We start from the raw sequence: 110758 nt of genomic DNA, 5'->3' as shown, positions 1-110758 counted from the left end.
TCCCGGCGCGCGAATCCGGACCCAGCGATTGCTGGTTGTCGAGAAAGAACAGCATCGCCGGATGCTGCTCGACCGCCTTCAGCATGTCGCCGAAACGCCCGAGCACATAGGGGCGGATCGCCTCGCGCTCGAACGAGCCGGCCCACATCCGCGCCGGCCCGCCCTTGTTGGCGGAGATGCAGAAATGATTGGACCAGAACACCACCAGCCGCTCGACGAATCCGCAATCGGCGATGACGGCCCGTTGCAGCCGCGCCAGCGCCTCGGCGCGAAAGGTTTTCTGGATGATGTTGAGCGGTGCCGGTGGCGGTTTTGGCGCATTGGGCCGCATTGCCTCGGCCGGCGCCATCGCCGCATCGCGATTTTCCGGCGCCTTCGCCGGCTGTTCCCTTGACGGTTCTCTGGGTGCCATGTCCATGGCGATGCTGTTGAGCGAAAGGTTCCGCCGTTGCGCTTTCGCATCCGGCGGCGATTGACCTTCAGTCGCGGGCGCCGGCGTCACGGACTTGGCGGCTGCGTCGCGGGCCTGCTGAATCTCGAACTGGTAGTCGAACACGGCCTTGCCAAGCGCCGGCGTCGACTGCAATCCCGGCACTTCGAGCAGCACGCCATTGGGACGGGCGAGTTCTGCCTTGACGAAGCCGCGCGGATCGGAGGCCGCATTGAGAAAATCACCGGACGCCCCGCCGCGCGCGCCCAGTCCGAAGCGATTGAGCGCAACAAGGGCTGCTTGCGAATCGCGGGCCATCGGATTTCCCTTGAAGCTTCCCGGGCGTATAGTCGCTGCCAAGTATAACGTGCTTCGGCATGAACCCGGGATTAATTCCGCGTCAGGATGTTGCCTCGTTGATGACAAATCGTTTGGAAAATCAGCCCACACGCCGCCTCGCCTGCGCTGCTTGCGGAACCGAATTCAGTTGCAGCCTGTCGGGGCCGTGCTGGTGTTCCGACGAGGCATTCCGCCTGCCGATGCCCAGGGACGGCAGCGATTGCCTCTGCCCGAACTGCCTGCGCAAACTTGCAGAACGGCACGCGGGCGCAGGTGTGACGTGACCGCGAGATGGAATGTCAGCGCCGTCCTGCTCGATATGGACGGCACGCTGCTCGACACCGAGCGCGTCTATCTCGACAGCCTGGTCGCGGCGCTGAAGACGCACGGCTACACCGACGATACCGTAACGCTGTGCGAGGCGATGGTCGGCCTCCCCGGCCCGGACTGCAAGGCCATGCTGCACGCGCGTTACGGCGAAAGCTTTCCGCTTGCGGAGATCAGCAGGGCATTCATCACCAATCGGGATGAAATTCTCGGCGCCGGTCTGCCGCTGAAAAGCGGTGCGGTCGAACTTCTCGATGCGCTGCAGGCGGCAGAATGTCCGATGGCGATCGTCACCTCCTCGTCGCTGCGCACGGCGGATGCGCATCTACAGCTTGCCGGCATTCGCCACCGTTTTGAGACGATCCTGACCCGCGACGACGTCGCGCGCGGCAAGCCGAGCCCCGATCTCTATCTTCTGGCGGCGTCGCGCTTTGGCCTGAAGCCGGACGTTTGTGTCGCGGTGGAGGACTCCAATCACGGCGTAACCGCCGCCCACGCCGCCGGCGCGATTACGATCATGGTGCCGGACATGGTGACGCCGACGGAAGAGTCCCGCGCGCGGTGTGCGGCCGTCGTGTCGGATCTCGGCGCCGTGCTCGAAATATTGCGAACCCGTGGCGCGTTCGAGCGCCGCTCGCCGCCCCGTACCGGCCGCTGACGACCAGCGGCACCAGACACCCTCTTCATGGAAATCGTCGGAGGCGCTATGCTGACGACGGATACGAGAACTCTTGGGAGCGGCAGGAGGCGGTCGCTATGGCCTGGACGGCACTTGATTTCGGTTTCCGTGGCGCGGCTGTCGGCCTGGTTCTGATGATCTGGTGCCAAGACCCTGGCGCAAGACCGTAGCGGGAGAGAACAGGTGGTCAGGATTTCGATGTCGGCCCCAAGAGCGTTCGGGGCCCTGGATAGGTCGCTCTGCTTGCGCTCCCTCTTGTTGTCGCTCAATCTTGTCATGGCCGGCTTGACGTCATCGGCACACGCGCAAGGCACGGGGGACGCGGGGAAAAACGGCGCGGTTGCGCCGAGGCCTGTGTTCTCGGATACCGGCCCCGACGCGGCCGCCTACGGGGCGGCGGCAGGTTATCCGGCTGGCACCCCGGCGACCGCTGGTCAGATCGAACATCTCGTCAACACCTACAGCCATTTCGGCGAACTGTTCTCCTCGCGCCAGGTCCGGCGCGCGGCCACACCCTGGCTGTTCAAGCGGGCGGCGGAGCCGGCAATCTCCTACAAGTTCGGACCGGAACGGCGCTCGATCGCCGACTACCTCAGCCAAAACCCGACCACGGGCCTCCTGATCGCGAAAGACGACACGATCCTGTACGAGCATTATCAATATGCTCGCACCGACCGCGACCGCTTGCTGTCGCAGTCCATGGCCAAGACGATCACGGCGATGCTGATCGGCGTTGCCGTCTCCGAAGGCAAAATCAAATCGATCGACGATCCCGTCTCGGCCTATGTTCCCGGTCTCGCGGATGCGGAATATGGCAAGACCTCAATCCGCGACCTCCTGCACATGTCGTCGGGCGTTGCCTTTTCGGAAATCTATGACGGGCAGGACGACATCGCGCGACTCTCGCGCGACCTGTTCATTGAGCCCGGAAAGAACCCCGTCGCCAGCGTCGCCCAGTTCAACACGCGCGCTACTCCACCGGGAACCAAATGGCACTACGCCAGCGTCGAGACCGAGATCCTTGGCCTTGTGTTGCGGTCTGCCACGGGTGAGCCGCTTGCGGACTATCTTCACAGCAGGGTCTGGGACGCCATCGGCGCGGAGGCCGACGCGGCGTGGGCCGTCGACACCACCGGTCAGGAGATCGCCTTCTGCTGCTTCAACGCGACCTTGCGCGACTACGCGCGTCTGGGCCGGCTGCTCGCGCATGACGGCGCTTGGGAAGGACGCCAATTGATTCCCCGGCAGTGGCTGTTGGACGCCACCACAGTGAAGCCAACCGACGGTCATCTCGCGCCGGGAACAGCAACTCCATACTTCGGCTATGGATACCAGGTGTGGCTCCTCCCCGGCGAACAGCGGAGATTTGCGCTGCTCGGAATCCGGGGTCAGATCATTCTGGTCGATCCGGCCACCAAGCTCGTCATGGTGCACACCGCCGTTCGCAAGAAGCCGTCGGAACCCAACTCTTATGCCGAGCCGCTTGCGTTGTGGTTCGCCGTGCTCGGGCAGCTTGGACAATAACCTGCCCAGCCTTCCGAACGTCTTGATGCCGCAGCCCGGCTAGAGGTCGTCGCTTCCCCCATTCGCCGGCTGTGACGGGGCGTCAATGGGTCCACGCACTAAGCGGCGTCTTTGGTCGCAATCACCGTCCGCATGTCGTCAGCCAGTTCGCGGTAATGCTGGCCAAGGCGCAGATACAGCTCGCGCTTCGTCTTGTCCGCCGACAACTTGCTGATCAAATCGCATTCGGCAGCAAGCGTCTCAAACCGCTCCAACTTGGCTTCAAAATCAATCATGACGCGTCTCCCCTGACGGCCACCAACGGGACAAGAGTACGCCTTCAATTTACGTCACAGCTAACATCGTTATGGGATAGAACTAATTTACACCCTCGGCGATAGGCCGGACATTTCCGCAATCGTTACCTGCCGATTTATGTCAGCGAACGTCACCATTCCTGTCGTCAACCAACGCCGCCGTGATGTGCCGGCCGCGATCCCGATCACCTACCCGCCCCGCTGACGCTACCCGTGATAGCTTGGCGACTTCCGCGCCATACCGTCGAACGCATTGAACAGCCGCTCACGCCAGGCATGGACCGGATCGTCTTCCATCAGCAGCTTGAACGGGCTGACCACCCGCGCCCACTGGAACGCGCCGAACACGATATAGTCGGCATAGTTCGCTGCCGCGCCGCCGATATAGGCCTGCGTCCTGAGCGTCAACCGCAGCGGGTCGAGCGATTTGCGAAAGCCTTCGACGGCCTTGTCGCGGCTGGCCATGATTTCTTCCAGCGGCTTGCCGAAACGCGCCTCGCGCGACTTGCGGAAATACGCTGCGTCCTCCGGCTTCAGATTCAGCGGTATATCGGCGATGATGAGCGGAAACATGCCGCCGATCACGCCGTCGCCCCACCAGTTCAGCATCCGCGCCATCGCGCGGCCGCCCGCGCCGCCGAATAGCGACGGCCGGTCCGGATATTTGTCTTCGAGATAATTGGCGATCGTCCAGGAATCGACGACCGCGGAATCGCCGTCGAGCAGCACCGGCACTTTTTCCGAGCCATGCGGCGCGATCGCGTTTTTCTCGGTGAAGCACCACGGAATCGTTTCCGGCGACAACCCCTTGTGCGCCAGCGCCATGCGCGTCCGCCAGCAGAACGGGCTGAACGGGCGGGATGGGTCGGTGCCGACGAGTTCGTAGAGTTTGAAGGGCATGTCGGTATTGTGTGCGAAGTCAGGGCCCGAAACAAGAACCGTCATTGCCTGCACAAGCGCGAAGCGTTTGCGCAAGGGAGCGAAGCGACGAAGCAACCCATCGCGCCGCAAGCGCAGGCATGGATTGCTTCGCTTCGCTCGCAATGACCGGGATAGACTGCCTCGCCCTACCGCACCACCGCTGCGGTCTGGCCGAACAGGATCCTGCGCTCCTCCTCGGTGCGATTGACGGGTTGACCGAAATTCGGATTGACCTCTTTTGCCTTGGCGTAGGCGCGCTCCGTCGCGGGTCGGGCGCGGATGGTTTCCAGCCAGCGCTTCAAGTGCGGGAAGTCGTCGATATTCTGCTCCTGGTTCTTGTACGGCACGATCCAGGGATAGCTCGCCATGTCGGCGATCGAATAATCGCCGGCGATGAACTCACGATCGGAGAGGCGCTTGTTGAGCACGCCGTAGAGACGGTTGGTCTCGTTCACGTAGCGGTCGATGGCGTATTTGATTTTTTCTACCGCGTAATTTCTGAAGTGATGGTTCTGCCCGGCCATCGGACCAAGCCCGCCCATCTGCCAGAACGTCCACTGGATCGCGTCGTAGCGGCCATAGAGATCCGACGGCAAAAACTTTCCGGTCTTCTCGGCGAGATACAAAAGCATAGCGCCCGACTCGAAGATCGAGACCGGTTTGCCCCCGCCTTTCGGCGCATGATCGACCATCGCGGGAATGCGGTTGTTGGGCGCGATCGCCAGAAACTCCGGCGTGAACTGTTCGCCCTTGCCGATGTTGACCGGAAAGATCTTGTAGGGAAGCCCGGTCTCTTCGAGGAACATCGTGATCTTGTGGCCGTTCGGCGTGGTCCAGTAATGAAGGTCGATCATGGGGCGATCCTGCTATGCGCTAGATTGATTGTTTGTTTTCGCAAGAAAGATGCGACTGCATGAATTTGAGCGGATCGCCGGCGCAAGTCAATTGGCGCCAGCGTCGGCACGCGCGAATGTGATGGGCTTTACGCGCCGCGGCCGTGCTCGCGCAGGAATTTGGCGCCGCGTTCGGTGATCGCGACGCGCACGCCACCCGCCGCCGCCTGCCGCGCCACGTAACCGCGATCGACGGCATCCTCCCAGATGGTCAGGCGCGGGCATGAGGTGCGCCACGTCTCGATCACCTCGGAATAAAGTCGCGGCTCGCGGCCGATCCATTCGACGAGGTCGAGCACCAGTGCGTCCGTTGTCTCGGTCATCAGCACCTCCGCCTCAGAAGCGGGTCAAACTCAAAATGCCATCGCGCTGGTGCGCGTGAACAACAGCCAGCCGCCGTAAAGGATGTAGTAGCCCGCGACCGTCGTGATCAGCCGGTTCGCCCAGGTGCGAAACTGCGCGTCGCTCATCGCTTCCAGGATGCGCCGCGCCAGCGTGGTGCCGAGCATCGAGGCCGCGATGGCGACGCCAGCGAGCACCGGATCGAGCGTCGCCGCCTGGTCGACGATGCCGCCGAAATAGATCAGCTTTGTCAGATGGCTGGCGACCTGGCAGGTGGCCTTGGTGGCGACCACCTCGCGGCGGCCGAAATTGCCGCCGAGGAAGAACGTGTCCATCAAGGGACCGGAGACGCCGGTCATCAGCATCAAGCCCATGCAGATGAAGCCGTAGAACGAGCCTTGCGCGATGCTGTCGGGATTGGGTTTGAGGTTCTTCGGCATCAGCCGCGCCATGAACGGCGTTGCCCCGAGCAGCAGCAGCGCTATCGGCTTGTCGGGCACGTAGCGGATGATCGACCAGGCGCCGAGCGCCAGCGCGCAGCCGATCAGATAGACGAACACCGGCCGCCAGCGGATATGCGCCCGCCACAGAAAGGCGCGCCAGCCGTTCGAGGCCATCTGCGTGATCGCATGCAGCACCATGGCGGTGGGCAGCGGCATCAGCATCAGGAGTACGCCGATCAGGATCATCCCGCCGGCCATGCCGAACAGGCCCGACAGGAAGGCTGTCGCGACCATCAACGCACCGAGGGCTGCAATCATGAGGGGCGTCATCGGAATCTCCACAGTCTTGTTTCTGCCGCGCTTGTGACGCGCACGCAAACTGAGTTACCTTGCCCTGGCATCAGTTTTCCTGAGGGTTATGTGCGGCGGCTGCTCTTTCTCAACGGTATCAAGGCATTCGAGGCTGCGGCCAGGACCGGCAGCTTTGCCGCCGCCGGCACCGAGCTCAACGTATCCGCCGCCGCGGTCAGCCGGATGGTGCACCTGCTGGAAGATCGGCTCGGGGTCGCGCTGTTCGAGCGCAAGGCCAACCGCCTCGCCACCACGGCGGCGGGCCGCGCCTATCAGGGCGGGCTGACGCCGATCTTCGACGCGCTGGCGAGCCTGACCGCGCAGGTCACCGCGCCCTCCAGCGTCCGCGTGCTGACCATCGGCGTGGGTCCCACCTTTGCGATGAAGTGGCTGATCCCCCGGCTGGCGGATTTCCGTAAAGAAGAGCCGGATATCGACGTCCGCATCACCACCGGCGGCGCCGCGGTGCCGTTCGGCGAGGACTGGAGCTGCGGCATCAAGCTCGGCGACGGCGAATGGCCCGGCCTGATCGTCGAACCGTTGTTCGCCGCCGATCTGCTGCCGGTATGCGCGCCGCGGCTTGCGAACACGCTCAAACGTCCCGCCGACCTCAAGGGGCCGACGCTGCTCCGGGTAGCGCATTCGCCCGACGATTGGCCGTCCTGGCTCGAGGCCGCCGGCGCCGCCCGCCTCACCGCCCGCGGGCCGGAATTCGAGTTTTACGGCCAGGCGCTGCAGGCCGCCGTCGACGGCCTCGGCATCGCCATGGGCATCCGCCCCTATATCGACGACGACCTCGCGGCCGGCCGGCTGGTCGCGCCGTTTGCGTTAAGCGTGCCGAAAGGCATGCGCTGGTATCTGGTGTATCGGGGCTTCAGCACCGGGCAGCGCGATTTCGCCGCGTTCCGGCGCTGGATTATCCGCGCGGCGGCAGAACCCGCCATGCGCCGCAGGGGCCAGAAACATGCCGGATGAAAAGATCGAAACGCTCGTGATCGGGGGCGGCCAGGCTGGCCTCGTGATGAGCCACCGGCTGAAGCAGCGCGGGCTTTCGCACCTCGTGCTCGAGCGCCACCGGATCGCCGAACGCTGGCGCAGCGAACGCTGGGACGGACTGAAATTCCAGTTTCCCAACTGGTCGGTGCGGCTGCCGGACTTTCCGTTTCCGCACAGCGATCCGGATGCGTTTGCAACCACCGACGACATCATCAGGTACATCGAGGCCTATGCCGGTTTCGTCAGCCCTCCGATCCGCTGCGGCGTCACGGTGACGCGGCTGTCGCAGCGTGACAGCACCGGTTTCATCGCCGAGACCACCGATGGCACGATCGCGGCGGACAATGTCGTCGTCGCCACCGGTCCCTATCAGCGCAACCTCGTCCCGGACCTGCTGGGCGATCATCCCGTGTTCCAGGTCCATGCCGCCGACTACAAGAATCCCGGACAGCTTCCGCCGGGCGCGGTGCTGGTCGCCGGCGCCGGCGCGTCGGGCGCGCAGATCGCCGAGGAATTGTTGCAGGCCGGCCGCCGCGTCTACCTCTCGGTCGGACGGCACCGCCGCCTGCCGCGCCGCTACCGCGGCCGCGACCTGATCTGGTGGCTCGCCGAGATGCGCCTCGATCAGGTCACGCCGGAGGAGCGCGGACCGGCACGCCTGGGCCCCGTCATTTCCGGCGCCTATGGCGGCCGCACCATCGATTTCCGCAACTTCGCCGCCGACGGCATGACGCTGGTGGGGCGCATCGAGACGGCGCATCACGGCGTGTTCGAGCTGGCGTCCGGCCTTGCGGAAAGCCTTGCCGACGGCGACCTCGTCTACACCACCTTCCTCGATACGGTGGATGCGTATGTGAAACGACGCCACATGGAGCTGCCCGAGGACCCCGACGCCCGCGCGACGTTCGCCGACCCGCCTTGCGTCACCGATCCCCTGCGACGTCTCGACCTCGCCGCGGAAGGCATCTCCGCGGTGATCTGGGCCACCGGCTACGGCGTCGACTTCGGCTGGATCGATCTTGCGGTCACCGACGCCAGGGGCGACGCGGTCCACCGCAGCGGCATATCCGCCGTGCCGGGCCTGTATTTCCTCGGCCTGCAATGGCTGTCGAAGATGAACTCCTCGTTCCTGTCGGGCGTCGGCGACGACGCGGCCGTGCTCGCCGATCATATTTTGGCGCGGCGGTGATTTACCCGGTGGTCATGGGATCCGGCCGCGCCGCCGCGTAGGCAGGGCATCCAGTGCGCCGCGGCCTCTCGAATCGATCACTTCTGTCTCTGGAATACTGGATCGCCCGCCCCGGTGCGCAATTGCGCACAAGGCGGGCGATGACGGCCTTTGCCCGCAAAATCAGCGGACATGTGAACCCGTTCATATTTGCCTTCCCCCAGCCGTGCTTCTGTCGCCCCATGGGAAAATCCGGGGGTCACGCCATGATTTATGGCGGCTTTGAAATTCAGTCGTTCGAGGCAGGGAGAGGGCTATGGCACGCCAGGATTCAACGGGCCGACCAGGAGCCGGTGATGATCGATGGGATGGCGTTTCCGACGCTCGAAGTCGGCTTCGCCTGGTCGGATCCGGAAGCGGCCATTGCAGACGCGAAAGCCCATATCGATCGATTCAAGCCGCGGTTCGCAAATCCCTAACCGCTACTGATGCAACGACCGGCCACGCGCTGGCCGGCCGAATCTCCCTACCCCTCCCCGAACAGACCCTGCAGGCGACGCCGCAGCTCTCGAACTGCCCGGATTGCAGCGCCTCGCTCTCGATCCTGAGCATCATCTCCGGCCGCGCCGGTGCCGAATACTGGACCATGCGCTGTACGCGTTGCGGCGGGGTCCATCTGGATATCATCAACCCCTCGACCGCCCCGCTGACGGCGTAAGGCGCGCCGCCGCCATGGCGGCGTAGTTCCGATTACCCCCTTTACCTTGGCGGTTGCGCCGCGTGCGACACCCTGAAGGCATCGACCGGCGTCACCGGCTGTGTCGTGCCGACCCCCACGGCGACAAAGGCCGCGCGCGTTTGCGCATCGGCGGACGCCGTCCCGCGCGCTCCATTGCGGAGATTGGTGAGACCGATGACGGCCTTGTACCAGAAGGGCGCGCCAAGCCCGACCAGTAATCCCCCGAGGAAAAGGTAGAACCAGACGGCGGGTGAGGTCGGCACCTGAACCCATATCTCTCTTCGCCATTGGTTCTTGCCGCAATCCTTCCACAGCGACTCCAGGCCTTCGCCCTCGATCTTGTTCGGATCCTTGCAGGTCCACACCCATTTCGAAGTTCTGGCCCGGTCGATGCGCTCGTCCGTCCAACCGAGCGGAAGGCCAAGATCGGCGTATTGCTTGACCGTTGCATTCGCCTTGGTGACCGCTTCCTTCCAGTCATTCTTCAGGGTTTCGATCTGCTTCTTGACTTCCTCCGGGGTCAATATCCCGTTCGGATCGATGTCCTTCAGCGTTTTCGCCGCTTCCGCGGCCGCCTTGTGCTGCGCCGTAATTGCCTCGGATTGCTCGATCACCTTGGCGCGCGCGTTCGGATCGCGCAGATAGGTCTTGAACAGATCGACCGCATCGACATGGGCCAGAAACGCCAGCGCCATCGCCACCACCACCGAGAGCAACCGGGCGCGGCCCTCGAAATAGACGCTGGCTTCCTTGCCGAACGCCTCGAACTTTTGCGCGACATCCTTGAGCACGACATGGGCCGCATCCGCCGCCGTGGCGCCGGCGTCTTCAGCAGCCTTCTTGGCGTCGATATTCGCCTTAGCGATCGCTTGCCCGACATGTTCCATGCTGCCGAGGCGTTCCATGAACTCGGCCGATGTCATCGCGGCCAGATCGCGGCCGTTCCACAGTCGGATCTCCGGCAATCGCGACCTGATCTTTGATAACCCCAGCCGAATCTTCGACGATAACCACGATGCCGGTTCCGGATTGCTCGATGCCGGAGGGGCTGGATTGGTAGGCGTCGCTTTCGGCGTCACGCCCATGGGCGCCCGGTTGGCCGCCATGCGTTCAGCAAAGCCCTTACGCGCGTGCTCCACCAATTCTGTGATCTTTTGGTTCTTGTCGGCCGCAGCGATCGACGCGTCGGCCTGCACGAGGGCTGCGATTCCCGATCTGATGTGTTTGTGGAGCACCTGGTCGAACATCTGCCCGAGCACGTATTTGAGCCCGGCCTCACGCATCGAAAAGATGCGGTGAATGATTTCGACGAATGACGAGACCACCAGCGACAACGCGAGCATCGTGATCGCGAAGGCCAGCGCGGCTTCAATGAGCTGCATTGACTTCCTCCCTCGATCTACGCCGTCGACATTCAATCACAGGCTGTTTTTTGCGGTCAACACGGCTCGTGCCCTTCTGCACCGCGTTTGTCAGCGGTTGGCAGCAGTTTCCGCGTCAACGCGTTTGCCGCGGATCGGGAAGGTGGGTTGACGATTCCGGCCTTTTCAGCGGCCTGCCGCAGTCCCATATTGCCGTCATGGCGAAGACTCCCGAAGTTCCAAAAAAATCCAAAACCCCGAAATCCAAAGCGCACCGGCCCGACGTGCAGCCGATCGGGCCGGCGCTGGCCGAGTTGCTCAATCCCGCGCTCAACCGCGGCGATGCCGGCATGGGCTCGGGCACCGGCCTGCAGCCGCCGCCGGATAATTCCTGGGACCGCCGCGCTGGCGGCGAGGCCGCGGCGCACCGTGCGCGCGCCTCGACCAAGGGAACCAGCGATGATGTCGCGAAGCGCGATGCATCGAATCAAGGTCTCGAAGAAGCCCCCCAGGCCAACTACGGCACCTCAGCCACCATCCCCACGCTCGACCCTGAAATCGCGCGGCAACTCGGCCTGCCGACGGCGGAGGACGACGACGAAGCGCTGGCCCGGCCGCCGCGCAGCAAGATGGAAGCGTTTGGCGTCAAGGCCACCGCCGACGCGCTGGAGAATCTGATCCGCGACGGCCGTCCTGAATTCAAGGGCGACGACGGCCAGGTGAGAATCTGGACCCCGCACCGGCCGCCGCGCCCTGAGAAATCCGAAGGCGGCGTGCGCTTCGAGATCAAGTCCGAATACGAACCGAAGGGCGACCAGCCGACCGCGATCAAGGAACTGGTCGAAGGCATCGGCCGCAACGACCGCACCCAGGTGCTGCTCGGCGTCACCGGCAGCGGCAAGACCTACACCATGGCCAAGGTGATCGAGGCCACGCAGCGCCCCGCCATCATCCTGGCGCCGAACAAGACGCTGGCCGCCCAGCTCTATGGCGAGTTCAAGAGCTTCTTCCCCGACAACGCGGTGGAGTACTTTGTCAGTTATTACGACTACTACCAGCCCGAAGCCTACGTCCCGCGCACCGACACCTACATAGAAAAAGACTCGTCCATCAACGAGCAGATCGACCGCATGCGCCATTCGGCGACGCGCGCGCTGCTGGAGCGCGACGACGTCATCATCGTCGCCTCGGTATCCTGCATCTACGGTATCGGCTCGGTCGAGACCTACACCGCGATGACGTTCGCACTGAAGAAGGGCGAGCGCATCGACCAGCGGCAGTTGATCGCCGACCTCGTGGCGCTGCAATACAAGCGCACCCAGGCCGATTTCACCCGCGGCACCTTTCGCGTGCGCGGCGACGTCATCGACATCTTCCCGGCGCACTATGAAGACCGCGCCTGGCGCGTGAACCTGTTCGGCGATACCGTGGAGAATATCGAGGAATTCGATCCACTCACCGGCCACAAGCAGGACGATCTCGAATTCATCAAGATCTACGCCAACTCGCACTATGTGACACCGCGCCCGACGCTGGTGCAGGCGATCAAGTCGATCAAGTCTGAGCTGAAGCTGCGGCTCGACGAACTCAACAACCACGGCCGCCTCTTGGAAGCGCAGCGGCTGGAGCAGCGCACCACCTTCGATCTCGAAATGATGGAAGCCACGGGTTCCTGCGCCGGCATCGAAAACTATTCGCGCTACCTCACGGGCCGCCGGCCCGGCGAGCCGCCGCCGACGCTGTTCGAATACGTGCCTGATAATGCGTTGGTGTTCGCCGACGAAAGCCACGTCACCGTCCCCCAGATCGGCGGCATGTTCAAAGGCGACTTCCGCCGCAAGGCGACGCTCGCCGAATACGGTTTCCGCCTGCCCTCCTGCATGGACAACCGTCCGCTGCGGTTCGAGGAGTGGGACATGATGCGCCCGCAGTCGGTCGCGGTGTCGGCGACGCCGAGCGGCTGGGAGCTGAACGAGAGCGGCGGCGTGTTCGTCGAGCAGGTGATCCGCCCGACCGGATTGATTGATCCCCCGGTCAACATCCGCCCGGCGCGAACGCAGGTCGACGATCTCGTCGGCGAGGTGCGCGCAACGGCACAAGCCGGTTATCGCTCGCTGATAACGGTGCTGACAAAGCGGATGGCGGAAGACCTCACGGAGTACCTGCACGAGCAGGGCATTCGCGTCCGCTACATGCACTCTGATATCGACACGATCGAGCGCATCGAGATTATCAGAGACTTGCGCCTCGGCGCGTTCGACGCGCTGGTCGGCATCAATTTGCTGCGTGAAGGCCTCGACATTCCCGAATGCGCGCTGGTCGCGATCCTCGACGCCGACAAGGAAGGTTTTCTGCGCAGCGAGACCTCGCTCATCCAGACCATCGGCCGCGCCGCGCGCAACGTCGACGGCAAGGTGATCCTCTATGCCGACCAGATGACCGGCTCGATGGAGCGCGCCATCGCCGAAACCGACCGCCGCCGCGAAAAACAGGTCGAGTACAACGCCGCGCACGGCATCACGCCGGAGAGCATCAAGAAGTCGATCGGCGACATCATGAACTCTGTCTACGAACGCGACCACGTGCTGGTCGAGATCGGCGACGGCGGCATGGCCGACGATGTCATCTCTATCGGCCACAATTTCGAGGCGGTCCTTTCCGACCTCGAAACCCGCATGCGCGAAGCCGCCGCCGATCTGAACTTCGAGGAAGCGGCCAGACTCCGCGACGAGGTCAAACGCCTGCGTGCGACCGAGATGGCCGTCGTCGACGACCCCACCGCCAAACAGCGGAGCGTGCAGAAACAAGCGGGTGCCTACGCCGGCACCAAGAAATACGGCGAGGCCGCCAACCTCCCCGTCAGTGCGATGAAGAAGAAAAGTGTGTCGTCGGCGATCAAGGCCAGCGCAGGCGGACGCTCGGGCTCAAGGGTCCACAAGCCACATCTCGACGAAATGCACGGCCCGGAATCCCTGCCCTTCCGCCCCGGCGGCGCCAAGCCGCGCAAGCCGGAGACCACCAGCGGCAGCAAGATCTTTCAGCCGACGGACTCGCGCCAATCAGGGCCAGAGTTCGGCCCGGCACCACGATCCAGCGGCGGCGCGCCGGGGCATCGGGGTGGGTGGAAGAAGAGATAGTCAATCAACGATCGCTGCCCGGCAGTCGTCGCTCGCAATCGACGCGAGCGCCTTAACGGATCAACATGCCACGTATACTTCTCGCTTCTCTTACATTCCTCGCAATCACGATGGTGCTCTTGCTCCACGCGACACACCACGGCGCGCATGCGTATTCGCATTGCGGCTTTTGGACCGAGATGGAGGCAGGGCTGTCCTGTCGTTAGAGTGTTTTCGAGCGAAGCATGCCCTCGGACTTGATTCCGGGGGTGGAAACCGGTTTGCGTCAAGAAAACGCGTCCAATCACGAATCTAGAATCTCCGTTTCGATTCCATCGAAACGGAAAAGGCTCTAGCCAAGCAGTGACAAATTTGAATTACCACCCCAGTCGGCGGCCTCTTTTCCCTTGGGGCCCTGACAACAGGTGACATAACATCGCCAGGCAGCATCACGTGTGGGGATATTGAATGGGATAAAGCGCAAGGGATCAGCACGATGAGTGAAAGCACGGTCGAAGGCACGCAATCTGCATTCAACACCGCCGAGATCACCGCGTTGTCGCACCTCTATCGCGGCGAACTCTACCGCAGCACGGTCTGGCGTACACGCCTCGATGCAACGACCAATTGGGCGGTCCTTACAACCGGTATTGCACTGTCACTCACGTTCAGCAGCGAATCCGCATCCCCTTTGCCGCTGGTGCTCGTGGGGCTCCTGGTTACCACCTTCCTGTTCATCGAGGCGCGGCGTTACCGCTTCTTTGATTTTTGGCGCATGCGCGCGCATGTCCTCGAAGTCCAGTTCTTCGGGCCAATTCTCCGTGGCGAGGGCGTTCAGGTCGCGAACGGCTGGAACGAGATTCTCTACCAGGATTACCGATCCCCCAACCTTCACATCACCTATCTTGAGGCCGTGGGCCGCAGGCTTCGCAATAACTATAGCTGGATTTTCGCGATCCAGGTGACCGCATACGTCGGCAAACTGCTCATCCATCCGGCGCCGGTCGACTCGGTGCATGAGTTCTGGCTGCGGGCCGCGATTGGACCTATTCCCGGTCAATTCGTCCTGTTGGCCGGGATCGCATTCCACGCAACATGGATGGCGATAGCGATTGCCACATATCGAAGCCGAAGGGGCGCAGGCCGCGCGCGGCCGCAGACTCCCGAGAGAGACCGGCTCCTCGATCTTGCACGCGGATAGGCGCAAATCTCGCAAGCGCAGCCAGGAGACTTCAATCGTCCGCTTGAATGATGCAGCTAGCGCCGATGGCGCTATAATGGCTGCCGTCGCGCGATTTCCGGAATATTCCTCGTGAGTCAGACGGACAGAACAATGCAAATGGATCGCAGGCCGCTGTCCGATCGACTCGCCGCCTTTCCTCGCCTGGGTCTTGCCAACCTGCCGACCCCGCTTGAGCCGATGAAGCGTCTGACGGCGTATCTCGGCGGACCGCGGCTGTGGGTCAAGCGCGAGGATGCCACCGGGCTCGGCTTTGGCGGCAACAAGCTGCGCAAGCTCGACTACGTCCTGCACGGGGCCCTTTCCAACGGCGCCGATACGATCGTCTCGGGTGGCGTCGTGCAATCGAACAGCCAGCGGCAGGTCGCGGCGGTTGCCGCAAAGCTCGGCCTCGCCTGCCATCTTGCCGTCTACCACGGCCGCCTCGAACCGCCGACGCCGGAATACAAAACCTCGGGCAACGCGTTTCTCAATCGGCTGTTCGGCGCGCATCTCCATGACGTGCCCTGGACCGGTGACCGCAATGCCGCCATTCGCGCGCTCACCGGCGATCTCGAGGCGAAGGGTCACAAGCCATATTTTGTTCCGTACGGTGTCTCGAATGCCCTGGGCGCGGTGGGTTATGCCACGACGATTGCCGAGATCGAACCGCAGGCCGCGCGACTCGGCTTCACGCCGGCCGCTATCGTGCACTGCACCGGCAGCGCCGGCACGCAGGCCGGTCTCGTCGTCGGTGCCGCCGTGGCCATGCCAGAGACGCGGATCGTCGGGATTGACATCGACGCCGAGCCCGCGCGGGTGTGCGCCGATGTCGCGGTGTTGGCGCGAGAAGCGTCCGAACTGCTCGATATTCCCTTTGACGAAGCGAGCGTGGAAGTCGTCGCAGGCCATGCAGGGCCTGCCTACGGCGTCCCGCACGAAGCTACCATCGAAGCAATCCGCCTTGCCGGCCAGCTCGAGGCGCTTCCGCTCGATCCCGTCTATTCTGGCAAGGGGCTCGCCGGCCTGATCGCCCTGATCCGTCAAGGGCGCTGGCGCGAAGACGAGAACGTCGTCTTCCTGCACACAGGCGGTGCGCCGGCGCTTTTCGCCTACCAGAGCGCGCTCGGGATTTGAGTTGACGGAGAAAAGGTCGCCAAGGGTGGCGTGGCTTCCGGTTGCTTGCCGGAAGCGCTGCTCGGCGCTTGGTTGCACCGGCAGTCCCTCCATCTCCAAAGTCCGCAAACCCCACCTCGACGAAATTGAAGCGTCAGATTCCGGAGTCGGTCGTCCGCGATGGCCGCCAACTCCGTCCTCACCTCAATAATCGCGCAACAGCACGGCCTCCCGAACGATCCGGCTCGAGCCCACAACGGCGATGAGCCCCAGCGCCATCAGCAGCACGCCAAGCCATGCCTTCCAGCCCCGCCCGTTATCGGCCGCCTCGACGAGGGGAAAAGCGACCGGCGCACCGGGAGGCACAGAGGCGACAACCTGGTCGCTGGTGGCCGGCGCGGCCGCCAGAAGCCTCTCCACGTCGACCTGGCGCGGTGTGCGACGGTCGGGCGTGGGCTGATCGGTCGCGAGATTTTCGATGGGTGCTGGCGGCACGAAGGCCGCGATCGCCGTGGCCAGGACGGAAGCGGCATCCGCCATCTTGACCTCGGGCGCAGGCCGCGTCGGCTGAGCCGTTTCCGCCGGTGCGGAGCGCAGCAGCTCCGCACGCGCATCGACGACTGCCTTCCGCTTGCGCTGCACAGCCTCGTTCTCCTCGGAATTGGCGACACGAGGCTTCGCGATGCGATGACGGACCTGCTTCTTCGCGGTCTCCTCGGCGGCCTGGAACCAGCACTTGCGGTGGCCTTCCAACCTGTAGACCCAGCGCTGGCCAGCCGCCGTCGACTTGCCGGGCCGCGACAAGCACTCCTCTTCCGGTTCAGCGGCCGCCGGCGGCGTGGCTGGCCGGGGAGCGACATTGAACCAGTCTGTAAAAGTATTCGAAGACGCAGGCGATGTCGCCAGACCTGCGAGAAGAACAAAAGCGGCAAAAATTCGCAAATGACCGGACATGGGAACCCCGGTGTTGCGCCCCCGCATCTCCGACCTTTGGCCGCGACCTAGGTCACAATGCGGCTCAAATCCGGCAATCCGGTGGATTCATTCTGTCCTGGAAAACGAGATCCGGACCCGAACCTGTCTCTCGTCCGGTCGTTTCGAGCTTGCCGGAAGCACTTCGCTTGAGGGAAACGTCTCTTGCGTTATTCCGCAATCCGTCACCAGGATGGTGTCATGGATTCTCCGATGTGCGATTGCACATCGTAGTGCGAGCTTCGCTCGCCCCGGAATGACGGCGCACAGACTCTAACTCATACTCATCACGCCCACCGCCAGCAGCGACAGCAACAGCACGTTCGTCACCAGTTGAAGCGACGTCGTGGGCTGGGCGCGCCACTTCTCGATCTTCTCGACAAACGACAGGCTGGCGTTGAAGAACAGCGGCTCGTAGCCGTGCTTGAAGAATTTTGGAAACTTTGGCGCGAGCCAGGGCGTGAGCAGGCCGTGGAAGATCGATGCCATCACGACGAACAACACGACGCCGCCGGCGATCTCGTGATGGGCGAGCTTCAAGAGTAAGGCTGCGCTGGCGAAGGTCGGGAGGCCCTGCAGGAGGAATGTCAGCGCAAAGCCTTCGAGGCGGTTCAGCGCGGATGATTTCGGGGCGACAATCGCGTTCATGACAGTGTCTCCAGATCGTCTTCGGCAACGACGGTGATGAGCGCGAGATTGAGAAATCGGGAGGCGTTATGCCGTGATGGAGGTCACGCTGTCTGAAGCATGGCAGCGCCGCGAAAACCTGACAAATTTCAAGCGGCGTCGCACGACGCACTATCATCGATTGCATTGCTTGCCAGGCAAAATCAAGCGTGGCTTGGTCCAGCCCTCGCAGGCACGTCAAACAACTTTTCTGTTTCCGTTGATTTAAATCAACGGGACCTTACAGCGCGTGACCATCTTCTGCGGCCTGCCTGGGGGCGACTTACCTAGGGAGATCGCCGATGTTGAAGATCGTAGTGGCCGGTACAACTGCACTCTTCCTTACTGCATCCTCGCTTGCCAACGCGCAAAATTCACAAACCTCCGGTACTGCGTCACCGGAGCGCCTGAATGCAGCCGATCGGAACAATCTGACGGACATGAGGATTGATCTGGCAAAGGCCGCGTTGCAGCTGACACCTGAACAGGAAAAGCTTTGGCCGCCTGTAGAGAACGCCATTCGTGCCAGGGCGGAGGATCGGAGGGCCCGTATTGCAAAAATCCAGGAAACAGTGGGTAGACGGGCCGACGAGAGCCGCGTCGAAATCATGCGCAATCGTGACCCCATCTCCTTCTTGCATCGACGATCGGAAGCATTGGCCCAACGATCCGCCGATCTGGATAAGCTCGCCGAGGCGTGGCAGCCACTCTACAAAACGCTTACTCCTGAACAGAGGCAGCGCATGGGGGCCCTCGCGGTCCTTGTACTCCACGATATGAGTGATGTCGTCGAACGGCGTCGTGCACAGTCTGACGACGAGGACTGAAGCAAAGTAGTTCGATTCGTACGTGCCGCATTTTCGATTCGTACCTGCCGCATAATCGACGGAGCATGCGCGGCTAGCTGACGTTAAGCTCGGGCGATGTCCGCTTTGGGGTCCAAGGCCGACATCCCCGGGTTTATAAGGCGTGTCTGCTTTGCCCTCGAAAGCAGAAACCGCTCCGGCGCACCTGTAGTCTGCCGTTTGCATTGATGTGCGCACGATCGCGGGTGCTGAGGGCACTCCGGCTTTCCATGCGCTCTCTTCGTTTTCGAGCGCATCGCCAATCGCATGCCTCGGGCGCTTCGCGCCACGGGAATGCGAAGGTGTGTCTTGTAGGATGGATAGAGCGAAGCCAAACCCATCCTACGACTCCGTCATGCCCCGCGAAGGCGGGGCATCCAGTACGTCGCGGCTTCTCGGCTCAAGCACGGGCGTCTCTGGAATACTGGATCACCCGCTCCAGGGCGCAATTGCGCACAAGGCGGGTGATGACGGCGAACTGGCTGTTTGACGTTCGAATCCGGAACGCGCGATTCACCCCGACCGGCGGTTAGTCGTGTTCTGCGTCAGATTGCCGTGCTCGGCCTGTTCGCGGATATTGTTCTTCTCGTCGTCGCGATGGCCCTTGGTGGTGTCGAGCGGAACGTTGGGCGCGCTGCCGGGGCCCTTGTGGCTCTGGTTGTCCTGCGGGATCGAAGGTGGGCTTTTGGTCATTATGGTCTCCGCTATCAACGGAATAAACCAACGCCGGCCGTCGAGGGATCGTTCCCTGGGACGAACGGCACACATTGTCGCCGGCCGCAAAAGGCGCATCCGGACCGGTCATTGCTCGCGACATTCTGCGATGCCGCTAACATCAAGGGATCGACCTGCAGCCGGCCTAGGACTATCGCAGCGGCAAGCGTTGCGACGTCAAGCTGCAGCCGGACCGCTACAGCGGCAAATTCCTCGCCGACGGCAGCACGCTTCTCGTCGTCAACTACGAGAGCGGCTGTGAGCCGCACGCCACGAATTTCGGCGGCGCGGTGATCTTCGAACAGAAGGAAGGTGCCACCATCTTCAGGGGATATCAGCCCGGCTTTCAGGCGAATGATTGCATCACCCTTGCGCGGAATGAGAAGCAGGACCGCCTGATCTGCATCACCGGCCATCTCGGACAGGGCCATCTCGAATCCGGCGTCGCGGAAATGGTGTTCACCCGGGATTTCTCCAAGACCATCGATGTGTCGCTGAACTATTTCGTGAGGGCCGAGGACGCGACCGGCGCCTACGGCTCCAACGTCGTCGACTGCAAGGAAACGTCGGTTTATTTCGGCCTCGCCAAACCCGGCGCCGGGCCGGGGCGCGATACCGTCGCCGTCGACATCGCCCACGCCGACCGGGACACGATCCAGGCCGCATGCACGAAAGGCTTTCCTCGCCCGAAGGAGATCTTTGGCGAGCTTGGACCCGGCGAGGCCTATGTCCCGCCCGGCCATGAGAAGAAGGCAAGGTTCGTGATCGACCTGCAAACCAGCAAGGCCGTGCCGGAAGCGGAATTCGGCAAGCAATGATAACCGCACTTGCTGCGTCGCAGCCGCATGTGGACGGCAGTGAACCTTTTGGAAACCACCGCGTCACATACTCTGAGTCCTTTTGCTGATTGATACCTCTTCCGTTCCGTTCACAATGGGCCTGGCTGCAAGCGCGGGATCGAACACAATGCAGGTGGGCGAATGACCGAGGGACCAAATCGTCAGCACGTGCTGGATTTCCTCAACGTCCTGTATTCCGGCGACGTCGAAGCCGCGCTGGCGTGCTGCACCGACGACGTCGAATTCCTCGCCAACGCGCCGATCGACATCCTGCCGCATATGGGCCACCGCCGCGGCAAGGCCGAACTGCGCGAGATGTGGGAGGCGGTCCGCGCCCGCTATTCCGAGCTGCGCTGCGAGGTGCCGATCCTGGTCGCCGGGGACGACAAAGTGGCCGCGTTCATCCGCGTGTTCCTCCGCAAGAGCATCAATCAGCGCATGGTGCAGTTCGACGTCGGCGGCTTCTACACGCTGCGCAACAGCAAGATCAGCCAGATCAGGGAAGTCATCGATACCTTCGATCTGGTCCAGCAACTGCTCGAACGCGACGTCGCCGCGATCCTGACCGGCCGGAGGCCGGACCCGATCTAGTGTTTGCGGGCGCCGTCATTCCGCGACGCACCGCCGTGGCACAGATCTCGGATGCGCCACTGCCGATTCGAGGTTCGCGCCAACGCGCGGCTTATTTTGTCCGCGCCATTGAACCTCGTCGCGTCAGCTCCGACACACCTCAAGGTTTTTTCCGGACCAGAAGAACATATGAAGATCGCGTTACTGGCTTTGCTTGGTTTGGCGCTGGGGGTGCTGGGCGGCGCGGCACTGGGCATCGGGGCCGGCCTCGCCTGGGTGGAAATCTTCAAAACCACGAGTTTTGAAGGCTATAGCGGGATGCTGGTGTTTTTCACCTTCATGCCGCTGGGGGCTGTGATCGGCGGCATCTGCGGCGCCCTGCTGTTCGGCGTCATCGCCATTCGCGACGCCGAAATCGCCATCGAGCGCGAACCGGTGGGCCGTCATGACCACTAAGTGATCGGAAAACCGCTAAATTCGCCGCATTTGTGCAATGCAAAAACGGCAATTGTGTTTTGGCCGAACTACTCTATTTCGTCGTCCGTGAAATATCCTGAAGCGGTTGATTGGCAATAATAATTGCGAGAATTCCATCGATTGGATTTACCGGAAATTGGGGCTCTGGCGTCGATTTTCTTGCAAATTGCAGTTTGGGATTCCCTCGAATCCGAAGCCGTGATTCTCTACGCTCAAACGCAATCGGAGGGAGTTCGATGCGGCCACGGGAGCGGCGGGAAAGCGGCAAACAGGATCTGTTTCGTTCGCGGCTCGACCAGGTCATCAACATGGATCACGCACTGGCGAAGCTGGCGCGGACGATCGACTGGGGCTTTCTGGAAGAGAAGTTCGGCGCCGTGTACGCCGACGGCTCCGGGCGGCCGCCGCTGCCGACCCGACTGATGGCGGGGCTCGCGATTCTCAAGCACACCTACAACCTGAGCGACGAAGTGGTGTGCGAGCAGTGGATCGAGAACCCGTATTACCAGTACTTCTGCGGCGAAGAGTTTTTCCAGCATCGGCTGCCGCTGGATCGCTCCTCGATGACCCACTGGCGCAACCGCATGGGCGAGGAGCGGCTGCAGGCGCTGTTGCAGGAGAGCCTAGCGGTCGCAACCAAGACTGGCGCGATGAAGCCCGGCGATCTCGCCCGCGTCATTGTCGACACCACGGTGCAGCCGAAGAACATTACCTTCCCGACCGACGCCAAGCTGATGAACCGGGCCCGCGAGAAGCTGGTGAAGCTGGCCAAACAGCAGGGTGTGAAGCTGCGGCAGTCTTATGCGCGGGTCGGCAAGTTCGCCCTGATCCAGCATCAGCGTTACGCCCATGCCAAGCAATTCAAGCGCGCCAACAGGGCGTTGCGCAAGCTCAAGACCTATCTGGGCCGCGTCATCCGCGACATTGCCCGCAAGATCGACGGCAACCATGGGCTCGAGGCCAGCTTCGCTCTCCTGCTCAGCCTTGGCCGACGGGTACGAGCGCAGGAGCGCGGACAGCGCGGCCCCAAGGTCTACAGCCTGCATGCTCCCGAAGTGGAGTGCATCGGCAAGGGCAAGGCCCACAGGCCTTACGAGTTCGGCGTCAAGGTCAGCGTTGCCACCCCCCTCAAGCATAGCAAGGGCGGCCAGTTCGTCGCCCATGTCCAGGCGCTGCCCGGCAATCCCTATGACGGCCATACGCTGGCTGAGGTGATCCCGGGGATCGAAAAACTCGTCGGCACCACGATCGAGCGGCTCCACGCCGATGCCGGCTACCGCGGCCACAATGCGCCGGCCGACTACATGTTCAAAATCTACACCTCAAAACAAAAACGCCGCGTCACCCCGGCGATCAAACGCGAGATGCGCCGACGCTCTGCCGTCGAACCCGTCATCGGCCACCTCAAGGACGAGCACCGAATGGGGCGCAACTATCTCGCCCACCGCAAAGGCGACCTCAACAACGCCATCCTCGCCGCGGCCGGCTACAACTTCCGACGCCTCATCAAGTGGCTCAGGATTTTGTTGTGCCTCATCCTGACAGCCATCTTCCCGAAGCCAAAACTAGCGACTGCCTGAAAACGTAATCTTCACGGACGACTATTTCAGGCTGCAACAGTGAAGTTCGGCATTTGCCCCGGCGTCGATGAAGACGCCCCATTTGGGCGCGGTTGCCGCTTATTGAATCCAGTTTCAAGGACCAAACCAAAATGACAGAGCATAGCCTCTGGCGTTTTTCGCGCGCGTTGCATCGCGCGATCAATGAACGCCAGCCCGCCGATCTCGACACCCTGCTCGACGAGGACGTCGACTGGGCGATCTATGGACCGATCGACATGTATTCGTTCTTCGGCTCGCGCCGCGGCAAGGCGGCCGTGATCGATGTGATCAGGCAAATCGCCGACAACTTCCGCGTCCACCGCTTCGACCGCGAATCAATCATGCTGGGCGTGGACTCGGCCGCCTCGATGATGCGCTATTCGCTGACCGCGCTGGATTCGAACAAGCCGATCTCCTTGCGGATCGCGCATTTCGCGCAGTTCAGGGCCGGCCGCCTGACCAACTTCCGCGTGCTGGTCGATACCTTCGACCTGGTCGAGCAGTCCGTGGGCTATCCGATTCATCTGCCGCGGATGGCGGTTTAGGCGCGTCGCCATTGCACCCGCCATAATTTCGCAACAGAGCGAACGCATTCTGGGCGCGACTTGGAATGCGGGCGGGCAATGATTCCGAAAATGCGATTTGGCTGGGCGCGGCTGCCAATGCTGGTGGCCGGCGTAAGTGTGGCTTCGATGCTGGCGGCAGCAGCACAAACGCCGCCGGTGGACGACGATCCGGACGAGCCTGCGGCGGAAGAGACCGAGGCCGCTCCCAGCGTCAACGACGTCGACATCATGAAGGACATCGACGTCAGCAAGCTCGACTGGAGCCTGCTCAATGTCGATGCGTCGACTCTGACCGGTCCGGCGCCGAAGGGAAGCGGCTCTTCGAAAGCCGCTGGCAGTGTGGATACCGCGTGGTCCGCCAATGAAAAGGCGAACGGCACCTCCGCGGTGTCGGTCAAGCAATCCATCACGCCGTTCTGGGATACGCGCATCGGCGCCGACATGACGGTCGCACGGCAGGGCACGGCGACGACGTCCGAACTGCTCTCGGAAAAACTCGCCAATGGCGGCAGCCTGCCGCAATCGTCCGGCACCGCCTGGGCGGCGATCACGGCCCCCGGCGTGGCCTCGATCTGGGACAAGACCTCGGTCGAAGCCCGCGTCGATCCCGGATCCGAGCAGAGCAGGCTCGGCACCTCCTTGAGCAAATCGCTGCCGCTCAGCGAGCAGTATTCAGTGACCCTGAAGAACGACTACAACCTGATCCAGCAGGGCCTCGTGCCGGTGCCGGGCATCGTCAGCCATCCGGCGCGCAGCTATGAGACCGATCAGTCGGCAAAGCTCAGCATCGCCGACACCGGCACCAGCCTGATCGCCGGCCAGACCTTGTCGACCTCGGATGACAAATGGCTGCGCAAGGTCGGCGCCGAGCAGAAGCTGTTCGACGGCGTCACCATCTCGGGCTCGATCGGCGAAACGCCGTCCGGCGCCGCCAACAAGAGCCTCAGCGCAGGGTTCAAACGCAGCTGGTAAGGGGCAAGATCAGCCGGTTTGGAGGGGGTTTTCAGCCCGTTAAGCTTAACGCCTGAGAATGATCCACCATTGCCGCAGATTGGCCCAGATGCGGCCAAAATCGGCAGGGCAGATGGGAACGCTCCACTTTGTCGTGCGGGGGACGTCCGCGCTCGCCTGAAAGCGAAACAGAGGAATTGCCGATGAACGCCACCATTCGCCCCGAACAGATTGATGAAACCCCGGAGGTCGACAACGATCTCGCCGCCGTATCCGAAGTCGAAGCCGGCATCCGCGATTTCGTTCGCAACGACATTGCCTACCTGCGCCGCCCCGCATTGACCCCGGACACCGCGCCGCTCGACGCGAACGCGGAAGCCACCGTCAACAACGTCAACTCGCTGATCCAGCGCGTCGCCGGCACCTCGCTTGCGGAAATCGAGAAGCTGATTTCCGAACTCGAAAGCCTCCGCGACCTCCTGCATGCCGAAGGTCAGCGCGTCCAGCGCGAGATTTCCGGCTATGCCCAGCTCAGCCAGGCCGCGATGAAATCGACGCGCATGATCGCCGACAACGTCACGCAGTGGAAGCGCGCCGCCGACGGCCTGCGCAACAGCTAAGCGCGATCGTTGCAAAAATCTAACACTCCGCCGTGTTCCGTTCAGGAGCGCGGCGGTTTTGTTTGGCTGTGTTCGATCTGAACTTTATAAACACGGTCGCGTCCAATGACGGATGTCGTCACGTGACGGCAGGCACCTTTTGGGGACACACCAGCAATGCAAAACGTTCAGCCAGACAACATGGATTCCATGCCGTTGCGGCAATCGTCGCATCGCGTGGGTACGATCGTGATCCGCTTCGTCGGACTGCTGATGCTCGCGGTCGTGGCAATGACGCTGATCTGGAGCCGCTGAACTTCTTCAGCGCTCCTGCCGATTCGATCCGCAACTACTGGCGGACGAACGCGGTGTCCTCGATCGTGTAGACACCGTCGGCATAGGATTTCACCACCATTCCGGCGGTCAGCATCACCGCCATCGTGACAGTTGCGAAGATAAAGCCGACGAATTTCAGGCTGCCGCGATCTGCCATCATCATCCCCTCGGTACTTCCCCTGAGACGCTTATGGCAGGCAGAAAGTTCAAATTGCGTTAGCAAAAAATCCGTTCCGTGGAGTCATGGATTACAATGAACTAACGGCACAGTTCGCTAACCATGTTGTGGCCCCCGCGCCCCCGTCATGGCCGGGCGCGCCCGGCAAAGCCTTGGCGTAACCGGGACCGGCCATCCACCCCGCCGCCGTTAAGAAGTGGATACCCGGCATAAGCCGGGCATGACGTGGTGAGAGCAGGCTTCCCTCAACCCGGCTTCCGTCGCGGCACGAAGGCGGTCGCGAGGAACGAATACGCCACTTCGCCGCGCTGGTTGATGCCGGTATTGCGGGCCTGCACGATGCCCCATTCGGGACGCTTCTCCGAGGTCCGCTTGGTTTCAACTACGCTGGAGAAGCTGATGGTGTCGCCGGCCATTACCGGCCTGATCCAGCGCAATTCACGAAAGCCCGGCGAGGGCCCCCACACCGCGACCTCCTCGCCGCGCGCGACAGCTTCCGCCGTCAAGCGCTTGCCGTCGGCGACCAGGAGCTTCATGCAGACCGCGGCGACGTGCCAGCCCGATGCGGCCAGTCCCCCGAACAGGGATTTGCGGCCTTCCTCCTCGTCGAGGTGAAAGCGCTGCGGATCGAACTGCGTGGCAAACTTCTTGATGTCGTCGGGAGTGAAGGTGAACGAGCCAAACTCGCGCTGCGCGCCGATCTCGATGTCCTCGAAGAAACGCATGGCTACTTCGTCCCCGCCTCGGTACGCCGGCTCACGATGATCGGCGACTCCATCTCGCACAGCACCACGCCGGCCGCGTTGCGGATCGCACCCTTGAAGGTCACGATCCCGGTTTCAGGACGGCTCTTCGAAACCCTGGCCTCCGCGACGTCGACATCCAGCGTCAGGTCGTCGCCCGGCCGCAGCGGCGCCAGCCAGCGCATTTCGTTGACGCCGGGCGAGCCGAGCGAGGCGGTGCGGCCGATAAAGCCGTCGAACAGCATCCGCATCATGATCGAGCCGAGATGCCAGCCAGAGCCGGACAGCCCTTTCAGCATCGATGCGTTGGCGGCGGCTTCGTCCAGATGCATCGGCTGAGGGTCGAATTCGGCGGCAAACGCCAGAATCTCCTCGCGCGTGACGTGGCGCGGTCCGAACGTGCCGAAATGGCCGGGCGTGAAGTCTTCGAAAGTGAGCATCATCATCGATCAAGAGTAAGGATTGGGGATTAGCTGTGGAGAAGCCCGAATGTGGCCGTTATTTGCGGCAATCTCAACCCGTCCACCCGCATGGCTCGTTCGCCAGAGGCGAGTACCGTTCCCGGCGCTCACCCCTGACTTGCCCGAAGCAATTTTCGGGGCTAGCCCTGTGCCATCTGGGACCAGGTTTTTGACTCGCCGGAGAACCATCGATGCTCGATTTTCAGGATCTGTTTCAGTGGGACCGCTTCATCACCCCCACGATCATCAAGACCTTCTACTGGCTGGTCATCGGCTTGATCGTGTTGTTTGGCCTGTCCGGGATCTTTTCGGCACTTTCGACGATGGCGATCAGCCCGTTCGTCGGGTTCATCATGCTGTTGTCCTCAATCGCCGGTGTCGTGGTCGGCGTGGTGTTTTCGCGGATCGCCGCCGAATTCATCCTGATCGTCTTCCGCATCAACGAGCATCTCGGCGCGATCCGGGATCAGGGGCAGATGCGGTAGGCTCGTTGGAATCGTAGGGTGGGCAAAGCGCAGCGTGCCCACTATTCCCGGACGATCGTTGAAAGATGGTGGGCACGGCGCAATGCGCCTTTGCCCACCCTACGGGGTCCGCATCCGTGGCAGCCAATATCTCAGTTATTAAACCTGAAATGCATCACGTCGCCGTCGGCGACGACATATTCCTTGCCTTCCAGCCGCAGCTTGCCGGCGTCGCGGGCGCCGGCTTCGCCGTTCAGCGCGACGTAATCGGCATAGGCGATGGTCTCGGCCCGGATAAAGCCCTTTTCGAAATCGGTATGGATCACGCCGGCCGACGCGGGAGCCTTGGTGCCGCGATGGATGGTCCAGGCGCGAGCCTCCTTCGGGCCCACGGTGAAATAGGTGATGAGATCGAGCAGCTGGTAGCCGGCGCGGATCAGGCGGTCGAGGCCGGCCTCTTCGAGACCCAACGTCTCGAGAAACTCGGCGCGCTCCTCGCGTGACAGGGTCGCGATCTCGGATTCGATCTTGGCCGAGATCACCACGGCGACCGCGCCTTCCTTCTTGGCGTGCTCGAACACCTGTTTTGAGAAGCTGTTGCCGTCCTTGGCCGAGCCTTCCTCGACATTGCAGACATAGAGCACCGGCTTCGACGTCAGCAGGCCCAACATATTGAACGCGCGCTCTTCCTCCGGCTTGCGCTCGAGAAACCGCGCCGGCTTGCCCTCGCGCAGCAGCACCAGCGCGCGGTTGACGAGGTCGAGTGCTTCCTTGGCGTCCTTGTCGTTGCCCTTGGCCTTCTTGGCCAGGTTGTCGACGCGCTTTTCCAGGCTGTCGAGATCGGCGAGCATCAGCTCGGTTTCAATGGTTTCGATATCGGCCAATGGCGCGATCTTGCCTTCGACATGGGTGATGTCGGAGTCTTCGAAACACCGCACAACATGCGCGACCGCGTCGACCTCGCGGATGGTGGCGAGGAACTGGTTGCCGAGGCCTTCGCCTTTGGAGGCGCCGCGGACGAGGCCCGCGATATCGACGAAGGTCAGCCGCGTCGGGATGATCTGCGCGGAGCTTGCGATCGCCGACAGCTTGTCGAGCCTGGGATCAGGCACGGCGACCTCGCCGACATTCGGCTCGATGGTGCAGAACGGATAATTCGCCGCCTGCGCCGCTGCCGTCTCGGTCAGCGCGTTGAACAACGTCGACTTGCCGACATTGGGCAAGCCGACGATACCGCATTTGAATCCCATAATACGTCCTGAAGTCCGTTCGCGATGTCAGCTGTCGCCCTTGGCGTCACCATCGCCCTTGTCGAAAATTCCCTTGGCCTGCAGAACCAGGTGAACCTTGTTCTGGAACGTCGAGTCCTTGCCCGAAGCCAACAGCCCGGCATTGTCGGCAACCGCCTCGCACAGCGCTTCCACCCACGGCCGGTCGCTCTTGGCAAAATCCGACAGCACGTGGCTGTGCACCAGTTCCTTGATGCCGGGATGACCGATTCCGAGCCGCACGCGGCGATAGTCGTTGCCGATATGCGAAGAGATCGAACGCAACCCGTTATGACCGGCGATGCCACCGCCGATCTTGACGCGCACCTTCGCCACCGGCAGTTCGAGTTCGTCCTGAAACACGGTGATCTCGCCGGCGGACAGTTTGAAGAAGTTCGCGGCTTCCTGAACCGCGCGCCCCGACTCGTTCATGTAGGTGGTCGGCCGAAGCAGGACGACCTTCTCGCGATCGAGCGTGCCTTCGGCAGTCTCGCCCTGAAAGCGGCGGCGCCACGGTGCGAAACCGTGACGCCGCGCGATTTCATCGACGGCCATGAAGCCGATGTTGTGCCGGTTGTTCGCGTATTTCGAACCGGGGTTACCGAGACCGACAAACAGGCGCATGACGCGGCATCCTGCCGCTGCTTACTTCTTCTTGTCGCCACCAGCCGGCGCTTTCGCGCCAGCTGCCGGAGCCGCAGCACCTGCCGCAGGTGCGGCAGCAGCCGCCGGCGCCGCAGCACCCGCCGCCGGAGCAGCCGTGCCCGCAGCCGCGGCAGCCGCAGCCGCCTTCTGTTCTTCGGCGTAGCCGGACGGCGGCACGATGGTCACCAGCGTCGCGTCCTCACGCGACAGCGCCTTCACGCCGGTCGGCAGCTTGATGTCGGACAGATGCAGCGAGTAGCTGATTTCCAGCGCCCCGACATCCGCATCGATGTACTGCGGAATGTTTTCGACCGAGCATTCGAGATCGATGGTGTGGGTGACGATGTTGACGGTGCCGCCACGCTTGACGCCGGGTGCGGATTCCGCGTTCACGATGTGCAGCGGGACGCTGACGCGGATGGTCGCGCCTTCACCGAGGCGCATGAAATCGACATGCAGCGGGAAGTCACGCACCGGATCGAGGTGGAAGTCGCGCGGAATCACGCGGTGCTTCTTGCCCTCGAGATCGATCTCGTAAATCGTGGTCAGGAAGCGGCCGGCCAGGATGCGCTGGCGCAGTTCCTTGTCGTCGACCGAAATGGTCACGGGGGGCTGGTTGTTGCCATAGATCACTCCGGGAACTCTCCCGGCGCGACGCTCTGCCCGGGCGGCCCCCTTGCCGCTCTGCGGACGCGCGGTCGCCTTCAATTCCTTGACGGTCGCCATCGTGTTAAGTCCTTGTTTTCTAAAAAGTTAAAGGCCGCATCGCGGCCCGTTGGCGTCCCACAGCAAGCCTCCAGGGGTGCGGGGGCTGCGGACGTGGCGGGCTTTTAGCCCCAAAGGCGCGAAATGACAAGGAAATGAAGGGAATTTTCTTGATTCTTACCCTCCCCTGGAGGGTAAGACCCCTACCCGTCCGTCTTTGTGCTGCCGGCATCCGGCGCGGCGGGCGAAATGCCGGCCTTGGCTTCCAGCGCCGCGATCCGGCCCTTGAGCGCCTCGTTCTCCTCGCGCGCCAGGCGGGCCATGTCCTTGACCGCATCGAACTCCTCGCGCTTGACGAGGTCGAGGTCGCGCAGGATGCGTTCGGCCTGATTGCGCATGACCGTGTCGACCTCGCGCTTGACGCCCTGGGCGGCGCCGGCGGCGTCGTTCATCAAACGGCCGATCTCGTCGAAAAACCGATTGCTGGTCTGGGTCATCTCAAAACGCTCCGGTCGCTGCAAATTGATCGTCACCGGCATGACAATGGCGATCCCAAAGCCAAGGTTCAAGGGCAAGGTTCAAGAGCGACGTTCAAGGCCGACGCGATGCCCTTCGCCTTGTCATGCCCCGGTTTCCTTGCAATCGTATCAAGCGCCTAATCAGAAACCAGAATCACAAACAAAAAGAAACGCCCATGATCGACCAGCAGATCGATATTGCGACCAAGGACGGCAAGACCACCACCTTCATCACCCATCCCGAACGCGGTGGACCCTTTCCGGTCATCATCTTCTACATGGACGCGCCGGCGATCCGCGAGGAGCTGCGCGATATGGCGCGGCGGCTCGCGACCTCCGGCTATTACGTGATGCTGCCCAATATGTATTACCGCTCCGGCGTCATGGAGCTGGGGCCGATCCCGCCGGATCCGGAAGCGCCCGAGCGCAAGCAGATGTTCAGCTTCATGAACTCCATCAACATTCCCATGGTGATGGAAGATACCAAGGCCCTGCTCGCCTATGCCGAGACGCAGGAAGCGGCAAACACGAAAATCGTCGGCACCGTCGGCTACTGCATGAGCGGCCGCTACGCGGTCAACGCGGCGACGCATTTTCCGGATCGCGTGAAGGCGGCGGCTTCAATCTACGGCACGCATCTGGCGACCGACCAGTCCGACAGCCCGCATCTTGCAGCGTCGAAGACCAAGGCCGAATTGTATTTCGCCTGCGCCGAGACCGACGTTTATGCGCCGCAGGAGATTATCGACAAGGTCGCGGCCGGCATGAAGGGATCGAACAACGAGGTCGAGATCTACCCCGGCACCCATCACGGTTTTGCCTTCCCGAAACGTCCGGTCTACCACCGCGACGCCGCCGAACGGCACTGGGAACGGCTGCTGGCGCTCTACCGCCGCAACCTTGTGCCGTAGGTATCGCACCGGATGCCCTTTCTCACCATCACCTTTCCGGCAATCGATCCCGTCGCCATCTCGATCGGACCGCTCGCGATCCGATGGTATGCGCTGGCCTATATCAGCGGCATCGTGATCGGATGGATATACGCGCGCGCGCTGGTCAGAAACGAGAAATTGTGGGGCGGGCCGGCGCCGATCGCGCCGGTGCAGCTCGACGACTTCATTCTCTGGGTCACCCTCGGCATCATCCTCGGCGGCCGTACCGGCTACGTGCTATTCTACAACCCCGCCTTCTTCATCGAGCATCCCGCCGCCATTCTCAAGCTATGGGAGGGCGGCATGTCGTTTCACGGCGGCTTCCTCGGCTGCGTCGCCGCGGTGATGCTGTTTGCGCTCAAGAACAATATCTCCATCCTGTCGCTTGGCGACATCACGACCGCGGTCGCTCCGATCGGAATATTGCTCGGGCGGCTCGCCAACTTCATCAAGGGCGAGCTGTGGGGGCGCGAGGCGGATGCCAGCGTGCCCTGGAGAATGGTCTTTCCAGATGACCCGTCTCACCTTTTCCGCCACCCAAGCCAGCTCTACGAAGCGGCGCTCGAGGGCGTCCTGCTGTTTGCGGTCCTGGCCGTCATGGTGCGGATGGGCGCGTTGAAACGGCCGGGCCTGATCCTCGGCAGTTTCATCGCGATCTACGCGCTGGCGCGCATTGCCAGCGAGTTTTTCCGCGAACCGGACCCGCAGCTCGGTTTTTTGTGGGGCGGGCTGACCATGGGTATGCTGTTGTCGGTACCCATGATCGTTGCCGGCGCCATCCTGATCACGATGGCATGGCGCCGCAAGGCGCCCGAGCATATACAGAAGTCGATTTAAGGCAGGTCGTGACCGAATTTTCACCGTTGCTGGCGGAGATCCACAAGCTGATCAGATCGTCAGGACCGATGCCGGTCTGGCGATACATGGAGCTGTGCCTGATGCATCCCGAGCACGGCTACTACGTGTCGCGCGATCCATTGGGCCGCGAGGGCGACTTCACGACCGCGCCCGAAGTCAGCCAGATGTTCGGCGAGCTGCTCGGTCTGTGGACGGCCTCGGTGTGGAAGGCGATCGGCTCGCCGCCGATGCTGCGGCTGGTCGAACTCGGCCCCGGCCGCGGCACCATGATGGCGGATGCGCTCCGCGCGGTTCGGGTGCTGCCGCCGCTCTATCAATCGATCCATATCCATCTCGTCGAGATCAATCCGGTGCTGCGCGAAAAGCAGCGGGCGACGTTATCAGGCGCCCGCAACATCAGCTGGCATGACAGCATCGACGACGTGCCGGAGGGCCCCGCGGTCATCCTCGCCAACGAATATTTCGACGTGCTGCCGATCCACCAGGTGGTCAAACGCGAGACCGGCTGGCACGAGCGCGTGGTCAACCTCGACGCCAATGGCAAGTTGGTATTCGCGGCCTCGGACGAGCCGATGCCGCGCTTCGAGGTGTTGCTGCCGCCGCTGGTGCGCGCGGCCCCTGCCGGCGCCGTGTTCGAATGGCGGCCGGATACCGAGATGATGAAGATCGCGGCGCGGGTGCGCGACCAGGACGGCGCGGCGCTGATCATCGATTACGGCCATCTGCGCAGCGACGCCGGCGACACCTTCCAGGCGATCGCCCGCCACAGCTTTGCCGATCCCCTGAAGAATCCAGGCCAGGCCGACGTCACCGCCCATGTCGACTTCCAGGCGCTGGCGCGCGCGGCGGAAGATGTCGGCGCGCGGGTTCATGGCCCGGTGACGCAGGGCGATTTCCTCAAGCGGCTCGGCATCGAGACGCGGGCCGTCACGCTGATGGGGAAAACCACCGCGGAAGTTTCCGCCGATATTTCCGCCGCGCTGAAGCGCCTGACCGACTCTGGCCGCGGCGGCATGGGATCGATGTTCAAGGTGCTTGCGGTCACGGACCCCAACCTTACCGCGGTCGCGGGCCTCAGCGACGAACCGCCGGCGCCAGGAGACGAAACAGAATGACGTTCGGATCGTCGCTGCTCGCAGCCATTCCCGGGCTGCGCCACGCCTTCTTCACCCGCGAGGGCGGGATATCCAGCGGAATCTATCAAAGCCTCAACGGCGGGCTCGGCTCGAACGACGATCCGGCCAATGTCGCGGAAAATCGCCGCCGGATGGCCGAGCAGATGGGCGTCGCGCCCGAGCGCCTGCTCAGCGCGCACCAGATCCATTCACCCGACGTCGTGGTGGCGACCGGACCGTGGCAAGGCGACAAGCCGCGCGCGGACGGGCTCGTCACCCGTACGGAAGGCATCGCCATCGGCGTCACCGCCGCCGATTGCGGCCCGATCCTGTTCGCCGATGCAGCCGCGCGCGTGATCGGCGCGGCGCACGCCGGCTGGAAGGGCGCGCTGACCGGCGTGCTGGAATCCACCATCGACGCGATGGAGAAACTCGGCGCCGATCGCTCCGGCATCGTCGCCGCCATCGGCCCCTTGATCCGCCAGCACTCCTATGAAGTCGGCAGCGAATTCGTCGAACGCTTTCTGGACGCCGACGCGGAGAACGGCGTGTTCTTCATCCCCTCTAATCGTGCAGGCCATTCGATGTTCGATCTCGCCGGCTTCATCCGGATGCGGCTCGAGAATGCCGGCGTGCTGATGATCGACGATATCGGCGTCGACACCTATTCCGACGAGCGCTTCTACAGCTACCGCCGCTCGGTGCACCGGAAAGAAACTGACTACGGCCGCCACGTCCACGCGATCGCGCTGGCGAGCGATTAGTTACTTCACGCGCAACACCACTTTGCCTCGCGCGCGCCCTGCTTCGAGATAGGTCAGCGCCGCCGGCAACTGCTCGAAGGCGAATTCGCGATCGACCACCGGCCTGATCGCGCCGCCATCCACCAGGGCGGCGATGTCGCGCAACTGGTCGCCGTTGGATTCCGTGAAGGACCATTCGTATCGCGCCCCGGTAGCGGCGCTGGCGGCGTAAACCTTCCGTCCCATCAGCCAGACGACGATGCCTACCAGCAGCCCGGCGCCTTCGCGCCGAGCGAAATCCCGATCCGGCGGCCCGCTGAGCGAGATCACCACGCCGCCGCGCTTCACCACCTTGAAGGCATCGACGGTGAATGCGCCGCCGAGCGTATCGTAGACGATATCGTAGTTGCCGGCCTGCTCAAGATAGTTCTCGCGGTCGTAGGCGATGACGCGGTCGGCCCCGAGCGAAGCGACGAAATCCGCGTTTTTCGAACTGGTCGTCGACGTCACGTGAAGACCGAGATGCTTCGCGTATTGAACCGCAAACGTGCCGACGCCACCGGAGCCGGCGTGGATCAGGATCCGCTGCCCGGACTTCGCGCCGGCGCGCCCAAACATCTGCACCGTGGTCAGCCCGACGAGCGGCAGCGAAGCGGCTTCTGCGTGTGAAATTGAAGCCGGCTTGAGCGCGACGAGATTTTCGCCAAGGGCGATTTGCTCTGCAAATGTACCAATCGTGTCGCGCGACGCGCGGACAAAGACCGCATCGCCCGGTTTGAATTTCGACGCCCCGGCCCCCACCGAGGTCACGATGCCGGCGGCATCAAACCCGAACGGGCGCGGCAGCTGGTATTTCGAGACGCGCTTCAGGTCGCCATGCGCGATCTTGAAGTCGATCGGATTGAGGCTGGCGGCCTGGATTTCGATTCTGACGTCGCCGGGGCCCTGGACCGGATCGGCGATCTCCGCCAGGCGGACATGGTCGGCGATCGCGCCATAGCCGTCGAGAACAAAGGCTCGCATGGATCATCCTGCGGGGTTGAAGGAATCTGGCAACAAGAAGGTGAACGGGGGCGTGCTCGACGCAATCTTTTTGGCGGGCCGGTGCAACTGCTGCCCTAGACCTTAACACATTTTAACGATATCGCAGGGAGCAATGAGCGACACCGTTCCAGCTTCGTGTCTGCAAGCGCCGCGCGCCATGATCGCGGCAGTGCTGCTTGTCGTCGCCACGGCGCTCGGCGGCTGCGCCGGCGGCGGTGCAACGGGCAGCGGCTCGTATGCGATGGCTTCGACGGGCAGCGGTCCCACCGTGGCGTTCGAATCGATCGACGGTCCGCCGCCGCAGGTGTTCGACCGGATGGTTAACGTGCTGGACAGCGAATCGAAGCTGCGCAACCTGTCGATCGTCTCCCGCGAGGGCGGAGCCTCCTACCGCGTGCGCAGCTACCTCTCGGCGCAGGTGGTGCGTGGCAAGACCATGATCGCCTGGGTCTGGGACGTCTACGACAACAACCAGCAGCGTGCGCTGCGGCTTTCCGGCGAAGAAGCGACCGGAAAGGCCGGACGCGACGCCTGGGCGGCGGCCGACGACCTCGTCTTGCGGAAGATTGCCCAGGCCGGCCTTGCCGGCCTCACCGGCATGATCAATGGAACGCCGGACGCGGCACCCGTTCCAGCCCCGGACCGCCGCGGTCCTGCGGTGGCGAGCATGGAAAGCGCCGTACCCGCCGAGGATGCGCCCGGCGTGGCCGCACTCGGCTTCAGCGCCCAATAACCACCCCCGCAAAAGACACGTATTCGCCGTTTTTTGACCGGGAAAACCGGGCCGACGGGTTGCCAGCCGAGCCACCCGCCTGATATCTCCTCGCCCATCGAAAGCGCCGGTTCCTAGGATTTCTCGATATGCTGAACGTCGTATCCAGCAAGGCGCGAGGAGAAGCGTCGATGGCGGCCAAGAACGGCTCGATCAAGCTGGTCGCCGGCAATTCCAATCCGGTGCTGGCCCAGGAAATTGCCAGTTGGCTGCATCTGCCGCTGACCAAGGCCACTGTCCGGCGGTTCGCGGACATGGAGATTTTCGTCGAAATCCAGGAGAACGTCCGCGGCTCCGACGTCTACATTGTCCAGTCGACGTCGTTTCCGGCCAACGACCATTTGATGGAACTCATGATCATCACCGATGCGCTGCGCCGGGCCTCCGCCCGCCGCATCACGGCGGTGATCCCCTATTTCGGCTACGCCCGGCAGGACCGCAAGGTCGGTTCGCGGTCGCCGATCTCGGCCAAGCTGGTCGCCAATTTGATCACGCGCGCCGGCGTCGACCGTGTGATGACGCTCGACCTGCATGCCGCCCAGATCCAGGGCTTCTTCGACATCCCGACCGACAACCTCTACGCCTCGCCGGTCATGGTGCGCGACATCAAAGAGCGCTTCGACCTCGCCAACCTCATGGTGGTGTCGCCCGACGTCGGCGGCGTGGTTCGTGCCCGCGGCCTTGCCAAGCGCATCAACACGCCGCTCGCCATCATCGACAAGCGCCGCGAGCGCGCCGGTGAATCCGAAGTCATGAACGTGATCGGCGACTGCGCCGGCTTCACCTGCATCCTGATCGACGACATCGTGGATTCCGGCGGCACGCTGGTGAACGCCGCGGACGCGCTGCTCGCCAATGGCGCCAAGGATGTCTACGCCTATATCAGCCACGGCGTGCTCTCGGGCGGCGCCGCCGCGCGCATCGCCTCGTCGAAGCTGAAGGAACTCGTCATCACCGACTCGATCCTGCCGACCGAGGCGGTCACCAAGGCTGCGAACATCCGCACGCTGTCGATCGCGCCCCTGATCGCGGAAGCGATCAGCCGCACCGCGTCGGAAGAATCGGTGTCGAGCCTGTTCGACTGAGGCAGGCTTGTAGGGTGGGCAAAAGGCGCACTTGCGCCGTGCCCACCATCTATCCTCGACCGTGATCCTGAATGGTGGGCACGCTGCGCTTTGCCCACCCTACAGCGCCTCACTCAAACCCCGGCCGCGGCACCAGGTTCATCAGCATATTGGCATAGCCGCCGTCGACCGTGATCTCGTCGCCATTGACGTAGGACGCGCGGTCGCTGGCGAGAAACAGGATCGCGTCAGCCATATCCTGGGGCATGCCGACCCGCCGCGACGGCACCACCGCGGCGCGGCGCTCGGTCACCCCAGGCGTATCGTAAAACGACTGGCTCATCGGCGTGATCACCATGCCGGGGCTGACGACATTGCTGCGGATACCGTGCGGCCCCCATTCGTTGGCAAGCTGCCGCGACAGCATGATCACGCCGGCCTTGCTGACGCTGTAGGCGCCGCTCTGCCCCTGGGCATGGCTGCCGGCGATCGAGGCCACATGAACCAGACTGCCGCGGCGATGCGCGCGCATCTGCCGGCCGAAAACCTGCGCGCAGACGAAGTAGCCGGTCAGGTTGACCGATAGAACGGCGTTCCACTCGGCAAGCGACAGGGTGTCGAGCGCGCCGGGCCGCAGTACAGCGGCGGTATTGACCAGCACGTCGCAGGGCCCCAGCGATTTTTCGATCGTCGCAGACGCCGCGGTCACGCTCTCGACATTAGACGTGTCGCAACGCGCGATGACATGGCCGGCGCCAAGCTCGGCGCGCGTTACTTCAAGACCGCGCTCATCGAGATCGATCGCGGCAACGCGGGCGCCGACTTTGGCGAAACTGAGGGCCGTGGCGCGGCCGATGCCGCCGCCTCCGCCTGTCACCACGCAAACGCGGCCCGACAGGCCGAGCCAATCCGACGAATCCGTCCCGGTCATGTGTGATCACTCTTATCTGGTGAACTGACGCCGAACAGCTTAGCCGAAAGCACAAGCAGGCCAAGCGAGATTCGGATGTCTGCTTGCCTCGTTTAGGTCGCGGACGGCACGCACAAGTCAGTTGCCGAGCTTAATGCGGGCGTCCTTGATCACCTAGACCGCGCCGGTCAGCTTGCCCAACCAGCCCTTGGGCGCCGCTTCCGCAGGCGCCGCTGCGGCTCCGCCAACAACTTGTCCAAACGAAGCGAAGAATTCGCCCGCCAGCTTCTTCGCGGTGGAATCGATCAGCCGTGACCCGAGTTGCGCCAGCTTGCCGCCGATCTGCGCGTCGACATCGTAGTGCAGCACCGTAACACCGGGCCCTTCCGCTTCGAGCCTCACCGTCGCGCCGCCCTTGGCGAATCCAGCGACGCCGCCAGAGCCCTCGCCCGAAATCCGATAGCTGTTCGGCGGATCGAGATCAGACAGCGTCACCTTGCCGCCGAAGGTCGCCTTCACCGGCCCAACCCTGAAGACGACGGTCGCGGTCATCTCGGTGGCTGAGGACATGTTGAGGGACTGACAGCCGGGAATGCACTGCTTCAGAATCTCGGGATCGTTGAGCGCAGCCCAGACCTTTTCCTTCGGCGCCGGGATGCGCTGGCTGTCGTTCATCTGCATGATGGGTCCTTATCTGCTGCGACGGGATTCACCGCGCGCTGGCCGCGGCGGCGCTCGACGGTGATTTCTGCGAGGATCGACATCGCGATCTCTTCCGGTGTGATTGCGCCGAGATCGAGTCCGGCCGGGGCCTTGACGCGGTCGATCGCCCCACGCGCGATGCCGCCGGCGACGAGCTTTTCGCGCAGCGCCGTCATCTTGCGGCGGCTGCCGACGAAGGCGTGATACTCGGCCTTGATGGCGAGCGCCGCGCGCAAGGCGGCCTCATCGCCCTTGCCCTGGGTCGAGACCACAACGAAACGCCTGGCTTCGTTGAGGTAGCGGGGCGCGAAGCCGTCGACAATGACGTGGGCATCGGGCTCGACCGCGATATCGGCGGCCGGCGCAGCCAGCGTGACGTGATAGCCGAGCTGGCGGGCCTGCGCGGCCAACGACATCGCGACCGGGCTTGCGCCAAAAATCACCAGCGAGGGATGCGGCAGCACCGGCTCGACGAAGATATCCATGGTGCCCTTGCTCGGACACAGGTTGCTGACGAAGCGGATGCCCTCGCGATTATCGCCCGGCTTGACGCCGAGTTCGGCGAGGAGATTTTCGGGCTGCACCGAAACCATGCGCGGCTCCCCGTCCAGCAGCGCTTCGCGCGCGGCTTTGAGCACCGCGCCCCGCGCGCAGCCGCCGCCGATCCAGCCCGCGACGATGGTGCCATCAGGACGAATGATCGCCTTCGCGCCAGCTTTTGCCGCCGTCACCGACACCGTGCGCACCACGGTCGCCAGCACGAACGGCTGCTCGGCGGATTTCATCTGCGCGACCATATCCATCACTTCGGCATGTGCACTCATCGGTCGGCCCATCTATAGTTTCGCCAAATAGGGTTCGAGTGCCATCAGGCTGTTGAGCGTATTGGCGGGCGCGTAGAAATCGACATGCGGCAGCGCCGCTTTGATGCCCGCGGCAACTGGCGTATAGCCCTCCCACGCCATCATAGGGTTGAGCCAGACGATGCGGCGGCAGCGGCGGCCGAGCGCCACCATCTCGCGGCCGAGCAATGCGGCGTCGCCAGTCTCATAGCCGTCGGACACGATCATCACGACGGTGCGCGAATGGATCACGCGCGCCGCGTGCCAGCGGTTGAAGGTCTGCAGGCTCTCGCCGATCCTGGTGCCGCCGCCTGCACCCTGCGCCATGATCGAGAGACGATCGAGTGCGCGCGCCGCGTCCTTTTCCTTCATCGCGTCGGAGACATGAGCGAGCCTGGTGTGGAAGAGAAAAGCCTCGGCTTCGCGAAACTCGTCGAGGATGCCGTGGATGAAGCGCAGGAATACGCCGGTGTACATGCTCATCGAACCGGAGGCATCGAGCAGGATGACCAGCCGCAGGGGCTTCTCCTTGCGCTGCCGCCTGACGAGGTCGATCGGGACGCCGCCGTGGCTGATATTGCCGTGAATGGTCCGGCGCAGATCGAGCCGGTAGCCGCGCCGCCGCGCCAGATCGCGCCGGGTCAGCCGCGTGCGCATCGCGCGCGCCAGCAGGGCGGCCGCTTCATGCGCCTGCTCGATTTGCGCGGGATCGGCCAGTTTACGGAAATCAACCTCGGCCAGATCGTCGGCACGCGAGGCCCCTTCCATGCGGCCTTCGCTGGCGCGATCGGCGCCGGCGTCATCGGTGGATGGAACCTGATCCATCGCCATCTCGCCACCGGCGCGCTGGCCGTCTGCCAGCGTCTTGAGCGACGGATTGTTCGCAGCCTTCGACGAGCCAGAAGTTATCGACCGCGACCGCACGCGCCTGCCGAGCCAGAACGCGTCAAAGATGCCGTCGAATTTTTCCCAGTCGGACTTCCGCGCCGAGAACAGGTGCTTGAACGCCGAACGCAGCAGGCCCGGCCTGGCCGCGTAGCCGGCCGTCATCAATTCCGCCGCGTCCTGGCCTTCGGCAAGGCCTACGGCGAATCCGCTGTCGCGCAGGGTTTTGAGAAACGCGGCGAGCCTTGACGCGACAAGGCGCGAGACCTCGTCGAGCTCTTCGTAACCGGGGCTGGTGCCGCAACAGCTCATGCGACCTTCCCCAACAGTCGTTCGCTGACTTCGCGCGTGACCCGCGACTTGTCCTCATGGGTCTTGAGCAGGCACATCAGCGTCTCGTGGACCGTCTCGGGCGCGTCGTGGAGATCGCGGACGTCGAGGCCGACCAAGGCCGCCGCCCAGTCCAGCGTCTCCGCGACCCCCGGCACCTTGCGCAATTCTTCTTTGCGGATGCCTTCGACCATGCGCGCGATCTGCAGTGCGAGCGAAGCGCCGGCACCCTCGATCCGCGCCATGATGATGCGCGCCTCCCGATCGACTTCGGGATAGTCGACATAATGATAGAGACAGCGGCGACGCAGCGCGTCCGAGAGTTCGCGCGTCCCGTTGGAGGTCAGCACCACATGCGGGATCGTGGTGGCCGTGATAGTACCGAGCTCGGGAATCGAAACCTGGAAGTCCGAGAGCAGTTCGAGCAGAAACGCCTCGAACTCGTCGTCGGCGCGGTCGATCTCGTCGATCAAAAGCACCGGCGGCTTGTCGCGGCGGATCGCCGCCAGCAATGGCCGTTCCAGCAGGTATTTTTCTGAAAAGATCTGCTCTTCAATGGCGTCGGCATCGCTGCCGCGATGCGCCTGGATCGCGAGCAATTGGCGCTGGTAGTTCCACTCATAGAGTGCGGACGATTGATCCAGCCCTTCATAGCATTGCAACCGGATCAACGCGGTCGCGTGCGCAGCCGCCAGCGCCTTCGCCACTTCGGTCTTGCCGACGCCCGCCTCGCCTTCCAGCAGCAGCGGGCGCCGCAGTAATTGCATCAGCGAGATCGCGGTCGCGAGTTCGCCGTCGGCGATATAGCCCGACGCCGCCAACGCTTGCGCGATCTCGTCACGATTTCTCATCGTCAGAGCGTTTTCCTGTTTGTTCCAATCGGTCCCGTCGTCATTGCGAGGAGCGAAGCGACGAAGCAATCCAGTCTTTCTTCGCTGCGACATGGATTGCTTCGCTACGCTCGCAATGACGAGCAACTACGCCACCGCTCCCAGATCCTTCGCCGCCTTCCAGTTACGCCAGTAGTCATGCGGCATCTGGATGTGGGTACTCCCCAGGAACGAGAAGGCGTCGTTGACCGCATTGGAGAACGCCGGCACGCCGCCGACATTAGGACTCTCGCCAACACCTTTGGCGCCAATCGGGTGATGCGGTGACGGCGTGACGGTGAAGTCGGTTTCCCAATGCGGGGTCTCGACCGCGGTCGGCATGAAGAAATCCATGAACGAGCCGGTGACGACGTTGCCGTCGGCGTCGTAGCGGATTTCCTGGCCCATCGCGATCGCGAAGGCTTCGGTCAATCCACCGTGCACCTGGCCCTCGATGATCATCGGGTTGATGCGGGTGCCGCAATCGTCGAGCGCATAGAAGCGACGGACTTTGTAGACCCCGGTATCGACGTCGATGTTCATCACGCAGATATAGGCGCCGAACGGATAGGTCATGTTGGGCGGATCGTAATAGCTGACCGCCTCCAAGCCCGGCTCCATGCCGGGAGGAACCGAATTGTAGGCCGCCCAGCAGATGTCCTTCATCGACATCGTCTTCTCCGGTAGGCCCTTGACGCGGAAACCATCGATATCCCATTCGAGGTCGTCTTCGTGCACCTCGAGCTTGTAGGCCGCGATCATCTGGGCCTTGGCCTTGATCTTGCGCGCGGCCATGGCGATCGCGGCGCCCGCCACCGGCGTCGAGCGCGAACCGTAGGTGCCGAGCCCGTAAGGCGCGGTATCGGTATTGCCCTCCTCGACCATGATGTCGTCGGCGGGAATCCCGATTTCGGTCGCGATGATCTGCGCCCAGGTGGTCTCATGGCCCTGGCCCTGGCTCTTGGAGCCGACGCGGACGATGCCTGCCCCGGTCGGATGCAGGCGGATTTCGCAGGAATCGAACATCGCAATCCCCAGGATGTCGCAATTCTTCGACGGCCCGGCGCCGACGATCTCCGTGAAGAACGACACGCCGAGGCCCATGATCTCGCGGGTCTCGCCGCGCTTGAACGCCGCGCGCTGCGCCGCTTGCTCCTTGCGCAGACCGGCATAGTCGACCGACTCCATCATCTTGCGCATGGCGGTGTGATAGTCGCCGGAATCGTACTCCCAGCCCAAGGCCGAGTGATACGGGAACTGCTCGGGCTTGATAAAATTCTTCAGCCGCAGTTCAGCCGGGTCCATGTTAAGTTTCTGCGCCAGAATATCCATCGCGCGCTCGATGCAGTACGCCGCTTCGGTGACGCGGAACGAGCATCGATAGGCGACGCCACCCGGCGCCTTGTTGGTGTAGATGCCGTCGACCGAAAGATGCGCGGTCGGGAAATCATACGATCCCGTGACGATGTTGAAGAAGCCGGCCGGCCATTTCGAGGGATCGGCGCAGGCGTCGAATGCGCCGTGATCGGCCAGCACGTGCACGCGCAGACCCGTGACCTTGCCCTCCTTGGTCGATGCGATCTCGGTCGTCATGTGGTAATCGCGCGCGAATGACGTCGCGGTCAGGTTCTCGATGCGATCCTCGACCCATTTGACGGGTTTACCCGTCACGATGGAGGCGACCGCCGCGCAGATATAGCCGGGATAGGCGCCGACCTTGTTGCCGAAACCGCCGCCGATATCCGGCGAGATCACATGGATCTTGTGCTCGGGAATTTTCGCAATCAGCGCGACGACCGTACGGATCACGTGCGGTGCCTGAAAAGTGCCCCAGATCGACAACTCGCCCTTGATCTTGTCGAACGAACAGACGCACTGGCAGGTCTCCAGCGGCGACGGATGGGTGCGATGGTAGGAGATCATCTCCTTGATCGTCACCTCCGCCTTGCGGAAGGCGGCGTCGGTCAGGTCCTTGTCGCCGACGGTCCACTCGAAGACGTGGTTGTGATGCTTGCGCGGACCGTGCGCACCTGATGTTTTGCCGGCGAGGTCCTCGCGCAGCACCGGCGCGTCCGCGTCCATCGCCTTGAACGGATCGATCACGACCGGCAGCGGTTCATATTCGACCACCACCTTGTTGATGCCGTCGTCGGCCGCATAGCGATCGGTCGCGACCACGAAGGCGACCTCCTGGTTCTGGAACAGCACCTTGCCGTCGGCCAGCACCATCTGCACGTCGCCGGCGAGCGTCGGCATCCAGGCGAGGTTGACGGTTTTCAGCGTCTCGGCGGTGATGACCGCGAGCACGCCCGGCACTTTCAGCGCCTCGGTGTCGTCGATCTTCTTGACGCGCGCGTGCGCATGCGGCGATCTGACAAAATCGCCGTGCAGCATGCCCGGCAGCTTCAGGTCGTCGACATAATTACCCTTGCCTTGCGTGAAGCGGATGTCCTCGACCCGCTTGCGCTTGCAGCCCATGCCTTCGAGTTTGGCTTCGCGTTGTTCCCGCGTGGGAGTCATGTCGTTCATTCCGCAGCCTCCCTGAATTCAACGCCGTTGATCTTGGCGGCGGCATATTGAATGGCTTTGACGATGTTCTGGTAACCGGTGCAGCGGCAGATGTTGCCGGAAATGCCCATCCGGATTTCCTCCTCGGTCGGAGATGGATTCTCCTGGAGCAGGCGGTGCGCGCGCAAAATCATGCCGGGTGTGCAGAAGCCGCATTGCAGGCCGTGCATCATCCGAAAGCCTTCCTGCAGCGCCGACAGCGAGCCGTCGGCATTGGCGACGCCTTCGATGGTCATGATGTCGGAGCCCTGGGCCTGCACCGCGAACATGGTGCAGCTTTTCACCGACATGCCGTCGATATCGACGGTGCAGGCGCCGCAATGGGTGGTTTCGCAACCGATATGAGTGCCGGTGAGCGAAAGATTTTCGCGAATGAAATGCACCAGCAGCGTGCGCGGTTCGACGAGGCCTTCGACCTCGGCGCCGTTCACTTTCATGGTGACGTGAGTCTTTGCCATTGTTGTCTCTCCCCTATCTTGCGCGGCCGGCGGCGCGCTGCAGCGCGCGCATCACCATGATGCCGCCGACATGTTTGCGGTATTCGACCGGCCCGCGGGCATCCGCGGCCGGCGACATGATCGCTTCCGCGGCGGCGGCAGCCTTCTTCAGCGTGGCCGGATCGAGGCTGGTACCGATCACGGCTTTCGCAGCGTCGTCAGCAAGCAGCGGCGTCTCCGAAAGATTCGTTAGCCCAATCTTGCAGGTGGCAACCTTGCCGCCCGCCATCGTCAGCACGACCGCGGCAGCGGCGGTGGCGTAGTCGCCCACCTTGCGCTTCAGCTTTTCATAGGCGTAGCCGTGGCCGAGGGCGGGTACGGGGATGGAGATCGAGGTCAGGAGTTCGCCGGGTTCGAGCGCGGTGAAATAGGCGCCCTGGTAGAACTCAGCTGCAGCGACCTCGCGTGCGCCGGACGCGCCTTCGAGCCGGTAGCTCGCGCCCAAGGTCATCATCAGCGCCGGCATGTCGTTGCCGGGATCGCCATTGGCGACGTTGCCGCCGATGGTGCCGCGGTAGCGCACCTGGGGATCGGCGATCAGAAGCACGGTTTCGTCCAGAATGGGCAAGGATTGTCCGATCTCGTCGGACGCCAGCAATTCGTGCTGGGTGGTCATCGCGCCGATCACGATTGTGTTGCCGTCGCGGCGGATGCCCTTGAGGCCTGCGATACCGTGCAGATCGACCAGATGCTCTGGGCTCGCGAGCCTGAGCTTCATCATCGGCACCAGGCTGTGGCCGCCCGCCAGCGGGCGAGCCTCGTCACCCAGGGTCGAGAGCAGTTTCACCGCGTCGGCCACGGTCGCCGGCCGGTGGTAGTTGAATGGGCCAGGGATCATGCGTCTCCTCCATTCGTCCTTTGCGGACGTTGGCGGGCACGCTGATTGGAGGCGTTCCAAGACGCAATAACGTGGGCACAAGGTCGGGAAATTCGCACGAAATGCGGATAAACGCGCACGAAATGCGTCAGTCCTGCCGACCTATTCAGGAGGCATGGCGCCTTACCAAGCCGAGCCGGGCCTTCACTTCGGCGATCTTGGCGCGGCTCACGGGCACCCGGTGCGGCGACGGACCGTCGAGTTCGACGATCGCGCCGTCACCTTCCTTGCGAACCAGCGTGACGTGCGCCATCGCCACGATGTGGCTGCGGTGCACCCGGACGAACAGTCCGGGGTCGAGCTGGGCTTCGGCCTCCGAAATCGACCACGGGCACATCCGTTCCCGGGTGCCATCATGGACCTTTGTATAGTGCGCGTCGGCCCTGACGCTCCTGACGTCGGCGCTGTCGATGAAATGGGTGCCGTCGGCGCCTTCGACCGGCATCCGTGGCGCGGGCGCCGAGCGGGGCGGCTGGCCGAGGCCGCCGAGCGGCGTCGGCCGCAGGCGCGGGCCGGTCGGGACGGCGCCGGCTTCGGCTGGAGAAATTTCAGCAACGATCGCGGCGACGTTGGGAATACCGGCAACCGCCTCTGCCGTCTCCGCAACTTTCTTGCGTGGTTCAGGCACCAGCGACAGCAGAAAACCCGCCGCAATCACGAAGCAGAGCAGCGCCACGACCAGCGAGAGCATTTGCGGCGACGCGGCCAGTCCGTCGACGTGGTGATGCGACCCGTCCGAGAGCGGAACCAGATGCATGCCGCTCATCGCGGTGTAATGCATGCCTGCTACCGCAAAGCCGTAGGCGACCGCGCTGAGCGCCAGTTGCACGCCGCCCTGCCGCGCCAGGAATGCACGCAGACCACCATAAGCCGTGGCGATCGCGATCAAGACCGACAGCCCGACCATGGCTGCGTCATGGGTCATGGCGAAATTACCCGACAATCCATGCATGCCGACATAGTGCATGCTGGCAATACCGACCCCGAGCAGCACTGCCGACGACACCACGCGGAAAACCGGCGGCTCGCCGACGCTGACAAGGAAGACGGAAATGCCGACGACCAGCGCGCAAATCAGGAACGACACGATCGTCGGCAACACAAGATAGACCGAGCCTGCCGGCAGCGGTGCCGCCAGCATGCCGACGAAGTGCATGGTCCAGATGCCGATGGCGAGGAAGAATGCTGCGCCCGCGAGCAGCACGCGATGGCTCGCATCCGGCGTCCCGCGGATGCGCGCGGCGAGGCTGAAGCCGGTGTAACCTCCCAGGATCGCGATCACCACCGAGAGCGCGACGAGATAGGGATCGTGTCCTTCGAACATGATCGTCTCGGCCGCCCGTCTCCACGGGCGTGCCTCCTCCCGCCGCCGAGTGTACAGGCGCGGCGGCGGGAATGACAATCGGCTGATGGTCAGGGTTTTACCCCACGATCCCCGCCGCCACCTGTCCGCGCAACCGCTCCAGGCTGTGCAGCGTGTTGGCACAGGCTTCCGCGACCTCGATGCCCTTGATGACGAAATGCTTGCGGAAGAAGTCGTGATGCACTGCGCTGTCGTGGAATTGCTGCGGCGTCAGCACCGCGGAGAACACCGGCACCTCGGTCTTGAGTTGCACGTCCATCAGCGCCTTGATCACGGTGTCGGCGACGAATTCGTGGCGATAGATGCCACCGTCGACGACGAGGCCTGCGGCCACGATCGCGGTGTAGCGCCGCGTCTTGGCGAGCAGTTGCGCATGCAAGGGTATCTCGAACGAACCCGGCACCTCGAACAGATCGACCTGCGCACGCGTGATATGGCGCGCCTCGATCTCTTCGAGGAATGCGAGGCGGCATTCCTCGACGACGTCGCGGTGCCAGGACGACTGCACGAAGGCGACCCGCTGCGGCTTGACGAAGCGCGGGTGCGCCGGCGCCGGTGGACGCTCGGGCACGTCAGGGACGTGGCTCGTTTCGACCGTTTGGTGGTGGGATTGGACTTCAGGCTCTTGCAACATCTGATTCATGGCTTTCCTCTTTCAGGACCAGAATCAGGGCATACGGAACGACGTCAGCCCACGCGCAAACGCGCGAAGGCCGCCGCAAACCGTTCTCTTTCATCCGGACTGTAACCGTCGGCTTCGGAATCACACCGAATCTGCTGACCCTTCTTCTTGGGAGAAGAAGGCGCTCGCGGGCTTGGGCTACGTCACCCTTACCGCCGGTGGGGATTTTCACCCCGCCCTGAGAACATCGGCCGCCCGGAATGGACGACCTGCCCAAGAATATGACCAAACGCCGGGGCGTCAGCAAGCACCTTTGGCATGGGGAATCGGCATGTCCCCATGCCGCGGGAACAGGGCGCACCAGCCTGACCGGCGCCCGGCCTTACGCAGGCCGCGGCAATTGGGATAGCTTGCTGCCAACAGGGGGACGCTCGACATGAAACTTCTTCTTCGCCGGAATTTCCTCAAACTCGCCGGCGCGCTCGTCACCGCCCCCGTCTTGCCGCGACCGGCGTCTGCGCTGGATTATCCGACCCGGCCGACGAAGATCGTCGCCGGTTTCGCCGCCGGTGGCGGCGTCGACATCACCGCGCGCCTGATCGGCCAGTGGCTGGCCGACCGTCTCGGGCAGCCCTTCGTCGTCGAGAACCGCACCGGCGCCGGCGGCAATATCGGCACCGAGACGGTCGTGAACGCCGCGCCCGACGGCTACACGCTGCTGCTGGCAACCGTCCCGAACGCGGTCAACGCCTCGCTCTACGAGAAACTCAACTTCAATTTCGTCCGCGACATCGCGCCGGTCGCGGGTGTCATTCGGGTGCCGATGGTGGTGCTGGTCCACCCCTCGGTGCCTGCGCAGACGCTGGCCGAATTCATCGTTTACGCCAAAGCCAATCCGGGAAAGGTCAACATGGCCTCGGCCGGCAGCGGCAGCGCGCCGCATATGGCGGGCGAGTTGTTCAAGATGATGACCGGCGTCGACATGGTCCACGTCCCCTATCGCGGCCAGGGGCCGGCGCTATCGGATTTGCTCGGCGGCCAGGTGCAGATCCTGTTTGCGGCTGCACCGGGCACCGCCGACCACGTCAAGACCGGCAAGCTGCGTGCGCTCGCGGTAACCACGGCTGCGCGTATGCCGGATCTGCCGGAGGTTCCGACGGTGGGGGATTCCGTGCCGGGTTATGAAGCCAGCCAGTGGTACGGTTTCGCCGCGCCGAAAAACACGCCTGCCGAGATCGTCGACAAGCTCAACAAGGAAATCAATGCGGCGATCGCCGATGGCGGCATGAAGGCAAAGCTTGCCGCGATCGGCGGCGACCCGATGCCGGGTTCACCGGCCGATTTCGGCAGACTGATCGCAGATGAAACCGAGAAATGGGGCAAGGTGGTGCGCGCGGGCGGCCTCAAGCCGGAGTAAGGCGGCGCCGCCTCGCGCGTGGGCCAACGCTCCTTCGTTACGCAATCGTTTAGCGAACGCCTAACATTTGATTAATTGCGTCGAGATCGGCCGTCAGGTCCGATCTTTTCGGAAGCGTCCGAATCGTCCTTTGGCAGGTCAGAAATTGATGAACAATTAACTGGGCTTCACCGATTATCGGAGGCAGCGAGTCGACCCAAACCCCTTGCCGGACAGGCTGCCACTCTCATGCAAATCCAGGACGGGATGCCGCGCCCCGGCAGAATGTTTCTGTCCATCGTTGTGCCCTGCTGCAACGAACAGGAAGGCTTGCGCGAATTCCACCGTCAGATGACCGCCGCCGCGCGTGCGTTGTGCGGCCAGCGGTTCGAGTTGATCCTCGTCGACGACGGTTCGACCGACAACACCTGGAAGCTGATCAACGAACTCTCGGCGGAAGACCGCAATGTCGTCGCGGTCCGGCTCGCGCGCAATCACGGCCATCAACTGGCGCTGACCGCCGGCCTTTCCACCGTGCGCGGCGATCTGGTGCTCGTCATCGACGCCGACCTGCAGGATCCGCCTGAACTGCTCGCGCCGATGTACGAGATGATGGTTCGCGAAAGCGCCGACGTCGTCTATGGCCTGCGCCGCAGCCGCGCCGGCGAAACCCGATTCAAGAAAAAATCGGCCGAGGCCTTCTACCGCCTGCTCGCCCGTATCACCCGCGTCCACATTCCCGTGGATACCGGCGACTTCCGCCTGATGAGCCGCCGCATCTCCGACCAGCTCGTGCAGATGCCGGAGCACGATCGCTTCATCCGTGGGATGGTCGCCTGGCTCGGCTACAAGCAGGTCGCCTATGAATACGACCGCAATCCGCGGTACGCCGGCAGCACCAAATATCCGCTGACGAAGATGATCGGCTTTGCGCTCGACGCGCTGATCAGCTTCTCGATGGTGCCGCTGCGGATCGCGACCTATGTCGGCGCGCTGCTCACGACCGGACTCACCCTTATCGGCATCTACGCGGTGATCATCTGGATTCTTTCCGGCGCCGTGCCGGGATGGACGAGCCTCACGCTGCTGGTCGTAATGATCTCCTCGGTCCAGCTTCTCGTGCTCGGGCTGATCGGGGAATATGTTGGCCGCATCTACATTCAATCGAAGAACCGTCCGCTGTTCCTGATCTCGCACATTCACCGGCGCGGACGGCTGCCGCACGGCGCGGCCGACGGCCGGGACGATCTGGAACAGGTGCCGCTGATGACGTTGCTGGCCCAGTCGGAATCGAACATGCGCAGCGAAATGTACGAGGCCTCCTGATGAAGGCGATGATCCTGAGCCATCCCGCCCTCTATCAGGCCTATCAGAGCGCCGGCGGCTTCTTCGGCGCCCGCATCAAGGCGATCGCGGATTACCTGACAATGCGGCCGGGCATGCGGGTGATCGACATCGGATGCGGCCCCGGTCATATCCTGCAATATCTGCCCGAGAGCACGATCTACAACGGCTTCGACATCGACGAAACCTACATCGCCTATGCAAGGCGATCGTTCGGCCATCTCGGCACGTTTCATTGCCGCTATTTCGATGCCGCCGCCGCCCGCGAATTCGCCGGCGCCGACCTCGTCATGATGAACGGGGTCCTGCACCATATCGGCGACGAGGATCTGAGATCCACGCTCGCCAACATCCGCGACGTCCTGAAAGACGATGGGGTTCTGTTCACCACCGACCCCTGCTATCGCGAAGGCCAGTCGCCGATCGCAAAATGGCTGCTCGACAACGACCGTGGCGAGTTCATCCGCGACGAGGACGGCTACAACAAAGTGCTCGGCAACGCGTTTGCGCGGGTGAAGCTCGCCATCCGCGAAGACTTGTCGCGCCTGCCCTATACGTTCGCGATTGGCGTCATGCAGAAATAGCGCCTGCGCGGGTCATTCCGTCCGGCGCAGGATGTCGATCCCTTCGACCGTCCTTACAAGCGAATACGGCTTGAAAAGCTGCGTCAGCTCGGCGTCGGCGCGCACCCAGTCACCCCATCCGTCGCGCAAATTGTCGACCAGGACGATGTCAGGCGGCAATTTTCGAAAATCCTCGATCAGCCATTTGCGCTCCAGCGCCAGATAGTCGTTCAGCCGGGCGTCGGTCGCAGCGTCGACGGAGGTCTTTTCGCGCGTCACCCGCGTAAACGCCCTAAGCCACAGATTCTCCTGCCGGGAAACCCACACGCCCCCGACGTCACGCACCAGCGGATGCCCAATCGCCGCCTCACCGCTCAGCACCAGGATGCGGGGATTCGGTTTGAGACCCGCGATGGCTTCCTTGATCGGGCCTACATAGACGGTGGTGTTGAACCAGAGCATGCCGAACGCGAACGTCGCAGCCATGACGAAGATCGACGCTGCTGCAAAACGGCGCGGGCGCGATTCCGTGGCGCCCACTCCCGTCAGGACGTATCCCATTGCGAGCAAGGCGATCGCGACCATCGGGTAGGAGTGGTAGGCCCAGCCGCGCCGCTGCAGGAAGAACGAGACGGCAAACCCGGCCGAGGCAAGCATCGCCACCAGCAACGCCGGATCTGACTCCGATTTCTGCCGCGCCACCAACACCGACACCAGCGCAACCGCAAAGATCAGCGTTGCGTCGTTCAGGAAGATGACCGCAGCCGGCATCGACCACGACAAATAGGTATCGCGAACGAGCGGATAGGTGATCGTGAAATACTCAGAATAGAAGAAGTACGTTCCAAGACTGACGATCGTCACGATGACGCCCGCGATGATGTTTTCCGGCGCAAACAGCACGCGCCATGAGCGCGAGCGGATGGCGGCAAACAGGATGCACAAAGCCACCGGCACCGCGAAGAACGGCTTGAAGGCGAGCGTGATGCCGGCGCCTGCGCCGGCGATCAGGATGGCCCATAGCGGCAGCGTTTCGCGATCGCTGCGCAAGGCGTAAACGGCGAGCGCGGGAAGGAAGGTGAGCAGCGCGATATGTTCGCGCTGCGCGAAGACGTGCATCGGCAAGATCGTCACGACGGCCGCCGCCCAGACGGCAAACGCTCCGGATTTCAACGGGGCCGTCGCCGGCGCAAGACGCAGGATGCGCGACACGGCGAACAGGGAGGCTGCGGCAAGCAGCAGAAGCTGGGCATCGATCACATGTCGCGGATCGACGCCGAGAACGCGCGCCAGCGCCACACCCGGCAGATAGGCGAAGGGCGCCATCGGCGGATTGATCTCGACAATGTCGCGAAAGAGCCGCTGGCCGTCCAGCATGCGTTCGCCGATGACGAGCAGCCAGCTCACATCGGTGTTCAGGGGGACGACCTGCCTGAGCCCGATGGCGATGGCGAAGACGACGCCGATCAGAAGCAACGGCATCGGCTTCAGCCCTTCTCGCCCCGCCGTGGCTGGCGTCGAGCGGAGGGAAGCGGCTGAGAATTCCGAGGTCATGGGCCCATCCTGCGTGGAAGCTGTGCAACGCTAGCGAACGAGCGTTAACGCGCGATTTGCGAACCATCCCGAACGTATCGATGCATGGCGAAACATTCACGGATCCTTAAAGCCGGCATCCTAGAGGTGTCTATTGCGCCCAGCTCCAGATCGCCCGGGCGACACATGGGGAACCAGCGTGACAGACGCCGCCGACGTTGCCGGCAGGGATGCAGGAGAGCCCGCCGACCGGGCCTGGCAAACGCCTGTTCTTCAAACCAATGTCCTGGTGCCGATAGCCATCGCGCTCGGCTCGCTCCTGGCCGGTGCCATCTACACCTGGTTTGTCGGCGAGGACGTCAACTGGGACTGGCAGAATTACCACGAGTACAATGTCTGGGCCGTGATCAACGGCCGCTATGGCCTCGATGCGCTGCCGCCGGGCTTCCAGACCTACTTCAATCCGACCGTCTATTTCCCGGTTTATTATCTGCGCCATCTGCTGCCACTGCCCTATGGCCTGATGATCATGGGCGCGGTGCACGGCCTCAATCTGCTGCTGATCTATTTTCTGGTCCGCGCCCTGTTGCGGGAAGCCGCAACGGCGAGCGCGATCGGCGCGTCGATCCTGATTGCCGCGGTCGGGCCGATGACGATTTCGGAAGTGGGCACGAGCTTCTCCGACATCCTCACCGCGCTTCCGATTCTTGCTGGATGTATCCTGATCGTGTCGGCGGATGGATCGCATCATGGACGCTACGTTCTCGCAGGCCTGCTGATCGGCGCAGCCGTCGGGCTGAAGCTGACCAATGTCGTCTACGCGCTCGGTGCCGCCGCCGCCGTGCTCGCCGCCAGCCGGCCGCTGAAGGCAACGTTCTGCCTCGGACTTGGCGGCGCGGTCGGCGCGCTGGCGACAGGCGGCGCATGGGGGCTGATGCTCTGGCGCGAAATGGGCAATCCGATTTTTCCGCTCTTCAACGCCGTGTTCCAGTCCCCGGAATTGGTCCCGACGAACATCATGGACTGGGAATTACTGCCGCGCGGCATCCTGGACGCGCTGGCCTATCCCTTCTACTGGCTGGTCGGCGACAACAGAAGCTCGGAATATCCGTTCCGCGACGCGCGGTTTGCGGTCGCGACGGTGTTGATCGTGCTCGGGATCGGCCGCGGCCTCGTCACGCGCACCGATATCTTCACGCGCCGCGATACTCAGTTCATGCTGTTCTTCGCCGTCTCCTATGCGGCATGGCTCGCCGTGTTTTCGATCCAGCGCTACGCGATCGTGCTGGAGCTGTTGTGCGCGCCCTTGATCGTGCTGCTGATTGCACGCTGCCTGGCCGGCACGCCCGGATTTGCCTCGCTCCGCGTATCTTCGCTGCGCATCATGAATGCGGTGATGCTCACGATTGCCCTGGCCATCGCGTTGTGGTCGCAACCGGGAGACTGGTTCCACCGCCCCTGGTCCAATCCGTACAACCCGACGATCTCGAAATCGATTGAACAGCCCGCGATCTATCTTCTTCTCGACAAGCCGCTGGCCTACATCGCCCCGCGGCTGCCGCCCGAGTCGCGGTTCTATCAGATCGCCGACATTGCCCTGCCCATCATGCCCGACGGCGAGTTCGATCGCCGGATTCGCACCGGGTTGAAAAATCCGCCGCCGGGCGGTGCATGGGGATTGCACACGCGCGGCAAGCCGATCCGCGAACCTTTGCTGGAGCGGTACGGCTTGCGCGTCGATGCTTCCCGGCCCTGCGTCGAAATCGAAGGCGCGTGGCTAGGGTCGGCCATCGAGGCGTGTCCAGTGGTTGCGCGCGAGAAATAGCCCGCAGCGCGTTCGCGGACTTTTCAAGCCGTCTGCCGATCTGCGATGACGTCGGCGTCCTCGCGCGTGGAGGCGGGAACCAGCCTCTACCTTCCTTATCCGGGCGGCGGGGGACGCGAAATGGATCCATCCCAAGGCAATTAACGGTCTATTAACCATCACGATCTATTAACTATTGTGGCGGACCGGCCTGATTTGCCGACCGCTGGACTCCGTGGCGCTCGAATCCGACTCCGGTTTGTTCTCAAATTAATAACTGTGGCTGCGATCTGCTGTGGACGACGCCGCTTTGGCCTGTGGACGGACTCAGGGGTCAGTTGCGCGGATTCCGCAAATCACATCACTTGAGCGTCGGTAGGCCCCGGGATGATTGGCGATCGGGGGGATTGCAGCCGGCGGCGACACGTCAGTTCAACGCGCACCGTGCTTCGCGTGCGTATCAGAATAATTCAAAAACAAGGTCGAGACGGCATGTCCCTCCTCGAAGGCATTATCGATTCCCGGAACAACCCGCTCGCGGCGGTCGAGGACATTGCCGCCGAGAATAATTGGGCGTTCGAGCGCTCCGGCGAAGACGAAGTCACGATCGTCTCCAAGGGCAACTGGACGGACTATCAGCTCTCCTTCACCTGGATGGGGGAGATCGAAGCGCTGCATCTGGCCTCCGCCTTCGACATGAAGATTCCGCCTGCGCGCCGCGCCGAAGTGCAGCGGCTGATCGCGGCGGTCAACGAGCAACTATGGATCGGCCATTTCGACATCTGGACCCATACCGGCATGATCATGTATCGGCAGGCGCTGCTGTTGCCGGGCGGGCTGACCGCCTCGACCGCGCAATGCGAGGCCATGCTGGCCGGCGCCATCCACGCCTGCGAGCGCTATTACCCCGCGTTCCAGTTCGTGGTCTGGGCCGGGAAGACCGCCACAGATGCAATGAGCGCGGCGATGTTCGATACCGAGGGCGAGGCGTAGTTCCCGCCGCTCCTGCGCATTCAATGTCGTCCCTGCGAACGCAGGGACCCATACGCCGTGACCCCTCGGGCTTAAGCAAATTGCTTGTCGCCCTTCTCTCGCTTCACTAAAACCGCCTGTGGTTATGGGTCCCTGCGCCCGTGCGCAATTGCGCACTAGGCAGGGACGACAGCGTATGGTGGTAGCGGTGAGCAGCAACAACACCCTTCAAAACCTCCACGGCACCATCGCGCTTGCCGGCGCCGGCAAAATGGGCGGCGCGATGCTGACGGGATGGCTGGCCGGCGGCCTCGACGCCAGGCGCGTCGTGGTGATCGAGCCGCAGCCGTCCCCCGAGATCGGCGCGCTGGCGGCGCAAGGCATCCGGATCAATCCAGCAGCGAAAGATATCGGCGAGGTCGACACGCTGGTGGTTGCGGTGAAGCCGCAGTCGTTCCGCGAGGCCGGTGCCACATTCAAGCCGTTCACCGGCCCGTCGACGCTGGTGGTCTCGATCATGGCCGGCACGAACATCGCCCTGCTCGAAGCGGTCTGCGGCGGCAGCGTGGTTCGCGCCATGCCCAACACGCCGGCCGCGATCGGCCGCGGCATCACGGTCGCGGTCGCCGCCAAGAATGTCAGCGCCGCGCAGCGCGCGATTGCGGATGCGCTGTTGCGCGCCACAGGCGCGGTGGAATGGGTCGACAAGGAAAGCCTGATGGACGCAGTGACCGCGGTCTCCGGCTCCGGTCCGGCCTATGTCTTCCTGCTCGCCGAAGAACTCGCGCGCGCTGGCGTCGCGGCCGGCCTGCCGGCAGAGCTTGCCGCCCGGCTTGCCCGCGAAACCGTCGCCGGCTCCGGCGAGTTGCTACATCGCTCGGAACTGGCTCCCGCGACCCTGCGCCAGAATGTCACTTCGCCAGGCGGCACCACGGCCGCCGCACTTGATGTGCTGATGGGGCCGAACGGCCTGCAGCCGCTGCTGACGCGCGCGGTGGCCGCGGCGACGCAGCGTTCGAAGGATCTGGCGAAGTAGGGTTGCGGTTATCCTCATGGTGAGGAGGCGCGCCAGCGCCGTCTCGAACCATGTGGCCCGGCTGCTGCACCTCGGCATTCATCCTTCGAGACGCGCTAACGCGCTCCTCAGGATGAGGTCGAACAGCGCGGCTACTTTCCTGCAAACCGCTTCATAAACATCTCGGCATTGACGAGGCCGCGGGCATGGCGGCCGTCGCCGATTTTGCGCTCGCCCTCGAAGGCTTCGACCTCGAAGCGGATGACGCGGCGCTCCACCGCAAAGACTTTTCCCGTGACACGCACGGTCGCGCCGACCAGCGACGCGCCGAGATGGCGGATATCGACCTCGGTTCCAACCGTGATCCAGCCCGGCTGCAGATGGCCTCTGATGGCGTCGCTGGATGCCATCTCCATTTCCAGGATCATCATCGGGGTCGCATAGACCATCGGCATATCAGGCACGAAATGCCCCACTGTGCGCTCAGGGGGCACGACCAGCGTCCGCTCCGCACTCATGCCGATTGTGATGAAGTCGCGTGCGTCCATGGGATTCTCCGGAAGCGCGAACAAACTCCGCTGTCGTCCCGGCCTTGCGCCGGGACCCACACCGCGTGATGCCTCGATCAAGGCAGCGATGCCGGACGCCTGCGGTAAACAACAAGCGCCGGCGGCTATGGGTCCCTACGCCCGTGCGCAATTGCGCACTAGGCAGGGACGACGAGAGATGGAAGCCAACCTTACTTCTTCGCGGCCGCCGCGCGCTCCACAAACGTCTTGCCGCCCTTCATCTTGTGGGCCAGCGGCGCTTCGTTGATCTGGATCACCACCGCATCGGCATCGACGCCGAGGTTCTTGACCAGCGCCTGGGTGATGTCGCGCATCATGCCGGCCTTCTGTTCGTCGGTGCGGCCGGCGGCCATGCTCACGGTAATCTCAGGCATTTGGGTCTCCTCGTTGTTTTTCTTTCGTCACGGCCAAGCTTGTCCCGGCCGTCCACGATCAAGGCTATCAAACAAGACGTGGATGCCCGGCACAAGGCCGGGCATGACGGCTCGAATGAATGGCTATCCCCACTTCACGTCATGGCGCGCCAGCACTTCGCGCACGGCATCGACGAGCTTGCCTTGGTCGACCTCGTATTGGGCCTCGGCCTGCTTCTTCAAATATTCCTCGCGGTCCTTGATCTCGGTGAGCCCCGCACCAAGGATCAGATCCTTGATCTGGATCTTGCCGTTCGCCCTTTCGTCCGACCCCTGCACGATCGCGCAGGGCGCGTTTCGTCTGTCGGCATATTTCATTTGCTGGCCAATGCTGTGCTTTGGATTTCCAAGATACAGTTCGGCGCGAATATTCGCGTTGCGAAGAGTTGCGACCATCTTTTGATAGTCAGCAATTTCTCCTCCGAACGCCGTGACGACGACCGGGCCAAATGCCGGTTTCGTATCGACCTTTCCAAGCATTGTCAGCGCGGCCTGCAGCCGCGACACGCCGATGGAAAATCCCGTCGCCGGCACCGGCTCGCCGCGGAAGCGCGAGACGAGGCCATCATAGCGCCCGCCGCCGCCGACCGAGCCGAAGCGGACCGGACGGCCTTTTTCATCCTTGGTTTCGAGCGTGAGTTCTACTTCGTAGACCGGGCCGGTGTAATATTCGAGGCCGCGCACAACGGAGGGATCGATGACGATTCGATCCGAACCATAGCCCGATGCCGTGACAAGCTTGCTTATCGCGTCGAGTTCGTCGCGGCCTTCCTGCCCGATCTTGCTGTCACGCAGCCGCGCATCGATCTGCGCACCCGGTTCGATCGCGCCGACGACCAGGGCAATGTCGTCGGTCTTGAGACCAGCACCTTTGGTGAAATCACCTGACTCGTCCTTGCGGCCATCGCCAAGAAGTTGCTGAACGCCGGAAACACCAAGACGATCGAGCTTGTCGATCGCGCGCATGACGGTCAGCCATTGCCCGTCATCCGCAATGCCGAGCGCATCGCGGACACCATCGAGCACCTTGCGGTTATTCACCTTCACGACATAGCTGCCGCGCGGAATGCCAAGCGCTTCCATCGTATCCGCCGCCATCATGCACATCTCGGCATCGGCAGCCGGCGAAGCTGAACCCACCGTGTCGGCGTCGAACTGCATGAACTGGCGGAAGCGGCCGGGGCCGGGCTTTTCGTTGCGGTAGACATAGCCGGCGCGGTAGCTGCGATACGGTTTCGGCAGCGCGTCGAAGTTCTCCGCCACATAGCGCGCCAGCGGCGCGGTCAGATCGTAGCGCAGCGAGATCCACTGCTCATCGTCGTCCTGAAACGAGAACACGCCCTCGTTCGGCCGGTCCTGGTCGGGCAGGAATTTGCCGAGCGCGTCGGTGAACTCCATCGCGGGCGTTTCCACCGGCTCAAAGCCGTAGCGCTCGTAGACTTCGCGGATTTTCTCGACCATCTGGCGCGTGGCGGCAATCGCCGCCGGGCCACGATCTTCCAGCCCGCGCGGCAGACGGGCGCGGAGTTTCTGGGGTTTTTTGGGTTTTTCAGCCATGGGGCGCGTTGGTACCAGCCAAGGCCCGGTCGGGCAACCGTGGCCTTCTTCCCTTCTCCCCTTGTGGGAGAAGGTGGCGCGAAGCGCCGGATGAGGGGTCTGTGTCCACGGGGAAAGGTCTCTATCCGCGGAGAGCACCCCTCACCCGCCCTTCGGGTACCCTCTCCCACAAGGGGAGAGGGAAGAGGGACCTGTCTAAGGGGATCAAGGCGTTTCCAGCCGCGCGCGAAGCGCGTCGGCGTCGGCCTTGGGCAGTGATTTCAGCAGCGGCCTGATGGTCTCGCCACCGACGATCTTGCCGTTCCGCATGAACATCCAGTCCGAGATGTCAGCCTCCTTGAACAAGGCCACCTCGCCGGCCTTCTTGCCGGGCAGATCGCGCGGCACGTTGGCGAACCGTCCCGAATAGCCGCCATCCGCGGTCTTCTTCACGTCGGCCATCCAGATGTGCTCGCCATTGTTCCTCGGATTCGGAAACCGCACCTTGAGGGAGTGACCGGTCTCCGACGATTTTGGCGCGTCGTAGGAGGCCCAGAAAGTCGGCAGCGTCGCCCGCCCCTTTGCGATCGCGGCGTTCATCTCCGGATTGCCAGAGCTGAGGTCGATCACCGGCGAGCGATCTTCGGCCCTGACATTACCCGTCGGGGAGCCGAGAAACGCGAGGACCGCCGCGACGGCGGCCGCCACGACGCATTTGGAGCACATCGAGAGGGCTGAGGTCATTTTCACCATTCCACGAACCGAATTCTATCCGCAATCCGGGAGTTGGTCGCACAGAGCCGCTGAAGAGTTCACGACTCCCGCACGGGAAGAGGCGTGCCGCTCCGCCCGGAACGACGAAAGGCGCCAAGCCAGATGGTTCGATGGACACGGCTGGCATGAGCGCAGCCAAGGGCAATATCAAAAGGGACAGGGACGGTGCACCGGCCCCGAAGGACGAGAAGAAGTAAGCCGTTCGCTAACGCGGCGAGCGCATCAAGCTATATGCCGATGAGAAGTTAGATGCATTAAGGCGTCAAGCTTCACAGGTTCGCCGGTATCTTGCCAGAACAGTTTTTGACTGAGGCTGCCCGCCGCTATGATGCGATGGTGGCCGCCGACCAGCGTACCGTCTTTCGTTGCCTTGGCGATGATCTCACCGTCTTCGTTCACGATGTTTCTCATGTGCCCTCCGTGTTGCTCTTGTCCGCCCGTTTCCTGAGCGCTTCAAGATCGTGGCCATGATGGCTTCGCATTTCGCCTGAAAACCAGATCGCTCCGATCGGGATGTGCAGCGCGGCGTCGCGGATGCTGCTGCCAGCTGGAATGCTCCGTCAATCTTCGGCATCACAACGCGGCTCCGACCAGCCGAGTTCCTCTATCCAGTTCAACAACCATGACAGACGACGAAGCCCTGACCCGCGCCTCACCGTGATCGGCGCGGTGAACCGTGCGGCCGGAGCCGAAACCGGAGAGCAAGAAAGGACGACCTGTCGACGGGGAAATTTACGCCGCGGCCTTGCCCTTCGGCTGCACTTCGGCGGTGAAGTCAGCCATCAGCTGCTCCGAGATCTTGCCGGGAGTGAACTTCCAATTGGCGATCTCCGCCACCGGGGTCACTTCCGCCGCGGTTCCGGTGATGAAGCACTCGGTGAAACCATCAAGTTCCTCCGGCATGATGCGACGCTCGATCACCTCGATGCCGCGGCGCCTGGCGAGGTCGATCGCGGTGGCGCGGGTGATGCCGGCGAGGAAGCAGTCGGCAATCGGCGTGTGGATCTTGCCGTCCTTGATGAAGAAGATGTTGGCGCCGGTGCATTCGGCCACCCGCCCCTGCCAGTCCATCATCATCGCATCGGCATAGCCGGCACGCTCCGCCTTGTGCTTTGAGATGGTGCAGATCATGTAGAGTCCCGACGCCTTCGCCATCGCCGGAATCGTCGCCGGATCGGGCCGCCGGTACTCGGCCATGCACATGCGGATGCCCTTCAGCTTTTCGGCCGGATCGAAATAGCTCGGCCAGTCCCAAGCGGCGATGGCGAGATGGATGGTGTTGGTCGGCGCCGACACGCCCATCATCTCGGAGCCGCGCCAGGCGATCGGGCGGAGATAGGCGTCCGGCAAATTGTTCTTGTCGATCACGAGCTGTTTTGCGGCGTCGATCTCGGCGACCGACCAGGGAATCTCGAAGTCGAGGATGTTGGCCGAGTTCTTCAGCCGCTCGGAATGTTCGGTGCTCTTGAAGACCCTGCCGCCATAGGCGCGCTCGCCCTCGAACACGCAGCTCGCATAATGCAGGCCATGCGTGAGAATGTGCACGTTGGCGTCGGCCCACGGCACCAGCTTCCCGTCGTACCAGATGACGCCATCGATCTTGTCGAACGAAACTCCCATGGCTCTCTCCCGTATTGACGCCGTTTCAATTAGCCACACGCCAGCCCTCACGCGTCTCGACGAGACGCGTGTAACCGAGCGTTTAAGTGATTAGTCTCAGAGCGGCGGAATAATTCCGCCGCCGGTCACAGGACCTTTCTGATCCAGTCGTGCGGGTCTTCAGCGCGACCGTACTGGATGTCGACCAGCTTCTTGCGCAGCCCCATGGCGACGGGGCCGGCCGCGCCGCCGCTGATCAGAAACTCGCCGCCCGCGGAACACACCTTGCCGATCGGCGAGATCACGGCCGCCGTTCCGCAGGCGAAGGCCTCTTTCAGCTTTCCGCTGGCGGCATCCGTGCGCCACTGGTCGATCGTATAGGCCTCCTCGCGCACGCGCGTGCCGGAATCCTTCGCCAGTGCAATGATAGAATCGCGGGTGATGCCCGGCAGGATCGTGCCGAGCGGCGGCGTCAGCAGCGACCCGTCGTCGAACACGAAGAAGACGTTCATGCCGCCGAGTTCCTCGATGTAGCGGCGCTCGACCGCATCGAGGAAAACCACCTGATCGCAGCCGCGCTCGATGGCCTCGGCCTGCGCGCGCAGGCTCGCGGCGTAATTGCCGCCGCACTTGACGGCGCCGGTGCCGCCGACCGCGGCGCGCGTGTAGTTCTCCGACACCCAGATCGACACCGGCGCAGGCCCGCCCTTGAAATAGGAGCCAACCGGCGAGGCGATGACGGCGAAGATGTATTCCGCTGATGGCTTCACGCCGAGGAAGACCTCGTTCGCGATCATGAAGGGCCGCAAATAGAGACTGCCCTCGCCGCCCGGGATCCAGGCGCTGTCGATGCGCACGACCTGTTCGACCGCTTCGATGAACAAAGGCTCGGGTACCGGCGCCATGGCCATGCGCTCCGCCGAATTCCGAAAGCGCCTGGCATTGGCGTCGGGGCGGAACAAGTTCACGCCGTTGTCGCGCTTGTAGGCCTTGAGGCCTTCGAAAATCTCCTGCGCGTAATGCAGGACGGCCGCGGCCGGATCGAGCGAGAAATTGGCGCGGGCTTCGACGCGCGCGCCATGCCAGCCCTTGGCCTGGTTGTAGCGGACGATCGCCATGTGATCGGTGAAAATCCGGCCGAAGCCCGGGTCCGCGAGTTTTGCCGCGCGCTCCTTTTCAGGAGTAGGATTGGCCGCCGGCTGGATTTCGAATTTCAAGCTCATTCCCTTAGCTTCCTGCCCTTGCTTCCGCTGTCGGAACCGGTGCGATACCTGGCAGGCCGGTCACCCGAGCCTGCCGGCTTAATAGGTCTGGACTGAGGACATGCTTTTGCGGAATGCCGAAGTCCAGTATGTTTGCCGAAATGCCGCTCGACAATCGCACGGTAGTTCATTTGCGGCCGTTGCCGCCATTACTGGCTTTTTCCGACTGCCTGACACGTCACCAGGTTCGAAACGACTTAAAGTTTCGTCGTGGCTGGCAGTTTTGTAACATTGAACCCAAGATATGTCAACATGACTGACATAAATTTCTCAAGGGGCCCGGCCGACCCCGATTCGCAAGGCGCCGCCGGCACATCCGCTGCCTCGCGGGCCGGTGAATTGCGCTGGGACATCATCGAATTGTTGTTTTTCGCCTATCGCGACTTCGTGGGCGATGCCGACAATGAGCTCGAGGCTTTCGGGTTCGGCCGCGCCCATCACCGCGTGATGCATTTCGTCCACCGCTATCCCGGCCTCAAGGTCGCCGACCTCCTGGACGTGTTGCGAATCACCAAGCAGTCGCTCGGCCGGGTGCTCAAGCAGTTGCTGGATGAGGGTTACATCGTCCAGAAAACCGGCAATAACGACCGCCGCCAGCGCCTTCTTTACGCCACCCCCAAGGGCGAAGCCTTGGTGGCAAAGCTCGCAGGGCTGCAGACCGATCGCATCACCCGTGCGCTCCGGGACATCAATCCCGAAGGCGCCGCTGTTATCAGCCAGTTCTTGCGCGCAATGATCGATCGCGATGACCCCGACAAGGTGCTCGAAGCGATCTTCGGGACCGGCAAGAAGCCAAGGGAGTGACCGTGGCGCAAGGAGCAACCATCGCTGCGGCCACTGCGCGCGCACCGCGGCAAATGGCCGACGACGCCCCGCATCTCCTGCTGGTCGACGACGACCGCCGCATCCGCGATCTTTTGTCGCGGTTTCTGTCCAGCGAGGGTTATCGCGTCACCACCGCGTCGAGCGCGGGCGACGCGCGCTCCAAACTGCTCGGCCTGCATTTCGACCTCCTGATCCTCGACGTCATGATGCCCGGCGAAACCGGCTTCGATCTGGCCCGCTTCATCCGCACCTCGTCCTCGGTGCCGATCATCATGCTGACGGCGCGCCATGAGGCAGAGGCGCGGATCGAGGGCCTGCAGATCGGCGCCGACGACTATGTCGCAAAACCGTTCGAGCCGCGCGAACTGGTCTTGCGGATCGGCAATATCCTCAAGCGCTCCGCACCGCCGCCGGTGGAGACGCTGGAGCAGATCGCGTTCGGCCCCTACGTCTATCATCTCGACCGCGGCGAACTGCGCCAGGGCGAGGAGATCATTCACCTGACCGACCGCGAGCGCGAAATGCTGCGCATTCTGGCCGTTAGCCCCGGCGAAACCGTGCCGCGCGCGGCGCTGACCGGCGGCGGCACGGTGAACGAGCGCGCGGTCGACGTGCAGATCAACCGCCTGCGGCGCAAGATCGAGCGCGATCCCGCCAATCCGCTGTTCCTGCAGGCGGTGCGCGGCATCGGCTATCGCCTGGTCGCGTCGCCCTGAGCCAATTCATGAGCACGCTCGACACCGGCCTGACATTCATCCGCAATGCGTCGCAACGCGTCTCCAGGGCCAATGGCTGGATGGGCAACGCGTTCAAGAGCTGGATGCCGACCGGCCTCTATGCCCGGGCGCTGCTGATCATGATCGTGCCGATGGTGATGCTGCAGACGGTGGTCGCCTTCGTGTTCATGGAGCGGCACTGGAACACGGTGACAAGGCATTTATCGGCCGCCGTGGTGCAGGATATCGCGAGCCTGATCGACATCTATAAGACTTATCCGCAGGACAAGGATCGCGCGCAACTCAAGCGCATCGCGCAGCAGCGGCTCGGGCTCGTGGTCGATTTCCTCCCGGCGGGCGACATGCCCACGCCGGGGCCAAAGCCGTTTTTCTCGCTGCTCGACCAATCGCTCTCGGGGCAGATCAGCCGCCAGATCAGCCGTCCGTTCTGGATCGACACCGTCGGTATGTCCAATCTGGTCGAGATCCGCATCCAGCTCGACGACGCCGTGATGCGCGTGTTCGCGCAGCGCAGCAGGGCCTACGCCTCCAATTCGGAAATCTTCATCTTCTGGATGCTCGGCACTTCCTCGATCCTGCTGATCGTCGCGGTATTGTTCCTGCGCAACCAGATCAGGCCGATCCTGCGGCTGGCGGACGCCGCCGAAAGCTTCGGCAAGGGCCGCGAGGCCCCGAATTTCCGTCCCCGCGGCGCGCGGGAGGTGCGGCGCGCCGCACAGGCGTTCCTGGAAATGAAGGCGCGCGTCGAGCGCTCGATCGAGCAGCGCACCGCGATGCTGGCCGGCGTCAGCCACGATCTGCGCACGATCCTGACCCGCTTCAAGCTCGAGCTTGCGCTGATCGGCGACAGTCCCGAGGTCGACGGCATGCGCAAGGATGTCGACGAAATGGCCGGCATGCTGGAGGCCTATCTCTCCTTTGCGCGCGGCGACAGCGGCGAGACCGCACAGCCGACCGACATGGCGAAGGCGCTGGAAGAGCTGCGCAGCGACGCCGAGCGCAACGGCCATATCGCGACGGTGACGTTCCACGGCCTGCCCGTGGTGACGGTGAAGCCGGCCTCGTTCAAGCGCTGCATCGCCAACCTCGTCTCCAACGCGGCGCGCCACGCCAAGACGGTCGCGATCACCGGTCACCGCGATCACCGCTATCTGACGGTGACGGTCGACGACGACGGGCCGGGCATTGCCGCCAATATGCGCGAGGAAGTGTTCAAGCCGTTCCTGCGGCTCGACGATGCCCGCAACCAGGACGAGGGCGGCACGGGCCTGGGCCTCGCCATCGCCCGCGATATCGCCCGCTCGCATGGCGGCGACATCACGCTCGGCGACAGCCCGATGGGCGGATTGAGGGCGGCGGTAAGGGTGCCGGTATAGGCGCTGCTCACACCTGCGTTGTGGCCATCCTTCGAGACGGCGCGGAGGCTGTCATCGGGCGCGCATTCGCGCGACCCGTTGGCGCCTCCTCAGGATGAGAACCTCAAAGTGAGGAGCGCGGCAACGCCGCGCGTCTCGAACCATGTAGCCCGACTGCAACCGCGATGAGCCGCTATTTCCCCGGCTGTTTCGGAATCAGGGACTTCAGCTTTTCCATGTCCTTGATGTTCATCTTCATGCCGCCGGGCATCACGATATCGCCGGCCTTCTGATCGCCCTTGCAGGCGCCGAGCCATTTGGCCTCGATCGTCGTGGTGTTGTCGCGCGCGGCACCGGCCGCGCCGCCTTCGCTGTGCGAGGTCGATTTCACCGTGTAGGCGGAATTGAAGTCGCCGGTGATCTCGGCATGCGACTTGATCGTCATGCCGGCGATGGCGCAGACGGAATCGGTGACATAGCCGGCTGACGTCTTCTGGATATCCTGCTTCGAGCACATCTCCTTGGCCATCGGCGAGAACGCAGTGCTCATGTCCTTGTCGGTGGTCTCGTCGGTGCACTGCTGCATCGTCATCTCCGGCGACGGCGCGCCGGTGCTCAGCACCTTCATCTCCCACAGGCCGGCCTTGCGCACCGGCAACTCCACGGCGACGGCGCCGCTGACTGGCAACAGGGCCAACAGACCAACGGCCGAACAAGACACAAGAAACAGTCGTCGCATGCGTAGGCTCCCCTGAACTTTTCCACGAAATCGTGCGCGCGAGTGAACACACGCTTTGCGTGGCAAAAGCATGTCCAGCCGGAAAATCAGGGTAGCGGCGGCGCTCAGTAAAGCGTGCGCAGCGGCCGCTCTGCGGCGCCATAGGGCACCCAGCGGCAGGCAAAGGAAACATAGCCGCCGTAGTTCGGTTGCACGCCGAGGAATTTTACAACCTTGCCGTAGCGGGCGCAGTGGTCGACGGCGAGCTGCCGGGCATCGGCCTGCGTCGCGAGCGTATAGGCGATGATGCCGCCGGTGTCGTTGCCCTTGAACGGCGGCACCGTGTCGATGTCCCACCATTGCGCCTGCACCGGCGCGCCCGCCAGCATTCCGCCCATGGCAATCAGGCTCGCGGCCACAATTCTTCGCATCGCAGACTCCATTTCGCTTGAAGCCCACCATAGTGTGCGCCGACCGCCGTGAAAAGAATACTCAAGGCACGAGGCGGACTTAGCTGTCAGGTGTTGCCGCGCTGCACTTGACCTCGTCAGGGCTTCGCGGCACCGTCTCGGGCGTTGGTTTACCGGCGGATTCCCCATGCGCAACCTGTTCACATCCTTGAGAGCCCTCGGCCCCAAAACACTTGGCCCGATGACGGCGGTGCTCGCCCTGCTGGCCTTCAGCCATGCCGCCCAGGCCGCCAACCCGTTGGAATTGAATTTCGGGCTGTTCGGCCCGAGCTATGACGGCCGCGTCGCCGAATGCGAGCGGGCGCTGTCGACGATTGCGTCGCAGTTCCAGGAGAAGGAGGGCAAGTTCTGGAATTCGGCGCTTGTTATCACCGGCTTTGGCCGGATCCATGAAACCGCGTTCCGGCCCTGGCAATCTGACAATATTCCGCGCCGTTTCTGCAGCGGCGACGTGATGCTTAGCGACGGCAAGATGCGCACCGTGCACTATTCGATCATCGAGGATGGCGGTTTCGCCGGCTTCGGACAGGGCGTCGAATGGTGCGTGACCGGACTTGACCGCAACTGGGCGTATAGCCCGGGCTGCCGGGCCGCCCGGCCCTGATTCGCGCCCGATTGAATGGACACCCGCGGCTGGCGCTGCGGGCAATGCAATTTTGTTCTTGAAATGTTCCATCTCCCTGCTAGGCTCCCGGTAGTCGAGTAGAGGGGGCGTTGGATGCACCGATCCGTCAATATGTTGCGGCTTCTGATTTCGCTGGCGCTTGTTGTCGCCTCCGCCGGTATGGCGTCCGCCCAGGACCGCCGACAGAACGCCCCGGGCGAGTTCGATTTTTACGTCCTGGCCCTTTCCTGGTCGCCCTCGTTCTGTGAGGCGGCGGCCGAGCGCGGCAATAGCGGGCGCTCACAGGTCCAGTGCGAACGGCCCTATTCCTTCGTTGTCCACGGCCTGTGGCCGCAATATGAGCGCGGCTTTCCCGAATATTGCCAGCGGCCCTCGCCGCGGCTCGATCGCAACATCATGACCTCGATGCTGGACCTGATGCCGGCGCCCGGCCTGATCTTCAACGAGTGGGACAAGCACGGCACCTGTTCGGGCCTTGGCGCGCGGGCCTATTTCGAGAGCATCCGCAAGGCGCGCGCGGCGGTGAAGATCCCCGAGGAATTCCTGCAATTGTCGGAGCAGAAAACCGTTGCTCCGAGCGATCTCGAGGCGGCCTTCATCAGGATCAACCCGGGCCTGAGCAGTTCGGCGATTTCGGTGACCTGCTCCGGCCGGCGCCTGAGCGAAGTACGGATCTGCCTGAGCAAGGACATGCAATTTCACGCCTGCGAGGAAATCGACCGCCGCGCCTGCCGCCGCGACGAAGTGGTGATGCCGCCGGTGCGCGGCGGCTGAAGATCCTCTTCCGCCACGCCAAGGCAATATACCAAGGCATCGCGGCCCACTTGCGCAGACTACCCAGAGTTGTCTGCGTTCCCGGTCATCCACGGCTTTATCGTCGTCTGCAAAGCACGTGGATGGCCGGGATCCTTCCACGCCAAAGCTGCGTCAGGCGCTGATATCCACACTGGTGTGATCGGCGAAGCTCAGTCGTGCCGATCCATTGAAAGCAATGGAATCGTTCGAGCCCTTGAAGTTTACAGTGGTCCTGCCGAACTGCTGGGTGACGATAACATCATTCAGCGAATAACCACTGATCGCGAAATCGACGCTGTCGCTGCCGTTGTCGATCCGAACGAGATCGTTGCCGTCACCCTTGGCAAAATTGATCGTGGAATTATCACCCGATACATTGATGTGATCGTCGCCGGCGCCGCCCGTCACGGTCGAAGATCCGCCGACCCAGATCCCATCGTTGCCCGCGCCACCATCGACGACGGAATAATCATTGGTCCGCACGTTGTCATCGCCGTCGCCGGCTGAGACCGTCGCATATGAGTATGTGTGCACGCTGTCGTTACCGGTACCGGCGTCGACAACCGCATAGTCATAGGCGCTGATATTATCATTGCCCGCGCCGCCGCTCAGGTTGGCGTGATCGTAGGCGCGGAGGCTGTCTTCGCCGGCGCCGCCGTCAAGGGTGGAATGGTCGTAGGCTGTGAGTATGTCGTTGCCGTTACCACCCGAAGCGTTCGAATACGCATAGGTGCTGATGTAATCATTGCCGTCACCGCCGGTGGCCGTTGAATAATCGTACGTGAGGATGTGATCGTCGCCGGCGCCGCCATCCACGGTCGAATGGTCATAGGTGCGGACGAAGTCGTCACCCTCGCCGGCGACGACGTTGGCCTGGCCATCGACCATAATCACATCGTTGCCCGCGCCGGAATCGACCGTGGCGTTGCTGGCGTGAACCCGGATGCTGTCGTCACCGGCCCCGCTGATAATCTCGAACAGATCCATGCCGACCGACAATCCGCCGCTGGCGTCACCGCCGCCAAGCGCCGCCGCCGACCCGCCGGAGCTAAAGGCATCGAGCTGTGCCTGCAACTGGTCGACGACGGATTGTTCTGCCGACGCCCGCGCCAGCAACAACTTGGCGTGGTGCGAGATGCTGACCGTGGTGACCGGGGCATCCGGCGCCGATGACGATGTCCGGCTGTATACGCTTGCCGTGCTGCCCTTGGTGCCCGCATCCGCTGCCGCGGTGCCGGTCTGCGAAATCGACAAGGAGGTGTACGAATAGGCAGCGGCAATCACACTCATGATTCACTTCCTTTCAACTGCTCCAGGCGCACACCTAAATACCCATACACCCTTAAATAGAACGTTAGCGGGTGGGTTGCATTTGCAACAATGCTGAATGCAATTGGTTTTGGTCGCCTCTACGGATGGCCGGTCAAATCATCTCGCGATGAGACGGACATCGCGCCAACTCGATACGTCATCCGCCGCTCGCATCTGCGACGATGTGGGTTACTTTCCGCGCCCCGATGTCGTAACCCCTCCCCCATGAACTACCGACACGCCTTCCACGCCGGCGGCTTTGCCGATGTCATCAAGCACATCGTGCTCGTGCGCATGCTGACCTATCTGCAGGAAAAGCAGGCTCCGTTTCGCGTCATCGACACCCATGCCGGCGCCGGCCGCTACGATCTCACAGGTGAAGAGGCGCGCCGCGGCGGCGAATGGCTGACCGGCATTGCGCGGGTGATGCAGGCGCGATTTTCGGAAAACGCGCTGCCGCTGCTGACTCCCTATCTCGATATCGTCAGGGCATTCAATGCGCCGGGCAAGCTTGAGGCCTATCCCGGATCGCCCCTGATCGCCCGCGCGCTGCTGCGGCCGCAGGACCGTCTCACGGCCTGCGAAATCGAGCACGGCGCCCGCAAGCAGCTGATCGATGCGCTGCGCCGCGACAGCCAGGCGCGGGTGGTGGATCTCGACGGCTGGACCGCGTTGCCGGCCTTCGTGCCGCCCAACGAGCGGCGCGGCCTGGTGCTGATCGACCCTTCTTTCGAGCAAAAGGACGAATTCGAGAAGCTGGCCGACGGGTTCGCCGAAGCCTGTGCGAAATGGCCAACGGGGAGCTACCTGATCTGGTATCCCGTGAAGAGCCGGAGGGCTACCGACACCCTGGCGCGGCTTGTCGCGGGCGCTACCGCCGCCAGCAAGCCGGCCGGGAAATGCCTGCGGCTCGAATTCAGCGCCGCGCCCCAGGCAGCGGGCGGCCCCCTCACCTCCACCGGCCTCCTGATCGTCAATCCGCCGTGGACGCTGGCGGGTGAGTTGAAGACAATTTTACCCGAACTCGAAAAACCGCTCGGCCAGGGCGGGGCCGGCCGGTTCAGGCTCGAGACCCCCAAACCCTGAAGAGGTACTACTCCCGAAAAGTGCGATTGTGCCGTAGGCAATTTACGCGAAACCGTATTATGCTCAGGACGTTTTGGGACTGGCTTTACGTTCCGCTTCCGCGAATGGTTGCGGCGGAGTGATCAAGGCCGAATAAAATCCGGGTCGATCGGCAGCATTAGCCCGATCGGCCAGGTGGCCAAGCTTCCGGCAGCGAATGTCCGGTCGGCCGATACGCGGGTTGCGCGTAGCGGCAGAGCAATACGGGGGAGGAGTTTCCCGATGGCCATGACTGGAATAGTCAAGTTCTTCAATGGAGAACGCGGCTACGGCTTCATCAAGCCCGATGATGGCGGTCGCGATGTGTTCGTTCACATTACCGCCGTCGAGCGGGCCGGATTGAAGGATCTGACAGAAGGACAGCGCATTGCGTTCGAGGTTGAACCGGACAAGAAGGGCAAAGGCCCCAAGGCGGTCAACCTGGTGATTTCATCGTAAACCAACGCTTTCGTTGGACGCGGACTGAATTTTGGGCTGCGAAGATTGTGCTGGGCACGGCATCGCCGCCCAGAGCGTTGCGGCTTGCGGCGCGCCGCGCATAACCCCGGCCCGAAGGCAAAAAAATCCCGGCGACTTACTGCCGCCGGGAGGTGGTAGCCCGCAGTTTTTTTGTTCTTAGAAGCGATAGTTCACGCCGGCCCGGATCAAGCCGAACCGATAGCCGTTTGACGCACCTGTAATGACGAAGTTGCTGTTGGCCAGATCGACATAGAGGTATTCGACCTTGGCGCTCCAGTTCGAGGCGAAGCCCACCTCGGCGCCAGCGCCGAGCGTCCAGCCCGCATTGGTATGGGATTCCGACACGCCGAAGGTGGTGGCGCGCAGTTCGCCGAAGGCGAGACCGCCGGTGCCGAAGAACAGGATATTGTTGAACGCATAGCCGGCACGGCCGCGAACCGTACCGAACCAGGGGTTGGAAAATTTCCACGGGGCGAAGGTTTCTTCAGCGCCCGTCGCCTGGATGTCGCCTTCGACACCGAAGACAAAGGCTCCGCTCTGCCAATTGTAGCCTGCCTGGACACCCCCCACGAAACCGGACGGCTTGGCCGGATTGTTGGCGACCGAGCCCCAAGCATAGCCGAGGTTGACGCCGAGATAGGGACGGGCCCAGCTAAAGCCGTCGAACAGCTGGTTGCCGGTATAGGTCATCGGGCGGAGGTCGGCGGCGTGCGCCGACGTGGTCAAGCCTGCGGCGATCAACGCCAGCGCGCCCGACACGAACCTGCTCATCACGCAAACTCCACGCAACCGCCGCGACCAAGCCGGGCGAGACGCCGGTTTGGTTACGGAACTCCAACTTTTCCGATAAGATTTATCGAGAGTTTTAAGTTAAAGGGTTGTTAAGCCGGGTTACCGCCCGCTCATCATTCTTAATAATGCGTTACCGGCGCCTTTCCCCGGCAGGGAGCACCGCGAGCGCTGGCGATGCCGCCCGGCAGCGCTTAATTTAGGCCCCATGGATCACGATTCTACCGACCATCCGGAGCCCCCGCGCAAGGCGCGGCGGGGTTCCCAGCCGGATCTGCCACCGCAGGACCTGATCGCCGCCGACGTCGACCCCGCGACATCCGCCGCCGAGGAGGACGACGAGGCGCGCCTGCCGGAAGCCGCTGAGGACGCTGGTGAGGAAGCTGCCGGGGCGATTGCCGAGGGCCCGCTGGCGGTCGGCCATGCGGCCATCGAAAACGCGGTGCGGCTGGCGCCGACCTCTCCCGGCGTCTACCGCATGCTCAATGCCGCCAGTGACGTGCTGTATGTCGGCAAGGCGAAAAACGTTCGCAAGCGGCTCTCCTCCTACGCCCGCGTCAACGCGCCGCTGCCGGCGCGCATCCTGCGAATGATCGCGGCGACAATGACGGTCGAGATCGTCTCCACCACGACCGAGACTGAAGCGCTGCTGCTGGAAGCCAACCTGATCAAGCAGCTACGGCCGCGCTTCAACGTGCAACTGCGCGACGACAAGTCGTTTCCCTACATCCTGATATCAGGCGACCATTGGGCGCCGCAGATCCTCAAACATCGCGGCGCGCAATCCAGGCCCGGACGATATTTCGGGCCGTTCGCATCCGCCGGCGCCGTCAACCGCACCATCACGGCGCTGCAGCGCGCGTTCCTGATCCGCTCCTGCACCGACGGCTTTTTCGAGAGCCGCACCCGCCCCTGCCTGCTCTACCAGATCCGCCGCTGCTCGGGCCCCTGCACCCGCGAGATCGACTTCCCCGGCTATTCCGAACTGGTGCGCGAGGCGAACGACTTCCTGTCCGGCCGCAGCCATGCCGTGAAGTCGCTGCTCGCCGGCGAGATGGAAAAGGCATCCACCGAGCTCGAATTCGAGACCGCTGCGCTGTATCGTGATCGCCTCGCCGCGCTGTCAGCGATCCAGTCGCAGCAAGGCATCAATCCACGCACGGTGGAAGAAGCCGACGTGTTCGCCATCCATCAGGAGGGCGGCTATTCCTGCGTCGAAGTGTTCTTCTTCCGCACCGGCCAGAACTGGGGCAACCGCGCCTATTTCCCGAAGGCCGAGAAGTCATTCACGCCGGAAGAAGTGCTGGCCTCGTTCCTCGCGCAATTCTACGACGACAAGCCGCCGCCGAGACTCATTTTGCTGTCGCACGAAATCGAGGAATGCCAGTTGCTGGCCGATGCGCTCTCGGTCAAGGCCGGCTTCAAGGTGGAAGTCTCGACGCCGAAGCGCGGCGAAAAGAAAGAGCTGATCGCGCACGCGCTGACCAATGCGCGCGAGGCGCTCGGCCGCAAGCTGAGCGATACCGCAACCCAGAGCCGCCTGCTGCAGGGCATGGCGACCACGCTCGGACTGCCGCAGGTGCCGAAGCGCATCGAGGTGTACGACAACAGCCACATCCAGGGTACCAACGCCGTCGGCGCGATGATCGTGGCGGGGCCGGATGGTTTTATCAAAAACCAGTACCGCAAATTCAACATCAAGTCCGAGGGACTGACGCCCGGCGACGACTACGCGATGATGCGCGAGGTGCTGGAACGGCGCTTCAAGCGGCTCCTGAAACCGCCGGAGGGCGACGCCGTCCAGGGAAAACCTGGCGCGAAGGCCGACGATGATTCGTTTCCGCAGTGGCCCGACCTCGTCATCATCGACGGCGGCCGCGGCCAGCTCAACGCCGTCAGGGAGATTTTCGAGGGTCTGGGATTGACCCAGGTCTCGCTGATGGCCGTGGCAAAAGGCCCGGACCGCGATGCCGGGCGGGAGACCCTGTTCATGCCGGACCGCGAAGCCATCAAGCTCGAACCGCGCGATCCCGTGCTGTATTTCATCCAGCGGCTGCGTGACGAGGCGCATCGCTTCGTGATCGGCTCGCACCGCAAACTGCGGAAAAAAGACATCAGGGAAGCGGGCTTACAGGAAATCCCGGGCATCGGCCCGTCACGCAAACGTGCCTTGCTGCACCACTTCGGAACGCTGAAGGAGATCGAGCGGGCATCGATCGCGGACCTCGGCAAGGTTCCGGGCGTCAGCGCCGAAAGCGCCCGCAAGATTTTCGAGTTTTTCCATGCACAGCCGGGTTAGGGGGACTTCGAGTCGGCATGTCATTTGGGCGTCGCCTGCGACAGATGATCTAGGTCCGCACAGTTGACCTTCACGCTCCAGCGGTATTGGTAAGACGGATGAACATCGCAACAACCAGGGGACAGGGCAAAACCCTGTCCCTGCCGAATATCCTGACCTACGCCCGAATAGCCGCCATTCCGGTGGTGGTCGGCTGCGTTTTCGCCCAGTCCATCCTGGACGGCCCGCTTTGGCTGCGCTGGGTGGCGCTGGCCGTCTTTATCGCCGCGGGGGTGACCGATTACCTCGATGGCTACTATGCGCGAATCTGGGATCAGCAATCCGCTTTTGGCCGGATGCTCGACCCGATCGCCGACAAGCTTCTGGTGGCGTCCTGCCTGTTGATGCTGGCGGCCGACAACTCGATCCACGGCTGGACCCTGTGGGCTGCCATCGTGATCCTGTGCCGCGAAATCCTGGTCTCGGGCCTAAGGGAATACCTCGCGGCCTTGCGGGTCAGCGTCCCCGTGACCAAGCTGGCGAAATGGAAGACCACGATCCAGCTGGTCGCGATCGGCTTCCTGATCGCCGGCGAGGCGGGCGAGCAGATTCTGCCCGCGACCACCCTGATCGGGATCGCGCTGCTGTGGATGTCGGCGATCTTCACGATCTACACCGGCTGGGACTATTTCCGCGCCGGCATCCATCACCTCATCAAGGAGGATGAGGGATGAGGGTGAAATATTTCGCCTGGGTACGCGAGCGGGTCGGCGTCGCGGAGGAAACCGTCGAGCCGCCGGCCGACGTGCGCACGGTGAACGACCTGATCGGCTGGCTGTCCAGCCGGAGCGAGGCTTATGCCTACGCCTTCGAAAAGCCGAAGGTAATCCGCGCCGCAATCGACCACACCCATGTCAAGCCGGACGCCGCGATCTCAGGCGCACGCGAGATTGCATTTTTCCCGCCGATGACCGGCGGTTGAGCTTTCAGATGCCTGTCACCGCGACCATTCGCATTCAGGAAGCGGATTTCGACGTCGCGCAGGAAATCGCTGTTCTTACCAAAGGGCGCACCGATATCGGCGCCGTCGTCTCGTTCAGCGGCATCTGCCGCGGCAGCGAGAACGGCGAACCGATCGCCGCGCTGACGCTCGAGCATTATCCCGGCATGGCCGAGGCCGAGATCGCCCGCCATGCCGACGAGGCGCTGTCGCGCTGGCCGTTGCAGGGCCTCACGGTCATTCACCGGTTCGGCCGCATCGCGCCGGGTCAGAACATCGTGCTGGTGGTGACGGCATCGCCGCATCGCCAGGCAGCCTTCGAAGCGGCGGACTTCCTGATGGACTACCTCAAGACCAACGCGCCGTTCTGGAAGCGCGAAGAAAGCCAGAAAGGCACCAGTTGGGTCGAGGCGCGCGACCATGATGACGCCGCCGCCGCACGCTGGACCAAACCCTGATGGCCAAACGCGCAAAACCGGCGGCGAAGCGCGGCGCTGGCCCAATGAGACTTCCCAAGATCGGCGCCGGCGAATTGCTGACGCTGCTCGATTTCGTCCGCTACGCCGTCAGCCGCTTCACCGAGGCCGAGTTGGTGTTTGCCCATGGCACCACCGATCCGGTCGCCGAGGCCGCCTTCCTGGTCTGCGAGGCGCTGCATCTCCACCCTGACCAGTTCGAGGCGTTCGCCACCGCGCGCGTCACCGCCGCCGAAGGTCGAAAGATCCTCGATCTGATTGCGCGGCGCGTCACCACGCGAAAACCCACAGCCTACCTCGTCAACAAGATCTACATGCGCGGCCTGCCGTTCTATGTCGACGAGCGCACCATCGTGCCGCGCTCGTTCATCGGCGAATTGCTGGACTCGCATTTCGGTCGCCAGGAAAACGAAGGATATGACGAGGAAGACGGTTCGCTGATCGGCGACCCGGCATCGATACGCAACGTGCTCGACCTCTGCACCGGCTCGGGCTGTCTCGCCATTCTGGCGAGCAGGAATTTTCCGAATGCCGCAATCGACGCGGTGGATATTTCAAAAGGCGCGATCGAGGTCGCCACGCGCAATGTCGGAGACTACGGCCTGCAGGATCGCTTGAGGCTGTACCGCGGCGATCTGTTCAAGCCGCTGGGCGGCAAACGCTACGACCTGATCATTTCCAATCCGCCCTATGTCGATGCGGAAGGCATGGCCGACCTGCCGCGCGAATGCCGCGCCGAGCCGAAACTCGCCTTCGACGGCGGCGCGGACGGGATCGACATCGTCCGCCGCATCCTGGACGAAGCTGAAGCGCATCTGACGCCGCAGGGCGGGCTGTTATGCGAGATCGGCCGCTGCCGTCCGCAAGTGGAGGCCGCCTATCCGGAACTGCCGCTGCTCTGGCTCGACACCGCGGATTCCGAGGGCGAAGTGTTCTGGATCGCCGCCGCCGATCTCTAGAGCCCCCGATTGCGCGGAAATATCACGGCGTGCTGGCGTTCCCGTACAGCGGCGAAACTGATAGTTTGGCGATAGCTATCGCCCCCAAACCGAAAAGAGGCCGCCCATGCTGGACAAGAGCCCTCGTCCCACCCCCATCGCGGTTCCGAACGACCTCGCCGCGCACTGGATGCCGTTCACCGCGAACCGGGCGTTCAAGAAGAACCCGCGGATGCTCGCCGGCGCCAAGGACATGCATTACTTCACCGTCGACGGCCGCAAGATCATCGACGGCGCCTCGGGCATGTGGTGCACCAATGCCGGCCACGGCCGCACCGAGATTTCGTCGGCGATCGCCAAGCAGGCCGAGGCGCTCGACTATGCGCCGCCGTTCCAGTTCGGCATTCCGCAGGCCTTCGAACTTGCGAGCCGCATCGCGGAACTGGCGCCCGCCGGGCTCGACCACGTGTTCTTCTGCAATTCCGGTTCGGAAGCGGCCGACACCGCGCTCAAGATCGCGCTCGCCTATCACCAGATCAACGGCCAGGGCAGCCGCATCCGCCTGATCGGCCGTGAACGCGGCTATCACGGCGTCGGTTTTGGCGGCACCTCCGTCGGAGGCATCGTCAGCAACCGAAAGATGTTCGGCTCGCTGTTGACCGGCGTCGATCATTTGCCGGCGACCTATGACCGCGAGAAGCAGGCCTTCAGCAAGGGCGAACCGGACTATGGCGCGCATTTCGCCGACGAGCTCGAGCGCATCGTCAATTTGCACGGCGCCAACACCGTCGCGGCCGTGATCGTCGAGCCGATGGCGGGATCGACCGGCGTGCTGCCGGCGCCGAAGGACTATCTCAAGCGGCTGCGCGAGATCACCCAGAAGCACGGCATCCTGCTGATTTTCGACGAGGTCATCACCGGCTATGGCCGGCTTGGCTTCGCCTTTGCCGCCGAACGCTATGGCGTGACGCCCGACATGCTGACCTTCGCCAAGGGCATCACCAATGGCGCCGCCCCGTTGGGCGGCGTGCTGGTGCGCGACACCATCCACGACGCCTTCATGAGCGGCCCGGAACATGTGGTCGAACTGGCCCATGGCTACACCTACTCGGCCCATCCGCTGGCCTGCGCGGCGGGCCTCGCCACGCTCGACATCTACCGCGACGAAAAGCTGTTCGAGCGCGCTTATCAGCTGGAGCCGAAATTCGCCGACGCGGTGATGTCGCTGCGGAAGGAGCCTGGCGTGGTGGATATCCGCACTGTCGGCCTGACCGCCGGCATCGATCTCGCGTCGGTTGCGGATGCGCCAGGCAAGCGCGGCTTTGCCGGGCTCGACAGCGCCTTCCACGACAATGATTTGATGCTGCGGGTGGCCGGCGACACGCTGGTCCTGACCCCGCCGCTGATCATCACCGAGGACCAGATCGGCGAGATCGTCGAAAAAGTCGCCAAGGTGATCCGCGCGACGGCATAGCTGTTGCCCTGTGCCCCGGCCGTGAGCCGGGGCCCAACTCCTCAGTCCTGGCTTTCGACATCTGTCCCCGGCTCCTGATGTGCAATTGCGCATAAGGGCCGGGACACGCAACCGAATGGCATCGTGTTCCCGGTTCCCGGCCGTTTCAAAAGAACACTAGCTCTGCGAATCAACATTGATGCTAAGGTTGCGTTGCTCGGGGAGCGCAAGGCGGACCGTGCCTGAAACTTCCGTGTTTTCCCGGGTGAATACAGTTCGGACCTGAGGGCGTAGCGCGCGACATGATTCGCATTTCGACGATTTTCATCGCCATCTGCATGGTGCTGGTTGCAGCCTCCCTCGGCCTCGTCCTGCATGCGGTGGCCGGCTTCAGCGGCACCGATTCCGCGATCGTGGCCCTCACCGCGCTGACCTTCCTGATCCTCTACAACGCCGTGTCGATGCGGCTGCGCGACCGCTCCGACGTCGGCGGCCAGATCGCCGATCTTTCCCGCGGCACCGCCGACCTCGCCCGCCAGGTCGCCGAATTCGGCCGCCGGCTCGCCGCGATCGAGGGCCGGGTGGTGTCGGCGAACTCGGCAAGCTCCGACCGAATCCAGGCCGTCCTCGGCGAGATCAACGAGCTCGGCGGGCTGGTCAAGCAACTGGCCATCTCGGTGGCGAGCCATGAGGATCTGCTGGCTGCGGGCGTGGCGGCCGCGCCTCCCGCCCCGTCGGACAGGCCGCATTCCGAACCGCCGCAAGAACCGGCGATCGCTCCGGAGCAAGCGGCGCCCACCGTCAGGCCCGCGCCGGTTGCAGCGGCAAAGCCGGCACCTTCAGCGGAAGCCGCTTCGCCCTCGCGCAGCCAGCCGCAGTTGCTTGCCGCGGTGAAGAATGCCGTCGACGAAAGCCGGCTCGACATCTACCTGCAGCCGATGGTGACGCTGCCGCAGCGCAAGGTGCGCTTCTACGAAGCGGTGACGCGGCTGCGCGACGACAAGGACCAGATTCTCGCCGCCGACGATTTCATCGCCATCGCCGAAGCCGGCGGGCTGATCGGCAAGATCGACCACATGGTGATGCTGCGCTGCATCCAGGTGTTGCGCCGCCTGATGGTGCGCAACAAGGACGTCGGCGTGTTCTGCAACGTCTCGGCGGCGACGCTCGGCAATCCCGCCAATTTCGCGCAATGCCTCGACTTCCTCGAGGCCAATCGGGCGCTGGCGCCGTCGTTCGTGCTCGAATTCAAGCAGGCGGCGTTTCGCCACCTCGGCCCGACCGAAATCGAGAATCTCGCCGCCTTGTCGCAGCGCGGTTACCGCTTCTCGATCGATCACGTCACCGACTTGCGGATCGAGCCGCGCGACCTCGCCGACCGCGGCGTTCGTTTCATCAAGGTGCCGGCGGCATTGTTGCTCGATCCCAGGCAGAGTTCGACTTCGGACATCCACCCTTCCGATCTTTCCGACCTGCTCGGCCGCTTCGGCATCGACCTGATCGCCGAAAAGATCGAGGGCGAGCGGGCGGTGGTGGACCTGCTCGACTATGACGTACGGTTTGGGCAGGGCTTCCTGTTCGCGCCGCCGCGGCCGTTGCGGCCCGAGGGAGCATCTGCTACCGGCGGGGCGACAGCGAACAAGGAATCCGGCGCTCCCAATGGCTCCAGCAACACCGTTCCCATCGCCAGCCCGGCCGCAGAAGCTCCGATGCGGGCGACCGGCAATGCCGCACTGGTGCGCCGTGCCGCGGGACCCGGCTAACAGGCTTCCGAACTCATGACCTCATTGCGTTTTGTGGAGAGGCTGAGCGACCTCGTGACCGGCGTGGAGGTCATCCTCTCCGACATCTGGGGTGTGGTGCATAACGGGCTGGAGTCCTTTCCCGAAGCCTGCGAGGCGCTACACACCTATCGCCAGCGCGGCGGCACCGTCATCCTGATCACCAACGCGCCGCGACCGGCCGATTCCGTGCAGCGCCAGTTGCGCAAGCTCGGCGTCGCCGACGAAACCTACGACGCCATCGTCAGTTCCGGCGACCTGACCCGGAGTTTCGTCGCCGACCATCCCGGCAAGAAAATCTTCTGGATCGGTCCGGAGCGAGACTCTTCGATCCATCGCGGGCTCGACGCCGTGATGGCGCCGCTGGAACAGGCCGACTACATCATCTGCACCGGCCTGTTCGACGACGAGACGGAATCCGCGGAAGACTATCGCGCCATGATGCTGCAGGCGCGCGAGCACAAGCTGCCGCTGATTTGCGCCAACCCCGATATCGTCGTCGAACGCGGCGACCGGTTGATCTATTGCGCGGGCGCCATTGCGGAGCTCTATCGCGAACTCGGCGGCGAGGCGATCTTCTACGGCAAGCCGCACCGGCCGATCTATGAACGCGCCATGGCGCTCGCCGCCGAACGTCGTGGCAAGCCCACCTCGCTCGACCGTGTGCTGGCGATCGGAGATTCGGTGCGGACCGACCTCACCGGCGCGCTCGGTTTCGGAATCGACTGTCTTTTCCTCACCCGCGGCATCCATTCCGAGGAATTCGAGGGCATCGACCAGCTCGATCCGGCGTCAGTGAAGGAGCTGTTCGGTCATCCGCCCCGCGCGCTGATGCGCGAATTGCGCTGGTAACCGACGGCCGCCGCGAGCGGCACCGTCACGACCAACCCGGGCTCACAAGCCTGTCGAAGTTCATCATCTGAAAACACAAATGCCCGGGACAAAGCCCGGGCATGACAAATGAATCTATAATATCGGCCGGCGTTTACGCCGTCGCCATGTCCGGGAAGACCGCCTCGATCTTGGTCTTCAGCGTCGCCGCATTGAACGGCTTGACGATGTAGTTGTTCACACCCGCCTTCTTGGCGGCGATCACGTTCTCGGTCTTGGATTCCGCCGTGATCATGATGAAGGGCGTGGTGGCCAGATTGGGGTCGGCACGGACTTCCTTGAGCAGGTCGTAGCCGGTCATCGGCTCCATGTTCCAGTCGGAGATCACAAGCCCGTATTTCTTGCCGCGCATCTTGTTCAGCGCCGCCGAGCCGTCGCTAGCATCGTCGATATTGTCGAAGCCGAGCTGCTTCAGAAGATTTCGGATGATGCGGATCATGGTGCTGTAGTCATCGACCACCAGAACCGGCATGGACAAATCAACCGCCATCTTTCCCCCACTCAATGCTTACGCCACAAATTATCGGCAGGCCTGCGCGACCCGCAGTCCTCCCCCCAGCACTAGCATCAGGCGTTAAACAGCCAGTTAACCGGGCGGCGCCGGATTGCTTCCGTTTTGATCCGACCCGCCCCGCTTGACTTCGACGGGGCCACCGCGTCACGGTCCGGCCGCGCTCACCCAGAATCCCTGAAGAATCCGTGCAGAATCCCTGAAATGACAACTGGTTTTACCGTTATCCGAGACACCACCCCTGCCGCCGAGATCCCCCGCGGGGCCGTGGTCGCCATGGGCAATTTCGACGGCGTCCATCTGGGGCACCGCGCCGTGATCGACGCTGCCTTGCGGATGGGCCGCGCCCAGGGCAAGCCGGCTTTTGCCCTCACCTTCGAGCCGCATCCCCGCACCTTTTTCAGCCCGAACAGCCCGCAATTCCGTCTCTCCGACGAAGCCAACAAGCTGCGGCTGCTGGCCGGAACGGGACTGGACGGTGCCGTGGTGATGACGTTCGACAAGGCCCGCGCCGGAACCTCGGCGCAAGATTTCATTCACCATGACCTGATCAAGCGCCTCGGCATCAGCGGCATTGCGGTCGGCTACGACTTTCATTTCGGCAAGGGCCGCTCCGGCTCGCCGAGCCTGTTGGTCAGCGAGGGGCCGCGGCTCGGCATCGAGGTCGATGTCCAGGCCCATGTCGATATCGACGAGCGGCCGGTGTCCTCCAGCGCGATCCGCATGGCGCTCGCCGAGGGCCAGATCGACGAAGCCACCGCCATGCTGGGCGGGCCGTGGTTCGTGAGCGGCGAGGTGATCCATGGCGAGAAGCGCGGCCGCGATCTCGGCTACCCCACCGCCAATATCCGCCTCGACAAGAATTGCAGCCTCAAGCACGGCATCTATGCGGTGCGGGTCGGCCGCGGCCAGGGGAAAGACCAAGTGCGCTTCGATGCGGTCGCGAGCTTCGGCCGCCGCCCCACCTTCGACAACGGCGCGCCGCTGCTCGAAGTGTTCCTGTTCGACTTCAAGGGCGACCTCTATGGCACTGTGCTCGACGTCGCCTTCATCAGTTTCATCCGCGACGAGCTGAAATTCGACACCATCGAAGCGTTGATACGCCAGATGGATGACGACAGCGCCAAAGCACGCGCGGCACTGGCTGCGGCGCCGGACGCCTTTCCCAGACTCGGAGTGATCGGTTGACCAAGACGGAAAAGCAGAAAATGCTCGCGGGCGAACTCTATCGCCCCGACCACGAACTCCACGCAGAACAGGCCGCGGCCAAGGCGTGGATGGTGCGTTACAATGCGGCGCTGGCGGCGCCCGCATCCGAGCGGCTCGCCTTGCTCCGCGAACGCCTCGGCCACGTTGGAAAGCACGCGGTCATCCGCCCGCCCTTCCACTGCGACTACGGCTACAACATCAGTCTCGGCGACGGCGTGTTCCTCAACTTCAACTGCATCATTCTCGACGTGGTCGAGGTCGTGATTGGCGATGGCACCCAGATCGGGCCGGCCGTGCAAATCTACGCCGCCGACCACCCGCGCGACGCCGAAACGCGGAAGACCGGCCTTGAATTCGGCCGCCCAGTGCGGATCGGCAAAGATGTCTGGATCGGCGGCGGCGCCATCATCCTGCCCGGCGTCACCATCGGCGACGACGCAGTGATCGGCGCCGGCAGCGTGGTCACGCGCGACGTCGCCGTGGGCCAGACGGTTGCCGGAAACCCGGCCCGGCCCCGTCCGAGATGAACCAGTCCTCACTACGGCCGGGGCTTTGCGATTTCCCGGTTGGCTGCTATGGAAAGCTCCATGTTTGCGCGGCGCACCATCAGCATTAGCGGCCCGGCTTCCGCCTGAGCTTTGGCTCGGCGCAAGACCGGGATTTTCCCTGTTCACCCGCTATTCCCCAGCGCCTCTCGCGCCGTCTTCGAGCCAACCAGAGCATTCATGTCCCAAAATCCGCAAAAGTCCGAAGCTGCCGACTATTCCAAAACCCTGTTCCTGCCGCAGACGGAATTCCCGATGCGCGCCGGCCTGCCGCAGCGCGAGCCGGAGATCCTCAAATACTGGAACGAGATCGACCTCTACGAGAAGCTGCGAAAGGACGCCGTCGGCCGCGCCAAATTCGTGCTGCATGACGGGCCGCCCTACGCCAACGGCAACATCCATATCGGCCACGCCCTGAACAAGATCCTCAAGGACGTGGTGACCAAGAGCCAGCAGATGCTGGGCTTCGATTCCAACTACGTGCCGGGCTGGGATTGTCATGGCCTGCCGATCGAATGGAAGATCGAGGAAGAAAACTACCGCTCCAAGGGCAAGCCGAAGCCGGACTTCCGCGACTCCACCGCGATGGTGGCGTTCCGAAAAGAATGCCGCGCCTATGCGACGCACTGGCTGAACGTCCAGCGCGAGGAGTTCAAGCGGCTTGGCATCATCGGCGACTGGGATCATCCCTACGCCACCATGAGTTATCCGGCCGAAGCCCAGATCGCGCGCGAGCTGATGAAGTTCGCCGCCAACGGCACGCTGTATCGCGGCTCCAAGCCGGTGATGTGGAGCGTGGTCGAGAAGACTGCGCTGGCCGAAGCCGAAGTCGAGTACGAGGACTACACGTCCGACATGGTGTGGGTGAAGTTTCCGGTCACCTCGCCGGCGCATGGCGCGCTGGCCGAGGCTTCCGTGGTAATCTGGACCACGACGCCGTGGACGCTGCCCGGCAACCGCGCCATCTCGTTCTCGCCGAAGATCGCCTATGGTCTTTACAAGGTCACGGATGCGCCCGCTGACAATTGGGCAAAGACCGGCGATGTGCTGATCCTCGCCGATGCGCTTGCAGCAGAAGTATTCAAACAGGCGCGCGTCACCGCCTATGAGAAGGTGCGCGACCTGCCGGGCGACACGCTCGACGCGGTCGAATGCGCCCATCCGTTGCGAGGCTTCGGCGGCGGATACGAATTCACGGTGCCGCTGCTGCCCGGCGACCACGTCACCGACGACACCGGTACCGGCTTCGTCCATACCGCACCGGGCCACGGCCGCGAGGACTTCGACGCCTGGATGGCGCATGCGCGCGAGCTGGAAGCCCGCGGCATCAACACCGCCATCCCCTACACCGTCGACGAGAACGGCGCCTATACCGATCACGCACCGGGCTTTGTCGGCAAACGTGTGATCAACGACAAGGGCGAGAAGGGCGACGCCAACGAGGCCGTGATCAAGGCGCTGGTCGAGGCCGGCAAGCTTCTGGCGCGCGGCCGGCTCAAGCATCAATACCCGCATTCGTGGCGCTCGAAGAAGCCGGTGATCTTCCGCAACACGCCGCAATGGTTTATCGCGATGGACAAGGACATCGCTGTCGACGGCAAGGCGAAGCCCGGCGACACGCTGCGCGCCCGCGCGCTGCATGCGATTTCGGTGACGCAATGGGTGCCTCCGGCCGGACAAAACCGCATCAACGGCATGATTGCCGGCCGTCCGGACTGGGTGATCTCGCGCCAGCGCGCCTGGGGCGTGCCGATCGCCGTGTTCGTGCGCGAGAAGGGCGACGGCTCCGCCGAGATCCTGCAGGACGAAATCGTCAATCAACGCATCGTCGAAGCTTTCATGGAGGAAGGCGCCGACGCCTGGTACATGGACGGCGCACGCGAGCGCTTTCTTGGGGAACGCGCGGCCGAGGAATGGAAGAAAGTCGACGATATCTGCGACGTCTGGTTCGATTCCGGTTCGACCCATGCCTTCGTGCTGGAGGACCGCCAGAATTTCCCTAATCTCGGCAACATCGTCCGCAAGATCGATGGCGGCGACGATACCGTGATGTACCTGGAAGGGTCGGACCAGCATCGCGGCTGGTTTCATTCCTCGCTGCTGGAAAGCGCCGGCACCCGCGGCCGCGCGCCGTATGACGTGGTGCTCACCCACGGCTTCACGCTGGATGAGAACGGCCGCAAGATGTCGAAGTCGCTCGGCAACACCGTCGAGCCGCAGAAGGTGATGAAGGATTCGGGCGCGGATATCCTCCGCCTCTGGGTTTGCGCGACCGACTATGCCGACGACCAGCGCATCGGCCCCGAGATCCTGAAAAACACCGTCGAGACCTACCGCAAGCTGCGCAACTCGATCCGCTGGATGCTCGGCACGCTGCATCATTTCGATCCGGCCGACGCGGTCGCACTTGCCGACATGCCCGAGCTGGAACGGTTGATGCTGCACGAACTCGCCAAGCGCGCAGCCATCGTGCACCAGGCTTATGCCGAGTTCGACTACAAGACGGTGGTGGCGACACTCTCGGCGTTCATGAACACCGAACTGTCGGCGTTCTATTTCGACGTCCGCAAGGACGCGCTGTATTGCGACCCGCTGTCGTCGACGGCGCGCAAGGCGGCGCTGACTGCGATCGACATCATCTGCGATGCGATCCTGCGCTGGCTCGCGCCGGTTCTGAGCTTCACGACCGAAGAAGCATGGCGGATGCACAATCCGAACGCCGAACCGTCGGTGCATCTGACGCTGTTCCCGGAAGGGTTCGAGAATTTCCGCGACGATGCGCTCGCCGCGAAATGGGAAACCATCCGCAACGTCCGCCGTGTCGTGACCGGTGCACTCGAACTCGAACGCGCCGCCAAGAACATCGGCTCATCGCTGGAGGCCTCGCCGCTGGTCTATGTGTCGGACACGAACATCTTCAACACGCTGTTCGACATAGATCTGGCCGAAGTCTGCATCACGTCGAACGCAATGGCGACCAACGACGACGCGCCGGCCGGCGCGTTCACCCTCCCCGACGTTCCCGGCGTCGCCGTCGTGGTCGAGAAGGCCGTGGGCACCAAATGCGCCCGATCGTGGAAGATCCTGCCGACCGTCGGTGAAGACGCCGAATATCCCGACGTCTCGCCGCGCGATGCGCAGGCCTTGCGCGAGTGGAAGGCGCTTACCGAAGGCGAGGAGCCGATTGATGCCATCGAAGCGCCCGCCGAGCCTGTCGGGTTGATCGAGACGCGACACGTCGAACAAGCGCAGCAATTAGAGGAAGCGCCTGAGCAAGCCGTTTCGGAAAACGTGACGGCTGCCAAGCCGGACAAGAAGACCAGGGCCAGGAAGACTCTGGAAAGTGCCAAGGCTGAGGAAGCCGAGAGACCGGTAAAGGTCAAGAAGGTCGCCGCGGCCAAGAAGGCTGTCGAAGCCGAGAAGGCCATTGAAACCGAGGCCAGGAAGCCCAGCGCCAAAAAGGCCAAAGCCAAGAAGGCCAAGACTAAGAAAGCCGCGGCTAAGAAACCCATAGCCAAGAAAGCCAAGGCCAAGAAGGCTGCCAAATCCAAAAAAGCTTCTTCGGCAGCGAAGGCGGCTAAGAAGGCGGCTGCAAAGACGGCGGCCAAGAAGGCAAAGAAGAAAACCACCAACAAGCCGGGAAAGAAGCCGCCAGCGACCAAGGCAAAGAAGCAAAAGAAGGCCAGATAAGTGTCTGGCCTCGAAAGCGCGCGAACCCCTCATCTCCGCGCCGGCGTCATTGCCGCGATCGCAGTGCTGGTGATCGACCAGGCCTCGAAGCTGTGGCTGCTCTACGTGTTCGACCTCGCCACTCGCGGCGCGGTCAGGGTCACGCCGTTCTTCGATCTGGTGCTGGCCTGGAATGTCGGGATCAGCTTTGGCTGGTTCCAGACCGATAATCAGCTCGCCCAGGTGGCCCTGATGGCGATCAAGGCGATCGCCGTGATCGTGCTCGGGATCTGGATGGCGCGCTCCAGCACGCTCCTGGCGACGCTGGCGCTCGGCCTGATCATCGGCGGCGCGGTCGGCAACGGCATCGACCGCTTCCTGCATGGCGCGGTGGTCGATTTCGCCCTGTTCCATATCGAGATCGGGGGCAAAACCTTCAATTGGTACGTGTTTAACCTTGCGGATGTGGCCATTGTTGCCGGGGTAGCGGGCCTATTGTATGATTCCTTCCTGGGGGTACCCGCCGCAAAAGCGCCCTGATCCCGGTCGATACGAACCGCTGCGGTATGGGGTTATTACGCTCCTCAAGGCCGGCCCCTGCGTGTTGCAGAAATTGTGAATGGGAACAGCGCGATGCGCGAGACCAAAGCCCGCTTCTGGATGCTGCAGACCAGCTCGCTGAGCCGGGCCCTGCGGCTTGCTGCCATCGCCCTCGGCATAGGCCTCGTGATGGCCGCCGGCCCCCTGCGCGCGGCCGATGACGAGGACGAGGACGACAAGACCTTCGAGGAAAAGATCATCGAAGGTATCATGCGCGGCCTCGGCGGCACCAACATGGAAAACCGCGGCATCGAGTACCGCGAGCGTTCACCCCTGGTGGTTCCCCCCAAGCTCGATTTGCCGCCGCCGGCCGCAACTGCAGCCGAAGTGAAGACGCCGAACTGGCCCAAGGATCCCGACGAGCAGCGCCGCAAGGCGACCGTCGCGGCGCGCAAGAAAGAGAACAAGGACCCGGGTGGGGCGTCGCGCCTCCTGACGCCGGCCGAACTCGCGGTGGGCAAGACCGTGGCGCCGGCCCGCAAAGACAACGATCCGGTGCAACCCGGCACCTCGGCCAACAATCCGATCCTGAGTCCTTCCGAGCTCGGCTTTAGCGGTGGCTTCAGCAGCCTGTTCGGCGGCAGCAAGACCGAGACGGCCCCGTTCAAGGGCGAGCCGACGCGGGATGCGCTGACCCAGCCTCCGCCCGGCTACCAGACGCCGTCGTCGAACTTTGCCTACGGCACCGGACCGAAGGAATCGCTCAACAAGGAATACAACCCGGCCGCCGGGAAATATAACGATTAGTTAAGCTGATCTCTCGCCTTCGTGACGATTGTTGGCGCGAGCGCGGTGTACGGTGCGGCGGCTTGATCCCGAACGGCTTTGTCGGGCTAATTCTAACGTTTAACGTTTGCGCGAATTCCTGTCGCAGGACCAGTTTCCCGTTTTGCGGCATGCGCGCCAGATAGGTCATGATGTCCTCACACCGTTTTGCCGCCTCTCTCGTTGCAGCCTTCATCTCGACGTTCGCTTTCTCCGCCGGCAGCGCATTCGCTCAGACCACCGTCACGTCGGAACGTCCCGCCAGCTTCACCCTCGACAACGGTTTGCAGGTGGTCGTGATCCCGGATCACCGCACGCCCGTCGTCACGCAGATGATCTGGTACAAGGTCGGCTCCGCCGACGAGACGCCGGGTAAATCGGGACTGGCGCACTTTCTCGAACATCTGATGTTCAAGGGGACGGCCAAACATCCCGCCGGTGAATTCTCCCAGACCGTGCTGCGGATCGGCGGCAACGAAAACGCCTTCACCTCGCTCGACTACACCGGCTATTTCCAGCGCGTGCCACGCGAGCATCTGGCGAAAATGATGGAGTTCGAGGCCGACCGCATGACCGGCCTCATTCTCAAGGATGAGAACGTACTGCCCGAGCGCGACGTCGTGCTGGAAGAATTCAACATGCGCGTCGCCAACAATCCGGACGCACGGTTGAGCGAGCAGATCATGGCGGCGCTGTATCTCAACCATCCCTATGGCCGGCCGATCATCGGCTGGCGCCAGGAGATCGAGAAGCTCGACCGCGAGGATGCGCTGGCGTTCTACAAGCGCTTCTACGCACCGAACAACGCGATCCTGGTGATCGCGGGCGACGTCGACGCCAAGGAAGTCCGCCCGATGGTGGAAAAGGCCTACGGCGGCATTCCCGCCCAGCCGGCCATTGCCGCGCATCGCGTCCGTCCGCAGGAGCCGGTGCCCGCCGCGCCGCGCACGGTGACGCTGTCCGATCCGCGCGTCGAACAGACCGGCCTGCGGCGCTATTATCTCGTCCCCTCCTCCACGACCGCTGCTGCCGGCGAAGGTCCCGCGCTCGACGTGCTGGCGCAATTGATGGGCGGCGGCTCCAACTCCTATCTCTACCGCGCGCTGGTGATCGACCGTCCGCTCGCGGTCAGCGCCGGCGCCGGTTACCAGGGCACTTCGCTGGATCCTTCGCAGTTCTCGATCTCGGTTTCGCCAAAGCACGGCGTGGAGTTTTCGCAAGTAGAGCAGGCGATCGACGGCGTGATTGCGGACGTCATCCAGAATCCCGCCCGCGCCGAGGATCTCGAGCGGGTCAAGACCCAGTTGATTGCGGAAGCGATCTACGCCCAGGACAATCAGGCCACGCTGGCGCGCTGGTATGGCGGCGCGCTGACGACAGGGCTTTCGATCGACGACATCAGGAGCTGGCCGGACCGGATTCGCGCCGTTACCGCCGAACAGGTCCGCGATGCCGCGCAGAAATGGCTCGACAAGAACCGCTCGGTAACCGGCTATCTGATCAAGGATGCCGCCCCGAAACGCGAGGAGAAGCGCTCGTGATCCGTCTTTCGATCGGCGCGCAGCGCCTCACATTCGGCCTGATCACCGGCGCCGTGCTGCTGTTGCTGGCGGCGACACCGTCGCACGCCGCGGCAAAGATCCAGCGGCTGGTCTCGCCTGGCGGTATCGAGGCTTGGTTCGTGCAGGACGCCACCGTGCCCCTGATCGCGATGGAATATGCCTTCGGCGGCGGCGCCGCCGAGGACCCATCGGGCAAATCCGGCGTCGGCAACATGGTCGCCGGCCTGCTTGACGAGGGCTCCGGCGATCTCGATTCCAAAACGTTTCACGAGCGCCTCGAGCGCCGCGCCATCGAACTGAGCTTCTCGTCGACCCGGGACCACTTCCGCGGCTCGCTCCGCATGCTCAAGGACAACAAGGACGAGGCCTTCGACCTCCTGCATCTGGCGCTGACCTCGCCGCATTTCGACACCACCGACGTCGAGCGCATTCGCGCGCAGGTGCTCTCCGGATTGCGCCGCGACAGCACCAACCCGACCTCGCTGGCGAGCCGCAAATTTCTCGAATTGGCGTTCGGCGATCATCCCTATGGCAGGCAGGCCAACGGCACGCTCGACAGCGTGCCGAAGATCGACGTCCCCGACATGAAGGATTACGTTCGCCGCGTGATCGCCAAGGATAGCTTGCGCATCGCCGTGGTCGGCGATGTCGATGCCGACACGCTCGGCAAGCTGCTGGACAAGACATTCGGCGGATTGCCGGCCAAGGCCAGCCTGACGGCGATCGCCGAGGTCGAGGCCACCAAGCCGCCGCAGCGCGCGTTCGTGCCGCTCGACGTGCCGCAGACGGTGGTGACGTTCGGCGGCCCCGGCATTCGCCGCCACGATCCGAATTTCATGGCCGCCTATGTCGTGAACCACATCCTTGGCGGCGGCGGATTGTCGTCGCGGCTCTACAAGGAGGTGCGCGAAAAGCGCGGCCTCGCCTATTCGGTCTATGAATCCCTGCTCTGGATGGATCGCTCTGCCCTGTTCATCGGCAATACCGGCACCCGTGCTGACCGCGCCGGCGAGACCGTCGACGCCATCGAGAAGGAAATCCGCCGTATCGCCGAGGAAGGCCCGACCCAGAAGGAACTGGACGAGGCCAAGTCCTACCTCAAGGGCTCGCAGATGCTGGCGCTCGATACCTCTTCGAAGCTCGCGCAGGCGCTGCTGCAGTACCAGCTCGACAAGTTGCCGATCGATTACATCGAAAAGCGCAATGCCCTCGTCGACGCCGTGACGCTCGAGGACGCTAAAAAGGCCGCGCAGAAGCTGTGGGGCCAGGGCCTGCTCACCGTCATCGTCGGCCGCGCCCCGCAAGCCGCCGCCCAGCCGGTGGCGGCACCGCCGAAGGCGAACTAGGCTTCGCCCTTCGCCGTCATGGCCGGGCACCGTAGCCTGCCCTGCGCAGGCTACGTAAACTGTCTGCGCTCCCGGCCCTCCACGTGTTTTTCCCTTTAGACACTGATAAGACGTGGATGCCCGGGAAGGTCCGGGCATGACGACTTTCGGTGAACGCCATGCTGCGGGTTTCCCGCGACCTCACGATCGATGAAAACGATATCGAGATCGGCTTCGTCCGCGCCTCCGGCCCGGGCGGGCAGAACGTCAACAAGCTTTCGACCGCAGCCCAGCTCCGTTTCGATACGCGCAAGATCACGCTGCCGGAGGACGCAAGCCTGCGACTGAACCGGATTGCCGGCCAGCGCATGACCAAGGAAGGCGTGATCGTGATCCACGCCCAGCGCTTCCGCACCCAGGAACGCAACCGCGCCGATGCCATCGACCGCCTGCTCGAAATACTGCGCGAAGCCATGGTAAGGCCGGTCCCACGGCGCGCCACCAAGCCGACCTTCGGCTCGAAGCAGCGGCGGCTGGAAGGCAAGAAGCGCCGCAGCGACGTCAAGGCGAAGCGCAACACCGCGCGCTTCGACGATTGAGAATCTACCGGCCGCGCCACCGCTGGCTGGCGGTTTCGACCAGACCAATCGCCCAGCAAATCGGACAACCGCGAAACGCGAGCAGCGCAAGGACGCCCAGCGCGAGCGACCCCAATGGATGGGTCGCGGCGATCGTGACGGCATACCAAAGCGTCCCTATTCCGACAACGCCGCGCAAACTGTGTTCGAGGAGCGTATTGCTCGCAAACATGATTCTTTACTCCGGCTGGATGGGCGTCAGTCGCGGATCAGATATTCGCGGATCATGATCCGCGCGCGGTGAAGGCGGGCCTTGGCGCTCTCGCGTGTCAGACCAAGGGCGCCCGCGATCTCATCGATCGACATCTCTTCGATGTCGCGCAGCAGGATGACTTCGCGATAGTGCTCGGGCAGGGACTGGATGGCCCGGCTGAGATCGATCCGAATGTCCTCGGGACGCAAATGCGCCAGACGGGCTTCCACTGCATCAGGCAAGTCGTCGGGGAGTCCGATCGACATGCGCAGCAGACGGTGGCAGGCGCGCCTTGCGACCGCGAACAGCCACGCCGAAAATGAACTCACCGCCCGCAGCGTACCGATCCGCCGGTACAACAGCAGCAGGGTTTCCTGGACCGCATCGTCGACGTCAGCCGCCCGGCAATTGCGCGCGGCGTAGCGTCGGACATCGGGCTGCGCCGCCGAAATCAGCGACAACAGGGCCTTCTCGTCCCCGCAGCGCGCGGCATCGACCAGCCCGGGTGGCCAGCGCCCGGTTCGCGTCAATGCCGTCATGACGAAGAAAGCTTTCGGCCGACCATGGCGCACATCGGACAGAATCCGACAAATCCGGTCAAGGCGGTAACCACCCCGGCGCCGGCGATCAGATAGCCAATTGGCATGCCGGAGAGACCAAGAAGCCCGCACGCCACCATCGCCGCGCCCCCGACCACCCGCATCGCCCGCTCCCAGCCCGGCAAATTCTTGCGATAAAACATAACAGCTCCCTTTGGTTCAGTGAGAGAACTTCAACGCGTTCTCCCCCGATAGAGCCGTCCAGCCGGGCTTTCGGTTCGCGGATATCAGGCCAAAACACAAAAAAACTCCGGCCACCGATGGAGGCCGGAGTTCTGGTGGGGGAGCAACCCGACGGAGGAGACGGGCTTTCCTCCCGGGGGTGCCTATCGGCTGTTCGCCGGGGGGGTGGCTGGCCCGCCCGTCACCTTGGGCGCGCCGCTGCCGGCTCCGACGGTGCCCTTCATGCCGGTCTTCGCGCCTGCCCGTTGGCTGGCGGCGCCAGCCGGCGCATCCTCGTCGATGCTGCCCGACGCGCCGCCCTGCATCTGGGTTTTGCCCTGCGCGCCGCCGCGGGTCTGCGTACCGGATGAGGCGCCTTGCGCCAGTACCGGGCCGGCAAGCAGGGCCGAGATTGCAACCGCGATCGCCGAGGTTTTCACTAGCTTCATCCAATTCTCCAAGGTTTTGTTGACGACAAGCATTTCGGGTCCTTCAGCGCCGTTCGGGCCGAGCACGCTCATCGCCAGATCACTCATGTCGCGAACGACGCGCTCGCCATGCAAGCCGCGCCGTGTGGTGATCGTGCAGGGATTTCGGGGTCATTTTGCGAATCCTTGGCCACGGGCCGACCGCATATGCGGCGGGAACCCTGCGTGCATCCGTTGACGAAAGTTCCACAAGAACGCTCTCACGCCATCTACCCGGCACCGCTTTCAGATCGCAGGCGATGGATCTTCGCACCTGCGATTTGAGCCCAACTGCTTTTGTTCTGTCGTGAAACAGCCCGCTACTACCACCGCCTATTTTCCGCGACCTACAGTCTGCGCACGTCAACGGTGAAGCACATGACGAAGCTGCGCACGACACGGGCAATCGGGTTGGGATTTTGCGCCGCGCTGCTTGTTGTGACCATGGCAAGCGCGCAGATGCCGCTGCCTGCCGCCAAGCCACCTGATGGGGCGACGCTGTTCAAGCAGCAATGCGCGACCTGCCACACCAGCAACCTGTCCGACCCGGCCCGCCAGGGTCCGTCGCTGTTCAAGGTCGTCGGCAGGCCGGCGGGCAAGGCGGATGGCTTCCACTACTCCGCCGGTTTCGCCAAGGCCGACTTCGTCTGGGACGACACCAGGCTTGATGCCTATCTCACCAATCCTCAGGCGACAGTCCCGGGCTCCAACATGGCCTACCGCCAGCCCAAGGCGGAAACCCGCGCCGCCATCATCGCCTATCTGAAGGAGCTGAACTGAATGGCAAAGCCCGTTCACTCGATGATCCGCGTGTTCGACGAGGCGAAGTCGCTGGACTTCTACGCACGCGCCTTCGGGCTTGAGGTCGCCGACCATCTCAAGTTTGCGGATTTCGCGCTGATCTACCTGCGTCATTCGTCCTCGCCGTTCGAGGTGGAACTCACCGTCAATTTCGATCGCAAGGAACCCTACGCGCTGGGTGACGGCTACGGCCATCTTGCCGTCGTTGTCGATGATGTCGACGCCGAACACGCGAGATTTTCGCGCGAAGATCTCGCGCCCGGGCCGCTGCGCGACTTCAAGCATGACGGCAGGACGCTCGCGCGCTTCTTCTTCGTCGCCGATCCCGATGGCTACAAGATCGAAGTGATTCAACGAGGTGGCCGCTTCGGTTAATCGCAAGCAACAAGCATTTAATGGAGGACACAATGAGAGAAGTCGATCGTCGAAGCCAATATGACCGTCGCGTCTTCCTGAAGGGCGCGGCCACGGCGGTGCCAACCGTCGCGATCGCGACCAGCGCGGGCCTTGCTGTCAGCGACGCCTGGGCCGACGACGCCACCACGCTGACGCCGGCGACGCTCAAGACGCTGGTGAAGGTCGCGCGCGACATCTATCCGCACGACTTCCTGGGCGACAGCTACTACATCACCGCCATCAAGCCGTGGGACGGCAAGGCGGCGAAAGATCCGGCTACAAAGGCGCTGATCAATGACGGCGTCGCGCGCCTGGATCAGGACGCCAACGATCGCCACAAGGTGCCTTACGCCCAGGTGGCGTGGGAAAATGATCGCGTCGCGTTGCTGCAGCGCATCGAGCAGTCCGTCTTCTTCCAGAATATCCGCGGCGATCTCATCGTCTCCCTTTACAACCAGAAAGAGGTTTGGCCGAAGTTCGGCTACGAGGGCTCCTCCGCCGAGCACGGCGGCTACATCAAGCGCGGCTTCGCCGACATCGACTGGCTCCCGAAGGCGTGAACAGCCGCGGTCAACGAACAGCAGGGAGGAATTCAGCATGGCAAAATTCGATTTGAATGACGGCGGCGTGGTCGTGATCGTCGGCTCCGGCGCGGGCGGTGGAACGCTCGGCAACGAGCTTGCGCAAAAGGGCGTCAAGGTCGTGATCCTTGAAGCCGGCTCGCGCATCGAACTGCAGGACTTCGTCAACGATGAATGGGAGAGCTTTACCCAGCTCGCGTGGTCCGACATGCGCACCACATCGGGAAGCTGGCGCGTCGCAAAGGATTTTCCGAACCTTCCGGCGTGGATCGTGAAGGCGGTCGGCGGTTCGACCACGCACTGGGCCGGCGCCTCGCTGCGCTTCGACGAACACGAGTTCAAGGACAAGACCACCTACGGCAACATCCCCGGCGCCAATCTGCTGGATTGGCCGATCACGCTCGCCGAGATGGAGCCATGGTACGCCAAGGCCGAGGACAAGATGGGCGTCACCCGCACCAACGGCATTCCGGGGCTGCCCGGCAGCAACAATTTCAAGGTGCTGGAAGCCGGCGCGAAAAAACTCGGCTACAAGAGCGTGCACACCGGCAACATGGCGATCAACAGTGAACCACGCGACGGGCGTGGCGCCTGCCAGCAGATCGGCTTCTGCTTCCAGGGCTGCAAGTCGGGTGCGAAATGGTCCACGCTCTATACTGAAATCCCAAAGGGCGAGGCGACCGGAAATCTCGAGGTGCGCCCCAACAGCATGGTGATCAAGATCGAGCACGACGCCTCCGGCAAGGTAACGGGCGTGGTCTATGCCGACCAGAGCGGCGCGATGCAGCGCCAGAAGGCGCGTGTGGTGGCGGTCGCGGGCAACTCGATCGAGAGCCCGCGGCTGTTGCTCAACAGCGCCTCGACCATGTTCCCGGACGGCCTTGCCAACTCGTCCGGGCAGGTCGGCCGCAACTATATGCGGCACATGACCGGCAGCGTGTACGCGGCGTTCGAGAAGTCGGTGCACATGTATCGCGGCACCACCATGGCCGGCATCATCCGCGACGAGGCGAAGAACGACCCCAAACGCGGCTTCGTCGGCGGCTATGAGATGGAGACGCTGTCGATCGGCGTGCCCTTCATGGCGGCGTTCCTGAATCCCGGCGCATGGGGACGCTCCTTCACGTCAGCGATGGAGTCGTATCCGCGGATGGCCGGCATGTGGCTGGTCGGCGAGGACATGCCGCAGGAATCCAACCGCATCACGCTCGATCCGAAAGCCAAGGACAAGTTCGGCATGCCGGTGGCGAGCGTGCATTTCGATGATCATCCCAACGACGTCGCGATGCGCGACCATGCCTACAAGCAGGGGGCCGCCGTCTACGAGGCCGTCGGCGCCACCGTGACCTATCCGACGCCGCCCTATCCGAGCACGCATAACCTCGGCACGAACAGGATGAGCGAGAAGCCCAGGGATGGCGTTGTGAACAAGTTCGGCCAGGCCCACGACGTCAAGAACCTGTTCGTCTCCGACGGCAGCCAGTTCACCACCGGCGCCGCCTGCAATCCGACGCTGACCATCGTCTCGCTGGCGATCCGGCAGGCGGACCACATCGCCGGTGCGATGCAGCGCAAGGAGATATAGAGCGTTTTCGAGCGAAGTGGGCACCGGTTCGCATAGCAATCAAGTTTACGCAGATTGCGTGGACTTATCTGCAGTTGAAAACGCGTCAAACAAAAAAAAGCCAGAGCCCGGTTCTGATTTAGTCAGAACCGGGCTCTAGTTCCAACCCCACTGCATCTCGGCTAGGGCATTACTCCTCCAGCAGCGCCTTCGCCTCCTTCAGATCAGGCATGTCGAAGCCTTCAGTGAACCAGCCGTAGATCGGCGCGAGAAGATCATGGGCTTCGCCGCGCCTGTTCTGTTTGCACCAGAGGCGCGCCAAGCTGAGCGATGCCTGCAATTCCAAGAGCTTTGCGCACTGCAGCTTCGCTACCGTAAGTGCCTGATGATAGCTTCGCTCGGCCGCGGATGGATCGCATATGGCATTCAGCAAATCGCCGCGCAATCGATGCAACCCTGCCTCGTAGCACCGTTCGTTGGTTGTATCGATGATCCGTTCCGCCTCGGCGAGGCAATTCAGTCCATCGGACGGCTGCCCGACCATTGCGTGGGCCTCGGCGAGCCACATAAGCACAATCGACGTATTCATCACAGCTCCGGTAGCACGTAATGCTTCCAGCCCCTGTGTGAGCAGCGTGAGGCCTTCGTGTGCCTGGCCGCGCGCGGTCAACGACGCTCCGTGGAACGCTGTTGCCCAACCGAAATGAAACGGAAAACGGTGCTCGGTCGATATAGCTAGAAGTTCCTCGGCATACCGGTCCACCTCAGGTGAGCGGGTGATCCAGCCGGTCCAATTCGCAAAAATGAGCACGACAGTTAGCGTTTGGGCATGCCTGAGCCGTCGTGTTTCTGTGAAAGCCTCCTCCATCCGCACCCGTGATTGATCGATGTAGCCTAGGTGGGCCAACGTCACGGCGAGGTACCCGAGCATCGTAGCGTAGGGATCTTCGGCCAGTCCCGCACCGATGCCGCGATGCGCATCAGCAAGGCCATGACACTGATCCAGGAGCGCGCGGGCGGCAACGAAATCTCCGAGATGGAGGTGGGTCATCCCCTTTGCGCGGCGACCCCGCAATTGCGCGCTCACATCGTTCTGCGCCTCGGCGATTTTTTCGATCTGCTCGGCAAGCGACAGCGCCAGCTTGTGTTCGGATCGGCCCAAATGAAACGCCCATTGGCCAAAGCTTAGCCGCAGGAGGTACTCGGGTAGATTTAGCTGTTCGGCCAGTGCGCGTGCTCGCGCGATGGTCTCGCCTACATCGGGCGCCGAAAGACCTTTTGTGAAAGCCAGCGCCGGTCTAAGCGCGAGTAAAAGGTCAAGCTCTTGTTGCCGGCGCCGAGGGCCGTCCGGCAGACTGGTTAGCACGTCCAACCCTTTCCGCAACTGGGCGACCGCTTCCGTCATCGCAGATCCCGCCATCGCTTGCCTACCGGCTTTGAGCCAATAAGCGACCGCCTTCTCCACCAGCCCGGCCTCGGCGCAGTGCCGGGCAAGCAGCGCGGGCCGGGTAACCACGACCTCCGGGAATTGGCCTTCAAGCGTCGCGGCGATACGGGCGTGCAGCTGCTGGCGCCGGCTGCGCAGCAACGTGCCGTAGGCGGCATCCTGCACTAGTGAGTGCTTGAAGGTGTATTCCGCTTGGGGAGGCACGCCGCGCCGGAAGATCAATTCGGCGCACACGAGCTGCGCTAAGGCGTCGTCCAGTTGCTTCCGCGGCATTGGGGCGACGGCTCTGATCAGCTCGTGGGAGAACTGACGTCCGAGAGCAGCGGCGATCTGTGCCACGTCGCGCGCTGGCGCCAAGTGATCAAGCCGCGCCAGGAGCGACGCCTGTAGCGATGTCGGGATCGCCAGCGGCGTTACCGGACCCGTCACCAAATATCGGTCGCCGCATTCCACAACCAAGCCGCTCTCGACCACTGCCTTGGTCAGTTCCTCGATGAACAGCGGTACGCCATCAGTCCGATTGGTGATCTGGTCGGCAATTTCCTGTGGCAAGGCCTTGCCGCCGGTGACGTGCGCGATCATCGCAGCGGAGAGCCGGCGTGGAAGGCGATTGAGGCTGATCAGCGTCACCTGCGCACGGCTGACCCATGGTGGCACGAATTCCGGTCGGAAGGTGACGATTGCCAGAAGCGGTAAGCTCGACGCCCGCTCGACAATTAGCTCGAAAAGTTCAAGCGAGGTGGGATCGGCCCAGTGCACATCCTCGAAGACCATCAGCACGGGACTTCGTTCGGCCAACGCCTCGATTCGCGACCTGAGTGCTTCAAGTGTGTGTTGTCGGCGTTGCTGCGGGGCTAGTTCGAGCGTGGGGTGGCGTCCGTCGTTCGGCAGCGACAACATTTCGGCAAAAAGCACCACATCCTCTCGCGGCGTGGAACTTTGCGCCAGCAGGGTATCGAGTTTGTCGAGCTTGGCCTGCGCGGTGTCATCATGGGCAAGTCGAGCAGCCCGCTCCAACTGGCTGATGACGGGATAGAGTACGGTGTCGGTGTGCTGTGGGGAGCAGAAATAACGCAAGCGCGTGTGCGGCTCGGCAGCTAGACGTTCAAGCAGTGCTGCCGTCAGCCGAGACTTGCCGATGCCTGCCTCGCCGGACAGCAACACAATCTGTCCATCGCCGGATTTGGCTTTCGACCAGCGCCGCAGCAGCAAGTCGAGTTCTTCTTCCCGCCCAACGAGATCCGTCAGGCCGCTCGCATGCATTGCGTCGAAACGGCCTTCCACCGAAGCTGGCCGCAGTGCCGCCCAGGCTCGCGTAGGCGACGAGATACCCTTGAGTTCCTGTAGCCCAAGATCCTGAAGCTCGAACAAGCTGCCCAATAGCTTGCGTGTACCTTCAGCAACCACCACGCTGTTCGGCTCGGCAGCGCCCTGCAGGCGGGCCGCCAGGTTCGGGGTGTCGCCGACGATTCCTTGCTCCTGCGAGGCACCCGACCCTACCAGGTTGCCGACGACCACCAGTCCCGTCGCTATCCCGACACGTGTCTGCAGGGTCGCGTGGGTCTTTAGATCTCGTATGGCTGCGATCAGTTCCAGCCCAGCGCGCACGGCTCGCTCGGCATCGTCCTCGTGAGCCTGAGGATAGCCGAAATAGATCAGCACCCCATCGCCCATGTACTTCGCAACGAAGCCCCCAAAGCGACCCACGGTCTCCGCGACGGACTTCTGATATGAGGAGATCAGCTCCCGCAAATCTTCTGGATCCATGCGCGCCGATAGTGCAGTCGAGCCAACCAGGTCTGAGAACATCACTGTAACTTGGCGACGCTCCGCGCGGTCTTCGGGAGAGACGTTCGGGGCACTGGACACGACCGCCAAGTTAGCAGAAGGCGCGTTGTCGCCCGTATCTGCTCGCAGCGCAGCGATAGCTTCCAGGAGCATCCGGCGGTGACCGACAGGACCAACGCCGATTTCCTTCAGGTCCTCCTGCGTGAGGCTCGGGAGGACCCGCTCGTTTATCTCGTTCTCGCGGAATGCCGCCTCGTATCGTTCGAGGCCAAGGCTCCGCAGCCAAACCGCGACGTCCATGTTGGCGCGTCCCCCTGCGCCTCGTAATGCACGTCCTTAAGGCGCGTTAGTGGGGCTCACTTGCAGACAAGAACCATACTACCATCACGGGCTTGGGAACTAGCTTGTTCTCGGTTGAGAACTTGCTACCGGAAGCGGTTCCCAAAAACGGAAGCGGCTGGGTCCGGGAAGGGCAAAACCGCTTTCCTTTTGATCGGAAATTTTATTCGGCCGCGTCGAGGATGGCGGCAGTATCGCCGCGAAATTCCGGAATGGGAACAGCGCTCTTGGCGCGATAGATCAGGCAGGAGCACCGCAGCAGCGAGGCAAAATTCTTGACCTCGCCGTGGTGGTCGAGGACCTCGTCGTGCAGCGTGGTAAGGAACTTGGCGAGGCTCATGCCCTCCTTGGCCGCGATCTCCTCAAGCGTATCCCAGAACGACATCTCCAGCCGTATCGAGGTGGAATGGCCACCCATCCGCAGCGACCGGGTCTGCGATTCATAGTCGCGTTGAGGCTGGTGCGCGAACAGACTGCACATAGGGTTCCTCCGGTCAGTTTATAATTTTTCTAAACGATATACCTGACCACGCGGCCTCACAATCCCAAGTCCAACCTCAAGTCGCGGCGGCCCGCCGAGAACGAACCTGAGCATCTTCAAGGCGATAGTCTACACTCATCCCCAGCCGGGCATTGTTTCGGCTTCTTCCCATGCATTTGCCACCCCGAGCGCCTACAATGGCGGTCCAGCCTCGAATCTACGTTCAAGCCCCCGTCCCCATGCCCGTCCGCCAGCTCCCCGAACAGGTCGTCAACCGCATCGCCGCCGGCGAGGTGGTCGAACGTCCCGCGAGCGTGGTCAAGGAACTGGTCGAAAACGCCATCGATGCCGGCGCCAGCCGTGTCGACATCTTCACCGATGGCGGCGGCCGGCGGCGGATCGGGATCACCGACGACGGCAGCGGCATGACCCATAGCGACCTTGCGCTCGCCGTCGACCGCCACGCCACCTCCAAGCTCGACGACGAGGATTTGCTACGTATTCGCACGCTGGGCTTTCGCGGCGAAGCCTTACCCTCGATCGGCGCGGTGGCGAAGCTCGGCATCACCACGCGGCACGCCAGCGAGCCGCATGCCTGGTCGCTGTCGGTCGAAGGCGGCCTAAAATCGCAGATCATGCCGGCGGCGTTGTCGCAAGGCACCCGCGTCGAGGTCAGCGATCTCTTTTACGCGACGCCTGCCCGGCTGAAGTTCCTCAAGACCGACCGCACCGAGGCCGAAGCGATCCGCGAAGTGGTGCGGCGGCTGGCGATGGCGCGGCCCGATATCGCCTTTACGCTCGCCGGCGAGGAACGCGCGCCGGTGACCTGGGCCGCTGCGCTGCCCGGCGCGGCGGGGCGGCTGACGCGGCTCGGCGATATCCTGGGCCACGATTTCCGTTCCAGCGCCATCGATGTGCGCGCCGAGCGCGAAGGCGTCGTGGTCGAAGGCTTTGCCGCCGCGCCGTCCCTGACGCGCGCCAACGCGCTCGGGCAATATCTGTTCGTCAATGGCCGCCCGGTGCGCGACAAGCTCATTCTCGGCGCGGTGCGCGCGGCCTATTCGGATTACCTGCCGCGCGACCGCCATCCCGTTGTGGCGCTGTTCGTGACGACAGATCCGCAGGAGGTCGATGCCAATGTGCATCCGGCCAAGACCGAGGTGCGGTTTCGCAACGCCGGCCTCGTTCGCGCGCTGATCGTCCACGCGCTGAAGGATGGCCTCGCCCGCGAGGGCCGACGTACCGCCGCCAATACCGACGGCGCGGCATTATCGGCATTTCGTCCCTCCTTTGCGCCGCGCCCGACCAACTGGGACTGGCGCAGTTCGCCGGCCTATCCCGTAAGCCCCGCGCCTTCGTTTGGTAGTGCGGCGGCATCTGCGCTTGCTGAAGCTGATCAGGCCGCCTTCAATGTCGGTACGCCCACCGCCGACGTGCGCTTCGAGGCGCAGCCCTCCGCCGACCTGCTCGACCGTCCGCTGGGCGCCGCGCGGACGCAGATCCACGAGACCTATATCGTGTCGCAGACCCGCGACGGCCTGATCGTGGTGGACCAGCACGCCGCGCATGAGCGCATCGTCTATGAGAGGCTGAAGGCATCGCTGGCGAAGAATGGCGTGCAGCGGCAGATATTGCTGATCCCCGAAATCGTCGAGCTGGATGAGGCGACGGTCGAGAAGCTGCTGGACCGCGCCGAGGAACTCTGCTCCTTCGGGCTCGCGATCGACTCTTTCGGCCCCGGCGCGGTCGCGGTGCGCGAGACGCCGTCGCTGCTCGGCAAGGCCAATGCAGCGGCGCTGCTGCGCGATCTCGCCGAACACATGACCGAATGGGACGAGGCGTTGCCGCTGGAGCGCCGCCTGATGCACGTCGCCGCCACCATGGCCTGCCACGGTTCGGTCCGCGCCGGCCGCCGCCTCAAGCCGGAAGAGATGAACGCGCTGCTGCGCGAGATGGAAGACACGCCGAATTCCGGCCAGTGCAACCACGGCCGGCCCACTTATGTGGAATTGAAGTTGAGCGATATCGAGAAGCTGTTCGGGCGGCGGTAAACGAAAGCGTTTCCGCACACCCAACCGTCATCGCCCGCGAAGGCGGGCGATCCAGTATTCCAGAGACGGTAGCGATTGAACCGATAGGCCGCAGCGTACTGGATCGCCCGGTCAAGCCGGGCGACGACGGTTGTGATTGAGCGAGCACCGGTCACCGGCCCCGCAGAAACACGAACTCCGTATCGTCATACGCGCGCCGCTCAAGTTCCTCGAAACCATCGGGCGCCGCAAACGCCGCCGCCTTCGCCTCCTCGACCACCAGCAATGCACCCGGCGTCAGCCAGCCGCCATCGCGCAGCGAGGCCAGCGCCTTCTCCGCAAGGCCCTTTCCATAGGGCGGATCGAGAAAGGCCAGCGAAAACGGCTCCATCGGATGCGCCGGGCCGAGATTGGTGGCGTCGCGACGATAGACCTTTGTCACCCCGCCCAAGCCCAGCGCCTCGACATTGTTACGCAACAGCGCACGCGCTTCGGCGCCATTGTCGACGAACAGCGTAAAGCCGGAGCCGCGCGACACTGCTTCGATGCCAAGCGCCCCGGTGCCGGCGAACAGGTCGAGCACGCGCGCGCCATCGATCGGGTTGTCGTAGGCGTGGATCAGGATGTTGAACACGGATTCGCGTAAGCGATCCGCCGTCGGGCGGATCGCCTGCGAGGAGGGCGAAGCCAGATTACGGCCCTTCAATCGTCCACCGACGACACGCATCGTCCAACTACTCGTCCCGCGGCGTCAGATCGCGCTTGCCGTGATAGCCACGCTGGGGACGGCGCGGCGGGCCGTAGCCGTTGGCCTCTTCCTCGTTGCGGGCGCGGGCCTCCTCGCTGCCGGTGCGCTGCACCAGCACGCGGCGGCCCTTGCGGTCCGCGATCAGCGCGCTTTTCCCGGCCGGCTTGAACGGCTTCTTGCCGCGCGGCGCGTCCGTCGCTTCGTCGTCGGACTTTTCGTCAGATTTTTCGCCTGGCATCGGCCGATTGAAATCGGCGCCGGCGAGCGTTGCGATCTTCTCGCCGAGTTGCTCGCGCAACACGCGGGTCTTGACCTCCTCGACCTGGCCCTCGGCCAGTTCGCCCAGTTGGAACGGCCCGTAGGAGACGCGGATCAGCCGGTTCACCTCGAGGCCGAGATGGGCCATGACGTTGCGGACCTCGCGATTCTTGCCTTCGCGGATCGCAAACACCAGCCAGACATTGGCGCCCTGGTCGCGCTCCAGCGTCGCATCGATCGAGCCGTATTTGACGCCATCGACCTCGACGCCCTTCTTGAGTTCATCGAGCTGCGCCTGCGTGACGTCACCATGGGCGCGGACGCGATAGCGCCGCAGCCAGCCGGTGTCGGGCAGTTCGAGCGCGCGTGCGAGGCCGCCATCGTTGGTCAGCAGCAATAGCCCCTCGGTGTTGAAGTCGAGCCGGCCGATCGAGATCAGCCGCGGCAGGCCCTCGGGAAGATTGTCGAACACCGTCGGCCGTCCCTCGGGGTCGGCATGTGTGGTCATCAGGCCGCGCGGCTTGTGGTACATGAACAGCCGCGTGCGCTCGCGCGGCGGCAACACCTTGCCGTCGACGGCGATGGTGTCGTTGGCGGTGACGTCGAGCGCCGGTGAATTGATGACGCGGCCGTTGACGGTGACGCGGCCCTGCGTGATCCATTCCTCGGCATCGCGGCGCGAGGCCAGGCCGGCGCGGGCGACCACCTTGGCGATGCGCTCGCCGGATTTCTTGACCTTGGGCGGCTGCGGATCGCGCTTTTCGAATTCGGTTTTGCGCTCACGGTAAGCACCACGGCCGCCGAACGCCGGACGTTTTGCAAAAATCTTGCTGTCGTCCTCGTTCTCGCGACGCGGCCGATCGTCACCGGCTTCGCTGCGCGGATGCTCCTGCCAATCGGTGCGGCCAGCCGGCCTCTCGCGGGGACGGTCGAACTTCGGGCGATCCTCGCGCGAACGCGAAAAGCGCGGACGCTCCTCGCCGCCGCGGTCATCGCGGGATCGATCAAAGCGCGGCTTGTCGAAATTGCGCGCACCGTCACGGGCGGGACGGGAATCGCGTTCGCCGCGATCCTCGCGCTTCTGCCACGGCTTTGAATCGCCGCGGTCCCGACCACGATCGGGACGGTCACCAAAATCCTTTCGCGGCCCCCGGTCGCCGCGGTCGCTCTTGCGATCCGCAGCGCCGCGCGAGAATTTCTTGTCGCCACCAAACTTTCTCTCGGGCCTATCACCACGGGGGCGATCACCATCACGCGACGGCCGGGCACTAAAGGGCCGATCGCCGCGGGGACGATCGCCATCGCGCGGGGGGCGGGCGCTGAAGGGCCTATCACCACGCGGGCGGTCGCCGTCTCTACGAAAACCTTCGCCGCGCGGCGTGTAGGGCCGCTTCTCGCCGCCACCCTCTCGCGGGGTATAGGGCTTCTTGTCGCCAAATTTCCTGTCGGAAAAACGTCCAGCCGGACGCGCATCGTCGCGATTGAAATTCGGACGGTCGCCGCGTGGCTTGAACGGGCGCTTGTCGCCACCGCCACGGTCTTCACGCGGCTTGAACGAACGCTTTTCACCATCGTCACCGCGTGACGGACGTCCGGCAAACGGCCTGTCGCCGCGCGGGCGCGGTGCGTCGCCAAAGTCCCGGCGCGGCGGACGATCGTCGCCATCGCGCTTGCCGGCGTAAGGTTTTCCGCCGCCGGAATAGGGCTTCTTGCCAAACGACTTCGCGCCGTCGGACTTCCCGGCATAGGGACGCCGCTCGCCGTCGCGCTTTTCGCCGTCTCCCTTGCCGGCAAACCCGCGCTTGGCGAACTTCTTCTCCGGCCCCCTCGCCGCCCCGGAGCGACCCTTGCCACCGCCGGGCCGGTCCCGCCGGCCGCGGGAATCGTTGTTTTTGTCGTTGTCGCGGGGCATGAATGGTCTCTCGGGTACAGATGAAATGGCTATCAGGCGGATGCGGATAGGCTGTCAAAGCGGTAACGCGCGCGCGCTTCGCTCAAGGCGCATTCTCACGCAAAACCGGCATCCACGTTTGCTGAAGGCGCAGCTAGTAGCAGGTTTCTTCCGATGATACGAGGCATGACTGCCCCTTCTTTCATGGATTTGGCGCTGAAAACGGCCGAAAGCGCCGGAAAAGCCGGCGAAGTTCCGATCGGATGCGTCATCGTCAGGGGTTACGAGGTCATCGCCATGGCCGGCAACCGGACGCTGACCGACCGCGACCCGACCGCGCACGCCGAAATCCTGGCGATCCGGCAGGCAGCCGAGGCCGTCGGCACCGAGCGGCTGGTCGATTGCGACCTCTATGTCACCCTGGAGCCCTGTACCATGTGCGCGGGCGCGATTTCGTTCGCCCGGATCCGGCGGCTCTATTACGGCGCGGCCGATCCCAAGGGCGGCGCGGTGGATTCCGGGGTGCGGTTCTTTGCCCAGCCGACCTGCCACCACGTGCCGGAGGTTTATTCGGCCGTCGGCGAGACCGAAGCGGCGACGCTGCTCAGGGAATTTTTCAAGGTGAGGCGGTAGGCGCGCTGCTGCCAAGCACTCCGCTGTCATCATCCGCCTTGTGCGCAATTGCGCACTGGGGCGGATGATCCAGTATTCCAGAGACGGCAGTGATCGACCGAGAGGTCACGGCGTACTGGATACCCGCCTTCGCGGGTATGACGAGTTGTGTGCGGCCTAACCGGCCAGAAAAAACTCCCTGAGCAACTTCGCCGTCACGTCCGGATTCTCCTCCGTCAGAAAATGCCCGGAATCCACCGGCGCTCCCCTGACATTGGTCGCCCATTTCTTCCAGGTATCGAGCGGCGTCGCCGCAGCAGCCGCAACGCCGGCATCGCCCCACAGCGCCAGCATCGGGATCGTGATCTTCTTTCCGGCGTCGAAATCCGCCTTGTCGATCTCGTAATCGGCATAGGCGCCGGCGCGGTAGTCCTCGCACATCGCGTGCAAGCGGGCGGGATCGCGGAATGGCGCCAGATAATGTTCCAGCGCGCGTGGATCAATCGCGTCGAGCGTCTTCGATTTTGTCTGGCTCGCCATCTTGTATCTGAGGAAGAATTCTCCATTGCTTGCGATCAGCGTCTCCGGCAGCGGGCATGGCTGCGCCAGAAACGCCCAATGGTAGATCTTCAGCGCGGAGAGCCGATTCAGTTTCTCCCAGTAGTCATAGGTCGGCGCGATATCGAGCACCGCGAGTTTCGACAGCCGGCCCGGATGATCGAGCGCCAGCCGGTACGACACGCGTCCGCCGCGATCGTGACCGGCGAGCGCGAAATGCACGTGGCCGAGCTGCTCCATCGCCTCCACCATGACCTTCGCCATCGCGCGCTTGGTGTAGGGCGTGTGGTTGTCGTCGCTGCGGGGCATGTCCGACCAGCCATAGCCCGGCAGATCGGCAATGATCAGCGTGAACCGGTCTGCAAGCTGCGGCGCGACCGGATGCCACATCACATGCGTCGACGAAAATCCGTGCAGCAGCAGCAGTGGCGGACCCTTGCCGCCGACGCGGGCAAAGATGCGGCCCGACGAGGTGTTGATCCATTCGGAGGCGTATCCGGGAAACAGATCGGCAAGATCGGACATGGATGCTCCTCTGGCGGCCGTGGTGTTGCTTCAAACTTTGTTTGCCGTTGCCGCTGGCAGACCGCAGGTTTATGCCATTCCTCAAGCCCGACCAACAGGAACAAGAACCGAGGAAACCGTCAGATGTCGATCGATTTCGAAATCCCGGCCGAAGCCAAGGCAATCCGCGAAAAAGTCCGCCAATGGGTGCATGACGAATGCATCCCCGCGGAGAAGGAACTCGACACCAAGCCGCTCGCCGAAGTGCTCGACCCGCTGCGGGCCAAGGCCCGCGCGCGCGGCCTGTGGTGCCCGTGGGTGCCGAAGGAATATGGCGGCATGGGCCTCGGTCCGCTGGCCAACGCGCTGGTGCAGATGGAGCTCGGCGAAAGCATGCTGGGCGCACTCTCGATGAACACGCAGGGGCCCGACGACGCCTCGATGATGACGATCCTCGCCCACGGCACGGAATATCAGAAGGAAAAGTTCCTAAAACCCCTGCTCAACGGCGACAAGCGCATCTGCTTCTCGATGACGGAAAAGGCCGCCGGCGCCGACGCCACCGGCATGCAGACCACGGCGGTAAAGGACGGCAACGAGAACTACATCCTCAACGGCGAGAAGTGGTTCTCGTCCTCAGCCAGTGTCGCCGACATGGCGCTTGTCATGGCCAAGACCGATCCCAACGCGCCGCGTCACAAGCAGTATTCGACCTTCCTCGTCGAACTGCCGAACCCCGGCTACAAGATCAAGCGCAACGTCGCCAACATGGCGATCGAGGGACCGCATGACGAGGTGCTGCACGGTGGCCACTCCGAAATCGAGATCAGGGATCTGAAAGTGCCGGCCGACAATCTGGTCGGCGGTGAGGGCAACGGGTTTGCGATGGGCCAGCACCGCCTCGCCTATGGCCGCCTTCGCCACGGCATGCACAACGTCGCCAAGGCGCAACGCGCGCTCGACATGGCGGCCGCCCACGTCACCAAGCGATCGACCTTCGGCCAGTTGCTCGCCGACCGGCAGGCGGTGCAGTTCATGCTCGCCGATTGCGCCAGCGAACTCTATATCGGCCGCTTGATGCTGCTCCATATCGCCTACAAGGCGGAGAAGGGCCTCGATATCCGCCAGGAGAACTCGATCGCAAAGATCTTCCATGCGCATATGGTGCACAAGGTGATCGACACCGCGATCCAGCTCCACGGCGCGCTCGGCTTCAGCCAGGATACGCCGCTCGCCAAATGGTACACCCAGGTTCGTTCGCAGCGGCTGGTCGACGGTCCGGATGAAGTACACAAGTGGAAGATCGGCAAGAACGTCATCAAGGCGTTCCGCGAACACGGCACCACGGCAAGTGCGGCCGGCGGGGATCTGCTCTGACTTCGTAGGGTGGGCAAGGGTGCGAAGTGCCGTGCCTACCCTTGCGGACCAAGATCGAGGTGGTGGGCACGCTTCGCTTTGCGCACCCTACGCTCCCGGATCGTCCCCAAAATTGTAAAACACCATCCGCCGTAGTACAGATCAGAGATGCGTGCCATCTCGATAATCTGTTTGCTGATCCTCGCCGTTTCGCCCTGCTTCGCCCAGTCTCCGCAGGCTTCCACAGAGGTCACGACCCTGATCAGCCAGGCGCCCCTGCTGGCGGCGCTCGATCGAGACAATTCATCGCCGCTCTCCCTGGTCACTCTATTTAAAAAGGTTCACGCGGCGCAGAAGCTGCCGCTGCCAGCTATCGCGGCGGGGCCGACGCGCGCCAGCGATTTGTCGGGTTTCAACGAGACCTACGCGCAATTCGCCAGCGTGATGTCCGCCGACATCAATCGAATCACCACAGGCCTCGGCGTCGACTGGGAAAAGGAAATCCTCAAAACCTATGATCCGAAGTCTGCCAGAACGGAGGCAGGAAAGACGCTGCGGCTGAACGGCAATGTCGCCCGCGTGTTCAACGAGAAATGGCTCGGCTCCGGCGACGGACTGTTCATCCTGTCGGGTGTGGTCAATCGCATGGATCGCCGCGATTTCGATCCCGCCTATTGCGGCGAACTGCGGTTCATCTACCGGCTCGGTTACGAAGTCCGAATGAACGGCAAGACCTACGCGTCGCGCATGCCGTTCACCGTGAACATGGTGTTCAGTTATGCGGATGACGGCAGGAAGTGCCAGGACATAGCGTCCCTCTGGCGCATCCAGGGCATCGACAATGACGATCCGGCCGTGATTGCCCAACGCCTGCTGCAGGGGCCGCTGGATTTTTCGAGACTGATTTTCAAGCAGATGGAGCTCAACGCGCAGGTGGTGCGCTTTCCCTCTGACCTGGAGAACATGGAGAACCGCAAATTCGCCGGCCAGGCGATCTACTGGATGCGGATCTTCGCGCTCAAGGATGGGAAATTTCAGCCGACGAAACTGGAAAATACGCCCGACGTACAGGCGATCCTGAAGGATCCCGCCAAGCAGAAGCAATTGCAGGATTACCTTTCGAGCCACATGGCTGAGATCGACAACGGCGCATTCAGGATGCCGGAGAGCCTGCAAGCCGACGTCGCGCTGAGTTTTTCCACTGCCGGCAGCGCGCGCGTGGCCAACCGTCCGTTCGATCTCGTGGTCGGCAAGGAGCAGGCGGCGCAGCTCGTCGTGGCGGCGGGCGATCCGGCAAAGTCGCTCAAATTCGTGCAGTCTGGCGCGGGCCTGCTCGAACGGCTGAATACTTCGTCCTGCATGGGCTGCCATCAATCGTCGTCGACCGCCGGCTTCCATTTCCTCGGCGTGGACCGGTTCGATCTCGGCCGCGATGCGGATGCGATCAAGGCCGCGCTCGACGGCAACAAACTGCAACTGCCGTTCTCGCCCCATGTCTACGCCGAACTGGCCCGCCGAAAGGACTATGTCGAACGCGTTGCGCTGGGACAGGCACCGAACACTTATCGCCCGCATCCGTCCGCGCCCGCGGCGGCCTGGGAGAATGCAAGTCCGGCCTACGCTGCCGCCGGCGACAGCATGCCGTGCCCTTTGAATGCGGATCTCGCGAACACTGCAAAATGGAGCTGCAATGCCGCGCGCAACCTCAGTTGCCAGCCGATGGTGACGAACGCGTCGGCCTCCTCCCATCTCGGCCAGTGCATGCCCGCTGCCCAGAACATCTCAGCAGGCCTGAGCTGCCGCTCGAACGCCATCGACGACTCGACCGCGAAGAATGCCGCAAGGGATCCGCTCGGTTTCAACCTGCGCTCGTTCACCGACCGTGTCGGCAAGGAAGAGCTCGTCTACAAAATCCCCGAAGGAAAATTGAGCGGATACGACTACAACTGCCGGCCAACCAAAATCGGCGTACCGCTGGGCCGCATCACCCGTCCCTGCAAGCCTGAAGAGGCGAATTTGTCGGTCATCCGGCCGGGCAGCATGCCCAACGAAATCTGCGCGGTCGTCGGCGGCAAGGGCTTTGAACAAATGGCCAAGGGCTATTTCGACAGCGGTATCTTCGCCGCCGGCGTCGGCCGCGGCCTCCTCAACACCTGCACGCCATCGCGGTTTTGCCGCGAAGACTACATCTGCCAGGAGATGCCTGATTTCGTGACCGGCGCGAAGTTTAACGTCAGTGCGCAGGCCCTGAACAGCTTGAGAACCCGCAAGATCGGGTTTTGTACGCCGACCTATTTCGTCTATCAGCTTCGCCTCGATGGTCATCCGAATCCGAGATGACGCCAAACTCTAGCCCGCCCTCTCCTGCTCCACCGCCTGCCAGGCGATGTCGCGGCGGCAGAAACCATCGGGCCATTTGATGCGATCCACCGCCGCATAGGCACGCTGCTGCGCCTCCAGCACGGTCTTGCCCATCGCACAGACATTCAGCACGCGCCCGCCGTTGGCGAGGACCGCACCATCCTTCGCCACCGTACCGGCGTGGAAAATCTCGACGCCCTCGATCTTCGCCGCATCATCGAGACCCTCGATGCGCGTGCCCTTCTTGTAGTCGCCGGGATAACCCTTCGCCGCCATCACAACCGTCAGCGCCGGATCGGGGAACCAGCGCAGGTCGAAATGCTTCAGTTCGCCATCGCAGGCCGCCAGAAACGCCGGCACGATGTCGGACATCATCCGCAGCATGTGCACCTGGCATTCGGGATCGCCGAAGCGGACGTTGTATTCGAACAGCCTTGGCCCCTGCTCCGTCAGCATCACGCCGGCGTAGAGCACGCCGCGGAACGGCGTGCCGCGCGCCTTCATGCCCGCGACCGTCGGCAGGATGATCCGCGCCATGATCTGGTCGTGAATTTCAGCCGTCACGAACGGTGTCGGCGAATAGGCGCCCATGCCGCCGGTGTTCGGTCCCTCGTCGTGATC

113 protein-coding genes, 1 pseudogene and 1 riboswitch (2 of these 115 running past the window's edge) are annotated in these 110758 nt (G+C 63.3%); of the genes and pseudogenes, 62 read left to right on the top strand and 52 right to left on the bottom strand.

The annotated features are described in order from the left end of the window. A protein-coding gene (locus tag ACVWVY_RS14820; protein ID WP_456627051.1) for a DUF1800 domain-containing protein crosses the window boundary here: on the bottom strand, window positions 1–748 show its 5' end (the start). 821 nt of this gene lie to the left of the window's left edge; only the first 748 of its 1569 coding nucleotides appear in the window; the start codon lies at window positions 746–748; the stop codon falls past the left edge of the window. A 301-nt stretch (window positions 749–1049) separates the two neighbouring features. On the opposite strand from ACVWVY_RS14820, the gene ACVWVY_RS14815 reads away from it, so the two are divergent. Together ACVWVY_RS14815 and ACVWVY_RS14810 are read left to right on the top strand one after the other, a co-directional pair. Beyond that, window positions 1050–1754, top strand: coding sequence for an HAD family hydrolase (locus ACVWVY_RS14815; RefSeq protein WP_456627050.1), 705 nt, complete (start codon window positions 1050–1052; stop codon window positions 1752–1754). Between the two features lie 264 nt (window positions 1755–2018). After that, on the top strand, window positions 2019–3299 hold the full coding sequence (locus ACVWVY_RS14810) for a serine hydrolase domain-containing protein (protein WP_456627049.1): 1281 nt from the start codon (window positions 2019–2021) through the stop codon (window positions 3297–3299). 98 nt (window positions 3300–3397) lie between these two features. Here ACVWVY_RS14810 and ACVWVY_RS14805 read toward each other — a convergent pair whose 3' ends face one another. The 5 genes from ACVWVY_RS14805 to ACVWVY_RS14785 form a co-directional block, all read right to left on the bottom strand. Next, entirely contained in the window at window positions 3398–3574 is a 177-nt protein-coding gene (locus ACVWVY_RS14805) for a hypothetical protein (RefSeq protein WP_456627048.1), read from the bottom strand. A gap of 228 nt (window positions 3575–3802) precedes the next feature. Continuing rightward, window positions 3803–4495 carry a glutathione S-transferase family protein gene (locus tag ACVWVY_RS14800; protein WP_456627047.1) on the bottom strand — a complete coding sequence of 231 codons (693 nt, stop codon included), beginning with the start codon at window positions 4493–4495 and terminating at the stop codon, window positions 3803–3805. A 167-nt stretch (window positions 4496–4662) separates the two neighbouring features. Further along, the gene (locus tag ACVWVY_RS14795) at window positions 4663–5370 is read right to left on the bottom strand and encodes a glutathione binding-like protein (RefSeq protein ID WP_456627046.1); all 708 of its coding nucleotides are present in this window, start codon (window positions 5368–5370) and stop codon (window positions 4663–4665) included. A 128-nt stretch (window positions 5371–5498) separates the two neighbouring features. After that, a complete protein-coding gene (locus ACVWVY_RS14790) occupies window positions 5499–5732 on the bottom strand; it encodes a hypothetical protein (RefSeq protein ID WP_456627045.1) in 234 nt (77 codons plus the stop codon). 30 nt (window positions 5733–5762) lie between these two features. Then, window positions 5763–6524: a TSUP family transporter gene (locus ACVWVY_RS14785; RefSeq protein ID WP_456627044.1), complete on the bottom strand. Its 762-nt coding sequence runs from the start codon at window positions 6522–6524 to the stop codon at window positions 5763–5765. 90 nt (window positions 6525–6614) lie between these two features. Here ACVWVY_RS14785 and ACVWVY_RS14780 point away from each other — a divergent pair, with 90 nt between their 5' ends. The 3 genes from ACVWVY_RS14780 (at window position 6615) to ACVWVY_RS14770 (ending at window position 9188) form a co-directional block, all read left to right on the top strand. Continuing rightward, entirely contained in the window at window positions 6615–7520 is a 906-nt protein-coding gene (locus ACVWVY_RS14780; RefSeq protein ID WP_456627043.1) for a LysR substrate-binding domain-containing protein, read from the top strand. Next, window positions 7510–8730 carry an NAD(P)-binding domain-containing protein gene (locus tag ACVWVY_RS14775; protein WP_456627042.1) on the top strand — a complete coding sequence of 407 codons (1221 nt, stop codon included), beginning with the start codon at window positions 7510–7512 and terminating at the stop codon, window positions 8728–8730. The genes ACVWVY_RS14780 and ACVWVY_RS14775 overlap by 11 nt, the downstream gene beginning before the upstream one ends. A gap of 140 nt (window positions 8731–8870) precedes the next feature. Continuing rightward, on the top strand, window positions 8871–9188 hold the full coding sequence (locus ACVWVY_RS14770; protein WP_456627041.1) for a hypothetical protein: 318 nt from the start codon (window positions 8871–8873) through the stop codon (window positions 9186–9188). A 280-nt stretch (window positions 9189–9468) separates the two neighbouring features. On the opposite strand, the gene ACVWVY_RS14765 is transcribed toward ACVWVY_RS14770, so the two are convergent. Next, on the bottom strand, window positions 9469–10830 hold the full coding sequence (locus ACVWVY_RS14765) for a hypothetical protein (RefSeq protein ID WP_456627040.1): 1362 nt from the start codon (window positions 10828–10830) through the stop codon (window positions 9469–9471). Window positions 10831–11027: 197 nt separating this feature from the next. Here ACVWVY_RS14765 and uvrB point away from each other — a divergent pair, with 197 nt between their 5' ends. From uvrB to ACVWVY_RS14750, 3 genes are all read left to right on the top strand, one after another. Next, window positions 11028–13946, top strand: a complete 2919-nt coding sequence (uvrB, locus tag ACVWVY_RS14760) for an excinuclease ABC subunit UvrB (protein WP_456627039.1) — start codon at window positions 11028–11030, stop codon at window positions 13944–13946. 475 nt (window positions 13947–14421) lie between these two features. Beyond that, the gene (locus ACVWVY_RS14755) at window positions 14422–15126 is read left to right on the top strand and encodes a DUF2270 domain-containing protein (RefSeq protein ID WP_456627038.1); all 705 of its coding nucleotides are present in this window, start codon (window positions 14422–14424) and stop codon (window positions 15124–15126) included. Between the two features lie 138 nt (window positions 15127–15264). After that, entirely contained in the window at window positions 15265–16281 is a 1017-nt protein-coding gene (locus tag ACVWVY_RS14750) for a D-cysteine desulfhydrase family protein (RefSeq protein ID WP_456627037.1), read from the top strand. A gap of 183 nt (window positions 16282–16464) precedes the next feature. On the opposite strand, the gene ACVWVY_RS14745 is transcribed toward ACVWVY_RS14750, so the two are convergent. Both ACVWVY_RS14745 and ACVWVY_RS14740 read right to left on the bottom strand, forming a co-directional pair. Further along, window positions 16465–17064, bottom strand: a complete 600-nt coding sequence (locus tag ACVWVY_RS14745; protein ID WP_456627036.1) for a hypothetical protein — start codon at window positions 17062–17064, stop codon at window positions 16465–16467. A gap of 441 nt (window positions 17065–17505) precedes the next feature. Beyond that, a complete protein-coding gene (locus tag ACVWVY_RS14740) occupies window positions 17506–17880 on the bottom strand; it encodes a hypothetical protein (protein ID WP_456627035.1) in 375 nt (124 codons plus the stop codon). Window positions 17881–18200: 320 nt separating this feature from the next. Here ACVWVY_RS14740 and ACVWVY_RS14735 point away from each other — a divergent pair, with 320 nt between their 5' ends. Continuing rightward, on the top strand, window positions 18201–18725 hold the full coding sequence (locus tag ACVWVY_RS14735) for a Spy/CpxP family protein refolding chaperone (RefSeq protein WP_456627034.1): 525 nt from the start codon (window positions 18201–18203) through the stop codon (window positions 18723–18725). A gap of 531 nt (window positions 18726–19256) precedes the next feature. Here ACVWVY_RS14735 and ACVWVY_RS14730 read toward each other — a convergent pair. Together ACVWVY_RS14730 and ACVWVY_RS14725 are read right to left on the bottom strand one after the other, a co-directional pair. Continuing rightward, on the bottom strand, window positions 19257–19436 hold the full coding sequence (locus tag ACVWVY_RS14730) for a hypothetical protein (RefSeq protein WP_456627033.1): 180 nt from the start codon (window positions 19434–19436) through the stop codon (window positions 19257–19259). A gap of 14 nt (window positions 19437–19450) precedes the next feature. Continuing rightward, window positions 19451–19888: a hypothetical protein gene (locus ACVWVY_RS14725; RefSeq protein WP_456627032.1), complete on the bottom strand. Its 438-nt coding sequence runs from the start codon at window positions 19886–19888 to the stop codon at window positions 19451–19453. Between the two features lie 21 nt (window positions 19889–19909). Here ACVWVY_RS14725 and ACVWVY_RS14720 point away from each other — a divergent pair, with 21 nt between their 5' ends. From ACVWVY_RS14720 to ACVWVY_RS14685, 8 genes are all read left to right on the top strand, one after another. Continuing rightward, on the top strand, window positions 19910–20275 hold the full coding sequence (locus ACVWVY_RS14720; RefSeq protein ID WP_456627031.1) for a hypothetical protein: 366 nt from the start codon (window positions 19910–19912) through the stop codon (window positions 20273–20275). 162 nt (window positions 20276–20437) lie between these two features. Beyond that, entirely contained in the window at window positions 20438–20887 is a 450-nt protein-coding gene (locus ACVWVY_RS14715; protein WP_456627030.1) for a nuclear transport factor 2 family protein, read from the top strand. A gap of 168 nt (window positions 20888–21055) precedes the next feature. Beyond that, entirely contained in the window at window positions 21056–21322 is a 267-nt protein-coding gene (locus ACVWVY_RS14710) for a hypothetical protein (protein ID WP_456627029.1), read from the top strand. Between the two features lie 257 nt (window positions 21323–21579). Continuing rightward, on the top strand, window positions 21580–22923 hold the full coding sequence (locus ACVWVY_RS14705) for an IS5 family transposase (protein ID WP_456624781.1): 1344 nt from the start codon (window positions 21580–21582) through the stop codon (window positions 22921–22923). A gap of 131 nt (window positions 22924–23054) precedes the next feature. After that, a complete protein-coding gene (locus ACVWVY_RS14700; RefSeq protein WP_456627028.1) occupies window positions 23055–23489 on the top strand; it encodes a nuclear transport factor 2 family protein in 435 nt (144 codons plus the stop codon). A gap of 90 nt (window positions 23490–23579) precedes the next feature. Next, window positions 23580–24482, top strand: coding sequence for a hypothetical protein (locus ACVWVY_RS14695; RefSeq protein ID WP_456627027.1), 903 nt, complete (start codon window positions 23580–23582; stop codon window positions 24480–24482). A gap of 182 nt (window positions 24483–24664) precedes the next feature. Beyond that, window positions 24665–25081, top strand: coding sequence for a hypothetical protein (locus tag ACVWVY_RS14690; protein ID WP_456627026.1), 417 nt, complete (start codon window positions 24665–24667; stop codon window positions 25079–25081). A gap of 156 nt (window positions 25082–25237) precedes the next feature. Continuing rightward, complete coding sequence (locus ACVWVY_RS14685) at window positions 25238–25375, top strand: hypothetical protein (protein ID WP_456627025.1); 138 nt, start codon at window positions 25238–25240, stop codon at window positions 25373–25375. Between the two features lie 34 nt (window positions 25376–25409). Here the strand turns inward: ACVWVY_RS14685 and ACVWVY_RS14680 are convergent, their stop codons facing one another. The 3 genes from ACVWVY_RS14680 to ACVWVY_RS14670 all read right to left on the bottom strand — a co-directional run bounded on the left by ACVWVY_RS14680 (window position 25410) and on the right by ACVWVY_RS14670 (window position 26760). Further along, window positions 25410–25553, bottom strand: a complete 144-nt coding sequence (locus ACVWVY_RS14680) for a hypothetical protein (protein ID WP_456627024.1) — start codon at window positions 25551–25553, stop codon at window positions 25410–25412. Between the two features lie 266 nt (window positions 25554–25819). Continuing rightward, window positions 25820–26299: a MaoC family dehydratase gene (locus ACVWVY_RS14675; RefSeq protein ID WP_456627023.1), complete on the bottom strand. Its 480-nt coding sequence runs from the start codon at window positions 26297–26299 to the stop codon at window positions 25820–25822. A 2-nt stretch (window positions 26300–26301) separates the two neighbouring features. Beyond that, window positions 26302–26760, bottom strand: coding sequence for a MaoC family dehydratase (locus tag ACVWVY_RS14670; protein ID WP_456627022.1), 459 nt, complete (start codon window positions 26758–26760; stop codon window positions 26302–26304). A 209-nt stretch (window positions 26761–26969) separates the two neighbouring features. On the opposite strand from ACVWVY_RS14670, the gene ACVWVY_RS14665 reads away from it, so the two are divergent. Beyond that, window positions 26970–27263 carry a DUF4282 domain-containing protein gene (locus ACVWVY_RS14665; protein ID WP_456627021.1) on the top strand — a complete coding sequence of 98 codons (294 nt, stop codon included), beginning with the start codon at window positions 26970–26972 and terminating at the stop codon, window positions 27261–27263. A 131-nt stretch (window positions 27264–27394) separates the two neighbouring features. Here ACVWVY_RS14665 and ychF read toward each other — a convergent pair whose 3' ends face one another. From ychF to ACVWVY_RS14645, 4 genes are all read right to left on the bottom strand, one after another. Continuing rightward, window positions 27395–28492: a redox-regulated ATPase YchF gene (gene ychF, locus ACVWVY_RS14660; protein WP_456627020.1), complete on the bottom strand. Its 1098-nt coding sequence runs from the start codon at window positions 28490–28492 to the stop codon at window positions 27395–27397. A 27-nt stretch (window positions 28493–28519) separates the two neighbouring features. Beyond that, on the bottom strand, window positions 28520–29134 hold the full coding sequence (pth, locus tag ACVWVY_RS14655) for an aminoacyl-tRNA hydrolase (protein ID WP_456627019.1): 615 nt from the start codon (window positions 29132–29134) through the stop codon (window positions 28520–28522). A 21-nt stretch (window positions 29135–29155) separates the two neighbouring features. Beyond that, the gene (locus ACVWVY_RS14650; RefSeq protein WP_456627018.1) at window positions 29156–29881 is read right to left on the bottom strand and encodes a 50S ribosomal protein L25/general stress protein Ctc; all 726 of its coding nucleotides are present in this window, start codon (window positions 29879–29881) and stop codon (window positions 29156–29158) included. Between the two features lie 182 nt (window positions 29882–30063). Beyond that, a complete protein-coding gene (locus ACVWVY_RS14645; protein ID WP_456627017.1) occupies window positions 30064–30357 on the bottom strand; it encodes an accessory factor UbiK family protein in 294 nt (97 codons plus the stop codon). 197 nt (window positions 30358–30554) lie between these two features. Here ACVWVY_RS14645 and ACVWVY_RS14640 point away from each other — a divergent pair, with 197 nt between their 5' ends. From ACVWVY_RS14640 to pgeF, 4 genes are read left to right on the top strand one after another with little or no spacing between them, the layout of a single operon-like run. Beyond that, the gene (locus ACVWVY_RS14640) at window positions 30555–31289 is read left to right on the top strand and encodes a dienelactone hydrolase family protein (RefSeq protein ID WP_456627016.1); all 735 of its coding nucleotides are present in this window, start codon (window positions 30555–30557) and stop codon (window positions 31287–31289) included. A 12-nt stretch (window positions 31290–31301) separates the two neighbouring features. Next, a complete protein-coding gene (gene lgt, locus ACVWVY_RS14635; RefSeq protein ID WP_456627015.1) occupies window positions 31302–32147 on the top strand; it encodes a prolipoprotein diacylglyceryl transferase in 846 nt (281 codons plus the stop codon). A gap of 8 nt (window positions 32148–32155) precedes the next feature. Further along, window positions 32156–33283 (top strand): class I SAM-dependent methyltransferase, encoded by a 1128-nt coding sequence (locus tag ACVWVY_RS14630; RefSeq protein ID WP_456627014.1) that lies wholly within the window; start codon window positions 32156–32158, stop codon window positions 33281–33283. Next, window positions 33280–34047 carry a peptidoglycan editing factor PgeF gene (pgeF, locus tag ACVWVY_RS14625; protein ID WP_456627013.1) on the top strand — a complete coding sequence of 256 codons (768 nt, stop codon included), beginning with the start codon at window positions 33280–33282 and terminating at the stop codon, window positions 34045–34047. The genes ACVWVY_RS14630 and pgeF overlap by 4 nt, the downstream gene beginning before the upstream one ends. On the opposite strand, the gene ACVWVY_RS14620 is transcribed toward pgeF, so the two are convergent. Then, window positions 34048–35049: an NADP-dependent oxidoreductase gene (locus ACVWVY_RS14620; protein ID WP_456627012.1), complete on the bottom strand. Its 1002-nt coding sequence runs from the start codon at window positions 35047–35049 to the stop codon at window positions 34048–34050. Window positions 35050–35182: 133 nt separating this feature from the next. Here ACVWVY_RS14620 and ACVWVY_RS14615 point away from each other — a divergent pair, with 133 nt between their 5' ends. Both ACVWVY_RS14615 and ACVWVY_RS14610 read left to right on the top strand, forming a co-directional pair. Beyond that, window positions 35183–35803, top strand: a complete 621-nt coding sequence (locus ACVWVY_RS14615) for a hypothetical protein (protein WP_456627011.1) — start codon at window positions 35183–35185, stop codon at window positions 35801–35803. A 170-nt stretch (window positions 35804–35973) separates the two neighbouring features. After that, complete coding sequence (locus ACVWVY_RS14610; RefSeq protein ID WP_456632212.1) at window positions 35974–36927, top strand: ribose-phosphate pyrophosphokinase; 954 nt, start codon at window positions 35974–35976, stop codon at window positions 36925–36927. Window positions 36928–37036: 109 nt separating this feature from the next. Here ACVWVY_RS14610 and ACVWVY_RS14605 read toward each other — a convergent pair whose 3' ends face one another. The 10 genes from ACVWVY_RS14605 to ACVWVY_RS14560 form a co-directional block, all read right to left on the bottom strand. Beyond that, window positions 37037–37837: an SDR family NAD(P)-dependent oxidoreductase gene (locus ACVWVY_RS14605; RefSeq protein WP_456627010.1), complete on the bottom strand. Its 801-nt coding sequence runs from the start codon at window positions 37835–37837 to the stop codon at window positions 37037–37039. Between the two features lie 153 nt (window positions 37838–37990). After that, window positions 37991–38497, bottom strand: a complete 507-nt coding sequence (locus ACVWVY_RS14600; protein WP_456627009.1) for an SRPBCC family protein — start codon at window positions 38495–38497, stop codon at window positions 37991–37993. Next, window positions 38488–39342, bottom strand: coding sequence for an XdhC family protein (locus ACVWVY_RS14595; RefSeq protein ID WP_456627008.1), 855 nt, complete (start codon window positions 39340–39342; stop codon window positions 38488–38490). The genes ACVWVY_RS14600 and ACVWVY_RS14595 overlap by 10 nt, the downstream gene beginning before the upstream one ends. Window positions 39343–39354: 12 nt before the next feature. Then, on the bottom strand, window positions 39355–40557 hold the full coding sequence (locus tag ACVWVY_RS14590; RefSeq protein ID WP_456627007.1) for a vWA domain-containing protein: 1203 nt from the start codon (window positions 40555–40557) through the stop codon (window positions 39355–39357). After that, on the bottom strand, window positions 40554–41426 hold the full coding sequence (locus ACVWVY_RS14585; RefSeq protein WP_456627006.1) for an AAA family ATPase: 873 nt from the start codon (window positions 41424–41426) through the stop codon (window positions 40554–40556). Before ACVWVY_RS14585 ends, ACVWVY_RS14590 begins: the two co-directional genes overlap by 4 nt. Window positions 41427–41552: 126 nt before the next feature. Further along, a complete protein-coding gene (locus ACVWVY_RS14580; RefSeq protein WP_456627005.1) occupies window positions 41553–43973 on the bottom strand; it encodes an aerobic carbon-monoxide dehydrogenase large subunit in 2421 nt (806 codons plus the stop codon). Next, a complete protein-coding gene (locus tag ACVWVY_RS14575) occupies window positions 43970–44470 on the bottom strand; it encodes a (2Fe-2S)-binding protein (protein WP_456627004.1) in 501 nt (166 codons plus the stop codon). Before ACVWVY_RS14575 ends, ACVWVY_RS14580 begins: the two co-directional genes overlap by 4 nt. Before the next feature lie 13 nt (window positions 44471–44483). Then, on the bottom strand, window positions 44484–45347 hold the full coding sequence (locus tag ACVWVY_RS14570; RefSeq protein WP_456627003.1) for an FAD binding domain-containing protein: 864 nt from the start codon (window positions 45345–45347) through the stop codon (window positions 44484–44486). A gap of 145 nt (window positions 45348–45492) precedes the next feature. Next, entirely contained in the window at window positions 45493–46710 is a 1218-nt protein-coding gene (locus tag ACVWVY_RS14565; RefSeq protein ID WP_456627002.1) for an MHYT domain-containing protein, read from the bottom strand. Window positions 46711–46807: 97 nt separating this feature from the next. Next, window positions 46808–47392, bottom strand: coding sequence for a 6,7-dimethyl-8-ribityllumazine synthase (locus ACVWVY_RS14560; RefSeq protein ID WP_456627001.1), 585 nt, complete (start codon window positions 47390–47392; stop codon window positions 46808–46810). A 78-nt stretch (window positions 47393–47470) separates the two neighbouring features. Beyond that, a riboswitch (FMN riboswitch) is annotated at window positions 47471–47621 on the bottom strand. Between the two features lie 186 nt (window positions 47622–47807). On the opposite strand from ACVWVY_RS14560, the gene ACVWVY_RS14555 reads away from it, so the two are divergent. The 3 genes from ACVWVY_RS14555 to ACVWVY_RS14545 all read left to right on the top strand — a co-directional run bounded on the left by ACVWVY_RS14555 (window position 47808) and on the right by ACVWVY_RS14545 (window position 50695). After that, the gene (locus tag ACVWVY_RS14555; protein WP_456627000.1) at window positions 47808–48788 is read left to right on the top strand and encodes a Bug family tripartite tricarboxylate transporter substrate binding protein; all 981 of its coding nucleotides are present in this window, start codon (window positions 47808–47810) and stop codon (window positions 48786–48788) included. Between the two features lie 228 nt (window positions 48789–49016). Further along, entirely contained in the window at window positions 49017–50093 is a 1077-nt protein-coding gene (locus ACVWVY_RS14550; protein WP_456626999.1) for a glycosyltransferase family 2 protein, read from the top strand. After that, window positions 50093–50695 carry a class I SAM-dependent methyltransferase gene (locus tag ACVWVY_RS14545; protein ID WP_456626998.1) on the top strand — a complete coding sequence of 201 codons (603 nt, stop codon included), beginning with the start codon at window positions 50093–50095 and terminating at the stop codon, window positions 50693–50695. The genes ACVWVY_RS14550 and ACVWVY_RS14545 overlap by 1 nt, the downstream gene beginning before the upstream one ends. Before the next feature lie 12 nt (window positions 50696–50707). Here ACVWVY_RS14545 and ACVWVY_RS14540 read toward each other — a convergent pair whose 3' ends face one another. Beyond that, the gene (locus tag ACVWVY_RS14540) at window positions 50708–52228 is read right to left on the bottom strand and encodes a hypothetical protein (RefSeq protein WP_456626997.1); all 1521 of its coding nucleotides are present in this window, start codon (window positions 52226–52228) and stop codon (window positions 50708–50710) included. Between the two features lie 178 nt (window positions 52229–52406). Between ACVWVY_RS14540 and ACVWVY_RS14535 the strand changes: the two genes are divergently transcribed. The 3 genes from ACVWVY_RS14535 to proC all read left to right on the top strand — a co-directional run bounded on the left by ACVWVY_RS14535 (window position 52407) and on the right by proC (window position 56019). Then, window positions 52407–54032, top strand: a complete 1626-nt coding sequence (locus tag ACVWVY_RS14535; RefSeq protein WP_456626996.1) for a glycosyltransferase family 87 protein — start codon at window positions 52407–52409, stop codon at window positions 54030–54032. A gap of 471 nt (window positions 54033–54503) precedes the next feature. Further along, the gene (locus ACVWVY_RS14530) at window positions 54504–55004 is read left to right on the top strand and encodes a YbjN domain-containing protein (RefSeq protein ID WP_456626995.1); all 501 of its coding nucleotides are present in this window, start codon (window positions 54504–54506) and stop codon (window positions 55002–55004) included. Window positions 55005–55179: 175 nt separating this feature from the next. Further along, the gene (gene proC / locus ACVWVY_RS14525) at window positions 55180–56019 is read left to right on the top strand and encodes a pyrroline-5-carboxylate reductase (RefSeq protein ID WP_456626994.1); all 840 of its coding nucleotides are present in this window, start codon (window positions 55180–55182) and stop codon (window positions 56017–56019) included. Between the two features lie 131 nt (window positions 56020–56150). On the opposite strand, the gene ACVWVY_RS14520 is transcribed toward proC, so the two are convergent. The 7 genes from ACVWVY_RS14520 to ACVWVY_RS14490 form a co-directional block, all read right to left on the bottom strand. Beyond that, complete coding sequence (locus ACVWVY_RS14520) at window positions 56151–56546, bottom strand: thioesterase family protein (protein ID WP_456626993.1); 396 nt, start codon at window positions 56544–56546, stop codon at window positions 56151–56153. Window positions 56547–56737: 191 nt separating this feature from the next. Continuing rightward, window positions 56738–56941: a tautomerase family protein gene (locus ACVWVY_RS14515; RefSeq protein WP_025590867.1), complete on the bottom strand. Its 204-nt coding sequence runs from the start codon at window positions 56939–56941 to the stop codon at window positions 56738–56740. A 123-nt stretch (window positions 56942–57064) separates the two neighbouring features. Next, on the bottom strand, window positions 57065–58537 hold the full coding sequence (gene hisS / locus ACVWVY_RS14510) for a histidine--tRNA ligase (protein WP_456626992.1): 1473 nt from the start codon (window positions 58535–58537) through the stop codon (window positions 57065–57067). A 204-nt stretch (window positions 58538–58741) separates the two neighbouring features. Continuing rightward, the gene (locus ACVWVY_RS14505) at window positions 58742–59260 is read right to left on the bottom strand and encodes a YegJ family protein (protein WP_456626991.1); all 519 of its coding nucleotides are present in this window, start codon (window positions 59258–59260) and stop codon (window positions 58742–58744) included. Window positions 59261–59512: 252 nt separating this feature from the next. Next, window positions 59513–59701 carry a hypothetical protein gene (locus tag ACVWVY_RS14500; protein ID WP_456626990.1) on the bottom strand — a complete coding sequence of 63 codons (189 nt, stop codon included), beginning with the start codon at window positions 59699–59701 and terminating at the stop codon, window positions 59513–59515. Between the two features lie 321 nt (window positions 59702–60022). Continuing rightward, window positions 60023–60910 carry a branched-chain amino acid aminotransferase gene (locus tag ACVWVY_RS14495; protein WP_456626989.1) on the bottom strand — a complete coding sequence of 296 codons (888 nt, stop codon included), beginning with the start codon at window positions 60908–60910 and terminating at the stop codon, window positions 60023–60025. A 125-nt stretch (window positions 60911–61035) separates the two neighbouring features. Continuing rightward, the gene (locus ACVWVY_RS14490) at window positions 61036–62112 is read right to left on the bottom strand and encodes a branched-chain amino acid aminotransferase (RefSeq protein ID WP_456626988.1); all 1077 of its coding nucleotides are present in this window, start codon (window positions 62110–62112) and stop codon (window positions 61036–61038) included. 291 nt (window positions 62113–62403) lie between these two features. Between ACVWVY_RS14490 and ACVWVY_RS14485 the strand changes: the two genes are divergently transcribed. From ACVWVY_RS14485 to ACVWVY_RS14475, 3 genes are read left to right on the top strand one after another with little or no spacing between them, the layout of a single operon-like run. After that, complete coding sequence (locus ACVWVY_RS14485; protein ID WP_456626987.1) at window positions 62404–62955, top strand: MarR family winged helix-turn-helix transcriptional regulator; 552 nt, start codon at window positions 62404–62406, stop codon at window positions 62953–62955. Between the two features lie 53 nt (window positions 62956–63008). After that, window positions 63009–63692: a response regulator gene (locus tag ACVWVY_RS14480; protein ID WP_456632211.1), complete on the top strand. Its 684-nt coding sequence runs from the start codon at window positions 63009–63011 to the stop codon at window positions 63690–63692. Window positions 63693–63700: 8 nt separating this feature from the next. Next, window positions 63701–65089: an ATP-binding protein gene (locus tag ACVWVY_RS14475; protein ID WP_456626986.1), complete on the top strand. Its 1389-nt coding sequence runs from the start codon at window positions 63701–63703 to the stop codon at window positions 65087–65089. A gap of 172 nt (window positions 65090–65261) precedes the next feature. Here the strand turns inward: ACVWVY_RS14475 and ACVWVY_RS14470 are convergent, their stop codons facing one another. Together ACVWVY_RS14470 and ACVWVY_RS14465 are read right to left on the bottom strand one after the other, a co-directional pair. Beyond that, window positions 65262–65807 carry a DUF3617 domain-containing protein gene (locus ACVWVY_RS14470; protein WP_456626985.1) on the bottom strand — a complete coding sequence of 182 codons (546 nt, stop codon included), beginning with the start codon at window positions 65805–65807 and terminating at the stop codon, window positions 65262–65264. 104 nt (window positions 65808–65911) lie between these two features. Continuing rightward, window positions 65912–66217 (bottom strand): hypothetical protein, encoded by a 306-nt coding sequence (locus ACVWVY_RS14465; RefSeq protein ID WP_456626984.1) that lies wholly within the window; start codon window positions 66215–66217, stop codon window positions 65912–65914. A 220-nt stretch (window positions 66218–66437) separates the two neighbouring features. On the opposite strand from ACVWVY_RS14465, the gene ACVWVY_RS14460 reads away from it, so the two are divergent. Further along, entirely contained in the window at window positions 66438–66860 is a 423-nt protein-coding gene (locus ACVWVY_RS14460) for a hypothetical protein (RefSeq protein WP_456632210.1), read from the top strand. A gap of 114 nt (window positions 66861–66974) precedes the next feature. Next, window positions 66975–67655 (top strand): ribonuclease T2 family protein, encoded by a 681-nt coding sequence (locus ACVWVY_RS14455; RefSeq protein ID WP_456626983.1) that lies wholly within the window; start codon window positions 66975–66977, stop codon window positions 67653–67655. A 153-nt stretch (window positions 67656–67808) separates the two neighbouring features. Here the strand turns inward: ACVWVY_RS14455 and ACVWVY_RS14450 are convergent, their stop codons facing one another. Beyond that, on the bottom strand, window positions 67809–68663 hold the full coding sequence (locus tag ACVWVY_RS14450; protein WP_456626982.1) for a calcium-binding protein: 855 nt from the start codon (window positions 68661–68663) through the stop codon (window positions 67809–67811). Here ACVWVY_RS14450 and ACVWVY_RS14445 point away from each other — a divergent pair. From ACVWVY_RS14445 to ACVWVY_RS14435, 3 genes are all read left to right on the top strand, one after another. Further along, window positions 68662–68946 carry a hypothetical protein gene (locus ACVWVY_RS14445; protein WP_456626981.1) on the top strand — a complete coding sequence of 95 codons (285 nt, stop codon included), beginning with the start codon at window positions 68662–68664 and terminating at the stop codon, window positions 68944–68946. The two genes, ACVWVY_RS14450 and ACVWVY_RS14445, sit on opposite strands and share 2 nt — an antisense overlap. Before the next feature lie 266 nt (window positions 68947–69212). Beyond that, window positions 69213–70073, top strand: coding sequence for a 23S rRNA (adenine(2030)-N(6))-methyltransferase RlmJ (locus ACVWVY_RS14440; RefSeq protein ID WP_456626980.1), 861 nt, complete (start codon window positions 69213–69215; stop codon window positions 70071–70073). Window positions 70074–70334: 261 nt separating this feature from the next. Continuing rightward, the gene (locus tag ACVWVY_RS14435; protein WP_291863228.1) at window positions 70335–70550 is read left to right on the top strand and encodes a cold-shock protein; all 216 of its coding nucleotides are present in this window, start codon (window positions 70335–70337) and stop codon (window positions 70548–70550) included. A gap of 177 nt (window positions 70551–70727) precedes the next feature. Here ACVWVY_RS14435 and ACVWVY_RS14430 read toward each other — a convergent pair whose 3' ends face one another. Then, a complete protein-coding gene (locus ACVWVY_RS14430) occupies window positions 70728–71342 on the bottom strand; it encodes an outer membrane protein (protein ID WP_456626979.1) in 615 nt (204 codons plus the stop codon). A 226-nt stretch (window positions 71343–71568) separates the two neighbouring features. On the opposite strand from ACVWVY_RS14430, the gene uvrC reads away from it, so the two are divergent. The 8 genes from uvrC (at window position 71569) to ACVWVY_RS14390 (ending at window position 80138) form a co-directional block, all read left to right on the top strand. Beyond that, window positions 71569–73659 (top strand): excinuclease ABC subunit UvrC, encoded by a 2091-nt coding sequence (gene uvrC / locus ACVWVY_RS14425; protein ID WP_456626978.1) that lies wholly within the window; start codon window positions 71569–71571, stop codon window positions 73657–73659. 98 nt (window positions 73660–73757) lie between these two features. After that, entirely contained in the window at window positions 73758–74372 is a 615-nt protein-coding gene (gene pgsA / locus ACVWVY_RS14420; RefSeq protein WP_456626977.1) for a CDP-diacylglycerol--glycerol-3-phosphate 3-phosphatidyltransferase, read from the top strand. Further along, entirely contained in the window at window positions 74369–74620 is a 252-nt protein-coding gene (gene moaD, locus ACVWVY_RS14415) for a molybdopterin converting factor subunit 1 (RefSeq protein ID WP_456626976.1), read from the top strand. Before pgsA ends, moaD begins: the two co-directional genes overlap by 4 nt. Window positions 74621–74628: 8 nt before the next feature. Then, window positions 74629–75096, top strand: coding sequence for a molybdenum cofactor biosynthesis protein MoaE (locus ACVWVY_RS14410; protein WP_456626975.1), 468 nt, complete (start codon window positions 74629–74631; stop codon window positions 75094–75096). Beyond that, a complete protein-coding gene (gene prmB, locus ACVWVY_RS14405) occupies window positions 75096–76073 on the top strand; it encodes a 50S ribosomal protein L3 N(5)-glutamine methyltransferase (protein WP_456626974.1) in 978 nt (325 codons plus the stop codon). The genes ACVWVY_RS14410 and prmB overlap by 1 nt, the downstream gene beginning before the upstream one ends. A gap of 106 nt (window positions 76074–76179) precedes the next feature. Beyond that, the gene (locus ACVWVY_RS14400; protein WP_456626973.1) at window positions 76180–77526 is read left to right on the top strand and encodes an aminotransferase class III-fold pyridoxal phosphate-dependent enzyme; all 1347 of its coding nucleotides are present in this window, start codon (window positions 76180–76182) and stop codon (window positions 77524–77526) included. A gap of 281 nt (window positions 77527–77807) precedes the next feature. After that, the gene (locus ACVWVY_RS14395; protein ID WP_456626972.1) at window positions 77808–79268 is read left to right on the top strand and encodes an EAL domain-containing protein; all 1461 of its coding nucleotides are present in this window, start codon (window positions 77808–77810) and stop codon (window positions 79266–79268) included. A gap of 15 nt (window positions 79269–79283) precedes the next feature. Continuing rightward, the gene (locus ACVWVY_RS14390; protein ID WP_456626971.1) at window positions 79284–80138 is read left to right on the top strand and encodes a TIGR01459 family HAD-type hydrolase; all 855 of its coding nucleotides are present in this window, start codon (window positions 79284–79286) and stop codon (window positions 80136–80138) included. A gap of 133 nt (window positions 80139–80271) precedes the next feature. Here the strand turns inward: ACVWVY_RS14390 and ACVWVY_RS14385 are convergent, their stop codons facing one another. Then, a complete protein-coding gene (locus ACVWVY_RS14385) occupies window positions 80272–80667 on the bottom strand; it encodes a response regulator (RefSeq protein ID WP_057835874.1) in 396 nt (131 codons plus the stop codon). A 225-nt stretch (window positions 80668–80892) separates the two neighbouring features. On the opposite strand from ACVWVY_RS14385, the gene ACVWVY_RS14380 reads away from it, so the two are divergent. The 8 genes and pseudogenes from ACVWVY_RS14380 (at window position 80893) to arfB (ending at window position 90962) form a co-directional block, all read left to right on the top strand. Beyond that, window positions 80893–81876, top strand: coding sequence for a bifunctional riboflavin kinase/FAD synthetase (locus ACVWVY_RS14380; protein ID WP_456626970.1), 984 nt, complete (start codon window positions 80893–80895; stop codon window positions 81874–81876). Beyond that, window positions 81873–82424: a sugar O-acetyltransferase gene (locus ACVWVY_RS14375; RefSeq protein WP_456626969.1), complete on the top strand. Its 552-nt coding sequence runs from the start codon at window positions 81873–81875 to the stop codon at window positions 82422–82424. The genes ACVWVY_RS14380 and ACVWVY_RS14375 overlap by 4 nt, the downstream gene beginning before the upstream one ends. 198 nt (window positions 82425–82622) lie before the next feature. Continuing rightward, window positions 82623–85607 (top strand): annotated as a pseudogene (ileS, locus tag ACVWVY_RS14370) (isoleucine--tRNA ligase); the annotation flags it as partial. Between the two features lie 525 nt (window positions 85608–86132). Further along, a complete protein-coding gene (gene lspA, locus ACVWVY_RS14365; protein WP_456626968.1) occupies window positions 86133–86651 on the top strand; it encodes a signal peptidase II in 519 nt (172 codons plus the stop codon). Between the two features lie 93 nt (window positions 86652–86744). Next, window positions 86745–87458 carry a hypothetical protein gene (locus tag ACVWVY_RS14360; RefSeq protein WP_456626967.1) on the top strand — a complete coding sequence of 238 codons (714 nt, stop codon included), beginning with the start codon at window positions 86745–86747 and terminating at the stop codon, window positions 87456–87458. A 167-nt stretch (window positions 87459–87625) separates the two neighbouring features. Further along, window positions 87626–89017, top strand: a complete 1392-nt coding sequence (locus ACVWVY_RS14355) for a M16 family metallopeptidase (RefSeq protein ID WP_456626966.1) — start codon at window positions 87626–87628, stop codon at window positions 89015–89017. Then, window positions 88939–90384, top strand: coding sequence for a M16 family metallopeptidase (locus ACVWVY_RS14350; RefSeq protein ID WP_456626965.1), 1446 nt, complete (start codon window positions 88939–88941; stop codon window positions 90382–90384). The genes ACVWVY_RS14355 and ACVWVY_RS14350 overlap by 79 nt, the downstream gene beginning before the upstream one ends. Before the next feature lie 158 nt (window positions 90385–90542). Continuing rightward, window positions 90543–90962 (top strand): alternative ribosome rescue aminoacyl-tRNA hydrolase ArfB, encoded by a 420-nt coding sequence (gene arfB, locus ACVWVY_RS14345; RefSeq protein ID WP_456626964.1) that lies wholly within the window; start codon window positions 90543–90545, stop codon window positions 90960–90962. 4 nt (window positions 90963–90966) lie between these two features. On the opposite strand, the gene ACVWVY_RS14340 is transcribed toward arfB, so the two are convergent. From ACVWVY_RS14340 to ACVWVY_RS14325, 4 genes are all read right to left on the bottom strand, one after another. After that, a complete protein-coding gene (locus ACVWVY_RS14340) occupies window positions 90967–91173 on the bottom strand; it encodes a hypothetical protein (RefSeq protein ID WP_456626963.1) in 207 nt (68 codons plus the stop codon). Between the two features lie 26 nt (window positions 91174–91199). Next, complete coding sequence (locus ACVWVY_RS14335; RefSeq protein ID WP_456626962.1) at window positions 91200–91733, bottom strand: RNA polymerase sigma factor; 534 nt, start codon at window positions 91731–91733, stop codon at window positions 91200–91202. Further along, window positions 91730–91936: a YgaP family membrane protein gene (locus ACVWVY_RS14330; protein WP_456626961.1), complete on the bottom strand. Its 207-nt coding sequence runs from the start codon at window positions 91934–91936 to the stop codon at window positions 91730–91732. Before ACVWVY_RS14330 ends, ACVWVY_RS14335 begins: the two co-directional genes overlap by 4 nt. A gap of 183 nt (window positions 91937–92119) precedes the next feature. After that, window positions 92120–92404 (bottom strand): hypothetical protein, encoded by a 285-nt coding sequence (locus tag ACVWVY_RS14325; protein WP_456626960.1) that lies wholly within the window; start codon window positions 92402–92404, stop codon window positions 92120–92122. Window positions 92405–92881: 477 nt separating this feature from the next. On the opposite strand from ACVWVY_RS14325, the gene ACVWVY_RS14320 reads away from it, so the two are divergent. Genes ACVWVY_RS14320 through ACVWVY_RS14305 form a run of 4 tightly spaced genes read left to right on the top strand, consistent with a single transcriptional unit; the run spans window position 92882 to window position 95785 of the window. After that, the gene (locus tag ACVWVY_RS14320) at window positions 92882–93202 is read left to right on the top strand and encodes a c-type cytochrome (protein WP_456632209.1); all 321 of its coding nucleotides are present in this window, start codon (window positions 92882–92884) and stop codon (window positions 93200–93202) included. Continuing rightward, on the top strand, window positions 93203–93598 hold the full coding sequence (locus ACVWVY_RS14315; RefSeq protein WP_456626959.1) for a VOC family protein: 396 nt from the start codon (window positions 93203–93205) through the stop codon (window positions 93596–93598). Between the two features lie 32 nt (window positions 93599–93630). Continuing rightward, complete coding sequence (locus ACVWVY_RS14310) at window positions 93631–94179, top strand: gluconate 2-dehydrogenase subunit 3 family protein (RefSeq protein WP_456626958.1); 549 nt, start codon at window positions 93631–93633, stop codon at window positions 94177–94179. A gap of 37 nt (window positions 94180–94216) precedes the next feature. Continuing rightward, the gene (locus tag ACVWVY_RS14305; protein ID WP_456626957.1) at window positions 94217–95785 is read left to right on the top strand and encodes a GMC family oxidoreductase; all 1569 of its coding nucleotides are present in this window, start codon (window positions 94217–94219) and stop codon (window positions 95783–95785) included. A 169-nt stretch (window positions 95786–95954) separates the two neighbouring features. Here the strand turns inward: ACVWVY_RS14305 and ACVWVY_RS14300 are convergent, their stop codons facing one another. Together ACVWVY_RS14300 and ACVWVY_RS14295 are read right to left on the bottom strand one after the other, a co-directional pair. Further along, entirely contained in the window at window positions 95955–99299 is a 3345-nt protein-coding gene (locus ACVWVY_RS14300) for an AAA family ATPase (RefSeq protein WP_456626956.1), read from the bottom strand. Between the two features lie 202 nt (window positions 99300–99501). Continuing rightward, entirely contained in the window at window positions 99502–99819 is a 318-nt protein-coding gene (locus ACVWVY_RS14295) for a ribbon-helix-helix domain-containing protein (RefSeq protein ID WP_456626955.1), read from the bottom strand. A gap of 239 nt (window positions 99820–100058) precedes the next feature. On the opposite strand from ACVWVY_RS14295, the gene mutL reads away from it, so the two are divergent. After that, the gene (gene mutL, locus ACVWVY_RS14290) at window positions 100059–101870 is read left to right on the top strand and encodes a DNA mismatch repair endonuclease MutL (protein WP_456626954.1); all 1812 of its coding nucleotides are present in this window, start codon (window positions 100059–100061) and stop codon (window positions 101868–101870) included. A 151-nt stretch (window positions 101871–102021) separates the two neighbouring features. Here the strand turns inward: mutL and rsmD are convergent, their stop codons facing one another. Then, entirely contained in the window at window positions 102022–102576 is a 555-nt protein-coding gene (gene rsmD, locus ACVWVY_RS14285; protein ID WP_456626953.1) for a 16S rRNA (guanine(966)-N(2))-methyltransferase RsmD, read from the bottom strand. A gap of 7 nt (window positions 102577–102583) precedes the next feature. Beyond that, entirely contained in the window at window positions 102584–104767 is a 2184-nt protein-coding gene (locus ACVWVY_RS14280; RefSeq protein ID WP_456626952.1) for a pseudouridine synthase, read from the bottom strand. A gap of 165 nt (window positions 104768–104932) precedes the next feature. On the opposite strand from ACVWVY_RS14280, the gene ACVWVY_RS14275 reads away from it, so the two are divergent. Next, window positions 104933–105379 (top strand): nucleoside deaminase, encoded by a 447-nt coding sequence (locus ACVWVY_RS14275; RefSeq protein ID WP_456626951.1) that lies wholly within the window; start codon window positions 104933–104935, stop codon window positions 105377–105379. 156 nt (window positions 105380–105535) lie between these two features. Here the strand turns inward: ACVWVY_RS14275 and ACVWVY_RS14270 are convergent, their stop codons facing one another. Continuing rightward, complete coding sequence (locus tag ACVWVY_RS14270) at window positions 105536–106441, bottom strand: alpha/beta fold hydrolase (RefSeq protein ID WP_456626950.1); 906 nt, start codon at window positions 106439–106441, stop codon at window positions 105536–105538. Between the two features lie 123 nt (window positions 106442–106564). Between ACVWVY_RS14270 and ACVWVY_RS14265 the strand changes: the two genes are divergently transcribed. Together ACVWVY_RS14265 and ACVWVY_RS14260 are read left to right on the top strand one after the other, a co-directional pair. Next, a complete protein-coding gene (locus ACVWVY_RS14265; RefSeq protein WP_456626949.1) occupies window positions 106565–107797 on the top strand; it encodes an acyl-CoA dehydrogenase family protein in 1233 nt (410 codons plus the stop codon). Between the two features lie 171 nt (window positions 107798–107968). Continuing rightward, on the top strand, window positions 107969–110116 hold the full coding sequence (locus ACVWVY_RS14260) for a hypothetical protein (RefSeq protein WP_456626948.1): 2148 nt from the start codon (window positions 107969–107971) through the stop codon (window positions 110114–110116). A gap of 9 nt (window positions 110117–110125) precedes the next feature. Here the strand turns inward: ACVWVY_RS14260 and purD are convergent, their stop codons facing one another. Beyond that, window positions 110126–110758: the final stretch of a phosphoribosylamine--glycine ligase gene (gene purD, locus ACVWVY_RS14255; RefSeq protein ID WP_456626947.1), read on the bottom strand. Its footprint extends 648 nt past the window's final position; the window shows 633 of its 1281 coding nt (coding positions 649–1281); its start codon lies beyond the right edge, outside the window; it ends in the stop codon at window positions 110126–110128.

The organism is Bradyrhizobium sp. URHC0002 (genome assembly GCF_054059515.1).
Note: the sequence above shows the minus strand (reverse complement) of the source record. Positions and strands in the feature narration are given on the sequence as shown.

What these genes read in the sequence shown, in the direction of transcription:
- ACVWVY_RS14740 (WP_456627035.1), bottom strand. Translation starts at nt 17,880, where the DNA reads ATGAACGCGATTGTCGCCCCGAAATCATCCGCGCTGAACCGCCTCGAA.
- lgt (WP_456627015.1), top strand. Translation starts at nt 31,302, where the DNA reads ATGCCCTTTCTCACCATCACCTTTCCGGCAATCGATCCCGTCGCCATC.
- ACVWVY_RS14465 (WP_456626984.1), bottom strand. Translation starts at nt 66,217, where the DNA reads ATGCGAAGAATTGTGGCCGCGAGCCTGATTGCCATGGGCGGAATGCTG.
- ACVWVY_RS14560 (WP_456627001.1), bottom strand. Translation starts at nt 47,392, where the DNA reads ATGAATCAGATGTTGCAAGAGCCTGAAGTCCAATCCCACCACCAAACG.
- ACVWVY_RS14550 (WP_456626999.1), top strand. Translation starts at nt 49,017, where the DNA reads ATGCAAATCCAGGACGGGATGCCGCGCCCCGGCAGAATGTTTCTGTCC.
- ACVWVY_RS14710 (WP_456627029.1), top strand. Translation starts at nt 21,056, where the DNA reads ATGAAGATCGCGTTACTGGCTTTGCTTGGTTTGGCGCTGGGGGTGCTG.
- ACVWVY_RS14430 (WP_456626979.1), bottom strand. Translation starts at nt 71,342, where the DNA reads ATGAGCAGGTTCGTGTCGGGCGCGCTGGCGTTGATCGCCGCAGGCTTG.
- ACVWVY_RS14670 (WP_456627022.1), bottom strand. Translation starts at nt 26,760, where the DNA reads ATGATGCTCACTTTCGAAGACTTCACGCCCGGCCATTTCGGCACGTTC.
- ACVWVY_RS14615 (WP_456627011.1), top strand. Translation starts at nt 35,183, where the DNA reads ATGAGCGACACCGTTCCAGCTTCGTGTCTGCAAGCGCCGCGCGCCATG.
- ACVWVY_RS14685 (WP_456627025.1), top strand. Translation starts at nt 25,238, where the DNA reads ATGCAAAACGTTCAGCCAGACAACATGGATTCCATGCCGTTGCGGCAA.
- ACVWVY_RS14605 (WP_456627010.1), bottom strand. Translation starts at nt 37,837, where the DNA reads ATGACCGGGACGGATTCGTCGGATTGGCTCGGCCTGTCGGGCCGCGTT.
- ACVWVY_RS14735 (WP_456627034.1), top strand. Translation starts at nt 18,201, where the DNA reads ATGTTGAAGATCGTAGTGGCCGGTACAACTGCACTCTTCCTTACTGCA.
- ACVWVY_RS14770 (WP_456627041.1), top strand. Translation starts at nt 8,871, where the DNA reads ATGACGGCCTTTGCCCGCAAAATCAGCGGACATGTGAACCCGTTCATA.
- ACVWVY_RS14585 (WP_456627006.1), bottom strand. Translation starts at nt 41,426, where the DNA reads ATGAGAAATCGTGACGAGATCGCGCAAGCGTTGGCGGCGTCGGGCTAT.
- ACVWVY_RS14715 (WP_456627030.1), top strand. Translation starts at nt 20,438, where the DNA reads ATGACCGAGGGACCAAATCGTCAGCACGTGCTGGATTTCCTCAACGTC.
- ACVWVY_RS14390 (WP_456626971.1), top strand. Translation starts at nt 79,284, where the DNA reads ATGACCTCATTGCGTTTTGTGGAGAGGCTGAGCGACCTCGTGACCGGC.
- ACVWVY_RS14650 (WP_456627018.1), bottom strand. Translation starts at nt 29,881, where the DNA reads ATGGCGACCGTCAAGGAATTGAAGGCGACCGCGCGTCCGCAGAGCGGC.
- ACVWVY_RS14305 (WP_456626957.1), top strand. Translation starts at nt 94,217, where the DNA reads ATGGCAAAATTCGATTTGAATGACGGCGGCGTGGTCGTGATCGTCGGC.
- prmB (WP_456626974.1), top strand. Translation starts at nt 75,096, where the DNA reads ATGGCCAAACGCGCAAAACCGGCGGCGAAGCGCGGCGCTGGCCCAATG.
- ACVWVY_RS14540 (WP_456626997.1), bottom strand. Translation starts at nt 52,228, where the DNA reads ATGACCTCGGAATTCTCAGCCGCTTCCCTCCGCTCGACGCCAGCCACG.
- mutL (WP_456626954.1), top strand. Translation starts at nt 100,059, where the DNA reads ATGCCCGTCCGCCAGCTCCCCGAACAGGTCGTCAACCGCATCGCCGCC.
- ACVWVY_RS14355 (WP_456626966.1), top strand. Translation starts at nt 87,626, where the DNA reads ATGATGTCCTCACACCGTTTTGCCGCCTCTCTCGTTGCAGCCTTCATC.
- ACVWVY_RS14505 (WP_456626991.1), bottom strand. Translation starts at nt 59,260, where the DNA reads ATGACCTCAGCCCTCTCGATGTGCTCCAAATGCGTCGTGGCGGCCGCC.
- ACVWVY_RS14450 (WP_456626982.1), bottom strand. Translation starts at nt 68,663, where the DNA reads ATGGATCTGTTCGAGATTATCAGCGGGGCCGGTGACGACAGCATCCGG.
- ACVWVY_RS14400 (WP_456626973.1), top strand. Translation starts at nt 76,180, where the DNA reads ATGCTGGACAAGAGCCCTCGTCCCACCCCCATCGCGGTTCCGAACGAC.
- ACVWVY_RS14490 (WP_456626988.1), bottom strand. Translation starts at nt 62,112, where the DNA reads ATGAGCTTGAAATTCGAAATCCAGCCGGCGGCCAATCCTACTCCTGAA.
- ACVWVY_RS14765 (WP_456627040.1), bottom strand. Translation starts at nt 10,830, where the DNA reads ATGCAGCTCATTGAAGCCGCGCTGGCCTTCGCGATCACGATGCTCGCG.
- ACVWVY_RS14265 (WP_456626949.1), top strand. Translation starts at nt 106,565, where the DNA reads ATGTCGATCGATTTCGAAATCCCGGCCGAAGCCAAGGCAATCCGCGAA.
- uvrC (WP_456626978.1), top strand. Translation starts at nt 71,569, where the DNA reads ATGGATCACGATTCTACCGACCATCCGGAGCCCCCGCGCAAGGCGCGG.
- ACVWVY_RS14720 (WP_456627031.1), top strand. Translation starts at nt 19,910, where the DNA reads ATGGTGTTCACCCGGGATTTCTCCAAGACCATCGATGTGTCGCTGAAC.
- ychF (WP_456627020.1), bottom strand. Translation starts at nt 28,492, where the DNA reads ATGGGATTCAAATGCGGTATCGTCGGCTTGCCCAATGTCGGCAAGTCG.
- ACVWVY_RS14350 (WP_456626965.1), top strand. Translation starts at nt 88,939, where the DNA reads ATGGCTCGACAAGAACCGCTCGGTAACCGGCTATCTGATCAAGGATGC.
- ACVWVY_RS14395 (WP_456626972.1), top strand. Translation starts at nt 77,808, where the DNA reads ATGATTCGCATTTCGACGATTTTCATCGCCATCTGCATGGTGCTGGTT.
- ACVWVY_RS14785 (WP_456627044.1), bottom strand. Translation starts at nt 6,524, where the DNA reads ATGACGCCCCTCATGATTGCAGCCCTCGGTGCGTTGATGGTCGCGACA.
- ACVWVY_RS14410 (WP_456626975.1), top strand. Translation starts at nt 74,629, where the DNA reads ATGCCTGTCACCGCGACCATTCGCATTCAGGAAGCGGATTTCGACGTC.
- ACVWVY_RS14320 (WP_456632209.1), top strand. Translation starts at nt 92,882, where the DNA reads ATGCCGCTGCCTGCCGCCAAGCCACCTGATGGGGCGACGCTGTTCAAG.
- ACVWVY_RS14495 (WP_456626989.1), bottom strand. Translation starts at nt 60,910, where the DNA reads ATGGGAGTTTCGTTCGACAAGATCGATGGCGTCATCTGGTACGACGGG.
- ACVWVY_RS14730 (WP_456627033.1), bottom strand. Translation starts at nt 19,436, where the DNA reads ATGACCAAAAGCCCACCTTCGATCCCGCAGGACAACCAGAGCCACAAG.
- ACVWVY_RS14690 (WP_456627026.1), top strand. Translation starts at nt 24,665, where the DNA reads ATGAACGCCACCATTCGCCCCGAACAGATTGATGAAACCCCGGAGGTC.
- ACVWVY_RS14455 (WP_456626983.1), top strand. Translation starts at nt 66,975, where the DNA reads ATGCACCGATCCGTCAATATGTTGCGGCTTCTGATTTCGCTGGCGCTT.
- ACVWVY_RS14460 (WP_456632210.1), top strand. Translation starts at nt 66,438, where the DNA reads ATGACGGCGGTGCTCGCCCTGCTGGCCTTCAGCCATGCCGCCCAGGCC.
- ACVWVY_RS14600 (WP_456627009.1), bottom strand. Translation starts at nt 38,497, where the DNA reads ATGCAGATGAACGACAGCCAGCGCATCCCGGCGCCGAAGGAAAAGGTC.
- ACVWVY_RS14575 (WP_456627004.1), bottom strand. Translation starts at nt 44,470, where the DNA reads ATGGCAAAGACTCACGTCACCATGAAAGTGAACGGCGCCGAGGTCGAA.
- ACVWVY_RS14570 (WP_456627003.1), bottom strand. Translation starts at nt 45,347, where the DNA reads ATGATCCCTGGCCCATTCAACTACCACCGGCCGGCGACCGTGGCCGAC.
- ACVWVY_RS14280 (WP_456626952.1), bottom strand. Translation starts at nt 104,767, where the DNA reads ATGCCCCGCGACAACGACAAAAACAACGATTCCCGCGGCCGGCGGGAC.
- arfB (WP_456626964.1), top strand. Translation starts at nt 90,543, where the DNA reads ATGCTGCGGGTTTCCCGCGACCTCACGATCGATGAAAACGATATCGAG.
- ACVWVY_RS14515 (WP_025590867.1), bottom strand. Translation starts at nt 56,941, where the DNA reads ATGCCTGAGATTACCGTGAGCATGGCCGCCGGCCGCACCGACGAACAG.
- ACVWVY_RS14800 (WP_456627047.1), bottom strand. Translation starts at nt 4,495, where the DNA reads ATGCCCTTCAAACTCTACGAACTCGTCGGCACCGACCCATCCCGCCCG.
- ACVWVY_RS14330 (WP_456626961.1), bottom strand. Translation starts at nt 91,936, where the DNA reads ATGTTTTATCGCAAGAATTTGCCGGGCTGGGAGCGGGCGATGCGGGTG.
- ACVWVY_RS14610 (WP_456632212.1), top strand. Translation starts at nt 35,974, where the DNA reads ATGGCGGCCAAGAACGGCTCGATCAAGCTGGTCGCCGGCAATTCCAAT.
- rsmD (WP_456626953.1), bottom strand. Translation starts at nt 102,576, where the DNA reads ATGCGTGTCGTCGGTGGACGATTGAAGGGCCGTAATCTGGCTTCGCCC.
- ACVWVY_RS14750 (WP_456627037.1), top strand. Translation starts at nt 15,265, where the DNA reads ATGGATCGCAGGCCGCTGTCCGATCGACTCGCCGCCTTTCCTCGCCTG.
- ACVWVY_RS14270 (WP_456626950.1), bottom strand. Translation starts at nt 106,441, where the DNA reads ATGTCCGATCTTGCCGATCTGTTTCCCGGATACGCCTCCGAATGGATC.
- ACVWVY_RS14310 (WP_456626958.1), top strand. Translation starts at nt 93,631, where the DNA reads ATGAGAGAAGTCGATCGTCGAAGCCAATATGACCGTCGCGTCTTCCTG.
- ACVWVY_RS14675 (WP_456627023.1), bottom strand. Translation starts at nt 26,299, where the DNA reads ATGCGTTTCTTCGAGGACATCGAGATCGGCGCGCAGCGCGAGTTTGGC.
- ACVWVY_RS14360 (WP_456626967.1), top strand. Translation starts at nt 86,745, where the DNA reads ATGCGCGAGACCAAAGCCCGCTTCTGGATGCTGCAGACCAGCTCGCTG.
- hisS (WP_456626992.1), bottom strand. Translation starts at nt 58,537, where the DNA reads ATGGCTGAAAAACCCAAAAAACCCCAGAAACTCCGCGCCCGTCTGCCG.
- ACVWVY_RS14480 (WP_456632211.1), top strand. Translation starts at nt 63,009, where the DNA reads ATGGCCGACGACGCCCCGCATCTCCTGCTGGTCGACGACGACCGCCGC.
- ACVWVY_RS14475 (WP_456626986.1), top strand. Translation starts at nt 63,701, where the DNA reads ATGAGCACGCTCGACACCGGCCTGACATTCATCCGCAATGCGTCGCAA.
- ACVWVY_RS14300 (WP_456626956.1), bottom strand. Translation starts at nt 99,299, where the DNA reads ATGGACGTCGCGGTTTGGCTGCGGAGCCTTGGCCTCGAACGATACGAG.
- ACVWVY_RS14530 (WP_456626995.1), top strand. Translation starts at nt 54,504, where the DNA reads ATGTCCCTCCTCGAAGGCATTATCGATTCCCGGAACAACCCGCTCGCG.
- ACVWVY_RS14520 (WP_456626993.1), bottom strand. Translation starts at nt 56,546, where the DNA reads ATGGACGCACGCGACTTCATCACAATCGGCATGAGTGCGGAGCGGACG.
- ACVWVY_RS14315 (WP_456626959.1), top strand. Translation starts at nt 93,203, where the DNA reads ATGGCAAAGCCCGTTCACTCGATGATCCGCGTGTTCGACGAGGCGAAG.
- ACVWVY_RS14790 (WP_456627045.1), bottom strand. Translation starts at nt 5,732, where the DNA reads ATGACCGAGACAACGGACGCACTGGTGCTCGACCTCGTCGAATGGATC.
- ACVWVY_RS14325 (WP_456626960.1), bottom strand. Translation starts at nt 92,404, where the DNA reads ATGAAGCTAGTGAAAACCTCGGCGATCGCGGTTGCAATCTCGGCCCTG.
- ACVWVY_RS14435 (WP_291863228.1), top strand. Translation starts at nt 70,335, where the DNA reads ATGGCCATGACTGGAATAGTCAAGTTCTTCAATGGAGAACGCGGCTAC.
- ACVWVY_RS14275 (WP_456626951.1), top strand. Translation starts at nt 104,933, where the DNA reads ATGACTGCCCCTTCTTTCATGGATTTGGCGCTGAAAACGGCCGAAAGC.
- ACVWVY_RS14440 (WP_456626980.1), top strand. Translation starts at nt 69,213, where the DNA reads ATGAACTACCGACACGCCTTCCACGCCGGCGGCTTTGCCGATGTCATC.
- moaD (WP_456626976.1), top strand. Translation starts at nt 74,369, where the DNA reads ATGAGGGTGAAATATTTCGCCTGGGTACGCGAGCGGGTCGGCGTCGCG.
- ACVWVY_RS14555 (WP_456627000.1), top strand. Translation starts at nt 47,808, where the DNA reads ATGAAACTTCTTCTTCGCCGGAATTTCCTCAAACTCGCCGGCGCGCTC.
- pgsA (WP_456626977.1), top strand. Translation starts at nt 73,758, where the DNA reads ATGAACATCGCAACAACCAGGGGACAGGGCAAAACCCTGTCCCTGCCG.
- ACVWVY_RS14545 (WP_456626998.1), top strand. Translation starts at nt 50,093, where the DNA reads ATGAAGGCGATGATCCTGAGCCATCCCGCCCTCTATCAGGCCTATCAG.
- proC (WP_456626994.1), top strand. Translation starts at nt 55,180, where the DNA reads ATGGTGGTAGCGGTGAGCAGCAACAACACCCTTCAAAACCTCCACGGC.
- ACVWVY_RS14335 (WP_456626962.1), bottom strand. Translation starts at nt 91,733, where the DNA reads ATGACGGCATTGACGCGAACCGGGCGCTGGCCACCCGGGCTGGTCGAT.
- ACVWVY_RS14445 (WP_456626981.1), top strand. Translation starts at nt 68,662, where the DNA reads ATGCCGACCGACAATCCGCCGCTGGCGTCACCGCCGCCAAGCGCCGCC.
- ACVWVY_RS14500 (WP_456626990.1), bottom strand. Translation starts at nt 59,701, where the DNA reads ATGAGAAACATCGTGAACGAAGACGGTGAGATCATCGCCAAGGCAACG.
- ACVWVY_RS14795 (WP_456627046.1), bottom strand. Translation starts at nt 5,370, where the DNA reads ATGATCGACCTTCATTACTGGACCACGCCGAACGGCCACAAGATCACG.
- ACVWVY_RS14580 (WP_456627005.1), bottom strand. Translation starts at nt 43,973, where the DNA reads ATGAACGACATGACTCCCACGCGGGAACAACGCGAAGCCAAACTCGAA.
- uvrB (WP_456627039.1), top strand. Translation starts at nt 11,028, where the DNA reads ATGGCGAAGACTCCCGAAGTTCCAAAAAAATCCAAAACCCCGAAATCC.
- ACVWVY_RS14485 (WP_456626987.1), top strand. Translation starts at nt 62,404, where the DNA reads ATGACTGACATAAATTTCTCAAGGGGCCCGGCCGACCCCGATTCGCAA.
- ACVWVY_RS14775 (WP_456627042.1), top strand. Translation starts at nt 7,510, where the DNA reads ATGCCGGATGAAAAGATCGAAACGCTCGTGATCGGGGGCGGCCAGGCT.
- ACVWVY_RS14805 (WP_456627048.1), bottom strand. Translation starts at nt 3,574, where the DNA reads ATGATTGATTTTGAAGCCAAGTTGGAGCGGTTTGAGACGCTTGCTGCC.
- ACVWVY_RS14590 (WP_456627007.1), bottom strand. Translation starts at nt 40,557, where the DNA reads ATGAGCTGTTGCGGCACCAGCCCCGGTTACGAAGAGCTCGACGAGGTC.
- ACVWVY_RS14665 (WP_456627021.1), top strand. Translation starts at nt 26,970, where the DNA reads ATGCTCGATTTTCAGGATCTGTTTCAGTGGGACCGCTTCATCACCCCC.
- pgeF (WP_456627013.1), top strand. Translation starts at nt 33,280, where the DNA reads ATGACGTTCGGATCGTCGCTGCTCGCAGCCATTCCCGGGCTGCGCCAC.
- ACVWVY_RS14755 (WP_456627038.1), top strand. Translation starts at nt 14,422, where the DNA reads ATGAGTGAAAGCACGGTCGAAGGCACGCAATCTGCATTCAACACCGCC.
- ACVWVY_RS14725 (WP_456627032.1), bottom strand. Translation starts at nt 19,888, where the DNA reads ATGGCCCTGTCCGAGATGGCCGGTGATGCAGATCAGGCGGTCCTGCTT.
- ACVWVY_RS14565 (WP_456627002.1), bottom strand. Translation starts at nt 46,710, where the DNA reads ATGTTCGAAGGACACGATCCCTATCTCGTCGCGCTCTCGGTGGTGATC.
- pth (WP_456627019.1), bottom strand. Translation starts at nt 29,134, where the DNA reads ATGCGCCTGTTTGTCGGTCTCGGTAACCCCGGTTCGAAATACGCGAAC.
- ACVWVY_RS14680 (WP_456627024.1), bottom strand. Translation starts at nt 25,553, where the DNA reads ATGGCAGATCGCGGCAGCCTGAAATTCGTCGGCTTTATCTTCGCAACT.
- ACVWVY_RS14640 (WP_456627016.1), top strand. Translation starts at nt 30,555, where the DNA reads ATGATCGACCAGCAGATCGATATTGCGACCAAGGACGGCAAGACCACC.
- ACVWVY_RS14620 (WP_456627012.1), bottom strand. Translation starts at nt 35,049, where the DNA reads ATGCGAGCCTTTGTTCTCGACGGCTATGGCGCGATCGCCGACCATGTC.
- ACVWVY_RS14700 (WP_456627028.1), top strand. Translation starts at nt 23,055, where the DNA reads ATGACAGAGCATAGCCTCTGGCGTTTTTCGCGCGCGTTGCATCGCGCG.
- ACVWVY_RS14645 (WP_456627017.1), bottom strand. Translation starts at nt 30,357, where the DNA reads ATGACCCAGACCAGCAATCGGTTTTTCGACGAGATCGGCCGTTTGATG.
- ACVWVY_RS14705 (WP_456624781.1), top strand. Translation starts at nt 21,580, where the DNA reads ATGCGGCCACGGGAGCGGCGGGAAAGCGGCAAACAGGATCTGTTTCGT.
- ACVWVY_RS14695 (WP_456627027.1), top strand. Translation starts at nt 23,580, where the DNA reads ATGCGATTTGGCTGGGCGCGGCTGCCAATGCTGGTGGCCGGCGTAAGT.
- ACVWVY_RS14595 (WP_456627008.1), bottom strand. Translation starts at nt 39,342, where the DNA reads ATGAGTGCACATGCCGAAGTGATGGATATGGTCGCGCAGATGAAATCC.
- ACVWVY_RS14340 (WP_456626963.1), bottom strand. Translation starts at nt 91,173, where the DNA reads ATGTTTGCGAGCAATACGCTCCTCGAACACAGTTTGCGCGGCGTTGTC.
- ACVWVY_RS14385 (WP_057835874.1), bottom strand. Translation starts at nt 80,667, where the DNA reads ATGGCGGTTGATTTGTCCATGCCGGTTCTGGTGGTCGATGACTACAGC.
- ACVWVY_RS14380 (WP_456626970.1), top strand. Translation starts at nt 80,893, where the DNA reads ATGACAACTGGTTTTACCGTTATCCGAGACACCACCCCTGCCGCCGAG.
- ACVWVY_RS14470 (WP_456626985.1), bottom strand. Translation starts at nt 65,807, where the DNA reads ATGCGACGACTGTTTCTTGTGTCTTGTTCGGCCGTTGGTCTGTTGGCC.
- ACVWVY_RS14295 (WP_456626955.1), bottom strand. Translation starts at nt 99,819, where the DNA reads ATGTGCAGTCTGTTCGCGCACCAGCCTCAACGCGACTATGAATCGCAG.